General features: G+C 50.3%; 102 protein-coding genes and 5 tRNA genes. 88 read left to right on the top strand and 19 right to left on the bottom strand.

Annotation, left to right across the window (positions count from 1 at the left end; translation table 11 throughout):
• The first annotated feature begins 203 nt into the window (after positions 1 to 203).
• The 8 genes from hydG (at position 204) to U8U01_RS10000 (ending at position 4,827) form a co-directional block, all read left to right on the top strand.
• Positions 204 to 1,652, top strand: a complete 1,449-nt coding sequence (gene hydG, locus U8U01_RS10035; RefSeq protein WP_322173844.1) for a [FeFe] hydrogenase H-cluster radical SAM maturase HydG — start codon at positions 204 to 206, stop codon at positions 1,650 to 1,652.
• Between the two features lie 68 nt (positions 1,653 to 1,720).
• Positions 1,721 to 2,134: an EamA family transporter gene (locus U8U01_RS10030; protein ID WP_322173850.1), complete on the top strand. Its 414-nt coding sequence runs from the start codon at positions 1,721 to 1,723 to the stop codon at positions 2,132 to 2,134.
• Positions 2,135 to 2,148: 14 nt separating this feature from the next.
• A complete protein-coding gene (locus U8U01_RS10025) occupies positions 2,149 to 2,340 on the top strand; it encodes a hypothetical protein (RefSeq protein WP_322173843.1) in 192 nt (63 codons plus the stop codon).
• 6 nt (positions 2,341 to 2,346) lie between these two features.
• Positions 2,347 to 2,493, top strand: coding sequence for a hypothetical protein (locus U8U01_RS10020; RefSeq protein WP_322173842.1), 147 nt, complete (start codon positions 2,347 to 2,349; stop codon positions 2,491 to 2,493).
• Positions 2,493 to 2,615: a hypothetical protein gene (locus U8U01_RS10015; RefSeq protein WP_322173841.1), complete on the top strand. Its 123-nt coding sequence runs from the start codon at positions 2,493 to 2,495 to the stop codon at positions 2,613 to 2,615. Before U8U01_RS10020 ends, U8U01_RS10015 begins: the two co-directional genes overlap by 1 nt.
• Before the next feature lie 90 nt (positions 2,616 to 2,705).
• A complete protein-coding gene (gene hydF / locus U8U01_RS10010; RefSeq protein WP_322173839.1) occupies positions 2,706 to 3,920 on the top strand; it encodes a [FeFe] hydrogenase H-cluster maturation GTPase HydF in 1,215 nt (404 codons plus the stop codon).
• On the top strand, positions 3,920 to 4,336 hold the full coding sequence (locus U8U01_RS10005; protein WP_322173837.1) for a hypothetical protein: 417 nt from the start codon (positions 3,920 to 3,922) through the stop codon (positions 4,334 to 4,336). Before hydF ends, U8U01_RS10005 begins: the two co-directional genes overlap by 1 nt.
• The gene (locus U8U01_RS10000) at positions 4,309 to 4,827 is read left to right on the top strand and encodes a phosphotransferase (protein WP_322173835.1); all 519 of its coding nucleotides are present in this window, start codon (positions 4,309 to 4,311) and stop codon (positions 4,825 to 4,827) included. Before U8U01_RS10005 ends, U8U01_RS10000 begins: the two co-directional genes overlap by 28 nt.
• A gap of 65 nt (positions 4,828 to 4,892) precedes the next feature.
• Here the strand turns inward: U8U01_RS10000 and U8U01_RS09995 are convergent, their stop codons facing one another.
• Positions 4,893 to 5,354, bottom strand: coding sequence for a hypothetical protein (locus U8U01_RS09995; protein ID WP_322173833.1), 462 nt, complete (start codon positions 5,352 to 5,354; stop codon positions 4,893 to 4,895).
• An 801-nt stretch (positions 5,355 to 6,155) separates the two neighbouring features.
• Between U8U01_RS09995 and miaB the strand changes: the two genes are divergently transcribed.
• From miaB to U8U01_RS09670, 65 genes are all read left to right on the top strand, one after another.
• Positions 6,156 to 7,532, top strand: coding sequence for a tRNA (N6-isopentenyl adenosine(37)-C2)-methylthiotransferase MiaB (miaB, locus tag U8U01_RS09990; RefSeq protein WP_322173831.1), 1,377 nt, complete (start codon positions 6,156 to 6,158; stop codon positions 7,530 to 7,532).
• A gap of 20 nt (positions 7,533 to 7,552) precedes the next feature.
• Positions 7,553 to 8,014, top strand: a complete 462-nt coding sequence (locus tag U8U01_RS09985) for a DUF5301 domain-containing protein (protein WP_322173829.1) — start codon at positions 7,553 to 7,555, stop codon at positions 8,012 to 8,014.
• Positions 8,015 to 8,019: 5 nt separating this feature from the next.
• The gene (locus U8U01_RS09980) at positions 8,020 to 8,571 is read left to right on the top strand and encodes a flavodoxin family protein (protein WP_322173827.1); all 552 of its coding nucleotides are present in this window, start codon (positions 8,020 to 8,022) and stop codon (positions 8,569 to 8,571) included.
• A 69-nt stretch (positions 8,572 to 8,640) separates the two neighbouring features.
• Positions 8,641 to 8,973: a hypothetical protein gene (locus U8U01_RS09975; protein WP_322173826.1), complete on the top strand. Its 333-nt coding sequence runs from the start codon at positions 8,641 to 8,643 to the stop codon at positions 8,971 to 8,973.
• A gap of 17 nt (positions 8,974 to 8,990) precedes the next feature.
• Complete coding sequence (locus U8U01_RS09970; RefSeq protein WP_322173824.1) at positions 8,991 to 9,947, top strand: DUF3795 domain-containing protein; 957 nt, start codon at positions 8,991 to 8,993, stop codon at positions 9,945 to 9,947.
• A 5-nt stretch (positions 9,948 to 9,952) separates the two neighbouring features.
• On the top strand, positions 9,953 to 10,375 hold the full coding sequence (locus tag U8U01_RS09965; RefSeq protein ID WP_322173823.1) for a YlbF/YmcA family competence regulator: 423 nt from the start codon (positions 9,953 to 9,955) through the stop codon (positions 10,373 to 10,375).
• A 31-nt stretch (positions 10,376 to 10,406) separates the two neighbouring features.
• Entirely contained in the window at positions 10,407 to 13,022 is a 2,616-nt protein-coding gene (gene mutS / locus U8U01_RS09960; protein ID WP_322173820.1) for a DNA mismatch repair protein MutS, read from the top strand.
• Positions 13,023 to 13,042: 20 nt separating this feature from the next.
• On the top strand, positions 13,043 to 13,804 hold the full coding sequence (locus U8U01_RS09955; protein ID WP_322173818.1) for a class I SAM-dependent methyltransferase: 762 nt from the start codon (positions 13,043 to 13,045) through the stop codon (positions 13,802 to 13,804).
• A 3-nt stretch (positions 13,805 to 13,807) separates the two neighbouring features.
• Positions 13,808 to 14,428: a hypothetical protein gene (locus U8U01_RS09950; protein WP_322173816.1), complete on the top strand. Its 621-nt coding sequence runs from the start codon at positions 13,808 to 13,810 to the stop codon at positions 14,426 to 14,428.
• Positions 14,429 to 14,434: 6 nt separating this feature from the next.
• On the top strand, positions 14,435 to 14,857 hold the full coding sequence (locus U8U01_RS09945) for a GNAT family N-acetyltransferase (RefSeq protein WP_322173814.1): 423 nt from the start codon (positions 14,435 to 14,437) through the stop codon (positions 14,855 to 14,857).
• 25 nt (positions 14,858 to 14,882) lie between these two features.
• A complete protein-coding gene (gene mutL, locus U8U01_RS09940) occupies positions 14,883 to 16,817 on the top strand; it encodes a DNA mismatch repair endonuclease MutL (RefSeq protein ID WP_322173813.1) in 1,935 nt (644 codons plus the stop codon).
• A complete protein-coding gene (gene miaA, locus U8U01_RS09935) occupies positions 16,814 to 17,791 on the top strand; it encodes a tRNA (adenosine(37)-N6)-dimethylallyltransferase MiaA (RefSeq protein ID WP_322173812.1) in 978 nt (325 codons plus the stop codon). The genes mutL and miaA overlap by 4 nt, the downstream gene beginning before the upstream one ends.
• Complete coding sequence (locus U8U01_RS09930; RefSeq protein ID WP_322173811.1) at positions 17,788 to 19,110, top strand: biotin/lipoyl attachment domain-containing protein; 1,323 nt, start codon at positions 17,788 to 17,790, stop codon at positions 19,108 to 19,110. Before miaA ends, U8U01_RS09930 begins: the two co-directional genes overlap by 4 nt.
• Positions 19,088 to 19,825, top strand: coding sequence for a YggS family pyridoxal phosphate-dependent enzyme (locus tag U8U01_RS09925; protein ID WP_322173810.1), 738 nt, complete (start codon positions 19,088 to 19,090; stop codon positions 19,823 to 19,825). Before U8U01_RS09930 ends, U8U01_RS09925 begins: the two co-directional genes overlap by 23 nt.
• 49 nt (positions 19,826 to 19,874) lie before the next feature.
• Positions 19,875 to 20,384, top strand: coding sequence for a cell division protein SepF (locus U8U01_RS09920; RefSeq protein ID WP_322173809.1), 510 nt, complete (start codon positions 19,875 to 19,877; stop codon positions 20,382 to 20,384).
• Between the two features lie 2 nt (positions 20,385 to 20,386).
• A complete protein-coding gene (locus U8U01_RS09915) occupies positions 20,387 to 21,133 on the top strand; it encodes a YlmH family RNA-binding protein (protein WP_322173807.1) in 747 nt (248 codons plus the stop codon).
• 15 nt (positions 21,134 to 21,148) lie between these two features.
• The gene (locus tag U8U01_RS09910) at positions 21,149 to 22,249 is read left to right on the top strand and encodes a DivIVA domain-containing protein (protein WP_322173805.1); all 1,101 of its coding nucleotides are present in this window, start codon (positions 21,149 to 21,151) and stop codon (positions 22,247 to 22,249) included.
• 23 nt (positions 22,250 to 22,272) lie between these two features.
• Positions 22,273 to 22,809, top strand: coding sequence for a signal peptidase II (lspA, locus tag U8U01_RS09905; protein WP_322173803.1), 537 nt, complete (start codon positions 22,273 to 22,275; stop codon positions 22,807 to 22,809).
• A 9-nt stretch (positions 22,810 to 22,818) separates the two neighbouring features.
• The gene (locus tag U8U01_RS09900) at positions 22,819 to 23,748 is read left to right on the top strand and encodes an RluA family pseudouridine synthase (protein ID WP_322173801.1); all 930 of its coding nucleotides are present in this window, start codon (positions 22,819 to 22,821) and stop codon (positions 23,746 to 23,748) included.
• Positions 23,749 to 24,141 (top strand): hypothetical protein, encoded by a 393-nt coding sequence (locus tag U8U01_RS09895; RefSeq protein ID WP_322173799.1) that lies wholly within the window; start codon positions 23,749 to 23,751, stop codon positions 24,139 to 24,141.
• A gap of 154 nt (positions 24,142 to 24,295) precedes the next feature.
• Positions 24,296 to 25,174, top strand: coding sequence for a YicC/YloC family endoribonuclease (locus U8U01_RS09890; RefSeq protein ID WP_322173848.1), 879 nt, complete (start codon positions 24,296 to 24,298; stop codon positions 25,172 to 25,174).
• Between the two features lie 26 nt (positions 25,175 to 25,200).
• Positions 25,201 to 25,461 carry a DUF370 domain-containing protein gene (locus tag U8U01_RS09885; RefSeq protein ID WP_322173798.1) on the top strand — a complete coding sequence of 87 codons (261 nt, stop codon included), beginning with the start codon at positions 25,201 to 25,203 and terminating at the stop codon, positions 25,459 to 25,461.
• A 1-nt stretch (position 25,462) separates the two neighbouring features.
• Positions 25,463 to 26,068, top strand: a complete 606-nt coding sequence (gmk, locus tag U8U01_RS09880; RefSeq protein ID WP_322173796.1) for a guanylate kinase — start codon at positions 25,463 to 25,465, stop codon at positions 26,066 to 26,068.
• A gap of 83 nt (positions 26,069 to 26,151) precedes the next feature.
• The gene (locus U8U01_RS09875; RefSeq protein ID WP_322173794.1) at positions 26,152 to 26,319 is read left to right on the top strand and encodes a DNA-directed RNA polymerase subunit omega; all 168 of its coding nucleotides are present in this window, start codon (positions 26,152 to 26,154) and stop codon (positions 26,317 to 26,319) included.
• Complete coding sequence (gene priA / locus U8U01_RS09870) at positions 26,316 to 28,763, top strand: replication restart helicase PriA (RefSeq protein WP_322173793.1); 2,448 nt, start codon at positions 26,316 to 26,318, stop codon at positions 28,761 to 28,763. Before U8U01_RS09875 ends, priA begins: the two co-directional genes overlap by 4 nt.
• Positions 28,764 to 28,819: 56 nt before the next feature.
• A complete protein-coding gene (gene def, locus U8U01_RS09865; protein ID WP_322173791.1) occupies positions 28,820 to 29,299 on the top strand; it encodes a peptide deformylase in 480 nt (159 codons plus the stop codon).
• Positions 29,300 to 29,311: 12 nt separating this feature from the next.
• Positions 29,312 to 30,223 (top strand): methionyl-tRNA formyltransferase, encoded by a 912-nt coding sequence (gene fmt, locus U8U01_RS09860; protein ID WP_322173790.1) that lies wholly within the window; start codon positions 29,312 to 29,314, stop codon positions 30,221 to 30,223.
• 70 nt (positions 30,224 to 30,293) lie between these two features.
• Positions 30,294 to 31,625 carry a 16S rRNA (cytosine(967)-C(5))-methyltransferase RsmB gene (gene rsmB / locus U8U01_RS09855; RefSeq protein ID WP_322173788.1) on the top strand — a complete coding sequence of 444 codons (1,332 nt, stop codon included), beginning with the start codon at positions 30,294 to 30,296 and terminating at the stop codon, positions 31,623 to 31,625.
• A gap of 15 nt (positions 31,626 to 31,640) precedes the next feature.
• The gene (gene rlmN / locus U8U01_RS09850) at positions 31,641 to 32,684 is read left to right on the top strand and encodes a dual-specificity RNA methyltransferase RlmN (RefSeq protein ID WP_322173786.1); all 1,044 of its coding nucleotides are present in this window, start codon (positions 31,641 to 31,643) and stop codon (positions 32,682 to 32,684) included.
• Positions 32,674 to 33,411 carry a Stp1/IreP family PP2C-type Ser/Thr phosphatase gene (locus U8U01_RS09845; RefSeq protein ID WP_322173784.1) on the top strand — a complete coding sequence of 246 codons (738 nt, stop codon included), beginning with the start codon at positions 32,674 to 32,676 and terminating at the stop codon, positions 33,409 to 33,411. Before rlmN ends, U8U01_RS09845 begins: the two co-directional genes overlap by 11 nt.
• Before the next feature lie 20 nt (positions 33,412 to 33,431).
• On the top strand, positions 33,432 to 35,492 hold the full coding sequence (gene pknB / locus U8U01_RS09840; RefSeq protein ID WP_322173782.1) for a Stk1 family PASTA domain-containing Ser/Thr kinase: 2,061 nt from the start codon (positions 33,432 to 33,434) through the stop codon (positions 35,490 to 35,492).
• A gap of 10 nt (positions 35,493 to 35,502) precedes the next feature.
• A complete protein-coding gene (gene rsgA, locus U8U01_RS09835; protein WP_322173780.1) occupies positions 35,503 to 36,399 on the top strand; it encodes a ribosome small subunit-dependent GTPase A in 897 nt (298 codons plus the stop codon).
• Positions 36,372 to 37,013, top strand: coding sequence for a thiamine diphosphokinase (locus tag U8U01_RS09830; protein WP_322173778.1), 642 nt, complete (start codon positions 36,372 to 36,374; stop codon positions 37,011 to 37,013). Before rsgA ends, U8U01_RS09830 begins: the two co-directional genes overlap by 28 nt.
• 61 nt (positions 37,014 to 37,074) lie before the next feature.
• The gene (locus U8U01_RS09825) at positions 37,075 to 37,248 is read left to right on the top strand and encodes a hypothetical protein (protein ID WP_322173776.1); all 174 of its coding nucleotides are present in this window, start codon (positions 37,075 to 37,077) and stop codon (positions 37,246 to 37,248) included.
• Positions 37,249 to 37,490: 242 nt separating this feature from the next.
• Positions 37,491 to 39,026 (top strand): DUF3794 domain-containing protein, encoded by a 1,536-nt coding sequence (locus U8U01_RS09820; protein WP_322173774.1) that lies wholly within the window; start codon positions 37,491 to 37,493, stop codon positions 39,024 to 39,026.
• A 36-nt stretch (positions 39,027 to 39,062) separates the two neighbouring features.
• Positions 39,063 to 40,538 (top strand): stage IV sporulation protein A, encoded by a 1,476-nt coding sequence (gene spoIVA, locus U8U01_RS09815; RefSeq protein WP_322173772.1) that lies wholly within the window; start codon positions 39,063 to 39,065, stop codon positions 40,536 to 40,538.
• On the top strand, positions 40,538 to 40,894 hold the full coding sequence (locus tag U8U01_RS09810; RefSeq protein ID WP_322173770.1) for a hypothetical protein: 357 nt from the start codon (positions 40,538 to 40,540) through the stop codon (positions 40,892 to 40,894). The genes spoIVA and U8U01_RS09810 overlap by 1 nt, the downstream gene beginning before the upstream one ends.
• Positions 40,891 to 41,493 carry a hypothetical protein gene (locus U8U01_RS09805; RefSeq protein WP_322173769.1) on the top strand — a complete coding sequence of 201 codons (603 nt, stop codon included), beginning with the start codon at positions 40,891 to 40,893 and terminating at the stop codon, positions 41,491 to 41,493. Before U8U01_RS09810 ends, U8U01_RS09805 begins: the two co-directional genes overlap by 4 nt.
• Before the next feature lie 78 nt (positions 41,494 to 41,571).
• A complete protein-coding gene (locus tag U8U01_RS09800) occupies positions 41,572 to 43,428 on the top strand; it encodes a TIGR03960 family B12-binding radical SAM protein (RefSeq protein ID WP_322173767.1) in 1,857 nt (618 codons plus the stop codon).
• Complete coding sequence (locus tag U8U01_RS09795) at positions 43,400 to 44,059, top strand: TIGR03936 family radical SAM-associated protein (RefSeq protein WP_322173766.1); 660 nt, start codon at positions 43,400 to 43,402, stop codon at positions 44,057 to 44,059. Before U8U01_RS09800 ends, U8U01_RS09795 begins: the two co-directional genes overlap by 29 nt.
• Positions 44,060 to 44,240: 181 nt before the next feature.
• Positions 44,241 to 44,585: a 50S ribosomal protein L19 gene (gene rplS / locus U8U01_RS09790; RefSeq protein ID WP_322173764.1), complete on the top strand. Its 345-nt coding sequence runs from the start codon at positions 44,241 to 44,243 to the stop codon at positions 44,583 to 44,585.
• Between the two features lie 101 nt (positions 44,586 to 44,686).
• Entirely contained in the window at positions 44,687 to 45,277 is a 591-nt protein-coding gene (gene lepB, locus U8U01_RS09785) for a signal peptidase I (protein ID WP_322173763.1), read from the top strand.
• 20 nt (positions 45,278 to 45,297) lie between these two features.
• A complete protein-coding gene (gene ylqF, locus U8U01_RS09780; RefSeq protein WP_322173761.1) occupies positions 45,298 to 46,167 on the top strand; it encodes a ribosome biogenesis GTPase YlqF in 870 nt (289 codons plus the stop codon).
• A complete protein-coding gene (gene rnhB, locus U8U01_RS09775) occupies positions 46,168 to 46,776 on the top strand; it encodes a ribonuclease HII (protein WP_322173759.1) in 609 nt (202 codons plus the stop codon).
• 32 nt (positions 46,777 to 46,808) lie between these two features.
• The gene (locus tag U8U01_RS09770; protein WP_322173757.1) at positions 46,809 to 47,162 is read left to right on the top strand and encodes a YraN family protein; all 354 of its coding nucleotides are present in this window, start codon (positions 46,809 to 46,811) and stop codon (positions 47,160 to 47,162) included.
• Positions 47,163 to 47,172: 10 nt separating this feature from the next.
• The gene (locus U8U01_RS09765; RefSeq protein WP_322173755.1) at positions 47,173 to 48,114 is read left to right on the top strand and encodes a dipeptidase; all 942 of its coding nucleotides are present in this window, start codon (positions 47,173 to 47,175) and stop codon (positions 48,112 to 48,114) included.
• A 59-nt stretch (positions 48,115 to 48,173) separates the two neighbouring features.
• Positions 48,174 to 49,676: a threonine synthase gene (gene thrC / locus U8U01_RS09760; RefSeq protein WP_322173753.1), complete on the top strand. Its 1,503-nt coding sequence runs from the start codon at positions 48,174 to 48,176 to the stop codon at positions 49,674 to 49,676.
• Positions 49,677 to 49,695: 19 nt separating this feature from the next.
• Positions 49,696 to 50,385, top strand: coding sequence for a metallophosphoesterase (locus tag U8U01_RS09755; protein WP_322173751.1), 690 nt, complete (start codon positions 49,696 to 49,698; stop codon positions 50,383 to 50,385).
• Positions 50,386 to 50,543: 158 nt separating this feature from the next.
• The gene (gene tig, locus U8U01_RS09750; RefSeq protein ID WP_322173749.1) at positions 50,544 to 51,860 is read left to right on the top strand and encodes a trigger factor; all 1,317 of its coding nucleotides are present in this window, start codon (positions 50,544 to 50,546) and stop codon (positions 51,858 to 51,860) included.
• A gap of 92 nt (positions 51,861 to 51,952) precedes the next feature.
• Positions 51,953 to 52,534: an ATP-dependent Clp endopeptidase proteolytic subunit ClpP gene (clpP, locus tag U8U01_RS09745; protein WP_322173747.1), complete on the top strand. Its 582-nt coding sequence runs from the start codon at positions 51,953 to 51,955 to the stop codon at positions 52,532 to 52,534.
• A 19-nt stretch (positions 52,535 to 52,553) separates the two neighbouring features.
• Entirely contained in the window at positions 52,554 to 53,861 is a 1,308-nt protein-coding gene (clpX, locus tag U8U01_RS09740; RefSeq protein ID WP_322173745.1) for an ATP-dependent Clp protease ATP-binding subunit ClpX, read from the top strand.
• A gap of 69 nt (positions 53,862 to 53,930) precedes the next feature.
• Entirely contained in the window at positions 53,931 to 56,384 is a 2,454-nt protein-coding gene (gene lon / locus U8U01_RS09735; protein WP_322173743.1) for an endopeptidase La, read from the top strand.
• Positions 56,375 to 56,965 carry a ribosome biogenesis GTP-binding protein YihA/YsxC gene (yihA, locus tag U8U01_RS09730; protein ID WP_322173741.1) on the top strand — a complete coding sequence of 197 codons (591 nt, stop codon included), beginning with the start codon at positions 56,375 to 56,377 and terminating at the stop codon, positions 56,963 to 56,965. Before lon ends, yihA begins: the two co-directional genes overlap by 10 nt.
• 21 nt (positions 56,966 to 56,986) lie before the next feature.
• Positions 56,987 to 58,291, top strand: coding sequence for a diaminopimelate decarboxylase (gene lysA / locus U8U01_RS09725; protein WP_322173739.1), 1,305 nt, complete (start codon positions 56,987 to 56,989; stop codon positions 58,289 to 58,291).
• A gap of 72 nt (positions 58,292 to 58,363) precedes the next feature.
• Positions 58,364 to 58,678 carry a YerC/YecD family TrpR-related protein gene (locus tag U8U01_RS09720; protein ID WP_322173736.1) on the top strand — a complete coding sequence of 105 codons (315 nt, stop codon included), beginning with the start codon at positions 58,364 to 58,366 and terminating at the stop codon, positions 58,676 to 58,678.
• Positions 58,678 to 59,424: a class I SAM-dependent DNA methyltransferase gene (locus tag U8U01_RS09715; protein WP_322173734.1), complete on the top strand. Its 747-nt coding sequence runs from the start codon at positions 58,678 to 58,680 to the stop codon at positions 59,422 to 59,424. The genes U8U01_RS09720 and U8U01_RS09715 overlap by 1 nt, the downstream gene beginning before the upstream one ends.
• Before the next feature lie 10 nt (positions 59,425 to 59,434).
• Positions 59,435 to 60,325 carry an Hsp33 family molecular chaperone HslO gene (hslO, locus tag U8U01_RS09710; RefSeq protein WP_322173732.1) on the top strand — a complete coding sequence of 297 codons (891 nt, stop codon included), beginning with the start codon at positions 59,435 to 59,437 and terminating at the stop codon, positions 60,323 to 60,325.
• Positions 60,326 to 60,415: 90 nt separating this feature from the next.
• Positions 60,416 to 60,492, top strand: a tRNA-Val gene (locus U8U01_RS09705).
• 18 nt (positions 60,493 to 60,510) lie between these two features.
• Positions 60,511 to 60,587, top strand: a tRNA-Asp gene (locus U8U01_RS09700).
• A gap of 23 nt (positions 60,588 to 60,610) precedes the next feature.
• Positions 60,611 to 60,686: transfer RNA gene (locus U8U01_RS09695), tRNA-Phe, on the top strand.
• 3 nt (positions 60,687 to 60,689) lie between these two features.
• A tRNA-Gly gene (locus U8U01_RS09690) sits at positions 60,690 to 60,765 on the top strand.
• Positions 60,766 to 60,817: 52 nt separating this feature from the next.
• Positions 60,818 to 60,892, top strand: a tRNA-Cys gene (locus tag U8U01_RS09685).
• A gap of 69 nt (positions 60,893 to 60,961) precedes the next feature.
• A complete protein-coding gene (locus U8U01_RS09680; RefSeq protein ID WP_322173730.1) occupies positions 60,962 to 61,489 on the top strand; it encodes a GNAT family N-acetyltransferase in 528 nt (175 codons plus the stop codon).
• Positions 61,490 to 61,504: 15 nt separating this feature from the next.
• Positions 61,505 to 62,293, top strand: coding sequence for a sugar phosphate isomerase/epimerase family protein (locus U8U01_RS09675; protein ID WP_322173728.1), 789 nt, complete (start codon positions 61,505 to 61,507; stop codon positions 62,291 to 62,293).
• Positions 62,294 to 62,313: 20 nt separating this feature from the next.
• Positions 62,314 to 62,796 carry a hypothetical protein gene (locus tag U8U01_RS09670; protein WP_322173727.1) on the top strand — a complete coding sequence of 161 codons (483 nt, stop codon included), beginning with the start codon at positions 62,314 to 62,316 and terminating at the stop codon, positions 62,794 to 62,796.
• A 60-nt stretch (positions 62,797 to 62,856) separates the two neighbouring features.
• On the opposite strand, the gene U8U01_RS09665 is transcribed toward U8U01_RS09670, so the two are convergent.
• Genes U8U01_RS09665 through metF form a run of 3 tightly spaced genes read right to left on the bottom strand, consistent with a single transcriptional unit; the run spans position 62,857 to position 66,745 of the window.
• Complete coding sequence (locus U8U01_RS09665) at positions 62,857 to 65,232, bottom strand: homocysteine S-methyltransferase family protein (protein ID WP_322173725.1); 2,376 nt, start codon at positions 65,230 to 65,232, stop codon at positions 62,857 to 62,859.
• Complete coding sequence (locus U8U01_RS09660) at positions 65,225 to 65,878, bottom strand: vitamin B12 dependent-methionine synthase activation domain-containing protein (protein WP_322173723.1); 654 nt, start codon at positions 65,876 to 65,878, stop codon at positions 65,225 to 65,227. The genes U8U01_RS09665 and U8U01_RS09660 overlap by 8 nt, the downstream gene beginning before the upstream one ends.
• Positions 65,879 to 65,884: 6 nt before the next feature.
• Positions 65,885 to 66,745 (bottom strand): methylenetetrahydrofolate reductase [NAD(P)H], encoded by an 861-nt coding sequence (gene metF / locus U8U01_RS09655; RefSeq protein ID WP_322173721.1) that lies wholly within the window; start codon positions 66,743 to 66,745, stop codon positions 65,885 to 65,887.
• A 129-nt stretch (positions 66,746 to 66,874) separates the two neighbouring features.
• Here metF and U8U01_RS09650 point away from each other — a divergent pair, with 129 nt between their 5' ends.
• From U8U01_RS09650 to U8U01_RS09630, 5 genes are all read left to right on the top strand, one after another.
• Complete coding sequence (locus U8U01_RS09650; RefSeq protein ID WP_322173719.1) at positions 66,875 to 67,612, top strand: N-acetylmuramoyl-L-alanine amidase; 738 nt, start codon at positions 66,875 to 66,877, stop codon at positions 67,610 to 67,612.
• Between the two features lie 70 nt (positions 67,613 to 67,682).
• A complete protein-coding gene (gene radA, locus U8U01_RS09645) occupies positions 67,683 to 69,056 on the top strand; it encodes a DNA repair protein RadA (protein WP_322173717.1) in 1,374 nt (457 codons plus the stop codon).
• Complete coding sequence (locus U8U01_RS09640; protein WP_322173715.1) at positions 69,053 to 69,784, top strand: DUF6873 family GME fold protein; 732 nt, start codon at positions 69,053 to 69,055, stop codon at positions 69,782 to 69,784. Before radA ends, U8U01_RS09640 begins: the two co-directional genes overlap by 4 nt.
• A 29-nt stretch (positions 69,785 to 69,813) precedes the next feature.
• Complete coding sequence (locus tag U8U01_RS09635) at positions 69,814 to 70,485, top strand: class I SAM-dependent methyltransferase (protein ID WP_322173713.1); 672 nt, start codon at positions 69,814 to 69,816, stop codon at positions 70,483 to 70,485.
• A gap of 35 nt (positions 70,486 to 70,520) precedes the next feature.
• Positions 70,521 to 71,525, top strand: a complete 1,005-nt coding sequence (locus U8U01_RS09630) for a tyrosine recombinase XerC (protein WP_322173712.1) — start codon at positions 70,521 to 70,523, stop codon at positions 71,523 to 71,525.
• Positions 71,526 to 71,598: 73 nt separating this feature from the next.
• On the opposite strand, the gene U8U01_RS09625 is transcribed toward U8U01_RS09630, so the two are convergent.
• The 7 genes from U8U01_RS09625 to U8U01_RS09595 all read right to left on the bottom strand — a co-directional run bounded on the left by U8U01_RS09625 (position 71,599) and on the right by U8U01_RS09595 (position 80,543).
• Complete coding sequence (locus U8U01_RS09625; RefSeq protein WP_322173710.1) at positions 71,599 to 72,591, bottom strand: DUF624 domain-containing protein; 993 nt, start codon at positions 72,589 to 72,591, stop codon at positions 71,599 to 71,601.
• Positions 72,592 to 72,627: 36 nt separating this feature from the next.
• Positions 72,628 to 73,521, bottom strand: a complete 894-nt coding sequence (locus tag U8U01_RS09620) for a tyrosine recombinase (RefSeq protein ID WP_322173708.1) — start codon at positions 73,519 to 73,521, stop codon at positions 72,628 to 72,630.
• 43 nt (positions 73,522 to 73,564) lie between these two features.
• Complete coding sequence (locus U8U01_RS09615) at positions 73,565 to 74,173, bottom strand: hypothetical protein (protein WP_322173706.1); 609 nt, start codon at positions 74,171 to 74,173, stop codon at positions 73,565 to 73,567.
• A 557-nt stretch (positions 74,174 to 74,730) separates the two neighbouring features.
• A complete protein-coding gene (locus U8U01_RS09610; RefSeq protein WP_322173704.1) occupies positions 74,731 to 76,227 on the bottom strand; it encodes a dockerin type I domain-containing protein in 1,497 nt (498 codons plus the stop codon).
• Positions 76,228 to 76,443: 216 nt separating this feature from the next.
• Positions 76,444 to 77,454 (bottom strand): GGGtGRT protein, encoded by a 1,011-nt coding sequence (locus U8U01_RS09605; protein ID WP_322173702.1) that lies wholly within the window; start codon positions 77,452 to 77,454, stop codon positions 76,444 to 76,446.
• 34 nt (positions 77,455 to 77,488) lie between these two features.
• Positions 77,489 to 78,181 (bottom strand): iron-sulfur cluster assembly scaffold protein, encoded by a 693-nt coding sequence (locus U8U01_RS09600; protein WP_322173700.1) that lies wholly within the window; start codon positions 78,179 to 78,181, stop codon positions 77,489 to 77,491.
• 742 nt (positions 78,182 to 78,923) lie between these two features.
• Positions 78,924 to 80,543 (bottom strand): S-layer homology domain-containing protein, encoded by a 1,620-nt coding sequence (locus tag U8U01_RS09595; protein WP_322173698.1) that lies wholly within the window; start codon positions 80,541 to 80,543, stop codon positions 78,924 to 78,926.
• Positions 80,544 to 80,836: 293 nt separating this feature from the next.
• Between U8U01_RS09595 and U8U01_RS09590 the strand changes: the two genes are divergently transcribed.
• The 4 genes from U8U01_RS09590 (at position 80,837) to U8U01_RS09575 (ending at position 84,672) form a co-directional block, all read left to right on the top strand.
• Positions 80,837 to 81,883, top strand: coding sequence for a hypothetical protein (locus U8U01_RS09590; protein ID WP_322173696.1), 1,047 nt, complete (start codon positions 80,837 to 80,839; stop codon positions 81,881 to 81,883).
• Positions 81,884 to 82,077: 194 nt separating this feature from the next.
• Complete coding sequence (locus U8U01_RS09585) at positions 82,078 to 82,938, top strand: sulfide/dihydroorotate dehydrogenase-like FAD/NAD-binding protein (protein WP_322173694.1); 861 nt, start codon at positions 82,078 to 82,080, stop codon at positions 82,936 to 82,938.
• Complete coding sequence (gltA, locus tag U8U01_RS09580) at positions 82,931 to 84,337, top strand: NADPH-dependent glutamate synthase (protein ID WP_322173692.1); 1,407 nt, start codon at positions 82,931 to 82,933, stop codon at positions 84,335 to 84,337. The genes U8U01_RS09585 and gltA overlap by 8 nt, the downstream gene beginning before the upstream one ends.
• A gap of 8 nt (positions 84,338 to 84,345) precedes the next feature.
• Positions 84,346 to 84,672, top strand: coding sequence for an NUDIX hydrolase (locus tag U8U01_RS09575; RefSeq protein ID WP_322173690.1), 327 nt, complete (start codon positions 84,346 to 84,348; stop codon positions 84,670 to 84,672).
• Positions 84,673 to 84,889: 217 nt separating this feature from the next.
• Here the strand turns inward: U8U01_RS09575 and U8U01_RS09570 are convergent, their stop codons facing one another.
• Both U8U01_RS09570 and recQ read right to left on the bottom strand, forming a co-directional pair.
• Positions 84,890 to 86,170 carry an L-cysteine desulfidase family protein gene (locus tag U8U01_RS09570; RefSeq protein WP_322173688.1) on the bottom strand — a complete coding sequence of 427 codons (1,281 nt, stop codon included), beginning with the start codon at positions 86,168 to 86,170 and terminating at the stop codon, positions 84,890 to 84,892.
• 128 nt (positions 86,171 to 86,298) lie between these two features.
• Positions 86,299 to 88,239 carry a DNA helicase RecQ gene (gene recQ, locus U8U01_RS09565; RefSeq protein ID WP_322173686.1) on the bottom strand — a complete coding sequence of 647 codons (1,941 nt, stop codon included), beginning with the start codon at positions 88,237 to 88,239 and terminating at the stop codon, positions 86,299 to 86,301.
• A 108-nt stretch (positions 88,240 to 88,347) separates the two neighbouring features.
• Here recQ and deoC point away from each other — a divergent pair, with 108 nt between their 5' ends.
• Together deoC and U8U01_RS09555 are read left to right on the top strand one after the other, a co-directional pair.
• On the top strand, positions 88,348 to 89,031 hold the full coding sequence (gene deoC / locus U8U01_RS09560) for a deoxyribose-phosphate aldolase (protein WP_322173684.1): 684 nt from the start codon (positions 88,348 to 88,350) through the stop codon (positions 89,029 to 89,031).
• 15 nt (positions 89,032 to 89,046) lie between these two features.
• A complete protein-coding gene (locus U8U01_RS09555; protein WP_322173683.1) occupies positions 89,047 to 89,652 on the top strand; it encodes a sugar O-acetyltransferase in 606 nt (201 codons plus the stop codon).
• A 35-nt stretch (positions 89,653 to 89,687) separates the two neighbouring features.
• Here the strand turns inward: U8U01_RS09555 and U8U01_RS09550 are convergent, their stop codons facing one another.
• The 4 genes from U8U01_RS09550 to aroA are packed head-to-tail and all read right to left on the bottom strand — an operon-like array spanning position 89,688 to position 93,757.
• Complete coding sequence (locus U8U01_RS09550; protein ID WP_322173681.1) at positions 89,688 to 90,194, bottom strand: GNAT family N-acetyltransferase; 507 nt, start codon at positions 90,192 to 90,194, stop codon at positions 89,688 to 89,690.
• A 22-nt stretch (positions 90,195 to 90,216) separates the two neighbouring features.
• The gene (locus tag U8U01_RS09545; protein ID WP_322173679.1) at positions 90,217 to 91,356 is read right to left on the bottom strand and encodes a bifunctional chorismate mutase/prephenate dehydratase; all 1,140 of its coding nucleotides are present in this window, start codon (positions 91,354 to 91,356) and stop codon (positions 90,217 to 90,219) included.
• Between the two features lie 15 nt (positions 91,357 to 91,371).
• The gene (gene aroC, locus U8U01_RS09540) at positions 91,372 to 92,466 is read right to left on the bottom strand and encodes a chorismate synthase (protein WP_322173677.1); all 1,095 of its coding nucleotides are present in this window, start codon (positions 92,464 to 92,466) and stop codon (positions 91,372 to 91,374) included.
• Positions 92,447 to 93,757, bottom strand: a complete 1,311-nt coding sequence (gene aroA / locus U8U01_RS09535; protein WP_322173676.1) for a 3-phosphoshikimate 1-carboxyvinyltransferase — start codon at positions 93,755 to 93,757, stop codon at positions 92,447 to 92,449. The genes aroC and aroA overlap by 20 nt, the downstream gene beginning before the upstream one ends.
• A 220-nt stretch (positions 93,758 to 93,977) precedes the next feature.
• On the opposite strand from aroA, the gene U8U01_RS09530 reads away from it, so the two are divergent.
• Positions 93,978 to 94,634, top strand: coding sequence for a sugar O-acetyltransferase (locus tag U8U01_RS09530; RefSeq protein ID WP_322173674.1), 657 nt, complete (start codon positions 93,978 to 93,980; stop codon positions 94,632 to 94,634).
• A 127-nt stretch (positions 94,635 to 94,761) separates the two neighbouring features.
• On the opposite strand, the gene U8U01_RS09525 is transcribed toward U8U01_RS09530, so the two are convergent.
• Together U8U01_RS09525 and U8U01_RS09520 are read right to left on the bottom strand one after the other, a co-directional pair.
• Complete coding sequence (locus tag U8U01_RS09525; RefSeq protein WP_322173847.1) at positions 94,762 to 95,394, bottom strand: GyrI-like domain-containing protein; 633 nt, start codon at positions 95,392 to 95,394, stop codon at positions 94,762 to 94,764.
• Between the two features lie 54 nt (positions 95,395 to 95,448).
• On the bottom strand, positions 95,449 to 96,642 hold the full coding sequence (locus U8U01_RS09520; protein ID WP_322173673.1) for an S-layer homology domain-containing protein: 1,194 nt from the start codon (positions 96,640 to 96,642) through the stop codon (positions 95,449 to 95,451).
• Between the two features lie 269 nt (positions 96,643 to 96,911).
• Here U8U01_RS09520 and U8U01_RS09515 point away from each other — a divergent pair, with 269 nt between their 5' ends.
• The 3 genes from U8U01_RS09515 to U8U01_RS09505 are packed head-to-tail and all read left to right on the top strand — an operon-like array spanning position 96,912 to position 98,327.
• Positions 96,912 to 97,229: an anti-sigma factor antagonist gene (locus tag U8U01_RS09515; RefSeq protein WP_322173672.1), complete on the top strand. Its 318-nt coding sequence runs from the start codon at positions 96,912 to 96,914 to the stop codon at positions 97,227 to 97,229.
• Positions 97,229 to 97,660 (top strand): anti-sigma F factor, encoded by a 432-nt coding sequence (spoIIAB, locus tag U8U01_RS09510; RefSeq protein ID WP_322173846.1) that lies wholly within the window; start codon positions 97,229 to 97,231, stop codon positions 97,658 to 97,660. Before U8U01_RS09515 ends, spoIIAB begins: the two co-directional genes overlap by 1 nt.
• A gap of 28 nt (positions 97,661 to 97,688) precedes the next feature.
• Complete coding sequence (locus U8U01_RS09505) at positions 97,689 to 98,327, top strand: sigma-70 family RNA polymerase sigma factor (RefSeq protein WP_322173670.1); 639 nt, start codon at positions 97,689 to 97,691, stop codon at positions 98,325 to 98,327.
• Positions 98,328 to 98,494: the final 167 nt, after the last annotated feature.

The following is a 98,494-nucleotide window of genomic DNA, read 5'->3' as shown; positions in this document are numbered from 1 at the left end:
ACCACACTTGATCGCTTATGTCGTGTCTGTGATAGGAAGCATCCATCTTTTCCTCTCCTGTCTTTTTTGATGCTTCCATTCTATCACAATTCCTCTACCTTGTGTAGACACTATCTAGAAAAAATAGGTCAATACGCTTTTTGCGTAGAGAATACAATCTGAGGCTAAGAGAAATCTGCCCCAAAGAAAAGGAGTAATGCGAAATGGCTAAGTACGACCCCAAATCCCTGCACGCGGAGGAGTTCATCAACGATGAGGAAATTTTGGAAACCCTCCGTTATGCTGAGGAAAACAAGCGCAATGAGGCGCTGATCGACCAGATTTTGGAAAAGGCACGGCCGAAAAAGACAGAAACAGGCTGTGTGTGTTCCGGCCTTACCCACCGGGAGGCCTCTGTGTTGCTGGCCTGCGATATCCCGGAGAAGATCGAGAAGATGTATGAGATTGCCGAGGAGATCAAGTTGGCCTTTTACGGAAACCGCATTGTGATTTTTGCCCCCCTGTACCTTTCCAACTATTGTGTCAACGGCTGCGTCTACTGCCCTTATCATGCGGTGAATAAGCATATCCCCCGCAAAAAGCTGACCCAGGAAGAAGTAAAGGCAGAGGTAATCGCCTTGCAGGATATGGGCCATAAGCGGCTGGCCATCGAGTCCGGCGAGGATCCGGTGAACAGCCCGATTGAGTACATTCTGGAGTGCATCCGTACCATATACAGTGTGCATCACAAGAATGGCGATATCCGCCGGGTCAATGTAAATATTGCTGCCACCACGGTGGAGAACTACCGCAAGCTGAAAGAAGCCGGTATCGGCACCTATATCCTTTTCCAAGAAACCTACCACAAAAAGAGTTATGAGCAGTTGCATCCCACCGGCCCCAAGCATAATTATGATTACCACACTGAGGCAATGGACCGGGCGATGGAGGGCGGTATCGACGATGTAGGGCTGGGTGTGCTGTTTGGCCTGGAGTTGTATAAGTACGAGTTTGCTGGGCTTATCATGCACGCTGAGCATTTGGAGGCAGTGCATGGGGTAGGGCCCCACACGATCAGTGTGCCCCGGCTAAAAAAGGCGGACGATATTGACCCGACCCAGTTTGACAACGGCATTGATGACGAAACCTTTGCCCATATCACCGCCTGTATCCGGCTGGCCGTGCCCTATACCGGCATGATCATCTCCACCCGTGAAACGGAGGCTGTGCGTTCCAAGCTGCTGCGGCTGGGCATCTCCCAGGTCAGCGGCGGCTCCCGTACCTCGGTGGGGGGCTATACCCAAGAGGAACGTCCCCACGACACCGAGCAGTTTGATGTATCCGACCAGCGCACCTTGGACGAGGTAGTCCGCTGGCTGATGGAGAATGGCCATATTCCGTCCTTCTGCACAGCCTGCTACCGGGAGGGCCGTACCGGCGACCGCTTTATGAGCCTGTGCAAAAATGGCCAGATCCTCAACTGCTGCCACCCCAATGCCCTTATGACCCTTAGCGAATACCTGGAGGACTATGCCAGCCCGGCTACCAAAGAGGTGGGCTATAAGATGGTAAAAGAGGAGTTGAAACGTATTCCCAAGGAAAAAGTGCGGGAGATCGCGGAGCAGAACATTAAGGACATCCAGAATTCTAACCGCCGGGATTTCCGATTCTAAGGGGCGTAAATAGAGGCCCGAAATGATTGTCCAAGCGGAGAGATGAGGATGAAATGAGGGAAAAGAATATGTGGCTGCTGTTTGCCGTGCTGTCTTCTGTGTTTGCAGCGTTGACTTCCATTTTGGCAAAGGTGGGCATTGAAGGTGTTAATTCTAACTTGGCCACTGCCATCCGCACGCTGGTAGTAGTGCTTATGGCTTGGGCAATGGTGTTTATCACCCATGCCCAGGCGGGGTTGCCGGGAATCACCCCGAAAAGCTGGCTGTTTCTGGTCCTTTCCGGCTTGGCGACCGGGGCGTCCTGGCTGTGTTACTATAAAGCCCTGCAAATGGGGGAGGCCAGCAAGGTCGTGCCCATCGACAAAATGAGCGTGGTGATAACACTGCTGTTGGCATTTATATTCCTGCACGAGAAAATTACCATCAAATCCGCTATTGGTTGTGTTCTAATCGGCGGGGGCACACTGCTGATGGTACTGTAAGAAGGAGGAAAACCATGAGAAAATGCCTGCGTTGCCAGACAGAAATGCAGGAAGGCTACGCCCTGTTTGAGTCAGACAGCTATTGGCGCATAGTCGCCGCAGAGGATGGAAAATGGTTCCCAAGGGAAATGGGTAAACTCTCCTGCGCTGTATGCCCAGCGTGCGGGTATGTGGAGCTTTTTGTGGAAGACACAAAGAAGGTGTGAAGAACAATGCTTGTCAAGGGCGAAAAGGGCAATAAATTGCTGGAAATTATTCCTCTGGATGAGCGTCAAGTTGACAAGCTTTACAGTCTGGTGAACCATGCGCTGGGCATTGTAAAGATGGGAGAGGACTATCTGTTGGGCTGGAACAAGTAGTGGTAAGGGAGCATACCCGGATTGACCGGGAAGAAGTGGAAAGGGTAGCGCTTTACAGCGAGATTCGCAGTACAGAGAAAATTGCCGCCATCGACGAAAAGCTTTTGGAATACTGGCCTTAAAATGGGGGATTAAATCGCAACGGCATAGCCGTCCCGGCAATGCGGTTAGCTTAGACCCAAAACAGGCCAAAATGAAAGGGTGAAATGTACATGAGCCTAAATGAAACGGTTTCCGCTGAGCGCCCACACATCGCCTTTTTTGGGATGCGCAATGCGGGAAAATCGAGCCTTGTAAATGCTGTGACAGGCCAGCAGCTTGCGGTTGTATCAGACATAAAGGGGACGACTACGGATCCAGTCAAGAAGGCAATGGAGTTGTTGCCTATCGGCCCGGTGGTGATCATCGACACCCCTGGCCTGGACGATGAGGGGACGTTGGGTTCTCTGCGGGTACAGAAGGCCAGGGAAATCCTGGCAAAGACAGACATTGCAGTGCTGGTTGTGGACGCCTTGGCAGGGCTCTGCGCGCAGGACAGGGGACTGGTGGCCATTTTCAAGGAGCGTGGCCTCCCCTTTGTAATTGCAATGAATAAAGCGGATTTACTCCCCAACAGGCCGGAACCAAATACGGATATACTGTTTGTTAGCGCAAAAACGGGGGAAAACATTACGATTTTGAAAGAGAAACTGGGGTCTTTTGCCGGTAAGGCTACCAATGAACGCCGGGTGGTATCTGACCTGCTTGCCTCCGGTGATCTTGCGGTACTGGTAACGCCTATTGATGCGGCCGCACCCAAGGGACGCATGATTTTGCCGCAGCAGCAGACCATGCGGGATATCCTGGATGCCCATTGTGCTTTTATTACCTGTCAGCCGGAGGAATTGGCAAGTACGCTAAAAGTACTGGCGGCCAAGCCAAAAATCGTTATCACCGACTCGCAGGCTTTTGAAAGGGTGGCAAAGGACACCCCGGAGGATGTGCTGCTGACCTCTTTTTCGATTCTGTTTGCCAGGTATAAAGGCAGCCTGCCAACACTGGCCAAAGGCGCTGCCCGGCTAGCCTCTTTGCGGCAAGGGGATCGCGTGCTGATCTCGGAGGGGTGTACCCATCACCGCCAATGTGGGGACATTGGCACAGTCAAACTGCCTGCCTGGATTGAGCAGTATACAGGCATAAAGCCGCAGTATGACTTTACCTCTGGGGGTGAGTTCCCGGAAAACCCTGCGGGCTATGCATTGATCGTCCACTGCGGCGGGTGTATGCTCAACGAGAAGGAGATGCAGAGCCGTGTTGCCCGGGCAAAGGCGGCAGATGTACCGATTGTCAACTATGGGGTGGCCATTGCCCAGATGCATGGTATCTTGCGCCGCAGCTTGGAGCCATTCCCGGAAATCCTCCACCTGATGGACAGGGAGATGCAGTGATGGAAGCGATGGATAAGCTTTTAGACCAGCTTAATAGGCATTATTCTGGCCCGTTTCAGCGCTTAGAGTTGCTTAGGGACAGTGGCAGCCTGGCGTATGCGGCCTTTTCCGGTGGGGAGAAGTACTTCCTGCGGGTGGTGAAACCTGCGCTGGTAGACACAGCCATGGCAGGCGCTGACGTACAAATTTACTTGCAGGCCAGGGGATTCCCTGTGCCGCCTATTCAACTTACAAAAACCGGCGCTCCCTACGTTAGGTGTGATGAAGGGCTCATCGTACTGTATGCCTTTATTGAGGGGGAGGACGCACAGCCTGAACGGGACGCAGAGGCGGCCGGGGCGTTGGTAGGGCGGCTGCATCGGGAGATGAGGGCTACCAAGGCCCACTGGTGGTGCGGGATAGGCAGTTTTTCATAGGCCGGTATGTGGATATTCTACGAAAAAAAGGGTACCACAGGGTAGAAGAATATGCGTTATATGGAGAATGCCTGTGGAGTAAACTGAAAACCTTGCCTATGGGCTATTGCCACGGCGATGTGTATTGCGGGAACCTTCGGCGGGCGGAGGGGGGAAAGCTATATATGCTTGACTTTGACACTTCTTGCAAGGGGTTCCCCATGTATGACGCTACACTGATTTGTGACGCTACGGAGTACTTCCGCTATGACGAGGAGAACCTGGCACGTTCTGACCGGCTATTAGAGCGGTTTTTGCCGGAATATGGGCGGTACAGCCATTTTACCCAGGCAGAGATAGGGGCTTTTCATGCGCTGATAGCCATGCAGCATTTCTCTACCCAGGCCACCATTGTGGAGCTTTTTGGCCCGGATTGCCTCCGTGACGAGGATATTGACGGACAACTGGAATGGCTATACCGCTGGCGGGAACAGTGCAAATTGTGTGAATAGAGAAAAGAACGCCTCTGATTTTTGATCAATATGCGTCAAAAATCGGAGGCGCTTTTTGCAATAATTTATGTTTCAGCCAATTGGGCTGGTGAGCGGGCATAAGTGGGGCGGGCCAGTTCCTTGACCTTATCGCTGGGGGAGGACACGGTGATGGCCGTCCGGCTGGGGGCGGCACCGGCAAACCGGAGGGCATAGGGCCGCCCCCTTTTTAGGGGGCCGATTTTTTGGGTAAAGACCAGGCTGTCGCGGATTTCTCGTTGCCAGATGGGCGTGTGGGTGGCGCTGTCTACAACCTGGAGAAGGCCGTTGGCATTGTGGGCCTCTATGATGAAGTCAAGCTCAACGGACGCTGTATCTTGTGTTACGCGGAAGAGATGATCGCACAAATGGTGGTTGGCGGCCTCCTGGCTTGTGGGCAGGTCCATGTTTACATAGAACACGGCGCCGGGCAGGCAGCCGGAAATTGCCAGGGCTGCATTGGCCATTTTTTCAAGGCAGATCTTGTGAAACGGGCGGTTTATTCTCATGCCGGAAGGCTCCTTTCGGTTACTGTTTTTAGTATAAAGGGGGAAATTTACGTAAAACTGAGGGGTTTCCTTACGGGTTCCTTACAAGGTATTGGGGGGTTATTAGGCAGGTCTTGGGCAGGTATTAGGCAGATAGTAGGCAGGTCTTAAAAGGGGGTTGCAAGGGGCGGAGGGGGTGGGAGGGCAAATGGGGCACTTTGGGGTGCTTTTTTGCCGGAACTTTTTTCACATCCTTTTATGAAACAAGTGGAGGTGTGCGGCTGCCGGATGGGGGGGATGTGCGAAGGGCGTAATGGGGTGGCGGAGTTTTTGGGGGAGGCGGATGGGCTGCTGCTGAGGGGAAGTGGCGGGGAGGAGTGGGCGCGAGCTCGCCCACGGGGGGGACGTATATTGGCAAAGCTTTGCGGTCTTAACCGGCCGGATGGGGATGGCGGGCGTTTGCTGATTGCAGAGATGGCGGAGGTTTTGAGGGAGGCAATCGCCAGAGGGGATGGGCTGCGGCTGAGGGGAAGTGGCGGGGAGGAGTGGGCGCGAGCTCGCCCACGGGGGGGCGTATATTGGCAAAGCTTTGCGGTCTTAACCGGCCGGATGGGGATGGCGGGCGTTTGCTAATTGCAGAGATGGAGGAGGTTTTGAGGGAGGCAATCGACAGGGGGATGGGCTGCGGCTGAGGGGAAGTGGCGGGGAGAATTGGGTGGGGGTTCGCCTGACATGGAAATCGGCTTGCAGTTTTGGGCGGTTTGTGTTAGAATATATAATTAAGATTTTTAGAGTGGAACCGACACAGAGGGAGGCGGCCTTATGGAAAGAGAGCGCTATATGGCGGAGGTACGGGAACGGATGGGGGAACGGGTGGCCGGAACCCCGTTGGCCTTTGTGCGCACCTACGGCTGCCAGCAGAATGTGGCGGACGGGGAAAAGATAAAGGGGCTGTTGGCAGAGATGGGCTTTGGCTTTGCGGACAGCGCGGAGGACGCGGACTTGATCCTGTTTAACACCTGCGCAGTGCGGGAGCACGCGGAGGACCGGGTGTTCGGCAATGTGGGGGCCTTGAAACATCTGAAACGGAAAAAGCCCGGACTGCTGGTGGCGGTGTGCGGCTGTATGACCGAGCAGCAGGCAATCGCCCAACGCCTGCAAAAGACGTTCCCCTTTGTGGACCTGGTGTTTGGCACCCATGTAATCCACCGGCTGCCGGAAATGCTGTGCCAGGTGCTGGCCGGGGGGCGGCAGGTACAGGTGCTGGGCCAGGAGGAGAAGTTTATCCGGGAGGATATACCCATCCGGCGGGACGGCAAGTCCAGGGCCTGGGTGACGGCGATGTACGGCTGCGACAACTTCTGCTCTTACTGCATTGTGCCCTATGTGCGGGGGCGGGAGAAGAGCCGCCGGGAGGAGGATATCTACCGGGAATGCAAGGGCCTGGTGGAGGCAGGGTACCGTGAGATCACCCTACTGGGGCAGAATGTGAACTCCTATGGCAAGGGGCTGGAAGGGGCGGTGAACTTTGCAGGGCTGCTCCGCCGGTTGGACGGGCTGGAGGGGGACTTCCGGCTGCGGTTCATGACCTCCCACCCCAAAGACGCCTCTAGGGAGCTGTTTGACGCGATGGCGGAGGGCCGGCATATACCCCACCACATCCACCTACCCTTCCAGTCCGGCAACGACCGGGTGCTGCGGGAGATGAACCGCCGGTATGACCGGGAAAAATACCTTTCGCTGATCCGCTACGCCCGGCAGGTGATGCCGGATATTACCTTTACCTCTGATGTGATTGTGGGCTTTCCGGGGGAAACTTATGCGGAGTTCCGGGACACCCTCAGCCTGATCCGGGAGGTGGAGTTTGTGAACCTGTTTACCTTTATCTACTCCCCCCGGCCGGGCACCAGGGCGGCCGGGATGCCCGACCCGGTGAGCCACGAGGAAAAGACCCGGTGGTTTGCGGAACTGCTACAGGTGCAGGAGGGCATCGCCGCCGGGAACTGCCAAAAGCTGGTGGGCTCTGCCCAGCGGGTGCTGGTGGAGAATAAGGAGGAAAAAACCGGGATGCTCTCCGGCCGTACGGCGGGCAGCCTGACGGTGCTGTTCCAGGGGGATGAAAGCCTGGTGGGTCAGTTTGCCCAGGTGGAGGTTACGGAGGCAAGAGGCTGGAGCCTGCGGGGCCGGCTGTTGGATTAACGGATAGGAGGCGGATTCATATGCGTGCGAAACAGACGAAGTTGGCGTTGATTTTCATGGGTACCGGGGCCTTTATGGTGCTGCTGCTTGCCGGGGTCCACTTTCTTCTGGCAGGCGGCAGGGAGTATGAACTGCGGCTGCCGGATTTCCAGAACCTGCGGGGCGTGACCCTCAGCCGGCAGGACGGGGGCGAGTACCCGCTGGCAGACGCCTGCGGGGAGGATGTTTTGTTTATACTCAAAGGGAACGGGCGGACGACCCGTGCCGAAAGCATCCAGGATATGCCGGCCAACGTGGAGGGGCTGATTCGGGTGGACTTTAGCCACCGGGGCGGGGGTACCTCGACGGTTTTTGTGTACAGGCGTGCTGGCGCACGGAACGGGGAATACTTTTTGGAGCAGCCGTATAATGGTATTTATGAGATCTCCGGAGATGCGTACCAGGCTATTGAAAACTACGCCAGTAAAGAATATGCGAGGTGAGAACTATGCAGGTTTTGTTGTTGAACGCCAGCCCAAAAAATAATGGGGCAACCCAGGAGATTCTGTGGACCATACAGGAGGCGCTGCCGGCCGGGGCGGTGGGGGAGGTGGTTTGCCTGGGGGATTATGACCTCCAATACTGCCTGGGGTGCAAGCAGTGCTACCACACCCGCCAATGTGTGCGGCAGGACGATATGCCGCTACTTATGGGCAAGCTGGACGCCGCGGACGTGCTGGTGATTGCTGCGCCTTCCTATTGGGCGGACGTGCCGGGGCAGTTTAAGGTGTTTATTGACCGCTGCACGCCCTATGGGGACACAAACCCTGACCCGGAACACAAAACCCTGGGGCCGGGGAAACGCTGCTACGGGGTGGCCCTGCGCACAGGGAGCAGGCCGGGAGAGTGCCAGCATATCCTTGACACCATTGCCCACTGGTGCGGGCATATGGGGGTCGCCATGGCGGACAGCCGGTATTTTTGCGGGATAGAGGGCAGGGAGGACATAGGGCAGCACAAGCCGGCGCTGCGGGCATGGGCAGAAACGTGGTTTCGGTAGGTGGAAGGCGCCGGGATGGGATGGTTTGATACATAAGAAATCTTTTGTATAATTGGAGGGGCGAGTGGCATGGAAAAGTGGATTCTGTTCGTGGTGTTCTGGATCTGCGGGGCTATCTTTTTGGGCATCGGCATTTATGCCTGGAGGCTGCGGGACAGGCCCATGAACTTTTGGTCCGGCCGGGAGGTGCCCAGGGAGAGTATTACGGACCTTCCCGGCTACAACCGGGCCATGGGAAGGCTGTGGGGCGGCTACGGTGTGATTTATTTTATCACCGGCCTGGCAGCGTTTTGGCAGCCTGTGGCAGCGGTTGTGCTGATGTGCCTCCTGGGCACGGCAGGCGCGGCGGCGCTGGTGCTTATCTATAAAAAGGTGATTGAGAAAAGGTACCGTGTCAAATAGGAGGGAGGTATAGCATCGTGCGCGAAGTTTACGCCAAATGCGGTATGCGCTGCGACCTTTGCCTGATCTACCGGCCCAACGTGGAACGGGAGGACCGCCGGGCGGAGATTTGCGCGGTGTGGAAGAAACAGAACCCGGCCTTTACCGGCGACCCCTCTACGATTATTTGCGACGGCTGTGCCAGTGAGGGGGAGGGCGCGGTTCTTTTTGACAGAAACTGCAAGGCGAGAAATTGTGTGCGGGAGAAAGGGTATGCCCACTGTGGGTACTGCGAAAGCTATCCCTGCGGGATCTATCCGGCCGAGCCTTCGCCGGAGGAGATCGCGCGGATGATCGATGTGGAAAAGCTGTGGACCTGGGAGGACGAAAAGCTGATGGAGGCATATGCCTGTAAAAAGTATATGGACGCTTTCCGAAAGGAGAGGGGCCTGCCCATGCATATATACCGGCTGACAGAACAAAGCGCCGGGCAGGTGGCGGCGCTGATGCACCGCATCAAGCCGGACTGGTGGCCCACCTTTGCGGACGCCTATGGCCAGTTGACGGACATCGGCGAAACCATTCGGACGGTGGGCTGGTATTTGGGGGTGGACAGGGAGAAACCCAAAGGCTGGATCCTGTGCAGGGAACTGCTGGGCTACCGGGCGCTGGAGCTGGAATGCAGCGGCTTTGACGACAACGGCGTTTTTAAGCTGGAACACAAGCTGGGGGAACTGTTCCGGGTGGCAGAGGCGTACGCCCGCGAGAAGGGCTATTTGACCTTCCGCAGCGGCATCAGTTCGGTGGGGTTCCCGATCCACGGTAGGCCGGTGGAGGATATTGCCGGGGCAATAGCGGCGCTGGACAGCAGCCGCGTTGACTATCAATGGTATCTGGCCCAGGGTTTCCGGGTGATCGGGATCCAGCCCAACGCGTACGCGGAAGGGTTCCACCTGATTATACTGGGGAAAGATTTGACCGGAAAGAAAAACTGAATAAAATGGAGGAAACAGGTATGGACATTATAGAACTGACAAGGGAACTGGGGAAGGCAATCCAGGCTGACCCCAAATTTGTGGAATTGCAACTGGCCCGGCAGGCCAGCGACGAGGACCAGGCTTTGCAGGACGCGATTGGGGAATTCAACCTGAAACGCATGGCCATTAGCAACGAGGCCGCCAAGCCGGACCGCAACGACGAAACCATGCAGCGGCTGAACAAGGAGTTCCGGGAGGTTTACGCCCAGATTATGGCCAATGCGCATATGCAGCGCTATAATGCCGCCAAAAATGAGTTTGACGCGGTGTTCCAGCGGGTGACGGGGATCCTCAACCTGTGCGCGGAGGGGGAAAACCCGGAAACCTGCGACTATGACGCGGCCAGTTGCGGGGGCGACTGCTCTAGTTGCGCGGGCTGCCATTGACCGGGAAATCAACAGGTAAGGGGCTGTGGGTATGGCGGATATGTCGCCGATGATGAAACAATATTTTGAAGTGAAGAGGGAGAACCCCAATTCGATCCTCTTTTTCCGGCTGGGCGACTTTTATGAGATGTTTTTTAATGACGCCAAGACCGTTTCTCAGGAACTGGACTTGACGTTGACCGGCCGGGACTGTGGCCAGGGGGAACGGGCGCCTATGTGCGGCATCCCCTACCACAGCTCGGAGGGGTATATTACCCGGCTGCTGGCAAAGGGCTACCGGGTGACCATTTGCGACCAGGTGGAGGACCCAAAGGCGGCCAAGGGGCTGGTGAAACGGGAGGTGGTGCGGGTTATTACCCCGGGCACCGTGTTTGAGGGCAGTATGCTGGATGAGGCCCGGAACAACTATATCTGCTCCCTGTGCTACCGGCAGGCTGGGGTGGGGCTTTGCTTTGCGGATATTTCTACCGGGGAGTTGCAGGTGGGGGAGATCGGCATGGCGGCCCCCCAGGATATGGTGCGGGAACTGAAAAACCGCCTGAGCCGGTTCTCACCCAGGGAAATCCTGATTGACCCGCAGGTAACGGATTTGACGGAACTGGGCGGGTTTATCCGGGACAAGTTACAGGCGTCGCTGGAATGCATGGACGAGGCGCTGTACAACAGGGAACTGGCGGAAACGGCGGTGAAAAAACAGTTTGCCGGCCGGACCTTGCAGGAATTGGGGCTGGAGGACAAACCCCTGGCCGTGCTGGCCCTGGGGGCGCTGCTGGACTACCTGGGGCGTACGCAGATACGGGGCCTGGAGCGCATTACGGATGTGGAGCTGGATGGGGAATCGGCCTACATGAACCTGGATTTGAACGCGGTGCGCAACCTGGAACTGGTGGCGACCATGCGCAATAAGGAATACAGGGGCTCGCTGCTGTGGGTGCTGGATAAGACGAAAACCGCCATGGGCAAGCGGATGATCCGGGCGTGGCTGGAACGCCCGCTGCTGAACCCGGCGCTGATTACCCGGCGGCTGAACGCCGTGGAGGAATTGGTGGGGGACGCCCAGTTGCTGGATGATGTGATGGAACAACTGGCGGGGATACACGATATGGAGCGCATTATGACCCGTATTGTGAATGACTCGGCCAATGGGCGCGACCTGCGGAGCCTTTGCGCTGCCTTGCAAAAGCTGCCGGGGATGAAACAGGTATTGGGCCGCTGCCAGGCCACGCTGCTGAAGGAACTGGACGGGCAGATCGACGGGCTGGCAGACGTGGCGGGGCTGATTGACTGTGCCATTGACGAGAACCCGCCGTTTACCATTCGGGAGGGGAAACTGATTAAGAAGGGGTTTAGCCCGGAACTGGATGAGATTCGGCAGGATATGACCGGCGGGCAGGCGCTGATTGCCTCGGTGGAGGCCACGGAGCGGGAACGCACCGGGATACCCAAGCTGAAAGTCGGCTATAACAAGGTGTTTGGCTATTACATTGAGGTGACAAACTCGTATAAGGATAAGGTGCCGGACAGTTACATACGCAAGCAGACCTTGACCGGCGGGGAGCGGTATATTACGCCGGAACTGAAGGAACTGGAAAACCGGGTACTGGGCGCCCATGACCGTTGTATGGAGATGGAAGGGAAACTGTTTGAGGGTATCCGGCGGCGGGTGGCGGCGGAACTGGTGCGGGTGCAGCAGAGCGCAAGGGCTGTGGCCACGGTGGACGTGCTGGCCTCTTTTGCCCAGGTGTCGGTGAAGAACGACTATACCCGCCCGGTGGTGAATGTGAGCGGCAAACTGTACCTGAAAGACGGCCGCCACCCGGTGGTGGAGGCGCTGCTGCGTGACACCCCCTTTGTGCCCAACGATGTGGATATGGACATGAATGACACCAGGGTGGCCATTATTACCGGGCCCAATATGGCGGGGAAGTCTACCTATATGCGGCAGACGGCGATCATCACCATTATGGCCCAGATTGGCTGCTTTGTGCCGGCGGCAGTGGCGGAGATTGGCATTGTGGACGGCATTTACACCCGGGTGGGGGCCTCGGACGACCTGTCGGCGGGACAGTCTACCTTTATGATTGAGATGAGCGAGGTGGCGGAAATCCTTAAAAGCGCCACGGCCAAGAGTTTGATCATCTTTGACGAGATTGGCCGGGGGACCTCGACCTTTGACGGCATGAGCATTGCCAGGGCAGTGCTGGAGTATGTACACGACCCCAAGCTGGTGGGGGCCAAGACACTGTTTGCCACCCATTACCATGAACTGACGGAACTGGAAGCCTTTTTGCCGGGCACGCGGAACTTTAACATCGCCGTGAAAAAGCGGGGGGATGATATTACCTTTTTGCGGCGTATTGTGCGGGGGGGCGCGGACGACAGCTTTGGCATTGAGGTGGCGAAACTGGCAGGCGTGCCGGAGAGGGTGATCCGCCGGGCTAAGCAGGTGCTGGCTGAACTGGAAAGCGCGGACGGCGGGCAGGCGGCCCAGCGGGCTGCGTTCCGCCCCTGGGAGGAGCCAGTGCAACTGACCATGGACGGCACGGACGGCCAGGTTTTGCAGAAACTGCGGGCGCTGGATGTAAACGCCCTGACCCCTATAGAGTGCATGAACACGCTGTTTGAATTGTGTAATCTATTAAAGTAGACAGAAGGATGGATTAGGATATGGAACATTATCAGGATATAAACGCGGCCACCATTGACCGGTGGGTAGAAGAGGGCTGGGAGTGGGGGAAACCGATCTCTCACCAGGAGTATTTGGATGCGCTGGAGGGCAAGTGGGAGATGCTTTTGACACCCACCAAGCCTGTGCCCAAGGCGTGGTTTGGAGGCCCCTTAAAAGGGAAACGGGTATTGGGCCTGGCCAGCGGCGGCGGGCAGCAAATGCCTATTTTTGCCGCATTGGGCGCGGTATGCACGGTGCTGGACTATTCGCCGCGGCAACTGGAAAGTGAACGGATGGTGGCGCAGCGGGAAGGGTATGAGATGCAGGTGGTGCGGGGGAACATGACCAAGCCCCTGCCCTTTGCGGACGGCGCGTTCGACCTGATCTTCCACCCGGTTTCCAACTGCTATGTACAGGAGGTAAAGCCGATTTTCAAAGAGTGTTTCCGGGTGCTGGCGCCGGGCGGTATTTTGCTTTCGGGGTTAGACAACGGGATCAACTTCCTGTTTGTTGACGAGGATAAGCGGGAGGAACTGAGCGTTTTCCCCTTTGACCCGGTAAAAAACCCGGAACAGCGGCGGCAACTGGAGGCGGAGGGGGATGGGATGCAGTTTTCCCACACCATGGAGGAGCAGATTGGCGGGCAGTTGGAGGCGGGATTCCGGCTGGTGGCGCTATATGAGGATACCAATGGGGCGGGGACGTTCCACGAGCACCATATCCCGTGCTATTTGGCCACCCAGGCGGTGAAGGAGGGCTGAGAGATGCCGGACATCACACGGATAGATACCTATGGGGACCCCAGGTTTTCCCAGGCCGTGCTGGATCAGCACGGGGCCTTTTTGGTGGATGGGGAGCCCTATGAGGTGGAAGTGGTGGGGGAGCATACAGCCCGGATACGGGGCGCAAGGCGTGAACTTTACGCCGTGGTGATAGAGGACTTCCGGTTTTATGCCGGGCATATTTGCGATTTTTATGACATGGCGGGAGAGATGGTTGCCCAATACCCGCCGGTAGAGCGGTTTGCGGTAAAGCTGGATGATTTACAGCCCTCCCAGTTCTATGTGGACCAGGAGAAATTGGCGGCGGTTCGCACCTTTGTGAAGGGGCCGGCGGATGTGGTGGTCCCTGTTATGCCCTGGGAGGGGCGGTATATTTCCCAGGACGGCCACACCAGGCTGGCGGCGGCTGTGGACCTGGGGTTTGACAAGGTGTTTGCCTTTATAGAGCCTGCCAATGGGTATATCCTTGGCTTTGTGGAAGAGGCCCGGAAACGCGGCGTGCATACGCCCTATGACTTGCCGGTGATCCCTCACGGGGAATATGTGGTGAAGTGGCACCGGTTTTGCGACGTGTATTTTGACCGTATGGCGGAGGAGGATTGACGATATATGCAGGAACCGATGCAAAATATTATACGGTATGCCGGGGCGGGCGACCTGGAATTATTGGCCAGCTACGACAGGCACGTAGGCAGAGAGGAACTGGCGGCGCTAATCGGGCGGAAACGGGTTATTGTGCTGGAGAACGGGCAGCGTTTTTCCGGGTGGATGCGGTATAATCTGTTTTGGGACAATACGCCCTTTATGAACCTGCTTTTTGTTGTGGAGGGCTGCCGGGGGCAGGGCTATGGCGGGCAGCTTACAGCCTTTTGGGAGGAGGAAATGAGGCGCCAGGGGTATGGCATGGTACTGACCTCCTCCCAGGCTGATGAACAGGGGCAGTTTTTCTATCGCAGCCACGGGTATGTGGACTGCGGCTCTCTTCTGCTGCCGGGGGAGCCGTTGGAGATCATTTTTATGAAAAAACTGTGAACCGCTGTGGAAAGGAGATGGGGCAATGCCGAAAATCCGTGTGTTGGACAAGCAGGTGGCGGAGCTGATTGCCGCCGGTGAGGTGGTGGAGAGGCCCTCGGCAGTGATCAAGGAATTGGTGGAAAACGCCGTGGATGCAGGGGCAAGCGTGGTGACGGTGGAGATCCGCCGGGGGGGCGTTACCTATATGCGGGTGACGGACAACGGCTGCGGCATTGCGGCGGAGGATGTGCCGGTGGCCTTTTTGCGCCACGCTACCAGCAAGGTGGCCCGCGAGGAGGATCTGGACTCGATCGGCACCCTGGGGTTTCGGGGGGAGGCGCTGGCGTCTATCTCGGCGGTGGCCCATGTGGAAATGCTTTCCCGCCCGGCCGCGTGCAGTACGGGCACCCGGTATGTTTGCGGCGGCGATGAGGAAGCTGTGCTGGAGGAGGCCGGCTGCCCCCAGGGGACGACCATTGTGGTGCGGGATCTGTTCTTCAACACGCCTGCCCGCATGAAGTTTTTGAAAAAGGATACCACGGAGGGGAACTCTGTGGCGGGGGTACTGGACAAGCTGGCCATGTCGCACCCGGAGATTTCCCTAAGATTTATACGGGACGGCAAGGAGCAGCTACACACTCCGGGGGATAACAAGCTTTCCTCTGCCATCTACGCGGTGTATGGCAAAGAATTTGCCCGGTCGCTGATCCCGGTGGAGTATACGTTGGACCATGTAAAGGTAAAGGGTTTTATCAGTAGGCCCGCGGCCAGCCGGCCCCAGCGCAGTATGCAGCATTTCTTCATTAACGGGCGGTTTATCCGCAGCCGTACAGCCATGGCGGCTTTGGAAGAGGCCTATAAGGGGTCGATCATGGTGGGCAAGTTCCCGGCTTGCGTGCTGCATATGGAGATTGCCTGGGGCGCGGTGGATGTGAATGTCCACCCGGCGAAACTGGAGGTGCGGTTTGTCAACGAAAGGCCGGTTTTTGAGGCCGTGTACCATGGGGTGCGTTCCGCGCTGAAAGCCGGCGACCAGCCCAAGGAAATGGAACTGAAACGGCCGGCCCCCTCGCCGTACGCGCCGGTTTTGGAGAAACATGAGCAGACCACCCTGCCGGTACCGCCCAGGCCAGCGCCGGTGGCGGCCTTGCGGGACAGCGGGCTGCCTGCCCAAAAGCTGCCGGAGGTGACGGGGCCGGTGTTTGAGATATTGAACAGCGTGCCCAAGCCGATTGTTTCCATAGAGGAGAGAAGGGAACGGCCTGCCGTTCCGGCAGGCGATGGGGATGGAGGGGCGGCAAGTGATCTGCCTTTACAGGATTTGCCATTACCCCATGATACGCCCACTGTGGCGGAACCGGCTGTGGAGCCGGTAGGGGCTTTGGCCGACAGCCCCCAGGCCATGCTGTCTACCCGGATATTGGGGGAGGCCTTTGGGACGTACATTATGGTGGAGTACGGCAAGGAAGGGCTGATGTTTATAGATAAGCATGCCGCCCATGAAAGGCTGCTTTATGAGCGGCTTAAGGCGGGCAGGCATGGCTGTGAAGCACAGGCCTTGCTGGAGCCGGTGGCCGTGAGCCTGGACAAAGACGAGTACTCGGCCGTATTGGCCCACCAGGAGGCATTGGCCCAGGCGGGATTTGAGGTATCGGACTTTGGGGCGGGCACGGTGCTGGTGCGTTCGGCGCCGCTGATGCTGGACGGCGAGGACGCCGCCTGGGCGGTTATGGAAGTGGCCGGGCGGTTGGCCGGGCAGAAAACGGAGATCAGCACGGAACATATGGATTGGCTGTACCATAATGTGGCCTGCCGGGCCGCCATGAAGGCGGGGGATCACACCAGCATGGAGGAACTGGTTTCTTTGGCCAGGGAACTGGAACGCAACCCGGCGGTAAGGTATTGCCCCCATGGCCGGCCGGTATATGTGCTACTGAAACGGCGGGAACTGGAAAAACAATTTGGGAGAGTGCAATGAACGGAAAGAAAAAGCTGATAGCCGTTACCGGGCCCACTGCCACAGGCAAAACCGCATTGGGGCTGGCTTTGGCCCAAAAACTGGAGGGCGAGATCGTTTCCTGCGATTCTATGCAGATCTACCGGGGGCTGGAAATTGGCACGGCCCAGCCGGAAAGGGAAGAACTGGCGGCGGTTCCTCATCATCTGGTGGGGGTGCTGGGGTGGGAGGAGCCCTTTAGCGTGTCGGATTATGTAAAACAGGCGGGCAAGGCCATAGCGGGGATCCATCAACGGGGCAAACTGCCGGTATTGGTGGGCGGGACGGGGCTTTATGCCCGGTCCCTGCTGCGGGGGTTTGACTTTAAGGAGATGTACCGGGACGACGGGCTGCGGGAAAGGCTTTTTCAAGAGGCGGAGGCAGCGGGGGCCCAGGCGATGCACCGGCGCCTGGCAGGGCTTGACCCGGTGGCGGCCGGGCAGATACACCCCAACAACCGCAAACGGGTGTTGCGGGCGCTGGAATACTGTTTACTGTCCGGGGAGCCCTTTTCCCAGCAGGCGGCCCGCTCTCAAACGGCCCGGCCGCCCTACCGGTACGTGATGTTCTGCCCGGCCTACCGGGACAGGCAGAAACTCTATGCGCGTATTAACGAACGGGTGGACAGGATGCTGGAAAACGGCCTGCTGGAGGAGGCGCGCCGGTTTTTCCAATACTGTAGGACGGTGGATAAGCTGCCTACCGCTGCCCAGTCCATCGGGTATAAGGAGCTGTTCCCCTATTTTGCGGGGGAAACCGGCTTACAGGAGGCGGTGGAGAATATCAAACAGGAGAGCCGCCGCTACGCGAAACGGCAGATCACCTGGTTTGCCAGGGAGCCGGAGGCAAGGTACCTGTATATGGATGAACTGGGTTCGCCGGAGCGGGCCGTGGAAGAATGCATAAGGGTTTTGCGGGAAGACAACTTTTGGGAGGACGGAGGTGGGGTTGCTTGAACTACCGGAAGATACGGGCCATTGTGGTGGTTTGTATGGCGATACTGATTTTGCTGTATGTGTGTTTCAGCGTGGTGGACAGGCGGCTGGACGCCTTTTCAAACAGCAAGATAACCACGGAGGCGGCCCTGTACGGGGAGGTATCTGACTTTTTACAGGCCCAGGGCTTTGCGGTGCGGGAGGAGAATGTGATCGAAAGCAGCTACAGCGGGGTGTTGAACTACCGGGTGGGGAACGGCACCCGGATCTCCACGGGGGGCGTGATTGCCGATGTGTTTGTGAGCGAAAGCGACGCCGCCGCCCAAAACCGGGCCGACCGCCTGGAACGGGAGATCAACAGCCTTTCCGCGCTGGCAAAGCCCCTGGACCGGGTGGTATCCGCCTCTACATCGGCAGGGGACCAGATTTATGATTCCCTTTCCGGGATATTGCTGGATGTGCAGCGGAATGATTTTTCAGGGGTAACCAAATACAAGGAGGACTTGTTGATAGCCTTGAGCCGCAAGCAGGTTATCTCCGGGGCGGAAACCGCGGAGGATTACGCCCAACGGGTACTTGAACTGGAACAGGAAAAGGATCGGCTGACGGTGGAGGCGGGTCATGCGGTGGAGAGCATTACCTCGCCGGAGGCAGGCTACTTTATTGGGGCCACCGACGGCTTTGAAACCGTTGTGGATGTAGAGGATATGATGCAGATTACGCCCGATAAGGTGGAAAAGCTGCTGGCCATGGAGAACGGGGGCGGGACTTTGTCCTCGGTGGGGAAGATCTGTTCGGACTTCAAGTGGTACTTGGTTTGCCTGTTCAGCGACATGGATATGGTGAAGTTTGAGGGCATAGAGGAAGTCAGCCTGGATATACCCTTTGCCAGCACCGCCACGATACCGGCGCGTATTGTGGCGAAAAACCGGAATGCGGACAGTGGCAAGACAGCCGTGGTGTTTGAATGCACGTATATGGACGCGGATATTGCGATGGTGCGCAATGAAACCGTACAGGTGAACGTAAAGACCTATTCCGGCGTGCTGGTGAACGAAAAGGCTTTGCATTTCTGCGACGTGGAATATACGGAAACCGACGAGGCGGGCAATACGGTCACAAAAGTCAAGGAGAATGTAAAGGGCGTGTATGTGATGTATGGTGGCCAACTGCATTTTGTGCAGATATTTTCTGAAAAGGATGTAAACGGCTATGCTGTGTGCAAAACGGAATTGACCGAGCAGGAACAGGAAAGCCTTGTGACCGAGCGGACCGTACAGTTATATGACCAGGTAGTGATAGGAGGGGTGGATTTATATGACGGAAAACTTGTTGACTGAGCGCTTTGCGGCGTTTGACAGGAATTACCAGGCCATTATGGAGCAGATTGCCCTGGCGGCGGGACAGGCGGGCCGGAAACCGGAGGAGGTCACCTTGCTGGCGGCCACCAAGACCGTGCCGGTGGAGGTGATCAACTACGCCATCAGCCGCGGCTTGCAGTGCATTGGCGAGAACCGGGTGCAGGAACTGCTGGATAAATATGACGCCGTGGACCATGCCGGCTGTGATGTGCAGTTCATCGGCCAGCTACAGACCAACAAGGTGAAATACCTGATGGGGAAGGTCAGTTGCATCCAGTCGGTGGACAGCAGGAAACTGGCCGGGGAGATCTCCCGGCTGTGCCAAAAAGACGGGCGGACGATGGATGTGCTGGTGGAGGTGAATATAGGCGGCGAAGAAAATAAGGGCGGTGTGGCCCCGGAGCGCCTGCTGGAATTTGTGGACGAGATACGGGCTTTGCCAGGGCTGCGGGTGAAGGGGCTGATGACAGTACCCCCTATATGTAGTGATGAAAAAGAACTTGGCCGCTATTTTTCTAAGATGAGGCAATATTATGTTGACATAAAGGGGAAAAGCATGGATAATGTAGATATGGCGTGCCTGTCGATGGGGATGTCCGCGGACTTCCCTGTCGCGATCCGGCATGGCGCCAACATGGTGCGTGTGGGGTCTTTGCTGTTTGGCGCAAGGGACTATGGCCCTATGGCAGGCTGAGGGCTTTTAGAAGGGCCGGTTAGAGATTAAGGGAGGTTTGCAAGCGATTATGGCAGGGCTGAGGGATAAGCTGCAAAAGATTTGGGGCTCGCCGGATGACGAGTATGACTACGAGGATATCCCGGCGGAAGAGCCGGAAGAAACAGAAGAGGAACTGAAATTCGGCAGGGATGAGCCGCAGGGAGGGAATATCTCTTCGTTTTCCGCGTTTTCCTCCAGCTATACGCCCCGGAGCACCGCGCCCGGCCAGGGACGGGTGGTCAGCCTGAACAATAAAACGCAGTTGCAGGTCGTAGTCTGCAAACCGGTTTCTTTTGGGGAAGAGATCCGCTCTGTGGCGGATGAATTGCTGCGCCGCCACGCGGTGGTGCTGAACTTGGAAAATACGGAGAAGGATGTGGCCAGGCGCATTGTGGACTTTTTGAGCGGCGTGGCGTATGCCAATAACGGGAAGATCAAGCGTATTGCGACGGCCACCTTTATTATTACCCCCTATACCGTTGACCTGACCGGCGAGATTTTTTTGGATGAGCTGGAAAATAACGGGATATACTTTTAGCTATGGAGAAAAAAGGGAATACAGCGCTGTTACAGGCGAAAATAGAGGACTGCTTGCGGGCTGCCCGCCGCAGGCCGTGCTTTTTAGGCTTTTTGGATGAGAGCCAGGCAGCTTTTTGTCAGAAACAGCTTGGAAAAGGCGGGGGGAATACCCTGCTGTGGGGCGGGCATCCAGAGGCGGAAAGAGTGATGGCGGGCTTTTTCCCGGATTACATGGAGGCGGACGCAGAGGCTTTCCCGATCGCCCCGCTGACCCTGACCTACCGTAAGGAAGATAAGCTGGGGCACAGGGATTTCCTGGGGTCCTTTATGGGGCTGGGGATCGAGCGCGAAGTGGTGGGGGATATCCTGATAGGGGAAGGACGCTGTGTGGTTTTTGTCCGGGAGGAAATGAGCCGGTACTTTTTGGACAACATAAAGAAAATAGGGCGGGTAGGCGTTAAGATATCGGCGGGATATGAGGCGCCTTTGCCGCTGATACGGACGTATAAGCCTGTTAAGGGCGTGGTAGCCTCTAACCGGCTGGACTGTATGGCGGCCCTGCTGTGCCGTACCAGCCGGGAGAAAGCCGCCGGGATGATTACGGCTGGGCTGGTGGCGGTTAACCATCAGGAAATACTGGAAACGGACTGTCGGGTTGAGGAGAATGACATTCTTTCCATAAGAGGCTGCGGGAAGTTTGTTGTAGACCGTTTGGGGCCTTTGACTGGCAAGGGCCGCTTGACTGTGGAATGTAGGAAATACCAATAGGGGAGGAACTTCCGAATGCTGACGGTAAAGGAAATAAACGAGGTAAGTTTTGGAAAGGCCGGGTTTTCCGGCTATAAACCGGAGGATGTGGACAATTTTATCGACCAGGTTGCCGCGTCTTTCCAGGAACTGCTGGGGGAGCGGGACGCGGCGGTTAAGCAGGCCGGGGAAATGGCGGCGCTGAATGCGGACCTTGCCGCCAAAAGCGCCGACGCACAGCGGAAATTATCCATACTTGCCCAGAAAATAGAGGTTTACCGGGAGGAAGAGGAAGGGATCAAAGAGGCGATTATCAACGCGCAGCGGATGTCGAAGGACCTGGTGAAGGACTCGCAGCAAAAGGCGGACGCTATTTTGCAGGATGCCAGGGCCCAGGCAGAGGCCAAGCTGCTGGAGGCCAACGAGGAGGCCCGGCGTATTACAAGCCACGCCCAGGAGGACGCCGCGAAAGCGGTGCAGGAATATACCCGGCAGGCGGAATCAAAGAAGTCGGAACTGGAGGAGATCAAGCGCCAGGTGACGGCGTTCCGTTCCTCTTTGCTGGAGATGTACAAAAAGCATTTGGAGTGTATTGACCATATCCCTGTGTTCCGCCAGAAGGAGGAGCGCTTTGAGCCGGCGCCTCCGCCAGAGCCCGTGCGCCAGCCGGAACCGCCGGCGCCGGTGGTAGAGCCTGAACCGCCCAGGGTGGAGATGCCAGCCCCCGTCCCGGTGGAACCACAGCCGCCTGTACAGGAGGCGGAGCCCCGTGAGATATACCGTGCGCCCATAGAGGAACCTGCCCCTGTGCCCCAGCCGCGGCGGGAGCCTGCGCCCCCCAAGCGGGAAACGCGCCCGCCTGTAAGCCAGGAGCCCCTGCCGGCTCACACACGGCAGGAGCAGCCCCAGCCGCCGGTGCGTACGTTGAATGACCGGGTGAATTATGTGCAGGAGCAGCTACAGCCCTCGCAGCCGCCGGCGGATTATATGGAGGACACAGGCTTGTCCGCAGTGGGCATAGACTTGAACGCGCACAGCAACATCCCTGAAGCATTGCGCCGGGAGAAGAGCAGCCACTACAGCAACCTGCCCTTTGGCGACGGGGTTGAGATAGACGGCCGCAGGCGCAAGCGGTAAGGCTGGCGGGAAGGGAGATACGCTTGAAAACCGATAGCTATAAAAAGGCCGCTGTACTGGTTGGGGCGGCGCTGTTGATAATCCTGGATCAGGTAACAAAATTTGCGGTGGAAAACGAACTCAAGGGCAAGGGCCGGCAGGTCATGGCGGTGATCCCTGGTTTCTTGGAATTCAGCTACCTGGAAAACCCCGCGGCGGCTTTTGGCTTGCTGGGGGACGTTATCGGGGTGGTGATGGTGCTGACCCTGCTGGTGACGGCCGGCATTTTGGCGGGACTGTTTTGGTATAAGCAGCACAGTGCATTTAGCTATACCGCTGCGGCTTTGCTGCTTGCGGGCGGCCTGGGCAATCTGATCGACCGGATTACCAGGGGTTATGTGGTGGATTTTATCCATGTGGAGTTTTTCCACTATATCTTTAATGTGGCGGATTGCTGTGTGACGGTAGGCGCCTGTTTCCTTGTGCTGCATTACCTGCTTATTACGCACAGGGAGAAACGAGCGCTTGCGGCTGTTTCGGAGGGCGCGGAGGATACGGAAACCCAGCAGGAGCGGGAGTGAGGGAACGCGATGGGCGGTGAAATACTGCTTACGGTTGCCGGCAGTGGCGTACGCCTGGACAAGCTGCTGGCAGATAGGCTGGACGGGATGAGCCGTTCGGCGGTACAGAACCTGATTGGGCAGGGGCTGGTGATATCCGGCGGGAAGGTGTTGGCAAAAAGCGCAAAGCTTTCCCAGGGGCAGGAAATCCGGGTAATGCTGCCGGAGCCCCAGGCGCCGGATATTGTCCCGGAGAGCATCCCACTGGACATTGTGTATGAGGACAGCGACTTGCTGGTTGTCAACAAGCCAAAAGGGATGGTGGTGCACCCTGCGCCGGGGAACTATTCCGGCACGCTGGTGAATGCCCTGATGGACCATTGCGGGGACAGCCTTTCGGGCATAAACGGCGTACTGCGCCCGGGCATTGTCCATCGGATTGACAAGGACACCAGTGGGTTGCTGCTTGTGGCCAAGAATGATTTTTCCCACCGTGGCCTGGCGGAGCAGATCAAGGCCCACAGCCTGACCAGGGAATACCGGGCTCTGGTTTACGGGAATATCCGGGAGGACAGTGGGAAAGTGGACGCGCCCATCGGCCGGCACCCTACAGAGCGTAAAAAAATGGCGGTGCTGCGTGGCTCGCCTACGGCCAGGGAGGCTGTAACGCACTATTATGTGGAAGAACGCCTGCACGGCTTTACCTACCTGCGCCTGCGGCTGGAAACAGGCCGGACCCATCAGATCCGGGTACACATGGCCAGCTTGGGGCATCCTGTGGCAGGAGATTTGGTATATGGACCGAAAAAGGCCATTACGGAACTGCACGGGCAGTGCCTGCACGCCGGGCGGATTGGGTTTGTGCATCCCCGCAGCGGCGTTTACCAGGAATTTGTGGCCCCGTTGCCGGCATATTTTCAGAAGTACCTTACAAAACTCCATGGAAAGGAGGGGCTTTAGATGATTGAAATCTTGCCTGTGGTGGATCGGGAGGAAGAAAAAGGGCTCCTGTCCCAGGTGAAAGGCGCCGGCCCGGCGGCACGGGTGCTGGCAATGCGGGAGCGCGGCACGGTTTTGGGCTGGGTGGCTTTGGAGCTGGAAGGGGATTGTTTGCGCATTTTGCGGCTATATGCAGAGGGATATGACGTTTCCAGGCAGCCGAAGGGGGAGGAGGTTTTTATCCTGGACTCCCTTATGCGCGCGGCGGCCTCTTATGGGGAAACCTTTGGCGCAAACGAAATTGAAACAGCTTTCCCGGACTTTTTCGGTTTTTTTCACGCCAGAGGGTTTGACCAGGACGAAAATCATGCCTTTACGCCTATGGGAACCATTGTAAAATATGATTATTCTTAGCAAAACTGCCTGCGGCACCTGACTGTGCCGCGGGCTTTTCTTAAAAATCTATGAAAACTTTGGGAAAGCTGTTGCATGAAAGCCTGGAAAATGGTAAAATTTCTAAGTTAGGGGTTTATTCCCTTTAGGCTGCCGAAGGATGGAGTGTGTGGCAATGCTGAAAAGTATGACCGGCTTTGGACGTGGAGAGGCAACGGTGGACGGGCATCGCATTGTGTTTGAGATGCGGTCCGTTAACCACAAGTTTTTTGAGATGAACACGCGGATCACCCGTGGGTATGTGTTTTTGGAGGATAGGTTGAAAAGCTACTTGCAGCAACGGATCGTCCGGGGGAAAGTGGATGTATTTTTGCAGATAGAGAACCTGGAGGAAACCAGCGTGCAGGTGCAGGTAAACCATGCTTTGGCGGCGGGTTATTACAAAGCGCTGTTGGAGTTGCAGGAGAGTTATAACCTGCCTGACGGGCCCAGCCTTGCGCAGTTGAGCCGGTACCAGGATGTTTTTGCTATTCATAAAACGCCCGAAGATGAGGACGCGGTATGGGCTGCCGTACTGGCAGTGGCGGGGCCCACGGTGGACTCTTTTATGGAGATGCGGGTGGCGGAAGGCGCCCTGCTGAAGGCGGACATTTTGGAGAAGGCAGGGAATATTCTGGCCATGATAGAAAAAGTGGAGCAGTTGGCCCCCCAGGCCGTGGCGCGGTACCGGGAACGGCTTGCCGCCAAGATACAGGAACTGTTGGGGGATACCCGCATGGATGAACAGCGGTTACTGACCGAGGTGGCCATCTTTGCCGATAAGTCTGCGGTGGACGAGGAAACCGTACGGCTGAAAAGCCACTTTGCCCAGTTGGGGCGGCTGGTGGAGTCGACCGAGCCGGTAGGGCGCAAAATTGATTTCCTGGTGCAGGAGATGAACCGGGAAACGAATACCATCGGCTCCAAATCACAGGACACGGAGATTGCCTATTTGGTGGTGGATATGAAGGCGGAGATAGAAAAGATTCGGGAACAGGTGCAGAATGTGGAGTGACCCTGTATAGCGAGGAGGCTGGGCCTGTGAGGCTGGTAAACGTCGGGTTTGGCAACATGGTTTCGGAGGATAAGGTGGTGGCGGTTGTCAGTAATGAGTCTGCCCCGATCAAGCGCCTGGTGATGGAGGCCAGGGAGAGAGGGGCTGTGATCGACGCGACTTTTGGGCGCAAGACAAAGACGGTGATTATTATGGACAGCGGCAGCGTGGTGCTTTCAGCCATTATGCCGGAAACCGTGGCCGGCAGGTTCAACGGAAAAGAGGATTTGACAGGAGAGGGAGAGTAACATGAGCAGAGGGCTTTTACTGGTGGTTTCCGCGCCTTCCGCTGGGGGCAAAGGGACCATACTGAAGGAGTGGTTCCGGCAGGACCAGAACCTGCGGATGTCTGTATCCGCGACCACCCGGCCGCCCCGGCCAGGGGAGGAGAACGGGCGGGAGTACTATTTTATCAGCCGGAAGGAATTCCAGGGGCTGGTAGACAGCGGCAGTATGCTGGAGCACGCGGAATATGTGGGGAATTGCTATGGCACCCCCAAGGCCCCGGTAGAGAAGTGGCTTTCGGAAGGTTGGGATGTGGTGCTGGAGATCGATGTGCAGGGCGGGGCCCAGATCAAAAAGCTGGCGCCGGATTGTGTATCGGTATTTATTACGCCGCCCTCTATGGAGGTGTTGGAGCAGCGCCTACGGGATAGGGGGACAGAGGATGACGCCACGGTGCGCAAACGTTTGGAAACAGCGCGCCGGGAACTGCCCCACGCGGAGCAGTATGATTATGTGGTTGTCAATGACAGGCTGGAGGATGCGGTGGCGGATATGCAGGCTATCCTTCGCAGCGAAAAATGTAAATGTGCCAGAAACCCCGGCTTTATCCAGCGGGTTTTGGATATATGATAGGCTGAGAAATTATTTTGTTGAGAAAGGAACGTGGTAGCACCATGCTGAAACCATCTGCAAACATTATTAAAACACCCCATATGAACCAGTATTCACTGGTGATTGCCGTGGCCAAACGCGCCCGGCAGATCTCTGAAAAGGCCGAGCTTTCCGGCGACAAACTGGTAGATAAGCCGGTCGACCTGGCCGTGCAGGATTTTGTGCAGGACCGTTACCGTATCCTGGAGCCGGAAGAACTGGAAGGATGACCGGCCTGGCCCAGGTGGCTGTGGAGAACACAGTGTACCATTTTGATAAGCTGTTTACCTACCGGGTGCCGGAGCCGTTGCAGGACCGTGTGCGGCCCGGCGTACGGGTCATGGTCCCGTTCGGCACGGGGAACCGGGAGCGGGTGGGCATGGTTTTCGCCCTGGGCGGCCAGGAAGAGGGGCACCTAAAAGCCGTGCACACTGTTCTGGACAAGGAGCCCGTGCTGGACGGCGGGGAACTTGCGCTTGCCCTGTGGATGAAAAACCGCTATTTTTGCACACTTTTCAGCACGGTCAAGCAGATGATCCCTGCCGGGTTACAGTTCCGAGTGAGGGACAGCTACTTGTTGGATCAGGGTTTTACGGACTTTGACCGGGAAGCGTGGGACGGCCTATCCTGGCAGATCATTACGGCCTTACGTACGGCAGGGAAGGCTGTCCCATTTGAAAAACTCTCCCGTGCCCTGGGGATCACCCAGGACAACCCGGCGTTTCAGGCTTTGCTGGAAAAAGGCGTGGTCTGTAAGGTTAACCTGGCCACGAGCCGGGTACAGGACGCGGTGGCAAAAATGGTACGGCCAGTGACGGCGTTTGACGGCAAGCTTACCCCCCGGCAGAGGGAGGTATACCAGGTGCTGCTGGACGTGGGGGAGGCTACGGAAAAGGAACTGTGCTACTTTACGGGGGCGTCCTCCGGGGTGGTGAAGGCACTGGCCGCCAAGGGGGCTGCCGAGGTCTTTGAATACGAACTGTACCGCAGGCCGGAACAGGCTGCCGGTACATCCGGCCATTTGGAGGATCTGGTGCTTTCCCCTTCCCAGCAGCGGGCGCTGGACGGTTTGTGCCGCGAATTCGAGCAGGCGCGGGAAGGGCGGCGGTGTGCGCTGCTATATGGCGTGACCGGCAGTGGTAAAACCTCTGTTTTCCTTAAGCTGATCGAGTATGTGTTGGCCCAGGGGCGGGGAGCCATTGTGATGGTGCCGGAGATTTCATTAACCGGGCAGACTGTGCGGCTGTTTCAACAGTGTTTTGGCGACCGTGTAGCTGTTTTTCACAGCAGGCTTTCCTTAGGGGAACGGCTGGACGAATGGAAACGGGTGCGCCGTGGAGAGGCGAAAATTGCTGTAGGGACCCGCTCTGCGGTGTTTGCGCCGGTGAGAAATTTGGGGCTGATTGTAATTGACGAGGAGCAGGAGCATACCTATAAGTCTGAGGCCAGCCCCCGCTTTGACGCCAGGGAAGTAGCCCGTTACCGCTGCGCAAAGGCCGGCGCTTTTTGCCTGATGTCTTCCGCTACCCCTTCGATTGAAAGCTATTACATGGTACGTACGGGGAAGTTCCTCTTCCACAAGCTGGACGGCCGCTTTGGCCAGGCGGAAATGCCGCAGGTAGAACTGGCCGACATGAACTGGGAGGATTGCCCTGGTGGCGAGAGCGCTATCGGCATGGCATTGGGCGAGGCGCTGGTGGAAAACTTCCGAAAAGGGAAACAATCCATTGTGTTGCTGAACCGGAGGGGGTACCATACATTTGCCAGTTGCCGTTCTTGCCGGGAGGTCATCAGTTGCCCGAACTGTAGTATCTCCCTAACCTACCACAGTGCCAACCGACGGCTGATGTGCCATTATTGCGGGTATTCTACCCCCATGTTGAAAATATGCCCCTCCTGCGGTAGTGAAAGCTTGGCCTTCCGGGGGGTAGGGACCCAGAAGGCGGAAGAACAGCTACGGGAACTGCTGCCGGAGGCCAGGATCCTGCGGGTAGACACGGATTCCATGTCCGGGCGGTATGCGCTGGAACGAAGGCTGGAGGAGTTTGCCAGGGGGGAATACGACGTGATGGTGGGTACGCAGATGGTGGCCAAAGGGCTGGACTTTGAAAACGTCACGCTGGTGGGGGTGCTTTCGGCTGACCAGGCGCTTTACAGTGATGATTTTCGCAGCAATGAGAGGACGTTTGATTTGCTTACCCAGGTGGTAGGCCGTGCCGGGCGAGGCAAGTATCCGGGACGGGCGGTTATACAGACATTTACCCCGGAAAACCCTGTCCTGCATCTCGCGGCAAAACAGGACTATTTTGGCTTTGCCAGGCAGGAGTTGGCCTATAGGAAGGGCCTGCTCTACCCGCCTTTTGTGGACATACTGCTGGTCGGTTTTGTAGGTATGGAGGAGCCGTTGACCCGGTTGGCGGCGGAGCGCTTTCTACAAGAGTTAGGCGATCGGGCGGAAAAAGAGTACCGGGAACTGCCCCTGCGGGTATTGCGGCCATCTCCGGCTGCCATTGCCAGGGTGGGGGGGAAATACCGGTATAAGCTTATTATCAAGTGCAGGAATTCCCCGCGGCTGCGGAACATGATTGCCGAACTGCTGGGCCATTTTGCAGGGCTTAAAGAATTTCAGCAAGTTACAGTTTATGCAGACCCGAACCCTGTGCGGGTGATGTAAAGGCTGCCTTGTTTTGACATATAGAAAGTTTTCATCTGAAAGGATATGACGTAAGCATGGCTATAAGGAATATAGTGAAGTTTGGAGACGACGTATTGACAAAGATGTGCCGCCCGGTAGAAAAGTTTGACCGAAAACTGCACCAGTTGCTGGACGATATGCAAGATACCCTTTATGAGGCAAACGGCGCTGGGCTTGCAGCCCCTCAGGTGGGGGTGCTGCGCCAAGTATGTATTGTTGATGTGGGCGATGGGCCCATTGAGATGATCAACCCTGAGATCATCGCCGTGGAGGGGGAACAGACAGGACCGGAAGGCTGCCTTTCTCTGCCGGACGAATGGGGAGAGGTCACACGGCCTATGAAAGTGACCGTTAAGGCCCAGAACCGCAAGGGGAAGTGGTTTGAGGTTACCGGCGAGGAACTGTGCGCCCGGGCTTTCTGCCATGAGATCGACCATCTGCATGGTGTGATTTTTACGGACAAAGCCAACCGGATGCTTACGAGGGAAGAACTGGAAGAGTTGAAAGAGAAATAAAGGAGGGCCAGGATGCGCATTGTATTTATGGGGACGCCTGATTTTGCGGTTCCGTCATTACAAAGCCTGATCGACCGTGGGCACCAGATTTGCGGCGTATTTACACAGCCGGATAAGCCGAAAGGCAGGGGACACAAAATGCAACCGCCACCCGTAAAGGAACTTGCTTTGCAGTTTGGGTTGCCGGTTTTTCAGCCAGCTACCCTACGGGACAGCCAGGCGCAGGACACCGTGGAGGAATTAGCGCCGGATGTGATTGTTGTAGTGGCTTACGGGAAGTTACTGCCACCCAGGGTGTTGGGAATACCAAAATGGGGCTGCATCAATGTGCATGGCTCACTTTTACCAAAATACCGGGGGGCCGCGCCCATCCAGTGGGCAGTGCTGAACGGGGAGAAAACCACAGGTGTGACGACCATGTTTATGGCTGAGGGGATGGATACCGGCGATATGCTTATGAAAAGCGAAACGCCGGTTGGGCCGGAGGAAACAGCAGGCGAGCTTTTTGACCGGCTGAAGGGATTGGGCGCTGCTTTACTGATAGAAACATTGGACAGGCTGGAACAGGGTGGGCTTACCCGGATCCCCCAAAACCATGAGGAGGCAACCCAGGCCCCTATGCTTACCAAGGAGATGTCTGTACTTAACTGGAACAGGCCGGCCCAAGAGGTACATGATTGGATCCGCGGGCTGAACCCCTGGCCATGCGCGGTAACGGCCTTGGGCGGAGAGCGCGTAAAGTTGTTGGGTTCACGGGTAATCGGCAAACAGGGCCCGGCGGGCACGGCGTTTGAAACAGGCGGGGAATTGGGCATTTATTGCGGGCAAGATGCGCTGGTCATTACAGAACTACAGGCCGGGAATGGGAAACGCATGAGTGGCAAAAGCTACTTGTTGGGGCATCCGTTGTGCATGGAACCTTGAACGGGGGCATCGCGCAAAGAGATAAACTTTACAGAAAACCAGATACTTGGTAAGGGAAAGCGAACCAAAAATGAAATTAATAAACCAGACTGCCAGGATAATCGCTTTACAGGCACTTTTACGGATGGAGAAAAAAGAAGGCTACTCGAATATTGTGCTGGATAAAGCTTTGGCGGGGTCTAGCCTGGGTGGGCGGGACCGTGCATTGGCCTCTACTATTTTTTATGGTACATTGGAACGGCGCTTGACTTTGGACTATTACCTGCACCACTGTTTCAAGCAACCGGGCAAGCGGGTAGAGCCACTGGCTATGTGGGCGCTGCGCAGTGCCGCTTATCAGATACTGTTCCTGGACCGGATACCCGCACCGGCAGCGGTGAACGAAACGGTGGATGCGGTCAAGGCTTTGGGGCAACCCCATCTTGCCGGCTTTGTGAATGGTGTGTTACGGGGGCTGCTCCGCCGGAAGGGAGATATCACCTTGCCTACAGGACAGGACGTCCGTGGGCTAAGTTTGCGTTACTCTGTGCCGGAGGATTTGATCCGCCTGTGGCAAGAAAGTTATGGCGATGACTTGACACGGAAACTATTGGATAGTATGATGGAAAGGCCGAAAACCTTTATCCGCCTTAACACGGCTAAGGGTGATGCCACACAGCTAAAAGCGAGGCTAGAAACCGAAGGCGTAAAGCTTGCTGCTTTGCAGAAACTGGAATATGCCGCTGTCATAGAGAATTGCGGTACCCCCACGGAACTCACCGCATTTAAGGACGGGCTGTTCCATGTGCAGGATTTATCTGCACAGTTGGTGTGCAGGCTGCTGTCCCCGCAGCCTGGGGAGAGGATTTGCGACTGCTGCGCGGCACCCGGTGGGAAAACCTTTACACTGGCACAGGGCGCGGCCGGGGGGAAAGTATATGCGGCTGACCTTTATGAGAGCCGGGTCAGGCTGATACGTTCCGGGTCGAAAAGGCTGGGGCTGGAAAATGTTGTTCCCCTGGTCCATGACGCTACAAAGGAGTTTGAGAAGATACCACAGGTGGATAAGATGCTTTGCGACGTGCCATGTTCCGGTTTTGGGGTAATCCGTCGAAAGCCGGAAATCCGCTATAGGGATTTGGACACAATAAAGGGGCTGCCCTCGCTACAGTATGCTATTTTGCGGCAGGCAAGCCAAAAAGTACGGCCGGGCGGTATGCTGGTATACGCTACCTGCACCCTGAATCCGGCAGAAAATGAGCAGGTTGCAGCACGCTTTTTAAAGGAAAATAACGGCTTTACGCCGATAAAGATAGAACTTGGGTTAGAGCATTGGCACCATGAACCGGACTATATGCTGACAATGGCCCCGTTTTCTGGGGCATCAGACGGCTTTTTTGCGGCAGCTTTCCGAAAACTTTGAGATAGGGGCAGACAGTTGGAAAAAGTTGACATCAAGTCCATGCAATTAGAAGAGTTGGAGCAGGCTTTCCGGGCTGCCGGGCTGCCGGGGTTCCGGGCCAAGCAGGTATTTCGGTGGCTGCACCGGGGTGTGGAGGATTTCCCTGCAATGACCGACCTCTCCAAAGACCTGCGGGCCGGACTGGCTGAGCGGTACTGGATCCCCTCTGTAGAGGTGCTGGGGAAACGGGTTTCCAAGGATGGCACGGTGAAATACCTCTTCCGGTTGTCAGACGGCCAGTTGGTGGAATCTGTTTTGATGTGCTACCACCACGGGTATTCCATTTGCATTTCTACCCAGGTTGGGTGTAAAATGAATTGCAGCTTTTGCGCCACCGGGCAGGGGGGCTTTTCCCGTAACCTGCTGCCCGCAGAAATGCTGGGCCAGATCCAGGCCGCCCAGCGGGACGCAGGGATAAGGGTATCCAACATTGTGTTGATGGGCATGGGGGAGCCGATGGACAACTATGCAAATGTACTGCGCTTTCTCCAACTGGTTTCCCACCCGGAGGGGATGCATATAGGGATGCGGCATATTTCCCTTTCTACTTGTGGGCTTGTTGATAAAATCTATCAACTGGCCGGGGAAAAGCTGCAAATAACCCTGTCTGTTTCCCTGCACGCGCCGAATGATGAGATCAGAAACCAGACTATGCCGGTAAACCGGCGTTGGAATATGGATGAACTGCTGAAAGCCTGCCGGTTTTATGCTAAAGAAACAGGCAGGAGAATATCTTTTGAGTATGCGATGATCCATGGCGTGAACGATATGGACTGGTGCGCCAGGGAGCTGGTACGGAAACTGCGGGGGATGCCGGCCCATGTGAACCTGATCCCGGTGAATGACGTGACAGGCACGGGCTACCGTAAAAGCAGTGCCGAAAGCCTGAAACGTTTTGCGGCTATTATAGAGTCTGGCGGTTGTACCGCTACAGTACGTAGAACGCTTGGGTCAGATATTGAGGCTTCCTGTGGGCAGCTTCGCCGAAAATATGAAGGAGGGAACGGATATGAGGGTTGATTTTGCCACAGATACAGGCCCGGTGCGCAGTACGAACCAGGACGCCTGCCGGTGCGGGCTGTTCTCGCAGGACAGCGCCTGGGCGGTGGTCTGCGACGGCATGGGTGGGGCCAATGGGGGCAACATAGCCAGCAGTATTGCGGTTGAGCAGATAGAAGAACAACTGACCAGCCATTACGCAGAGGACATGAGCCCTGGCAGCATCAAAAGTATGCTGGTCAATGCCATATACCGGGCCAATACCGCTATATTTGAAACAGCGAAAGAGAAGGCAGAACTGCGGGGCATGGGCACCACGGCAGTGGTCTTGCTGGCGGCAAAAGGCCAGTTGCACGTGGCCCATGTCGGTGACAGCCGGGCTTACCTGAAAAACCGTGGGGGGCTTACCCAGCTTACCATGGATCATTCCTATGTACAGGATCTGGTGAATTTTGGGCAGATCACCAAGGAGCAAGCCCGCACCCATCCCCGCCGTAACATCATTACCCGGGTGTTGGGTGTGCATGACGCTGTTTCCGCAGACTACTCTGTATGGGATTTCCACTCCGGCGACGTGGCCCTGGCCTGCACGGACGGCCTGACCGGCTATATGGAGGACAGTATGCTGGAAGAATATATAGAGAAACATGGCGGCAGCGGAGAGAAACTGACCGGCCAGTTGGTTCGCTACGCGGTAGATTGCGGCGGAGCGGATAATATCACCGTTGCGGTGGTAAACAATACCTGATAGGAAACGGGGGAGTTGTTATGGATAAATTCATCGGCAAACGGTTGGACGGAAGGTATGAGATCCACAACCTGGTAGGCATGGGCGGTATGGCCTGTGTGTACCGGGCTTACGACCGGGTGGAGGATCGCTGGGTTGCTATTAAGATTTTGAAGGAAGAGTTTTCGGACAACAGCGACTTCCTGCGGCGGTTCCGCAATGAAGCAAAGGCCATTACGTTGCTGTCCCACCCCAATATCGTGGAGGTTTTCGATGTAAGCTTTGGGGATAGGTTACAGTATATTGTGATGGAATACATTGACGGTATCACCCTCAAGCAATATATCGAGCAGGAGGGCGCCATCCGCTGGGATGAAACGCTGCATTTCACCATCCAGATCTTAATGGCCCTGGAGCACGCCCATGAAAAGGGGATCATCCACCGGGACATCAAACCCCAAAACGTTATGCTGTTACAAAACGGCACCATTAAGGTGACAGACTTTGGCATTGCCAGGTTTTCCCAAAGCGAAACCCAGACCATGACGGATAAGGCCATCGGCTCGGTACATTACATTGCGCCGGAGCAGGCCAGGGGCGACTATATTACCAACAAGGCCGACATCTATTCCGTGGGCGTGATGCTGTATGAGATGATCACCGGGAAACTGCCCTTTGTGGCGGACAACGCGGTTTCCGTTGCCCTGATGCAGCTTCAGGTCAAGCCGACCATGCCCAGGGAGTTAAACCCCAATCTGCCAAGAGGGCTGGAGCAGATTACCATGAAGGCGATGGAGAAAAACCCCGTAGACCGTTTCCAGTCTGCGGGGGAAATGCTGGATGACATTGACCAGTTCCGCCGGAATCCGGGTATGGTGTTCCACTATGATATCCAGCCCATCCGTTCCAGCGCCTATGACGCGCCCCGGAATATCGATTCGTATGACTCCACCCGGTTTACGCCCGAATATAATGACAGCTACGAGTACGAAGAGGAGTATGTGCGTGCCCGCCGCGGAGCCAGAGGGGCTATGGTGGTGAAAGGTGTCATTGTTGCAGCCATCATCGTAATTATGGCGGTAGCAGCGGTTTGGCTGCTGAAAAACTGGGATACTATGCTGACCCCGCCGGCAGATGAACAGATCGAGTTGCCGGATTTTGTGGGAAAGCTGTATGATGAAGTATTGGCAAACCCGGAGTACACTGAGAACTTCAAGTTTAAGCGCACAGAGGGCAATGACCCCGACTTGCCCACCGGGCAAATCATGCGCCAGTCGCCTGCTAAGGGGATTATGGTGAAGAAGGGCTCGGAGGTTGAATTGCAGGTCAACGGCAAGGTGGAGCAGGTGCCGGTGCCGGAGATGAAGGGTTGGTCCCAGGCGGATGCTGTAGCCATGCTGAAGGAAAGCAACCTTAAATACAAGGTGGAGTCCGTTGCGGATGACGAGATTGAAATTGGCAAAGTGGTTTCCACCAACCCACAGGCCAACACCATGGTAGACGTGGGGAGCACAGTGACCGTCAATGTTAGCAAGGGGCCCGCCACCAAGAAGGTACACGTCCCCGACGGCCTACAAGGTAAGACCCTGTACGAGGTAACGACGTTGCTGGAAGAGGCCAAGTTGAAGGTAGGGAATGTGGTCTATGACGACAGCAGCACCCAGGATAAAGACACCGTCATCAGCACCAACCCGGTGCCGGGGGCTGAAGTGTCTGAGGGCGCTACGGTAGATTTGGTGGTAAGTACCGGCAAAAATGCCACCAAGACTGTATCCAGGACCATCAGCCTGCCTGGCTCGGTGAATATGGATGTAAGCCTAAAGGTGTACCGCAACGGTGTAGTGACCGAGGAACGCACCGTTAACCCCGCCTATGTTGGCAGCTACGAGCTGTCGTTTACGGGCACCTCGGGGGAAGAGAATGTGGTGGTGCGGCTGAACGATCAGGACTATATGTATCTTACCTTCAACTTTGACACACAAGAGGCCAAGATCACCCAGGAGTTCGAATTTACACCGCCTGAAAGCGAGCCTGAGCCGGACAGCAGCGATGAACCGCTCCAGGACGGGACCGGCGGGGACATCCAGCCCTCGGGGAACTGAGAACAGGCGTATGGAATTAAAGGGTTTTGTCCTAAAATGCATAGGCGGCTTTTATACAGTGGAAACGGACGAGGGCCGGTTTGTCTGCCGGGCCAGAGGGCGGTTCCGCAAAGAGGGCGTTTCGCCCTGCGCGGGGGATCAGGTAGCGATTACCACGGCGCCGGACGGGACCGGGGCACTAACAGAGATATTGCCCCGCAGAAGCCACCTGGTACGGCCGCCACTGGCCAATCTGGAGCGCCTGTTTATTGTGGCCTCCCTGCAAGAGCCTGCCCCCCATATGCTGCTGATTGACAAAACTGTGGCAGTGGCTGAGTTAAACGGGATAGAGCCGGTGGTTGTATTTACCAAAGCCGATCTGGGCGCCCCTGAGGAACTGTTGGGGGCCTACCGGCTGGCTAAGATCAGTTGTTGCGCGGTATGCGCCAGAACCGGCCAGGGTGTGGACCATATACGGGCGTTGGCGATGGGAAAGGTTTCGGCTTTTATTGGGAACTCCGGGGTGGGGAAGTCTACCCTGTTGAATGCAGCTTTTCCGGACCTTCAGCTTAAAACGGGGGAGATCAGCCAGAAACTGGGCCGTGGGCGGCATACCACCCGCGAGGTGGCTTTCTTCCCCCTGGAGGCCGGAGGCTATGTGGCAGATACGCCGGGTTTTTCCACCTTTGATATAGAAAAGTACCGGCTGACAGACAAAGAACAGCTTATTCATGGGTTTAGGGAAATGGAAGCACTGGCCGAAACGTGCCGGTTCAGTTCTTGTTCGCATACCTGCGAAAAGGGCTGCGCCGTCCTGCGGGCAGTGGATGAGGGAAATGTCGCCCGTTCCCGGCTGGAAAGCTACACGGCGATGTATCAAGAGATAAAGGATGTAAAACAATGGGAGCAGAAAAGCAAGCTTGTATGATCATTGGGGCCGCGCCTATCAACAGCCGGCAGGTTTTTAAGGAGTTTAACCCCAGGCATTATTATGTGATCTGTGCCGACGCAGGCTATGAGAGCGCGCTGAAAGCCGGGATACAGCCGGATCTGGTGGTGGGGGATTTCGACTCTGCTAAGGAGCCGCCCCCGGACACGGTGAAATGCCTGACATTGCCGGTGGAGAAGGATGTAACCGACACCATGTTTGCGGTGCTGAGGGGCTTTAGCATGGGCTTTCGCAGCTTTTTGCTGCTGGGCTGCCTGGGTGGAGAACGTTTTGACCACAGCCTGGCCAACCTGGAAGTACTACAGTACATCCGCGAGCACGGGGGGCATGGCATTATGGCGGATGCCCACACCAAAGTATTCCTTTTGCACGATGAAAGGCTGAAAATGACCAACATGATGGGGGCCACGGTGTCGGTGTTCCCCTATAACGGTTCGGCCTGTACGGTTAGCTACCTGGGCCTGCAATACCCGCTAAACCGGGAGCAGCTTAGCTGCGGCGGGTTCCCTATGGGGATCAGCAACCAGGTGGCGGAAGACCCGGCGGAGGTCCGGGTACATAACGGGTCGGCGCTGGTGGTGGTTACCCAGTAACACTTTTCCTCTGGCTGTGTATACTGGAATAACGAGCCAATCAGCCGGGAGGTCGAATGCCATGTCAAAGCACAAGTTCAGATGCACCTGCATAAAAGACCGTGACTGCCGTCATATGTGTACCGTGTGCTTTGGTTTGGGGATGACTGTTTCCTGCTTTTGCCCGATGGGCTTTGCGCTGTTTTTGTCTGCGGTGATCTTAGTGGCCCTGGGTATCTCGTTATTACGGTACTAAGTGGGAGGTATCAGCATGAAGGTCGTCATTTTGGAAAAACGCAAGGGGTTTTGGGGCTTTTTCCTCAGAAAGCTTTACGGTATCCGCAAAGTAGAAGAAGTGTAAAATTACTTATTTGTCCGCCGGACAGCGGGGTTCCTCCCCCGGTTCCGGCGGATTTTTCTTTATAAAAAGGGAAGTCCGCATATTTGGGCCAGGGGCGCATACATATTAGGTAAGAAAGCCAAAGGAGAGGATGCTGTATGCAGGCTCAAATCAAGACCGCGCCCTACGAATATTTCGACCCAGTATTTGACGGCCATTACGAAACGCCGATAGACACCGAATACAATCTGCCTGATTACTGCGCAGATATTCAGAAAATACTTAAGTGCAGGGTCGTGCCGGAAGTTTCATCCTACTTGATTACCGGCGATACCCTGACCTGCGACGGTGTATGTGATGTCCGGGTGCTCTATCTGGACGGAAAGGGGGAGCAGGTTCGCTGCTGTGAGTTTACCAAAGACTTTACAGCCTCCATCAAACTAAAGAATGCAGAGGAGAAGGCCATTGCGTGTGTGCAGGCCTCTGTTTCACACCTGACCTGCCGGGCGGTCAGCGCCAGGCGGGTAGACCTTCATGCCGCCGTTACCCTACAGGTGCTGGCCGTTGTGCAGAAGAAGGAGCTGATCACCTGTAGCCTGGAGGATGAGTCCATCGAGAAACGGGGGGAGAGCTTTGAGGCGCACCAGGCGGTAAACGCATTGTGCCACCAGTTCACCATTGAAGATACCCTGCCGGTCAAAAACGGCAAACCGCCCATTGAAAGTATCTTGCGCAGGGAGGTAAGCTGCCGGGTGATTGAGAGCCGGCTCTCGGAGGAGCGGCTTACGGTAAATGGCAGCGCAGATATCTCCTTCCTTTACACACCGTCCGTGGACAGTGCCAATGTGGAAAAGCTGTCTGCCTCCATCGATTTCAGCCAAGTCATTGAGTGTGCCGGGGCAGAGGAAAGCTGTATCTGCGACCTGCGCATTGTCACCGGTGAGAGCAGCATCCAGCCCAGGGAGGACGACGTGGGGGAGTATACCAGCGTGAGTGTGGTGGTAAAGGTGTTCCTGATGGCCTTTTTGTATCAAACTTGCGAAGTGGAGATCATCGACGATGCCTACTCCGTTAAGGCCCCGCTGGAACTGCGATATGCCCAAAGCGCCTTTACCCGGCTGCATGGGCAAAATACGGAAGTGCTGAAGAATAAGTGCAGCCTTTCGGTTACGGAAGATGAGATCCAGAAAGTCCTGGACATCTGGTGCGAGCAGGATACAGTGCAGTCTGCTTGCGAGAAGGGGAAACTGAACTACCGTGTTAAGTATACAATATGTATGCTGTACGTCAGTGCCCAGGGGCGTATTTTGTATACAGAAAAGCAGTTTGACCGCAATTTTACCATCGAACTGGATAACCAGCTTGCCAAGCGTGCGGATACCACCTGGCGCACCGACCTGTGGGAATACCGTATCGCCGATAAGAACACCGTAGAAATATCCGTGGAAACCACGGTCAGTTCCTTACTGCTGAGCCTAAACAATGTCAAGTACCTGACATCGGCAGCGATGGACGATACAGCCGGCGGCTTTGAGGGAAAACCCCGTTTCCTTATATACTATGCCTCTGCCGGGGAAAAGCTGTGGGATATTGCCAAGAGCCACCGGGCGCTACTGGCGGATATCCGAAACCAGAACGAACTGTTTGACGATATTGTGCCGGAGGCCAGCCCCATCATTATTTGCAACCGGTAAATGCAAAACGCCCCAGAAAGGAAGGAAACTGTGAGTATGGAAGATTTCAACGTATACAAAGATATACAGGACCGCACGAACGGGGAGATTTACATCGGCGTGGTAGGGCCAGTGCGTACCGGCAAATCCACCTTTATCAAGAAATTTATGGATACGGTGGTCATCCCCAATATCCCAGACGGGCTCCAGCGGGAACGGGCTGTAGATGAACTGCCCCAATCTTCCGCCGGCCGCACCATCATGACCACAGAACCCAAATTTATCCCGGAGCAGGCCGTGTCGGTGCAGATAGACACCGACGCCATGTTCAATGTGCGCATGATCGACTGCGTAGGCTATATAGTCCCCAGCGCCATTGGCTACATAGAGGAAGATCAGCCCCGCATGGTGCGCACCCCCTGGTTCGATGAGCCCATCCCCTTTAATATGGCCGCGGAAATCGGCACCAAAAAGGTGATTACCGAGCATTCGACGATTGGCCTGGTTATCACGACAGACGGCAGCATCAGCGACATCCCACGGGAGGAGTATGAGGAGGCCGAGGAAAGGGTTATTGATGAACTGAACCAGACCAGCCGCCCCTTTGTCATGCTGCTGAACTGCGTATCACCCGGCGACCCGTCCTCCAAGGCCCTGGCCGCAAGGCTTTCGGAGAAGTATCGCGTGCCGGTGTTGCCGGTAAACTGTATTGACATAACCGAACAGGACATCAAGGAGATCATCGCCAGCTTGCTGTACCAGTTCCCTGTGCGGGAAGTGGAATTGGCGGTACCTGGCTGGGTGGCCTCGCTGGGCGCGGACCATTGGCTGTACGCCTCTGTATTTGGGGCGGTCAAAGACTGTTGCGCCATTAGCCGTATGCGGGAAGTACGGGGTATGCTGGACGGCGTACGGGTCTGCGACTCCATCCAGGCGGTCAACGTGCGGAAGATCGACCTAGGGAGCGGCTGTGCCAGCGCCGAACTGATTTTTGACCAGTCCCTGTTCTACAAGATACTCAGCGAAAAGACCGAGTTGGAGATCCATGACGAGTCCGAACTGCTGGCCCAGTTGATCGAGATGACCCAGATAAAAAAGACATTCCAAAAGCTGCGCCAGGCCTATGACGATGTTCTGGAAACAGGTTACGGGATCGTCATGCCCGAAGTGGAGGAATTGACCCTGGAGGAGCCACAGATCCTCAAGCAGAACGGCAAGTATGGCATCCGGCTAAAAGCCACCGCGCCGTCGATCCATATGCTCCGCACCCAGATCAATACGGAGATCACGCCGATTGTGGGCTCCGAGCAGCAGTCGGAGGAACTGGTCCTGTACCTGCTCAAAGAGTTTGAGGAAAACCCGGTGAAAATCTGGGAGTCCAACATTTTTGGCAAATCTCTGCACTCCTTAGTCAATGAGGGGATGCACAACAAACTGTACCGTATGCCCAATGACGCCCGCGAGAAGGTACGGGAAACCATCGAGCGGATCATCAACGACGGCTGTAGCGGCCTGATCTGTGTTATACTGTAATGCAGGATCAGGAGAAATTACGGGAGATAGACAGCCTGGGCGAAGAGGACAGCATGGCCCAGGAGGAATTTTGGGAAACGCCGGAAGTGGAGGCAAGGCGGGGGTGGGGCGGGGCCCCGCTGTTGCAGGCGGTTATCTGCGCGCTGGCGTTGTTGGCACTGGTATTTTTTAAGTTTACCGATGAGGAGAAGTACCGGGAAATTTCCCAGTGGTACGGTAACGAAATGGCCCAGGAAATAGAACTGCCGCAGTGGCAGGGGACAGCTCCTGCGCCGTCCCCATCCCCAACGCCGTCCCCATCCCCCAGCCCCACGCCACCCATCCAGGCAGATACCGCGCCCCTACAAATGCTGTGATTACGATAACGATAGGGAAATGTCAGGTGCAGGTCTACTTTTCCTGTTTCGCGCTGCTGGCCTTTTGCTGTATTTTTAACGGTATGGGTGGCGGCGCAGCCTGTTTTCTGGCAGTAATCTTACATGAATGCGCCCACCTGGCAGCCATGTGGGTATTTGGGGTGTATGCGTCCCAGGTAACGCTTACCGCGCTGGGGTGCAGGGTAGTGCCCAGTAAAGGGAAAAACTTGCCAGACTGCCGGCAGGCGGTGGTTTCCCTGGCTGGGCCGGGCGTCAACTTGCTATGTTTCTTGCTGGCACTTGCCCTGGGGGCGGCCCAAAGCACTTTTGCCGGGGCTAGCCTGGCCTTGGGCATAGCACATAGCCTTCCTATAGAGCCTCTGGACGGCGGGTTAGCCCTACGGTACCTTCTACGCGCCAGGCTCGGCGGGCCACGGGCAGAAAAGCTTAGCCGGATGCTCTCCGCCCTTTTCCTGTTCCCATTGGCTGTATTGGGGTTCCTGGTCCTGCTACACACCCGGTACAACTACTCGTTGCTGGCATTAAGCGTGTACCTTATGCTGTATTTGGTGTTGGGCCGGGATTACGCCCAGCCTTGACCCACAATATTTTTCCATCCGCTTGCAAAAGGCCGCAAAATAGATTATAATAATCAAAAAAACGGAAAAGGGATGGAAATGTACCCGAAAGAACTTGAAAAGATCCTGCTAAAGGTAGAAAAGCCAGGCCGCTACGTGGGTGGCGAAACCCATTCGGTGATAAAGGATAAAAAAGAGGTAGAGGTACGGTTTGCCTTTTGCTTTCCGGACATCTACGAAATCGGTATGTCCCATATGGGGATTAAAATATTGTATGGGGCCTTCAACCAGGTGCCGTATTTCTGGTGCGAGCGGGCGTTTGCCCCGTGGATAGACATGGAGCAGCATATGGTAGAAAACGGCATCCCCCTTTATGCCTTAGAGAGCGGGGACCCTGTAAAGGACTTCGACTTTATAGGGTTCACCTTGCAATATGAGTTGAGTTATACGAACATTCTAAATATGCTAAAGCTGGCAGGTATTCCCCTTCACAGTGCGGACCGCCCGGATTTGTTCAACATTGTGGTAGCCGGCGGCCCCTGTGCCTGCAACCCGGAGCCGTTGGCAGACTTCTTTGACCTGTTCTTTTTGGGTGACGGCGAGGAAGTTGACCTGGAGGTTATGGAGCTTTACCGCCAATGCAAAAAGGAGGGGGTAGGCAAACAGGAATTCCTGCGCCGGGCCGCCCAAATCGAAGGCGTCTATGTACCTGCGCTCTACGAGGTATCATACCATGCGGATGGTACGGTAAAAAGTTACACGCCTAAGCCCGGCGCACCGGCTACGGTACGTAAGCGTTCTGTCAACGATATGGACACCGCTTATTTCCCGGAGAGTTTCCCTGTGCCGCTTATTGATATTGTCCATGACCGTGTTTCTGTGGAGGTGCTGCGGGGCTGTATTCGGGGCTGCCGTTTTTGTCAAGCCGGTTTCCTTTACAGGCCTTTCCGGGAAAAGAGCATAGAGGCCATTGACCGGCAGTGCCATGCCCTTTGCGCCTCTACGGGCTATGACGAGATATCCCTTTCCTCACTCAGTACCAGCGACCACAGCCGGCTGATCGAACTGCTGGATCACCTGCACCGCTGGACAGAGAGGGAAAAGGTCAGCTTGTCATTGCCCTCCTTGCGGGTGGATAATTTTTCCCCGGAGTTGATGGCGCGCGTGAATTCCGTGCGGAAGAGCGGGTTGACCTTTGCACCGGAGGCCGGTTCCCAGCGGATGCGGGATGTGATCAACAAAAATGTTACCCAGGAAGAACTGATGCACACGGTCAATATCGCCTTTACAGAGGGTTGGACGCGGATCAAGCTTTACTTCATGATCGGCCTGCCGACAGAGGCCCTGGAGGATGTGCAAGCGATTGTGGAGCTAGGCAACCAGGTGGTGGATGCCTTTTACGCCAACAAGGAAAAACCCAAGGGGAAGGCAGTCGAGGTTTCCCTGAGTGCGGCTGCTTTTGTGCCCAAGCCTTTTACGCCCTTCCAGTGGTTCGGGCAGGACACAATGGAGATGCTCCATGAGAAACAGCAGGCGTTGAAGTCAACGCCCCACAGCAAACGGGTAAGCGTTAACTATCACGGGGCGCAGACCAGCTTTTTGGAGGCCGTATTTGCCCGGGGCGACCGCCGGCTGTGCGCGGTGATGGATAAGGCGATGGAATTTGGCCTGCATTTTGACGGTTGGGAAAACTGTTTTAATTTTGACAAGTGGATGGAGGCTTTTGACGCTTGCGGCCTTGACCCGGCCTTTTACGCCAACCGAACCCGCCCCTTTGACGAGGTATTTCCCTGGGACCATTTGGATTATGGAATCCGCAAAGGGTTCCTGGTGGAGGAATGCCGCCGGGCCTACCAGGGGTTGACCACGCCAAATTGCCGGGAAAAGTGCTCCAACTGTGGGGCGGCCTGTTATAAAGGGGGTGTATGTGTTGAAAAACGTACGGGTGTGGTTTAGCAAGACCGGTGCCATGCGGTATATCTCCCACCTGGATCTTACCCGCTGCATGGGCCGTGCCATAAAGCGCGCTGGCCTGCCGGTCTGGTATACCCAGGGGTTTAACCCACGCATCTATATGAACTTTGCCATGCCGCTCTCCCTGGGCGTCAGTGGTGAGCGGGAATGTATGGACCTTCGGCTGGAAACGGATGGAACAACGGATTTGCAGCAGATGTTCCAACGGTTTGCGTCTTATCTTCCACAGGGGGTTTCCGTATGGGAGGTGACGGAACCGGAACTGGGGTTTGAGGAGATCGCTTTTGCAGAATATGAGCTGTGGATGGAAACAGAGTCCCCACAAACCCTCTATAATACCCTTAAGACCATGCTAAGAACCGGTCCAGTTATCGTGATGAAACACGGAAAAAGGGGGGATAAACCCCTGGATATCCAGCCCTTTTTTGAGAAAATGGAGGCCCATATAGAGGAAAACGGGCTGCGTTTGCAAGTAAAACTGCCTTGTACACAAAACGGTAGTGTTAACCCTGGGCTGTTGGCAGAGGCCTTAAAGAACCTGCATGGCTGCGAGCCGTATGTCCAAATTACCCGGAAACGGCTGTTGGCGAAAGATCTTAACGATATGCGGTAAATTTTTCTTGCCTTTTGCTACAAGTTGTGGTATAATAAACGAGCATTTGAAGATCCGCGGGTTTTCTCAAAAAATGGCTTGCCCGTGGGGTTCACAGCGCAATTTTGCGCAAGAAGCGGGCAGTCCGCTGCCGGGGTATCCGGCATGAATGCCTGAAAATACCTAGTTGGAGGAATATCAAATGGACGCAATCAAAATGATCTCCCAGGATTCTCTGAAAGCAGAGGCTCCCCAATTCAACATCGGCGATACCGTGCGGGTAGATGTGAATATCCGCGAAGGTGAGCGTGAAAGGATCCAGCAGTTTGAAGGCACTGTGATTGCCCGCAAGGGTAGCGGTGTCAGCGAAACCTTTACCGTACGCCGTGTTTCCTACGGCGTTGGTGTAGAAAGGGTTTTCCCTCTGCACTCTCCCAATGTTAAGGCTGTCCGGGTCGTTCGTCACGGCCGTGTGCGCCGGGCTAAGCTGTACTATCTGCGTGACCGCGTGGGCAAGGCAGCCAAAGTCAAAGAGCAGATCAAGTAAACTGCATAAACACTGGGAGAAGGGACAATTTGTCCCTTTTTCTATTCCTGCTTATAAATACTATCGAAAAACTTGACAGATGGACGATGGGAGGAATCGGCATGAACCAGGAGAATATGGGCGTAACGCAATCAGGAAAACCACAGCGCTCTTTTGCGGCGTGGCTGCTGGAGTGGGTGGAAACCATTGGTGTAGCTTTTGTGGCAGTTACGCTATTCTTTACCTTCTTTGCGCGAATTATCACCGTGGATGGTATCTCTATGGAGCCTACCTATTTTGATGGCGACCGGGTCTTGGTGACCTCCCTGGCAGGCGAGGCACAAAAAGGGGATATCGTCATCATTGTCCATGCTTTAGAGGATACGATAATCAAACGTGTCGTTGCCACGGAAGGGCAATGGGTGGATTTTGACCCAGAATTGGGTGAACTTACAGTGGATGGTGTACCTGTCTACGGGGAAGAATTTGGGATCCAGAATGGCATTACCTTTGTGCCGGACCGAAATGGCATGGTGGTGGAATTTCCCCAACAGGTTCCCACAGGTTGTGTTTTCGTTTTAGGGGACAACCGTGGAAACTCCACAGACAGCCGGTATCTTTCGGTGGGGATGGTTAATAGGAAAAACCTCCTCGGTAAGGTAGTCTTAAACCTATATCCGCTTTCCCGTGCAGGCCTGCCGGGCAAACACTGAATAGTTAGGAGATTTGCTCTATGTGTGAGATCATGCCGGTGCAGTGGTTTCCCGGCCATATGGCCAAAACCCGGCGTAAAATCATGGAAGACTTAAAACTGGTCGATGTTGTGGCCGAGTTATTGGACGCCAGAGTACCTAAAAGCAGTTCTAACCCAGTGCTTAGAGAGATTGTCCGCAATAAGCCCAGAGTAGTCGTGCTGAACAAAAGCGACCTGGCGGACCCCGCGCAGACGGCCCGTTGGGTATCAGCTTGTAAAGAGGACGGGGTAACGGCAATCCCTGTGGAGAGTAAGACTGGGAAGGGATTACCGGCTATCTATGCGGCAATCCGTCAGGAGCTCAAGGAACAGATTGCTGGCTGGGAACGGAAAGGGATGACCGGGCGGCCTATCCGTGTCATGGTACTGGGCATCCCCAATGTGGGGAAGTCTTCCATTATCAATCGCATGATTCTTGGGGGCAGCGCGGGGAAGGCTGAGGTACGGGACAAGCCAGGCGTTACCCGGCAAAATCGTTGGTTTACTGTAGGGAATGGTTTTGAACTGCTAGATACGCCAGGCGTCCTGTGGCCAAAGTTTGAAGACCCTGTTGTAGGTGAACATTTGGCGTTTACTGGTGCAGTTCGGGATGAAATACTGGATATGGAAGGCCTTGCAGCTAGGCTGTTAGAGTTGCTTGTGGAACTTTATCCAAAAGCTGTTTATACCCGTTATAAGTTGGAGCAACCAGAGGAAAAACTTACCGGGCACGCACTCCTTGAAATGGTTGGCCGGAAACGTGGTATGCTGGTTTCCAAAGGAGAAATTGATACAGAACGGGCTGCTATTGCTGTGCTGGATGAGTTCCGGGGCGGCAAATTGGGTCGAATTACTTTGGAGTGGGCATAGATGGACTGGTTTTTTTATGAGCGGCAAGCGATAGAACGTGGACATCAAGCGGTATGTGGTATCGACGAGGCCGGCCGTGGCCCCTTGGCAGGCCCGGTATGTGCAGCAGCGGTCATTTTGCCACTGGGGTGTCAAATCGAGGGGCTGGATGATTCGAAGAAACTCACTGAAAAAAAGCGGGAACAGCTTTTTGACGTGATTACAACCCAGGCGGTCGCTTATGGGGTTGGCTGGGCTAATGAGGTAGAGATCGATACAATCAATATCCTGCAGGCGACATTTTTGGCAATGCGCCGCGCAGTGGAGGCCCTGTCCATACCCCCAGATTATGCGTTGATTGACGGAAACCGAATGCCTGCGCTGGATTTTCCTGGTGAAACCATCATAAAAGGCGATGGAAAGTGTGCCAGCATTGCGGCTGCGTCAATCCTAGCCAAAGTCAGCCGGGACCGCTTATTAAGGGAATGGGACAAAAAGTACCCGGAATATGGTTTTGCCAACCATAAGGGATACGGGACAAAAGCCCATTATGCGGCCATTATCCGGTATGGGGTTTTGCCAGTACACCGGCGAAGTTTTTTGAACAACTTAGAAACAAAGCGGTTGTAATGGGACTTTGCTTTACGGCTGGGAGGTAATCCATGTCCAATCACACAGGTAAAGCGGGAGAAAATTTCACTGCCGGTTGGCTGGAAAGGCAAGGGTTTCAAATAGTCGCGCGGAATTTCCATTCCCGTTATGGAGAAATTGACATTATAGCAGAAGATGAGAAATACATTGTCTTTGTAGAGGTCAAGACGAGGAAATACGGGGCTATGGTTTCTGCGTTGGAGGCTATTACCTGGGAAAAGCAGAGAAAAATCCTTTTGACTGCCGAAACATACCTTTTGAAAAGCCCAAGCACTTTACAGCCTCGTTTTGATGTGGCTACCGTTAGTACGTTGCATGGAGTGCCTGAGGAATTGCAGTATTTTCCCAACGCTTTTGGCTTATAGGAGGAGAGTTATGCGCTATTTTGACTTGCACTGCGATACCATAACGGAATGTTTTTCGCACAACCAAGGGCTAAAGAAAAATAATTTGCATATAGATTTGGACCGGGCGGATGCACTTGATACCTATGCCCAATGTTATGCTGTTTGGGTGCCGGATACACTTCATGGGGAAGAGGCATTTCAGTACTTCCGCCAGGTTGCTGTACGGCTTGGCCAAGAAACAGAGGCCAACCAGGAATCCATACAGCGGTGTGCTTTGCCAGATGACTGGGATACTGCCCAGCGAGAACATAGGCACTGCGCTATTTTAACGGTGGAGAATGCCTCCGCATTGGGGGGGAAACTTGCCAACATAGCAGAGTTTGCACGCTTGGGCGTAAAGCTTTGCACCTTGACGTGGAACGGTGCTAACGAATTGGGCCGAGGCGTTCGTGCAGAGGGCAATACGGGCCTTACTGATTTTGGCAGGCAGGCTGTTGTGGAACTTGAACGGCAAGGCATTATCGTAGACCTTTCCCATGCCAGCCCAGAGCTGTTTGAGGATGTGATGGGTATGGCAAAAAATCCTGTGGTTGCGACGCACTCTAACGCAAGGGCGCTTTGCGGGCATCCCAGGAACTTGACAGACGCGCAGTTTATTAAAATCAGGGATTCCGGTGGCCTGGTTGGCTTGAACCTGATTAGCTTTTTCTTAAATGACGATCCTGCTAAAGCAGGAATAGAAGATATCCTGCGCCATGCTGAGCATTTTCTTTCGCTAGGTGGAGAGGACACTTTGGCCATTGGTGCAGACTGGGATGGAGGAGCACTGAAAGATTTTCCTTTGGCGGGGATACAGGACATCCCTTTGTTGTATGAGTTTTTCCTACGCCGTGGCTACAGTGAAAGGCTGGTGGATAAGATTTTCTTTGCAAATGCCGCTGATTTTTTCAAACGTGAAAAATTGCTTTGACATACATTGCAATTTGATGTATAGTTATGGCAGTAGAATAAAGCGAATAGGTGATGCGAATGACGTATAAAAGTACCAGGGATCCGGCACTCCGTTTTCAATCCGCACAGGTTATTTCCCAAGGCATTTCCAAAGAAGGCGGGCTTTTTGTGCCAGAACATCTGCCGGATGTCCGAAACCTTCTACCACAGTGGAAGGGATTGACCTATCAGGCATTGGCGATTGAACTGTTTGGGTTATTCCTTACAGATTTTAGTAAAGAAGAAATTACGGCCTGTGTAGAGAGTGCCTATGCGGTAGATAAGTTTGGTGAAAAACCTGTAAAGCTGCAAACCTTGTCTGGCGTAGGTAACCGGCATCTATTAGAGTTATGGCATGGACCTACTTGCGCTTTTAAGGATATGGCTTTACAGATATTGCCGCATTTCTTTACAAGGTCATTGACAAAGGTGGCACCAGGTAAAGAAGCTGTTATCCTTGTGGCGACTTCCGGGGATACGGGTAAGGCTGCGCTGGAAGGTTTCCGGGATGTGCCCGGGACAAAAATTGTGGTATTCTATCCGCAGGATGGGGTAAGCCCAATGCAAAAACGCCAAATGGCTACCCAGGAAGGTGAAAACGTTTTTGTCTGCGCCATTGAAGGCAATTTTGACGATGCACAAACGGCCGTAAAAAAGATTTTTACAAACGCGGATATCAACACGCGCATGGATATGCATGATAAGATGTTTTCCAGCGCCAATTCTATCAACTGGGGGCGGTTGTTGCCACAAATCGTCTACTATTTTTATGCCTATTTCGAACTCTGCCGCGAAAAGGGTGTTTTGCTGGGTGAAGGGGTAAATATCGCTGTACCTACAGGTAATTTTGGCAACATCCTGGCTGCCTATTATGCCAGGGAAATGGGGTTACCGATAAAGAAGTTTATCTGCGCCTCAAACGCGAACCGCGTGTTGACGGATTTTATCCACACTGGTGTATACGATCGCCGGCGTGAATTCTTTGCAACTACTTCTCCCTCTATGGACATTTTGATTTCCAGCAATCTGGAACGCTTGCTTTATGCTCTTTCTGGAGAGGACAGTGTGTTGCTGACGAACTGGATGGCGCAACTGACGGCTGAAGGCCATTATGATGTGGGGGATGTAGTGCGCCAGAAGGTGCAGGAATTGTTTTATGGCGGTTCTTGTGATGATGCCCATACAGCCCAGACCATACAGGAAACTTGGGAACAATCCAGTTATCTTTGTGATACCCATACCGCAGTTGCTTTGGATGTGTATCATCAGTATGTTGAAAAAACCGGGGATGTTTCTACGCCAACCATCGTTGCCTCGACTGCAAGCCCTTATAAGTTTGTAGGTGATGTTCTGTGTGCTTTAGAGCCGCTTAAGAGTGTGGATGAGTACGAGAATATCCGGCGGCTGGAGGAATTGACTGGTGTTGCCGCACCGGCACAATTAACAGCGTTAAATGGCAAGCCAGAACGCTTTACAACTACGATTGCTAACGCTGCCGCGCCAGAATATGTCCTACGGGTACTGGGAATCGGCGAAACATAGATAAGGGAGCATAAACCATATGGCGTTGTATGTTATTGCGGATTTGCACCTTTCTCTGGGGGCCGATAAACCAATGGATATTTTTCCAGGCTGGAAGAACTATACCAGCCGTTTGGAAGAGAACTGGCGGGCGCAGGTGGGCCAGGAAGATACAGTTGTTCTTGCAGGAGATACCTCTTGGGCAATGAAACTGGATGATTGTCAAAAGGACTTTGACTTTATCCATAGCTTACCAGGGCGTAAACTGCTGCTAAAGGGAAATCACGACTATTGGTGGAGCACCAGGAATAAGATTGATAACTTTCTTGCAGCCAATGGTTTCCATTCCATTCAAGTCATGCATAACTGCGGTTACCGGGTAGGGGAACGTGCCTTGTGTGGTACAAGGGGCTGGCTTTACAATGCTGAAACCGAAGAGGATAAAAAAATCGTTAATAGGGAAGCGGGACGTTTATTGGCCTCGATCAATGCGGCGAAAGAATTGGGTGGCAAATTAACGGCATTTCTCCATTATCCGCCGGTTTATGGTGATATGGAGTGTAGGGAGTTGTTGGATATCCTGGAAGAAAATCAGGTGGAAGACTGCTATTTTGGGCATATCCATGGCCAATATGCCTCTAAAAAAGCACTGATGGGCGAATATAAAGGGGTAAAAATGCATCTGATTTCTGGCGATTACCTGGGATTTCAGCCAGAGAAGGTTGAATAGGAAAGGGTTCCGGGAATTTCCTAAGATTTATTACGAAAAAAGTATAGATTCTTGGGCTGTCTTATGATATAATAAGGCAGATAATGAAAAGCGGCGTTGTCTGTGGGATTTTGCCGCCAAACAAATATAAAAAGTTTTATGTTTGAGAGGGAAAGCAAATGAATTTAAAATCTTCCAACAATATCGAAACCAACAAGTACGAATTGGAACTGGCTGTTACTCCTGAAGAGTTGGATCAGGCGATCAATGTGGTTTATAAGCGTGAGAGCAAGCGGATGAACGTGCCTGGTTTCCGCAAGGGGAAAGCTCCCAGGCATTTTATTGAGAAATTTTACGGGGAGGATGTATTCTACCAGGCGGCGGTGGATCATCTCTATAACCCTATGATGAATAGCGCTATTGAGAAATCTGGGCTGGAGGTTGTGGGTGTTAACAACTATACCATTGCGGAAATTGGTAAGGACACAGGCATTGTTGCCAAACTCACTGTTACGGTACAGCCGGAAGTCAGCATTGAGGGCTATAAGGGCATTGAAGTTGTTAAAGAACCTGTAGAGCCCACAGAAGAGGAAATTGAGGCAGAAATCCAGCGGATACGGCAGCGTAATGCCCGCATGGTGACAGTGGAAGATCGTCCAGCAGAAAATGGGGACATTACCGTCATAGACTTTGACGGCTATACGGATGGGAAACAATTTGACGGCGGCAAAGGGGAAAATTTCGACCTGACCTTGGGGTCTGGCCAGTTTATTCCTGGGTTTGAAGAGCAGGTCGTTGGCCATAATGCCGGCGATGAGTTTGATGTGAATGTAAAGTTCCCGGAGGACTACCATGCCGAGGAACTGAAGGGGAAGGATGCAACCTTCAAGATCAAGCTGCACGAGATCAAGCACCAAGAGTTGCCTGAGGTAGACGATGAGTTTGTAAAGGACATCAGCGAGTTTGACACTTTGGAGGAGTATAAGAACGACCTTAAAGAAACTGTACGCAAGCGCAAAGAACGTGTGGTAGAGTCCAGCGTAGAACAGCAACTGATCAAGGCTGTGATCGATAAGGTGGAGGGTGATATTCCCGATATGATGATAGAGCGGGAAACAGACGAGATCATTAACTCCTTTGATATGCAACTGCGCGAGCAGGGGATGAACCTGGAGAATTATCTAAAATACACCAACGGTACGGTTGACAGCCTGCGGGAGCAGTATAAGGAACGTGCCGGCCAGCAGGTGCGGGTACGTTTGGGGCTTGCGAAGATTGCCCAGCAGGAAAACCTGGAAGTTACCGAGGCAGAAACTGAGGCTGAGTTCCAAAAGCTGGCCGACGCATATGGGATGCCTTTGGAGAACGTGAAGGAAGTTATCCGCGCTAAAGATATTGCAAAGGATGTAGCAAACCAAAAGGCGATGGAGTTTATTAAAGAGAACGCGGTATACACGGATAAGCCTGCCAGCGAGGACAAGCCTGTAGAAGAATAAAAATATAAGGGTTAAACTTGCCTGAAATGGAATAAATCTTATTGTTTGACTTCATACTATTCAATGCGTCTTTGAGAAAGGAGCAACTGCACATGAGCCTAGTACCTTATGTAGTAGAGCAGACAAACCGGGGCGAACGCTCTTACGATATTTTTTCCCGTCTGCTGAACGATCGGATCATCCTTCTCAACGAGGAGGTCAACAATGCCTCCGCCGGTGTGATTGTGGCCCAACTACTGTATTTAGAGGGACAGGATCCAGAAAAGGATATTGCCCTTTATATCAACAGCCCAGGAGGGGTTATTACCGCTGGTATGGCCATTTATGATACCATGCAGTATATCAAGTGTGATGTATCTACAATATGCCTTGGTATGGCGGCCAGTATGGGGGCTTTCCTGTTAGCTGCCGGTGCTAAGGGAAAACGGTTTGCGTTGCCAAATAGCGAAATCATGATCCACCAGCCCAGTGGCGGCGCCCAGGGCCAGGCAACGGACATCAGTATCCACGCCAATCATATTCTTCGGGTCAAAAAGAATTTGAACCATATTTTGGCTGAACGTACTGGCCAGCCTATAGAAGTGATTGAGAGGGATACAGAACGGGATAATTTCCTCTCGGCGCAAGAGGCCTTGGAGTATGGGCTGATTGATAAGGTGATCGATAAGAGATAATGGGAAAGGATGAGGACAGATGGCAGTGAATAACGAAAACGATGTCTCCTGTTCCTTTTGTGGCAAGCCGCAGGCAATGGTGGGCCAGTTGATTGCGGGCTCTGGTGTGTATATCTGTGACTCCTGTGTGCGGCTGTGTATGTCTATTATCAGCGATGAGGACCGGTTACAGCATGGCTCGCCCCCCGAACACGATACCAGCTTGTTGCTGCCTAAGCCGGTTGAAATCAAACGTAAGCTGGATGAATATGTAATAGGCCAGGATGAGGCAAAAATTGCCCTGGCTGTGGCGGTTTATAACCACTATAAGCGCATCTATTTTTCCGGCGATGGAGGGGTAGAACTCTCAAAAAGTAATGTGCTGCTGCTGGGGCCTACTGGTGTGGGAAAGACTTACTTGGCGCAGACTTTGGCAAAACTGTTGGATGTACCCTTTGCTATTGCAGATGCCACCACGCTGACAGAGGCTGGTTATGTAGGTGATGATGTGGAGAACATCCTCCTCAGGCTGATTCAAGCTGCAGATTATGATATTTTCCGGGCGGAGCGGGGCATTATTTATATCGATGAGATTGATAAAATTTCCCGCAAATCGGAGAATCAGTCCATTACCAGGGATGTCAGCGGCGAGGGCGTGCAACAGGCATTGTTGAAGATCCTAGAGGGGACTACGGCCAGCGTCCCGCCTAAAGGGGGACGTAAGCATCCCCAGCAGGAGGCCATTAACATTGACACCTCTAATATTTTGTTTATTTGTGGTGGCGCTTTTGACGGCCTAGAAAAAGTTGTACAAAAACGAATGGCATCCAGTTCCCTGGGTTTTGGTGGCGAGGTACACGGTAAGCGTGAACTGGATGAAAAGAACTGGATGCGCGATGTTACACCACATGATTTGGTAAAGTATGGCCTGATTCCTGAACTGGTGGGCCGTATCCCGGTTATTTCCTCTTTGGAGGCATTGGATGAGGCCGCGTTGGTGCGCATTTTGAGGGAGCCAAAAAACTCATTGATCCAACAGTATCAGCGCTTGTTTGATTTGGATCGTGTTGATTTGGAGTTTACGGATGATGCTCTGGTGATGATTGCCAAGAAAACTTTGGCGCGCAAAACTGGGGCGCGAGGGTTAAGGGCTATCTTGGAGGATTTGCTAACACCTGTGATGTATCAGGTTCCCAGTGATTATACGGTGGAAAAGGTTGTAGTGACTAAAGAAATGGTGGAGAAATCGGCTGGTCCTGAAGTTTACCATAATAAAGAACGCAAACCTATGAAAATAAGAATCACTGCCCCTAAGCGCCGGGAGCGTAGAGATCCTTCGGCGTCATAAAAACCAAACAGCTAGAAGGCTGCTGCCGAGAAACCGGCTGCAGTCTTTCGCTGGTTTTAGGAGAACAATATGCAAAATTTTACAGATGAGACAATAAATAATGAGAGTAATTTGGTTTTGCCTGTATTGGCTGTAAGAGGATTGGTTTTTTTCCCTGGGATGATGTTACAATTTGATATTACCCGAAAAAAATCTGTATTGGCTGCATCGGAGGCTATATCTCGTGACAGGTTAATTTTCCTGGTATCTCAAATACATATGGGGGATAAGGAGCCTGTGGGAGAAGACCTATATAAGATGGGTGTTATTGCCAGGATCAAGCAGGTTCTCCATCACTCAGAAGAAGGTGCAAAACTGCATGTAGAAGGGCTGTGTCGAGGCGAGATACTCTCGCTGTCCCAGGAGGAACCCTTCCTATTGGGAAACGTGTTGAAATGCCCCATGCTCACTTATAAGAAGTCTTATAAATCCGAAGCCTTGATCCGCATTATTCATGAGAAGTTTGACGAGTATTTGCGGCTTTTTAAGCATGTACCGCCGGATGTATTGTTGGGTGTACTACAAGAGAAGGATTGTGGTAGGCTGGCCGACTATATTGCATCGAATATTTCTATTGATTTTGAGCGCAAGCAATACATCCTGGATGAATTGCGCCCTCTAAAGCGTATGCAGAAGATGATTGATGTGCTGACGGAGGAAATTCAGATTCTTGAGGTTGAAAATGAGATCAACCAGAAAGCACAGGCGCAAATTGACGAAAATCAGCGAGAATACTTTTTGAAAGAACAGCTACGTGCCATTACTAGTGAGCTGGGGGATGATGATAATCCCCAACAAGAGGCGGATGAACTGCGGGAAAAAGTAATCAAACTGGGGCTCAATAAGGTCTGCCAAGAGAAATTATTGAAGGAATGTGATAAGCTGTACCATATGCCTTTTGGTTCCCATGAGGGAAGTGTGATTCGGCTCTATCTGGATACTTGCCTCGAATTGCCCTGGAAACAGTCCTCAAAGGAAAAGCTGGATCTGAAACGGGCCCAAAAGGTATTAGATCGGGATCACTATGGTATGGAAAAAGTTAAGGAACGCTTTATTGAAACCTTAGCGGTGAGGAAGCTTGCGCCAACCCAGAATGGCCAGATCATTTGCCTGGTAGGCCCACCAGGCGTGGGAAAGACCTCTATTGCACGCTCGATTGCACAAGCCACTGGACGTAAATATGTGCGTGTATCTTTGGGCGGTGTCAGTGATGAGTCCGAAATCATGGGGCACCGTAAGACTTATGTTGGTTCGATGCCGGGAAGGATTATCAGTGCTATCAAACAGGCGGGAGTCAATAATCCCTTGCTTCTGTTAGATGAGATTGATAAACTGGGTTCAAACTTTAAAGGCGACCCAGCTTCCGCTTTGCTGGAAGTTCTGGATCCAGAACAGAATGGGGAGTTTACCGATCACTACATTGACCTTCCATTTGATTTGAGCAAGGTTCTATTCATCACAACCGCCAATGATGCCTCCCGTATTCCTGGCCCCTTGTATGACCGTATGGATATTATTGAGCTAGGCAGTTACACATTAGAAGAAAAAATGAATATTGCCTCCCGTCATCTGGTCAAAAAGCAACTAGAGAAACACGGGATCAAGGCATCGCAGTTAAAGTTCTCTAAACCGGCGCTACGGCTCTTGATTGATGGATACACACGTGAGGCTGGCGTCCGAACCCTGGAGCGGAGTATCGCAGCGGTTTGCCGTAAAGTTGCAAAAATGATCCTATCAGAGGAAGAATTTAAAAGCTATTCGGTTAAGCCGGAGAACCTGGAAGAACTGCTTGGCCCCCGCAAGTATACCCGTGACAACACATCTAAAGAGGATATCGTTGGAGTGGTTAATGGCTTGGCCTGGACCAGTGTAGGTGGGGAGTTGCTGCCTATTGAGGTAGCCGTAATGCCAGGCACCGGAAAAATACAGCTAACCGGTTCTCTTGGCGATGTAATGAAAGAATCTGCCAATGCAGCGATTACCTGTATTCGTACCCGGGCGAAAGCATTAGGGATTTCTACTAAGTTTTACGAAAATTGCGACATTCATCTTCATGCCCCGGAAGGCGCTGTGCCTAAAGATGGACCTTCTGCAGGTATAGCGATGGCTACGGCGATTACATCCGCTTTGAGTGGAATACCGATTCGGTACGATGTGGCTATGACAGGGGAAATTACTTTACAAGGGCGTGTATTACCTATTGGTGGTTTACGCGAGAAGTCCATGGCAGCATTAAAAAATGGCATCAAGACCGTGTTGATACCCGCGGACAATCTGCCGGATTTGGCAGAGGTAGACCAGGTGGTAAAAAGCAATGTGCAATTCATCCCTGTCAAGAAAATTGACACTGTACTGGAAAATGCTTTACAGTATATGCCCATGCCATTACCACAAGAAACTCCAGTAATACAGGCTGAAATTAGCCAGCCTCCAGCACCTGGATATGCCTGTGACACCCATCCACAGCAAAGGAGATGCCAGTGAATTTTACTAATGTTAAATTTGAGTTGTCTGTAGGTACTTCGTCCCAGTTGCCTCCTTCTCAATTACCGGAGATTGTATTTTCTGGGCGTTCTAATGTAGGTAAATCATCATTACTGAACCGATTAGTAAACCGTAAGATGTTGGCACGCACTAGTGCCACGCCTGGAAAAACAGCAACCATTAATTTCTATCGGTTACCAATATGCAGGTTTGTTGATTTGCCTGGCTATGGTTACGCAAGGGTTTCCCGAAGTGAGAAAGAGCGTTGGGGGGCTTTGGTAAATGGCTATTTTGCCCAGGAAAGAGCCATAGCGTTGGTGCTGCAACTAATTGATATGCGTCATAAGCCTACGGCTGATGATATGCAAATGGTTAAGTTTCTGTCTACCAGCAGCCTGCCTTTTGCTATAGTATGTACAAAGAGTGATAAATTAAATCAGGCTGAAACCCGATCGCAGGAAGAAGTGTTTACTGCTACTTTTGAGCAGCATGGTGTAAAGTTTTATCCTTTTTCAGCAACAAAAGGATACGGCTTGGAAGAGATTAAAGCGTTAATTGCAGGTTCTATAGAAGGGGAATAGGGAATTTTGAAATAGAAGGGAATGGTACATATTTTTTCTCCTTGTTTAGCGATAAATGAATTGGGCCATTTGGCTATCAGTGGATGCGATACAGTAGAATTGGCGCATCAATATGGAACCCCGCTTTATGTGATGAGTGAGGACGAAATTCGCCGGGTATGCCGGAATTATGTCGAGTCATTTCAAAAATTCTATAATGGGAACGGTAGACCTATTTATGCTAGTAAGGCGTTCTGCTGTAAGGAAATGTGCCGTATTGCCTTTAGTGAAGGTTTAGATTTGGAAGTCGTTTCCGGCGGGGAACTATATACTGCTTTAGAGGCGGGCATTCCCGGAAAAAACATCCATTTCCAAGGTAATAATAAGACGCTTGCTGAGCTAGAAATGGCGGTAGACAACCATGTTGGTGACATTGTTGTGGATAATCTTTCTGAGTTAGATAAACTGGAAAAGATAGTAGAGCGTAAAGGGGAAATCGTTCACATCACTTTGCGGGTAAAACCTGGCATTGATGCCCATACACATGAGTTTATCCGTACAGGGCAGATTGATTCGAAATTTGGACTGGATTTGGCAAGTGGTGAGGCGTTTGCCGCAGCCAGCAGGGCTGTTAAGATTCCTGGTGTTAAGTTGGTCGGTTTACATTGTCATATTGGTTCTCAAATCATGGAAAAAGAACCTTTTGTGCATGCGGCAGAGGTTATGTTGGGCTTGTACGATCAGATTATCCGGGAACTAGGGGTCGAACTGGAGATTTTAAATTTGGGGGGCGGTTTTGGTATCCATTATACGGAGAAAGATGATTTTATTCCGTATATGGAGTATATGGAGGCTGTATCTCAAAAGATACATGAAAAGTGTACAGAATTGGAGTTACAACTTCCAAAAATATTTATTGAGCCAGGGCGCTCAGTGGTAGGAGAGGCCGGTATCACACTGTATACGGTGGGGAATATACGGGAAATTCCGCAAATACGAAACTACGTTGCGATTGATGGTGGGATGTTTGAAAATCCGCGTTATGCATTGTATCAGTCAGATTATACCTGTATGATTGCAAATAAAGTGGATAAACCGGCGGATTATCTGGCTACGGTTGCCGGCAAATGCTGTGAAAGCGGTGATCTTATCCAAGAACACACGGCCATCCAGCGCCCAGAAGAAAACGATATTTTAGCGGTTCTTTCTACAGGGGCATATAATTATTCTATGGCCTCAAACTATAACCGTAATCCGAAACCGGCTTGTATTATGGTAAGTCAGGGGGAAAGCCGTGTAGTGATCCGTGGAGAAAGTTACCAAGATTTGCTAAAAAACGATGTATAAACGGTTTACTTTTTTTACAATATTTGATACAATAGGAGTAATCCCATAAATCAAAATAGGAGAGAAACTGTTATGAACGAAAAGTTACAGGATGAAAATCTGGACTCCCTTTTCAAAGCGGTTCTGGCGCTGGAAACTACGGATGAATGTTACCGTTTTTTTGAGGATCTCTGTACGGTGCCAGAACTAAAAGCAATGGCGCAGCGCATTGTCGTAGCACAGATGCTCACGGAGCGGTATATTTATACCGACATAGTAGGCCGTACCGGAGCATCCACCGCTACGATTAGCCGTGTAGCCAGGGCTTTGAATTATGGCAGTGATGGCTATAACCTGGTCTTTGAACGTTTAGGGATACAACCTGCAGATGAGGTTGAGAGAAGATAATGGCTGGTTATTCCGCTTTTGCGCAGTATTATGACAGCTTAACATTTAATGTGGATTACTCTAAGCGGGCCGCATACCTTTTGGAGTTATTTGCACGTTTAGAGCATGAACCTGGGCTTACATTGGATTTAGCCTGTGGGACTGGTTCATTGACTTTGGAACTTTTTCGCCGAGGTGTCGATATTTATGGTGTCGATGCCTCGTCGGAAATGCTTATGATAGCAAAAGAAAAAAGTGTTGATGCTGAAACAGATATTCTGTTTTTACGGCAAAAAATGCAGGAGTTGGATCTTTATGGCACCGTTAAAACTGTGATTTGTGCGTTAGATAGCATTAATCACTTACAGGGTGGGGAACAGGTTCAACGTACTTTCCAGCGGGTTTCGCTTTTTCTGGAGCCAGAGGGATATTTTATCTTTGACGTGAATACTATGTATAAGCATGAGTCTGTGTTGGGAATGCACACATTTGTTTACGACATGGAAGATGTGTACTGTGTCTGGAAAAACCGTTATATACCGGGGAAAGGTCGCGTGGATATTTGTCTAGATTTCTTTAGCCGTGAAGGAAAATTGTATCGCCGCAGTAATGAGCGGTTTTCTGAATATGCTTATCCTGTACCATTGATAAAGGAATGGCTATGTGAGGCTGGATTTGGAAATATCTATGTTTATGATGAACTGACGTTTGATCCGCCCCGTGCGGATAGTCAGCGGTTGGTTTTTGTTGCAAAGAAAGAAAGATAGGGTGTTCTCAATGGATCGTATTATTCGGACGATTACCTCAGATGGTACTCTAATGGCATCGGCTATAGACACAACACAGTTGGTCTACACAGCCCAGCAGTTACATGGATTGACAAAGACTTCTTGCGCTGCATTAGGGAGGTTACTTACCGGAACCTCCCTGATGGGGGCAATGTTGAAAGAAACCCAGGCCACGCTTACAGTAAAGGTTGCCGGAGATGGCCCTCTGGGTAACCTGCTTGCTATTGCAGATAGCCGGGGCAATGTACGGGGATATGTGGATAATCCGGGTGTTGAGTTACCTGTACGGCCAGATGGGAAACTGAATGTAGGTGGTGCCGTAGGCCATAATGGTCGGCTGGCAGTTATCCGTGATTTTGGTACAGGAGAACCCTATGCCGGGCAGGTAGAACTTGTCAGTGGAGAGATTGCTGAGGATATCACCAATTACTACGCAGTGAGTCAACAGACGCCAACGGTTTGTGCTCTAGGCGTTTTGGTTGATAGGGAAGAGGGCTGCGCTTTACTAGCTGGTGGCCTTCTGATACAGGCGCTGCCTGGCGCAGACGAAATGGTGCTTGCCCATTTGGAGAAGAATATAGCGCAACTGGATTCTGTTACTACTATGTTGGCAAAAGGTCTTGACCTAGAGGAGATATGCTACTTGGCATTGCAGGGCTTTGAGGTTGAAAAGCTGGATGAGTTTCCTGTTCATTATGTATGTAATTGCAGTAAAGAGCGCTTTACCCGTGTGCTGTTAACCCTTCCGTCAGAAGATATCGCTACTTTACCTTTAAATGACTGTGGCTGTGCCGAAACAGTCTGCCAATATTGCAATAGGAAATATTACTTTTCTCAAGATGAACTTTTGGTATTGGCGAAGAAGGCACAAAAAAATTAAAAAAATTTTTGCGTAACCTATTGACAAATCAAGCCAAATAATGTAAAATATAAAACGTCGCTGGGGGGCGACGTTCCGATGAGAGGACTGGGGGGCATAGCTCAGCTGGTTAGAGCACCTGCCTTACAAGCAGGGGGTCATAGGTTCGAGTCCTATTGTCCCCACCATAATCGGAAATATAGTTTGGCCCGGTAGTTCAGTTGGTTAGAACGCTAGCCTGTCACGCTAGAGGTCGACGGTTCGAGCCCGTTCCGGGTCGCCAATGTCCCTTTTGGGACAGTATTTGCCTCTGTAGCTCAGTCGGTAGAGCAGGGGACTGAAAATCCCCGTGTCGTTGGTTCGATTCCGACCGGAGGCACCATTTGCGGGCGTAGCTCATCTGGTAGAGCGCCACCTTGCCAAGGTGGAGGTAGCGAGTTCGAGCCTCGTCGTCCGCTCCAGGAATGAGAAAAGACGCTGCCTTATTTGTTAGGAGCGTCTTTTCTCGAAAATGGTGACATAGCCAAGCGGTAAGGCAAAGGTCTGCAAAACCTTCATTCCCCGGTTCAAATCCGGGTGTCACCTCCAAACAAAAGCGCTGTGAAGTTTAGGTAACACAGCGCTTTTGTTTTATTTTCGAAATAGGGAGGAGTTGTTATGAAACTGGAAACAGAACGGCTGTATTTGCGGGAATTAACTCCTGAAGATTTTGATGCTCTGTTTGAGATTTTCTCAGATCCTGAAACTATGCAGCACTACCCCCAACCTTTTGACAAAGCAAAGGTACACGCTTGGATTGATTGGAATCGAGAAAATTACAGGGTTTTTGGCTTTGGCTTATGGGCTGTGGTACTAAAAGAAACCGATAAGGTCATAGGTGACTGTGGTATCACCATGCAGAACATCAACGGTAAAATCAAGCCAGAAATTGGCTATCACATCCATAAGGCTTGTTGGCGTAGGGGATTTGGCAGCGAGGCCGCCCAAGCTTGCCGGGACTGGTTGTTTCAAAACACTCCCTTTCAGATGGTCTTTTCTTACATGAAATATACCAATACTGCCTCCAGTTCCACAGCGTTAGCAAATGGGATGCATTTTGTGGAAGAGTTTGAGAATGAAACGGATAAGGTTTCAAAGGTCTATGGAATTTCCCGGACGGAATGGGAAAGACTGGAACATAATTAGTGGGAGGAGCGAATAATGGATTGGGGTATACCTACACTACTAGAGGCTGCCGACCCAGAAAGTGCTGCCGCTCTGTGCTATGAACTTGGGTTTCAGTTCATTGAGCTGAGTATGGATTTGCCAGAATACCAGCGCTTTGATATCCCACAGCTACGTAGGGTGGCAGAGAAGTATGGAGTATATTATACTATCCACCTGGAAGGCTTTATGGATTTGTGCGGTTTTAATCCCAAAGTAGCAGAAGCCTACTTACAAGCACTGCTAGATACAATAGAATCGGCAAAACAGTTGGGTGTCCCTATCCTAAATATGCACTTAGCCCAAGGAGATCATTTTACCTTGCCCAGTGGTAAAGTTTTTCTCTATGATTGCTATCACTCCCATTATGTATCCCGTCTTTCTCATGCGATTACTTGTTGTGAAACAGCGATCGGGGATGCAAAAATTACTATTTGCATTGAGAATACCAATGGGTTTGACAAGGAATTCCTTCGATTAGGGCTAGATAAGCTTTTGGAAAGCCCGTGTTTTGGGCTAACTTATGATATTGGCCATGACCATGGCATAGGCGGGATAGACAAGCCCTTCATACTTGCTAATTCAAAGCGTTTAAGGCATTTTCATATCCACGATGCAGTGGGGAGAAAAAACCATCTGCCGTTAGGAGAGGGAGAATTGAATATCCCCTGGTATACTAATTTTGCAGAAAAAAGCCATTGCCGGGCAGTGCTGGAAGTAAAGACTGCTGCGGCACTTAGGGAATCAGCAGATTGGTTGAAACGAAATAATCTTTTTCATACGTAATATATAAAGGAGGATCTAGCATGACAATCCAGAAAATCAAACGCGAAACCTGCCCTGCCGCACGATTTATCGGTAAGAAATATTCTGGCCCAGCCGATTGGGGGGAATGGTGGGCGAATGGTTGGTTCGACACTTTGGAAAATATGCCGGGCCTGTTGCCGATAAATGACGGTGGTTATTCGGAGGCGATACATACCGCAAATGGCACCACTGAGCATTGGCTGGGGATGTTCTTTTCGGCTGATGTAGACACGCCTGCTGGCTTTGAGAGTGTTGATATGCCCGCAATAGACTATGCTGTATGCTATCTATACGGTAACCCTGACAATGGTGAACTGTTTGGCCATACTGCCCATGAGCAGTGTCTGGAGGCACTTAAAAAGCAAGGCATAAGTCACAGGGAAGGTGATTGGTGCTTTCAGCGTTGCAACTGCCCACGTTTTACCGAGCCAGACGAGTTAGGAAACGTTGTGTTGGACTATGCCATTTCCATTGATATATAATAAAAAGGGCCTTGCATGAGAAATGCCATACAAGGCCCTTTTTTGTTTGCATTTTTTAAGCTAGCTTTTGGCCAATTTCAATGCGTACCGTACGGATGCCATAGCATCTGGTCCGTAAAAGTCTGCTCCAATCATATCAGCATACTCTTGTGTTAATACAGCACCACCGACCATAACTTTTACCCAAGGGGTTTCTTTGCGGAGTTGCTCAATAGTTTCTTTCATGCTGGGGACCGTAGTGGTCATCAAGGCGCTTAAGCCTACTAGCTCCGCTTTTTCTTGTTTTACGGTTTTAACGATGGTTTCTGGCAGGACATCCTTGCCTAAGTCAATTACGTGAAAACCATAATTTTCTAGCAGAACCCGCACAATATTCTTCCCAATATCATGCACATCTCCTTTAACCGTTGCAATTACAATCGTTAACTTGCTAAGTTCGGAAGGATGCTTTCCCATACGGCTTTTTATCACTTCAAAAGCAGCTTTAGCAGCATCCGCACTCATTAAAAGTTGGGGCAGGAAAAGCGTTTTTTCCTCAAAACACTTTCCAACTTTATCCAGCGCTGGGACAATTTCCTGATTGATAATTTCTAAGCCAGTCATTGTTGAAACAGCAGTTTCTGCGGCTCGAATTGCTGCATCTTTCAGGCCCTTTTCTATTGCACTACATAGCGAATAGGCGGTTACATTGGCTTGCGTAGGCACTGGGACTGCCTGTGTATAAGTGCTAATATATGTTGTACAATTCTTATCCCAGCCAGAAAGCACGCAGAATGATCGATAGGCCCGCATCATATCTGAAGATAAAGGATTCATGATGGCAGCATTTAGCCCTGCCTGTAGCGCCATGAGAAAGAATGCCGTGGTTATATTTTCTCGTTGCGGTAAACCAAAAGAAATATTTGACACTCCTAACGAAGTAAACACACCCAACTCATTCCGTATCCGTGAAAGCGCATACAAGGTAACTAACGCGGCATCCTGTTCAGCACTAACAGACATAGTCAAAGGATCAATAATGATGTCATGTTTGCCTATGCCGTAAGTAGCCGCCGTATCCACAATCAATCTTGCTGCATCAACACGGCCTTGTACGGTTTCGGGTATACCATTTTCGGTGATTGTCAGGCCAATAACTACGCCTCCATATTTTTTAATTAGTGGGAAAATGGCGTGCATAGAGGATTGTTTCGCTGTAACGGAGTTTACCATGGGCTTACCATTGTAGATGCGCATGGCCGCAGACATGGCGGTAAGGTCTGCGGTGTCAATCTGTAGGGGGAGAGGGGAGAGGGACTGCAATTCACTTACAACATTGACCATCATGGAAACCTCGTCGATTTCCGGCAAGCCTACATTGACATCTAAGATATCTGCACCTGCATCTTGTTGCGCGATTCCTTCGCCTAAAATATAAGCTAGGTCACTCTCCCGCAATGCCTGTTTGAATCGTGATTTACCTGTAGGGTTGATTCTTTCTCCAATGATAACAGGAGCCGCGCCAATGATAACAGCGTGGTTGCCAGAGGCTACTACTGTGTCGTGGTGAGTAGGCAAGGGTTGGCAAGGTAGATGCTTACAAAGGTTGGAAGTCTTTTGTAGATATTCGGGTGTTGTGCCGCAGCACCCGCCTATAGCCCAAGCTCCCGTTTTGACAATTTCTCCCATTAAATATGCAAATTCGTCAGGTAAAACATCATAGCAGGTGCAGCCATCATGTTCTTTCGGTAATCCAGCATTGGGGTTGACTATCAGGGGCAAGGTGGTATAAGTGCGTAAAGTTTTTATTAAGGTAAGCATTTGCGCAGGTCCCAAGCCACAGTTCATGCCAATAGCATCTGCGCCCAGCCCCTCCAAAACAGCCGCCATTGTACGAAGATCGCCTCCAGTAAGCAGCTTGCCTGTTTCATCAAAGGTCATCGTCACAAAGACAGGGAGTGAAGTTGTTTCTTTTACAGCCAACAAAGCCGCTTTTGCCTCGTATAAATCATTCATAGTTTCGATGAGCACACAATCTGCACCCGCCGCGACTCCTATGGAGGCGATTTGAGAAAAAGCCTGGACAGCATTTTCAAAAGATAAATCACCCAAAGGAGCCAATAACTTGCCGCTAGGTCCAATATCCAGTGCAACAATACCATGTCCAAACTGGTCTACAGCCTGGCGGGCAAGTTTCACGCCAGAAGATACCACTTCGTTGATATCTAAATCGTGTTCTTGGCACTTAAAGGGATTAGCTCCAAAAGTATTTGTAGTAATGATATCCGCGCCAGCGGCGAGGTAAGCAAGGTGTATGTCCCTGATTGTATCAGGATGTTCCAAATTCCAACGTTCGGGGGCTTGGCCTGGCCGCAAGCCCTTTTTCTGTAGGATTGTACCCATTGCTCCGTCAAAAAAAAGGATATGCTGGCCTAATTCGCCCAAGACATCATGCATTTATAGCAGCCTCCTTTCTGAAAGGACAGTTTTTTGATACACATATCATACATCTATTCACATGGCATAGGGATGGGTCATCCGATAGTCCAATTATAGATGTAATAGATTTGAAGGGGATCATTAGAAAGTTTTCTGTTAATGAAACACCAATCTGCTTGGAAATCTGCAAGGCATTGAATAGAAAACGTTGGTAACTTAGGGAAAAATCCCCATATCCTGGGCTGTATCGAGGACGGAGATAGAGCCCCTGTTGTGTGATACTATCATTGAGTTGTTGTTGTACTTTATCAGCGTAATACTCTATATAGGCAGCCGAAACAGCTTGGACTACTGGTAGCATGGCCAGCTCTGTTAAGCTATATCTCTTTACAAGTGAGTCGACTCCTAAACCCAGCGTGCAAGCAAAAAGAAAACCTTCTTTACAGCCACGAAGGTGATGGGCCAAATCATGGCTTTCAATGAGAGTCCCAGCCAATTCTACCCATTGCAGGCCTGGATCCACTAATATAGAAACACGTTGATATGTATGTTTAGGGATAGAAACCTGACACACTTCACGCTCTGCACGTTCAATTAAACGATCGATCATTTTATCACTAGCTGTAGCACCCATATAGCGGAGTATTTCCTGTTTGTCAAGCATTCTCCTTCACCTCAAGATACAACTTAAGTTTCCTAAGATTTTCTCTGCTGTCTGGGGACGGTTCATAGTATACAGGTGTATATGTTTTACCCCATTGGCAACCAGATCTACAATCTGATCTGTCGCATACGCAATCCCAGCCTGTTCCATTGCTTGGGGGTTATCAGCAAACTTATCGGCTATTGCCAAAAAACGCGCAGGCATAGTAGACCCTGAAAGTTCAATGGATCGTTTTACCTGCCGGGCATTGATGATCGGCATAATGCCTGGAATGATGGGGACAGTGATCCCAGCAGCATAAGACCTATAGAGAAAATTATAAAGCAGATTATTGTCAAAAAACATCTGTGTAGTTAAGAAATCTACCCCAGCGTCTACTTTTGCCTTTAAATAGGTAAGATCATCTTGCTTGTGGACACATTCCATATGACCTTCTGGATAACAGGCGGCGCCAATGCAAAAATCTTTACTAGCCTGTATTTCCCGTACAAGATCAATCGCATGGAGATAGTGGCTTGTACCTGTAAAGTCTTTTGGCCTGTCGCCACGCAATGCCATTATGTTATTGACCCCATTGGTATGCAGTTCAAGCAGTTGTTCTTGAATTTGTTCCGGGTCTGAGTCAATACAGGTAAGATGTGCCAGTGCTGTAGTGTGGCAAATATTCTGGATATAGGAGGCTACCTCTACGGTTCGTTTTGATGTACTACCACCTGCGCCATAAGTTACGCTAATAAAGTCTACCCCTAATTCACTAATGCGATTGACTACACGAAAAACCTCATGAAAATCCCCGTCTTTCTTTGGGGGAAATATTTCGCACGAAAACGTTACCTTCTCTTGCTTAAGCAGATCCTTTATCTTCATCGTACCATCATTCCCTTAAACCAGGTTTTGAATTACACTCTTTTTATTTATTATAGCATATTTTCGTAACTATGGAAAGAGCATAGTTTGTTTTTCTGGAACATATTTATTGGTTTAGGAGGGGACTGCATGAAACGGAAACTTGTTTTTTTTGCATTTTTTATTGCATCCATTATCCTTTTTGCTATTCAAACTTTTCAAGCCTTTGGAATAGTAGCATTTCATGCCGATTTCTTTGCAAAAAAAGGTACAATCGTGATAGATGCTGGGCATGGAGGGGAAGATGGTGGCACTGTGGCGGTTAATGGCGCCCTGGAGAAGGACATTAACCTAGCCATTGCATTAGAATTAAAAAAGAACCTAGAAATGAATCATTTTGAAGTAAAGATGGTTCGTGAAACAGACACTGCGGTAGGGGATCAAAGCCTACCTACCATCGCTGAGCGGAAGCGTTCTGACACACGTAATAGGCTGAAAATTGTGGAGGAAACAGGGGACTGCCTCCTGATAAGCATACATCAGAATCACTTTTCTGAAAGCAAATATAGTGGTGCGCAAATGTTTTATTCAGGCAATCATGCTAAAAGCGAAATATTGGCTGAGGCAATTCGGAAAAACATCATCAATTCTTTACAGCCAGAAAATAAGCGCGAGAATAAGCAAGCTGACAGCAATATTTTCTTACTTCATAACTGCCAAGTACCTGCCGTGCTGGTTGAATGTGGATTCCTTTCCAACCCAGAAGAGGCAGAAAAGCTCTGTTCGGATACCTACCAAAAAGATATGGCGGCTGCTATTTATAATGGTGTAATCGATTATCTGCAGGAAAGCGATCAATCAAAGAACATGGGGTTGGCAAATGGATAGATTTGTGATACAATATAAAAAGCAAATGAACGTTTGAAGAACCTTTAAGGGTAGAGTCAAGGAGAGCAAAATGGCCGGAAAAATAAAATTAGTTTATCAATGCACGGAATGTGGGTTTGAATCACCCAAATGGGCAGGTAAGTGCCCTGGCTGTGGCGAATGGAATACCTTGTCAGAGGTTACGAAAGAGCCCTCCATACCTCAACGAGCAGCAGTTTCGCGTATAACTGGGAGTACTTCCCAGCCTACGCCTATCAGTGAGATAAATACGGATGATGAGCACCGCTACCACACCGGGCTGTCAGAATTAGATCGGGTATTGGGAGGTGGGATTGTAAAGGGGTCTTTAGTACTAATCAGCGGTGACCCAGGGATCGGCAAATCAACAATTTTGTTACAGATTTGCGAGTATTTAGGGCGTGAACTAGAAATTTTATATGTTTCTGGCGAGGAATCAGCTCGGCAGATTAAGCTGAGGGTGTCACGATTAGGTGTGCAAAGCCCCAATTTAAAGATCCTTACGGAAACGGATGTACAGTATGTGGTTGAGCAAATCCGCAGTAGTTCTCCTGATTTGGTAATGATAGATTCCATCCAAACTATGAACCATACTGATTTGACATCTTCACCAGGTAGTGTAACCCAGGTACGGGAGTGTACCAACACTATGATGCGTTGTGCTAAAGCACTGGATGTCCCTATTATTGTGGTAGGCCACGTCAATAAAGACGGCGCAATCGCCGGTCCAAAGGTATTGGAACATATTGTGGATGCTGTCCTGCTGTTTGAAGGTGACCGGCAAATGACTTACCGTATACTTCGGGCAGTAAAAAACCGCTATGGCTCTACCAACGAAATTGGCGTATTTGATATGGCGGACAATGGGCTGCATCAGGTGGAAAACCCTTCTATGGCGATGCTCTCCGGCCGGCCTAAAGATTCCTCTGGTACCTGTGTTACGGCCGTAATGGAAGGTTCCCGGCCATTGTTAGCGGAAATTCAAGGGCTCGCAACTACCTCTGGGCTGGGAACGCCCCGGCGTATGTCAACAGGGTTTGACCATAATCGGTTAGCTTTGATATTGGCGGTACTGGAAAAACGAGCAGGATACTATTTCTCCAATCTGGATACTTATGTCAATGTAATAGGGGGGCTACGGCTGGACGAACCAGCCGCCGACCTGGCGGTTGCCATCGCGCTGATTTCAAGCCTAAAGGATACACCTGTGCGGGAGGATACTATCGTATTTGGAGAAATTGGGCTAACAGGAGAACTACGCAGCGTCAGCCATAGTAACCAGCGAATTCTTGAGGCGGCACGGATGGGATTTTCTCGATGCATTTTGCCTTATCATGGGTTAAAAGGGCTAGCTGATAAAAAGTTCAAAAATATAGAGATAATTGGTGCCAAAAATTTAAGGCAGGCATTTGAGGCAGCTATATGAGTTTTCGGCCAACCCGACTTCCACAACAATTTGTTAAAATAGTACTGATTTCAGGGGAATATCCTCAGTTAGCACAGTCATTAAAGAAATTGGAAATAGGAGTTATCACAACTGCTGAAGATCTCCGGCTACCATATGCAGTGCGTTGGCATCCTGATATGCAAGTCTGCTTGCTTAGGGATGAATTATTTACTCTGCGGGGCGGGCCATTAACGAATACCTTGCGTGAGCATGGGCTATATGTGAAGGAAACTCTGCAAACGCCCCAAAATTACTTCCCGCAAGATGCTCTCTGCAATGTATTAGTTTGGGAGAAATGGGGTGTAGGCTGCTCCAGATCGACAGATGCATTGATTCGTCAGCGAGTGGCAACGCTGGGCTTAACATGGATTGAAGTTAAGCAAGGTTATACAGCCTGTTCAGTGGCAATGGTCAATGCCAATTCTGCTATTACATCTGATTCAAGTATTGCTGATAAGTTACGGAAACATGGCCTTCAGGTTCTACTTATTGAACCTGGTTATATTATGTTGCCAGGTTACCCTTATGGTTTTATTGGTGGATGCTGTGGTAAATTAGCCCCTCATTTGATGGCTTTTACCGGGCAGTTGGACAGGCATCCTGACGGATCCGCGATACGGTGCTTTTTGAAGAATCGGGGAGTAGAGCCATTAGAACTTATGGATGGCGCATTGCTGGATATAGGCGGCATATTGACCTTAAAATAAAAGTTTGTTCGAAAAAAGAAGGAATTGCGATGAAAAACCCATGGCAGCAGGTACCTTTAGAAGTGTACGAATCCCATATGCGCTTAGATACAGTGGCCCAACTGCAATTCTTAAATCAGGTAATGAAAAGCCAGTGGCAGTCTTTCCCACAAACTACAAGTGCTGTTGTGTTAGGTATAGCGGGCGGCAATGGTTTGGAACACTGTGGGGATGGAGTGAAAACAGTAATTGGCATAGATGTTAATGACCAATACTTGCAGGAATGCAAAAAGCGGTTTGGGGAATTACTGGGCTGTCGGTTTCAACTGATACAAATGGATTTAATAGAACCAGAGGTAAGATTGCCAAAGGTAGACTTGGTGATTGCGAACCTATTAATAGAATATGTGGGGATCGCAAATTTCTGTGCCAAAGTAGCCGAGTCACAGGCGCATCATATTTCATGTGTTATCCAGATGTCTGGCGATCCAAAGCAGAATTTTGTATCAGATTCGCCGTACCAAAGCCAGTTGGAGTCTATTGGCGCGTTATATCAAGATGTAGACGAAAGGCGTCTGTGTATAAATCTAGCACGTTGTGGCTACACGCAGATACTACGCAAAGAGTATGGCCTGCCTAATGGTAAACGCTTTGTCCGTTTGGATTTTAGGATACGGCAAGAAGGAGAGGGATTTAAGAAAACACACAATTATACTAAATGAATATTTTGTATAATTGAGGGGAGGAAATATGCGATATGGGCTTTTCAATTAGAGATGAAATGCCGGAATTAGTACAACAATATGCGATGTATCTTCGCAATATCAAAGGGTTATCTGCTAAGACGGTAGATAGCTATTGTATGGATTTGCGTACCTTTTTTCGGTTTATGAATCATAAGCGCAATCCAGCATTATCTAATATTGCCTTGGAAGAAATTTCTGTACAGGATATTGATTTAACATTTATTCGAGAGATTAAAACCTATGATATTTTTGAGTTTATGAATTACGTGGCGGATGAGCGAAATAACATGAGTTCTACCAGGCAGCGTAAATCTTCGGCTCTTAAGTCTTTTTTCAAATACTTGACTTTACACGAGAATTTATTGGAGGAAAATCCTACAGACAACCTAACGCCTCCTAAAGCGAAGAAAGCGCTACCCCACTTTCTTTCCCTCGAACAAAGCATCGAATTGCTGAATGCGCCAGAGGGGCCTGACCAGGAACGTGATCGTTGTATGCTTACCCTCTTCCTTAACTGTGGTATGCGGCTCTCTGAATTGGTAAGCATCAACATCAGCGATGTTTTGCGTAATAACAACACTCTACGCATACTAGGTAAGGGAAATAAAGAACGAATTGTATATCTAAATCAAGCTTGCTTGGATTCTATTGATAGTTATCTGATGGTGCGGCCAAAGGATGGCGTCATTGACCGGAATGCTTTATTTTTAAGCAGCCGTAAGCAGCGGATTAGCCCAAAAACAGTTCAGTTCGTTGTAAAAAAATATCTGAACAAAATTGGGCTGGGTGGGCCAGGGTATTCTGTCCATAAATTACGGCATACAGCCGCTACTTTAATGTATCGCTACGGTGATGTAGATATTCGAGTATTACAAGACATTTTGGGCCACGAGAATCTGGGAACCACGGAGATATATACCCATACATCTAACCAACAAATGGAGGATGCTATTAACTCTAACCCTCTGGCTAAGGTTGTTACGCATACTAAGCCCCCCAAAAATGCCAAGGAATAAATTAAAAAAACCGTCGGAGAAATTTATAATCTCTCCAACGGTTTTATTTTTGGTTACATGAAAGAACTTGTCCTTATTCTTCTAATTTCCGCTCGCCTTTTTTAAGTTCAGATTGTTTCACCAATTTACCGTTGACATAAACATATTTGTCCTCGTCAATTTCCTCTTCCACCTGCGTAAACAGCCCTGCAAATTCTTCTTCAGCGGGAACGGGTGTAGCAAAATCAGAATCTTTCTCTTCTTGCATACGTTGATACGGCTGGATAAGGTAGCGGTCTATAATTGGATAAACAGTAAAATTAACCAGATAAGAGATAAAGGAAAAAAGGAAGAAAAGCAATAAAAGTGCATATGCCAGTAGCGTTATATTCAGCAGAGGAAGATTTAACATCAGGATCATAAGACCAGCCAGGATGATAGTAAGCAAAATATTCCGTCCAAAACCGGCCACTGTAAAAATTAGCGCATTCTTATATGCGTGGGTAAATTTTAAGTCAAAGGTTACAAACATCACTGGTAAATAGTACTGGGCGAACAAAAACACGACTGCAACCACTACACACATCCACAGTGGGATATAGTAAAGCCATTGAGCGATTGCCATATTGTAATAATAGATGATAGAGAACCCCAAAATGATATATACCGTATAGCCAATAAAGCCGTTCAGCAGGAAATATTTCCAGTTTGTCTTTACAGCCTCCCAGAAATCTGACCAGACAAAGGCATGCTCCTCCCTGGAAAAATTTCGCGTTACTATGGTCAATCCAGCAGAAAAAGGCGTTAACAAGATGAGCGGAATTGGCACCACAAAACTGGCCCACCCGTCAATTTGTGTAACGCCAGCTATTTGTATCACGAAGTGGGTGGGAAACAAATAAATTAGCACCATGAGTACGATGGCAACTAAGGTAGGCAGTACAAAAATCAAATTAAGTTGAACTAATTTCGAAAATTTTCGTAAGAGAACCTCAAAGAAACGGACTGGCGCAGCTTTGGGGGGCTCGTCCTTACTAACCCCTGGGCCAGGCTTATCATAATTCCCGAAAAGACCTAAAAATGCCAAAAAACCAACTCCCATCTAATTCATTTTCAGAATATTTTAACCCAATTTTGCCTTGGGATGGCAATCTTGATATACTTGTCTCACATGGTCATCCATTAACTGTACATAGATTTGTGTAGAAGAAATGTCAGCGTGCCCCATCATAGTCTGGATATCTTTTACGGATGCGCCATTTTCGAGCAAGTGCAATGCAAAGGAATGCCGAATGGTATGTGGTGTTATTTCCTTTGTAATCCCCGCCTCGATAGCATAACTTTTGACAATCTTCCAAAACCCCTGCCTGGTTAGCCTGCCACCATTTAGGTTGACAAATAATGCGTTGCTGCTCCCTAGTCCTGTAAGCAGATCACGCATTCGATATATATAATCGGAAACAGCAACTACTGCTGATGGGTAAACAGGGATAGTACGTATCCCCTTATTCCCCTTGCAATATAGTACACCCGATCGAAGATTAATATCCTTTACATCCAGATTAATCAGTTCCGACGCTCGTATTCCTGTAGCGTATAGTAATTCTAACATAGCCTTATCCCGGCATCCTTTGGGCTCGGTAATATCTGGTTGGTCCAACAGTAGATCAATCTCTTCCCCTAGTAATACCTGCGGGAGCTTTTTTTCTGCCTTACCGGCCCTAATGCTTTTCGCAGGGTTATGATCTACCATCTCCGTGTACATCAGAAACTTATAAAAACATCTCACCGATGCTAAATTACGGGCAATTGTAGTGGTAGAACGATTCATATCATGCAATCGATCAACAAAACTCTGGACATCCCGTTCATCAGCTTCTAGAGGAGAAACATCTAATTCCGCCAAATAAGTCAAATAGTTCATGGTATCTCGCAGATAAGATTCACGTGTGTTAGCAGAGTTTGATTTCTGATCAGCCAGATACTCACTGAACAAGAGGAAAAAATCAATTTTCATACAGATACCTTCTTCATTAACGGATACAAGAGCGGTTCCAAGTTTAAAAAAGCACCCCACCCAGCACAGCCAAAAAACTTCCGACCAAAGAAAGTGTCACGGCCAAACAGAGAAAAGATAAGAAATCTCTAAAGTAGAATTGAAAATTTAAACTTTCCTGTTGTGAAGAAAAACCTGCTTTTGCCAAACTATTTGAAAAAATTAATGCCCGAGTAGCAAAAAGCAAAAAAAGCATAGATGATGCGGTTGCCACCGGCGTATAACTTAATACACAACCAACAAATTGTTGCCAATCACCATCCACCAAAAAGGATAGTACACCAATTCCAATGGCAACTCCTTTGCAAAAAATAAATGCAGGAACTCCAATGGCCCCGAAAGCTGTAACACCTAATAAAAATAGGATAATAAGACTTATTAATGTATTTAGTAACACCGTAGAAAAACCGGAGAAAAAGCCAGCATTTATCAAAGGGATACCGGAAAACAGTAGCGGCAGTGTAGCTTGGCCTTGAAATAAATTAAACGCTGATACAGCGGCAGAACCTATAAATACGCCACAAATCAGGAAAATACACAAGGGTAAGAATACTCTACGGCTGGAAAAACGCAATAAAAACTTGCTGTTAAACAGCGCGTCCGTTTTTTTCATAATATAGGCTCCTTTGAGATGACTGTATAGATGGTAAATCCCTATCAAAGCACTTTTATGAAAAAAAAAGGTTAAGTATTCTCACATAAAGCAAAAGTATTATATTGATAAATAATCGAATTAATAATTGAAAAGGAATGCTTGTAAAGTTAATTACTTACATCAATTCTCAAGACAACCTAACAGATTCTAAACTCTAAAAATTAGAGATTAAATTTATCGTCGCTTTTTCTATAATAATACTATAACCTATTGCAGATGATTTTGCAATAGGGCCCGTGAATGTTTTTACTTTTTTCAATAAACGACAAAAACCATGCGAAGAAAATTATGTAAACTCATGTATATTTACCATCGTCAAGGTACTTGCTTGACAAAGTTTGTGGACGCAAAGGCTTTACAGTGCTAATTTTTATAAACGAAAACCAGTTGGCTTTACACAGGTGTTATTGAGGAATTCAATTACATAGTTCAGTAGCCATAACCCAGTAAAAAGCAAAATAAAACCAGAGGTACAGCATTCATCATCTGTTGCTGTTCCCCTGGTTTTTTCCTATTTACCCTCTCCCCCGTTTACCAAGCATCTTAGCCATAGCAACTAAGTCAAGCAAAGTAATCTCCTCGTCATAGTCTAAGTCAACCGCTAAAAAAGCCTCTTCCTTGGCAAATCCATCTTTTCCTAAAACATAATCTTCCATCATGATCATATCAGCTCTACTAACATACCCATCTCCATTACAATCACCTATAATAACAATAATCGCGTCATTCATCTTCATACCTGTCTTTAGTTTCCCCTCGGCTAGTGGGATACCGGATGAACCCATTATTAAAACCGCCTCTGGTTTCTTAAGTTCCCGTAACTGTCTGACAGTTGTATCTTCTTCTAATAATACATAAGTTATTTCATCTACTTCGATTTCCTTGTAAAATGGTTTTGGCTTGGGATCGGTTTCATCTGGCATGACACTGGGCGATGGAATTGGTGAAGGATCTTCGCTTGGTAATGGAGTGGGCTCTTCACTGGGCTCTACAGTTGGAATAGGCGTTGGTTCACTGGTCGGTTCAGGCGTTTCTTCAGCAGAATCATCTTCTGTAGTAAAGATATAAGGTGATAAAAAGAATGCACCATCTTTCTCAATCAAAGCCCACGCAGTAGTTAAGCCTCGCACATATCCATCTGGTAAAAATGTCCCTGTAATCTCCCCCAGCAGATTGTACCGGCAAACAGTATCCGCTGCTGTGGCTGTGTAAATTTCACTGCCATGTACAAAGCATAGTTCCAATGCTAGCTGCTCAATACCCGTAACGGCTGTAGTAACCTCCCCGTTTTCTATCACTTTTATTATACCGTTTTGATCCAAAAAGCCATCTTCACCAAGAATGCCTTCTGGCGGCACTGGGCAAGGATATTCTTCGCGTTCGTTATATGCATTGCCCTCCCAGCGGTACAATGTGCCATCTGCATAAGCGTAGACTCTTCCATTGGGGGTACTGCTTAAGAAAGTTACACCACTTAACCCGACATATTCTGGGTCAAACGCATCTTTAGCATAAACCTCCACATCACCACCAATATTGGCAAGATAGAATGGCCCATCTGCCAAAACGGTACGGAACGCATCATCAGGAATGTCGAATGCATAAAATGATAAGCCGTTACTCTTTACTGCCTCTAAGTCTTCTCCTGGCCTCCAAAGCAATAAGGTAGGAATCCCATCCACATCGCCCAGCATACCCAGCGCACCGCTACAGATAAACCCACTTTGTGGCTGAATCTCCGTCACATCTAGTTCTTCTATTCCACCGTTTTCAGGACTTATACAGTAAGCGTAGATGCCTTCTTCCTCCCGTAGCATAAGATATACACCATCATCCCCCTGCCCAAATGCGAGTATTTCTCGATTGTCTGATGAAGTAATGTAATACTGTTCCACACCATCTCCACTGCTAAAAGCTAGCAATGAAAATAGTGGGACTGCGACCATAAGGAAAAGAATCATTTTCCATCGGTGAAAATGTCTACGCTGATTGTGGTGTGAATTCGTTTTCAACGTTGATCCTCCTTTCTTTTTGACAAAATTCGATCTTTTTACTTATTATACACCCTCACCGCGTTGATTTCAATACAAAAAAACACAAAAACACTTATTTGAGCAATCTTTTTATTGAAATTACACGCTAACCGTTTTAAAACAAAAAAGTAAACTCGGCATAGTTTTATACCAGGTTTACTTTTTATGAAGAAAGCAATTTTTACACTGATTATTTTACTTATTTAAGCCCTCAAATACCGCTACAGCGCAGGCGACCGTGGCTCCCACCATAGGATTGTTGCCCATGCCCATCAAGCCCATCATCTCCACATGAGCCGGGACAGAAGAGGATCCCGCAAATTGGGCATCACCATGCATACGCCCCATAGAGTCGGTTAAGCCGTAAGAGGCAGGGCCAGCAGCCATGTTGTCAGGATGCAGGGTGCGTCCGGTACCACCGCCAGAGGCCACAGAGAAGTATTTCTTATCATTCTCTAGGGCCCATTTTTTATAGGTGCCTGCCACCAAATGCTGGAACCGGGTAGGATTGGTAGAGTTACCGGTAATGGATACATCAACACCCTCGTGTTTCATGATGGCCACGCCTTCTAGCACATCATTGGCACCGTAGCACTTAACAGCAGCGCGTTCGCCGTCAGAGAAGGGCTTGGTTTCCTCCACCTTCAACTCGCCAGTAAAGAAATCATAGTCTGTCTTTACATAGGTAAAACCATTGATACGGGAAATGATGTAAGCGGCATCTTTACCCAAACCGTTTAGGATGATACGCAAGGGTTCCTTACGGGCGCGGTTGGCGGTTTTCGCGATGCCGATAGCCCCTTCTGCCGCCGCAAAGGATTCGTGGCCAGCTAAGAATGCAAAGCACTTGGTTTCGTCGCGCAGCAGCATAGCGCCCAGGTTACCATGGCCTAAACCTACATTGCGTTGCTCGGCCACAGAGCCGGGGATGCAGAAAGCCTCCAAGCCAATACCGATGGCCTCAGCGGCCTCAGCAGCGGTTTTGACACCTTTTTTGATTGCTACAGCGCAGCCCAACGTGTAGGCCCAGCCGGCATTTTCAAATGCGATAGGCTGTACACCTTTCACAATTTCGTAAGGATCAAAGCCCTTAGAATTGCAGAGTTCACGGGCCTCCTCTAGGCTGCCCAGACCATACTCTGCAAGACATTTTTCAATCTTGGGCATTCTTCTTTCTTTGCCTTCAAACATGACGTCGTTAGCCATTTAGTTGTCCTCCTAATGATAGTATGGTCAGAAATTATTCTTCTCTGGGATCTATGTACTTGGCAGCGCCGTCAAACCTGCCGTACTGGCCAATGTTGTTCTTATAGGCCTCGTCAGGAGAAACGCCATGACGGATGTCCTCCAGCATTTTGCCCAGCTTAACAAACTGATAACCAATAACCTCGTTATTCTCGTCTAGGGCCATCTTAATAACATAGCCCTCAGCCATCTCCATGTAGCGGACACCTTTAGCACCAGTGGAGAACATAGTGCCTACCTGGGAACGCAGGCCCTTGCCCAAATCCTCCAAGCCCGCGCCGATGGGCAGGCCATCTTCAGAGAAAGCGGTCTGGCTACGGCCATAGGCTAGCTGCTTAAAGATCTCACGCATGGCTACGTTGATAGCGTCACACACCAGGTCAGTGTTCAAGCATTCCAAAAGAGTCTTACCAGGCAGGATTTCAGCAGCCATAGCAGCCGAATGGGTCATACCAGAGCAGCCCAAAGTTTCTACAAGAGCCTCTTGTACGATCCCCTCCTTTACATTCAGTGTCAGCTTGCATGCTCCCTGCTGTGGAGCGCACCAGCCAATACCATGAGAGAGGCCAGAAATGTCTTTGATTTCATAGGCCTTAACCCACTTTCCTTCCTCTGGAATGGGCGCTGGGCCATGATGGGGGCCCTTTTTCACCGTACACATGTTTTCCACTTCATGGGAATAGTTCATATTGGTACTCCTTTCGGTTTCTTAGTGTTTTTTGTGCGGCTTATGTCCCATAAGGCGCAAAGCTGCCCAAAATACCAATCTACATTCATTATATACATAAACCGGCAAATATTCAAGAGTTAAATTGAAAAATGCCGCAATGCGCTTTCGACATATTGCTGTCTTCTCTTCCCTTTCTATGCCACATCTGTAGCCAGGTAATAGCTGCACAGTTTCATGTTAGCGCGCAGCAAGATATTCTTTGCCGATATCTATTGAGATTCTTTCTCTTTCTGTCTATGGATTTCAGACCTGTGTCGCCAGTGTATGCCAATATGCCCTACTCCTAAAACCAGTGAGGAAATGATCATCCAGCAGTTGCGGCCGTATACCCCTAGAAACAGAAAGGCCGCTACGGGTAGCATTGCGCCAGGTACGGGTATCCCTAACATATTGCCATAAAACGCCAATAGTGTTTTTGGGCCACAAAAATACTGGATCCACCAAAGTTCGTATAAAAGCATCAGTAAAAATGAGACCGCCAGCCACAAGTTCCACACAGACCAGGCGCGCAGGTTGAAATCTACAAAGATTAGCGCACAGCAAGTGGTACACACTTGCCCAATCTGCTCCAGAAACTGCAACACATGGTTTTCCCCTGACGAGGAATATCCCGCAGGTTTTGCCCTGGTCCACAGCAAGTTAGGCACAAAGAGCATGAGCAGGTACAATGCTCCCACATAGGAAAAACCCAGCTTTCCCATCATTTAAAATACAGCACATTGCTGAGCAGGCGATTTTGGGGGCCATACAGCCATTGGCCATCAACATAAAGGTTTGTGGATCCGCCACCATCTAGGTTAACAGCAGATTTGCAGCCCATTGCCACCATAATATCAGAGAGATTCCTTAAAGATGCATCGGCAGCGGTCAAAATAACCAACTTCCCATCATAGCGTACGCCGATACATACCCTGCGCGCGGTACCTCCAGCAGACGAGGCTAGCCCTTCCGCTGCATACGTAGAGGCATCCCCATATGCGCGGCCGTTTTCCACAATCTTAGGGCCGACGCCAATGGACAGTTTGATATCCTGAGTAGTGGAGCCTTCATAATCCATCCGAAGATTAATAAGCGAGCCAACTGTGATTGCCTTAACAAAAGCATCATCTTTGGGAGAACGGACAACCAGAAGGTAACCACTTTGCGGGATGCTTACATCCTGATTGTGGTAAATAGCCGTAACCTCACCACTGGTGTTAACAGCCGCTGCAAACTCTGGCACAAACCCCAAGCTACTCCCCCAATAGCTATTGAAAATAAGTTTTGTCCCATCCCCAGCGCCTGGATAACGGTTAACGCCTAAGGTATGCCTCGTCATCTGTGTACCATCCGGCGTAGTCAAATCGGCATATAGTCTTGCATAATAGTTCTCAACGGAGAAATTTCCAGAAGAGTCCATTGTAATAGCCGACTTTGCTGGAGAGAACATATTGAAAAGTGTAACCCATTTACTATCGGAAATAATGGTGCTATAGGGATCGTAGCTGCTCATGTCAAAAAAACCAGCGTTTACCGCTATTTTCGCTCCTGTGCGGTTAACGATAGAGGTCATACTTTCCGCTCCGCGCACCCGGTTGCTGCCTAGTGCGACACCTGCCATAAAATTGCTGGGGTCAAATTCTACGGCTGAGATGGATAACCCATACATCCGTTTGCGAATAATCTTATAGCCAGCAGAACGGGATTTGTCCAAAAACTGCGATACAACCATTGCGGCTTCGCACCTCTGGGCAGTATTCTTTGGCCGAAAGGTAATGTCCTCATAGCCAGAAAGCATCCCCGCACGCTGGCATACAGTAACGCTGTCTTTCGCATAGCTATCAATAGAATTTCTATCTAAGAACATAATCGGCCCTTGTGTTGCCGGTAACTCCAAGCCGACCGCCTTAGCATAATTGACTACCATAACAGCCATATCTTGGCGGGATACATATTCGTTGGGAGCAAAGCGGTTTTTTGACTTTCCTGAAACCACCCCGGCCTCATAGGCCCAGTTCACACAGCCATTGGCCCAGTGCGTGGTAGGAACATCAACAAACCTACCGGAATAGAAATATGCCTGTATTTCACCTTCGCTAAGCGCACAATGCGCGAGCATAGATACAAATTGGGCACGAGTTAACCGGGCATACGGCACAAAGGCTGTATTGGTTACACCACTGATTACCCCCCGGTCTACCATCGCGTTTACTGCATCCGCGAACCACACCCCATTGGGTACATCCGAGAACCTCTTTGCGCTGGCTGTTACTGGGACACCCGTACATAGGAGCAAGATGGTTAGAAATAGGCATAGCAGACGGTAAAGTTTTCTTTTCATTTTTATTCCCCTTTCATTGTACAAAATTATGTTGTAGGCAAACCCACATAAATTGTTTGCTTGCGTGAAGGCATGAATAAACCAAAATATATGTATATAGCCTCCCCGCTAGTTCACTAATTACCAATTTATTATATCACATTTGCCAAAGATTGTCCATGCACTATAGGAAAATGTAAAAAATTAGCCCATTTGCTCGAAAAAGATTTGCATTTTTTCCTTAAATGTAATATAGTATTGATTAGAGCGGCTGGTTCGCTGCTATTTATCCTATTATTTTGGAGGGTTTTACCATGATATGTCCCAACTGTGGCCGTGAGATTCCAGACGGTACCATATGCCCTTGCACTTTGCAGCCAGCACCATTATCGGACAATCCCGCACTGAATGTTGTCAAAGCCATAGGGTCTTCCCCGCTTTTTTTGGCAATGGCTATCTGCCTCTCCCTCTCTACGCTGTTAGTCATATTTTCGTCTACAGGGCTGAACGACAGCCTGTACAATATGTACTACTATGCGTACTCTATGGGATTTGATTTGGATACCATTAGTGGTGTAATGGATATGATGCGCTCTACTTCTGTGGCCAGCGCAGTTTTCTCATCTGTGCCCGCCATCCTGATTGCCGTAGCCATGTGGCTGCACTTTATTACTTGTCGCAGCCGAGTATCTGGCAATATTTCTACGGCAGGTCTAACCATTTGTAAAGTCCTGTGCTATATTCGAATGATCGCCTTATGTCTTATATCCCTGCTCGTTTTAGCTGTTTGCGGCCTTAGTATTGCACTGATTGCCAGCAACTCCATTGATCTCTATAAATTCTCTTTCTATTCTTCGGCCGACATTGACGAATTAAAACTGACTATTATCATTATTTTATCACTCATTATAGCCTTTTTTATGTTTGCAATGATATTGGCTATTACTTATCAAGCTAGCATTATCCGTATGATTAACCGAACCAAAACGATTTCCGTTACGGGTATGGCCGACGACCGCGTATCAAATTATCTGATTGGTATGACTTACTTCATTGCAGTATGCAGTTTTATTTCTGGTATGGGTGCTTTGTTTGCCAGTCCTATCGGCGGAGCTGCTGCAATCTCTCAAGGTGTTGCCTATATTCTTATGGCAGTATTGCTGAGCCGTTTCCGCAAACAAATGAACCATGTCCTCTTTCCACCTGTTCAGCCAATAGATCCCACGCAGGGATATCCATATCAGGCATATGTTCCCATGCCTGGCGCACAACAGATGCCGTATGAACACCCCAGTAACGCTGACGGGTTCCAACAGCCGCAAGATCAAACAGGCGATAGGAACCAACCACCTCAGCAATAAGCACGAATATTTAGGCCGGAAGGGGATTCCTTCCGGCCTTTTCCTTAGTTGCGTTTTAGCACGAAAGGTGATATAATGTCAGCATAACAACTATAAGTAACGATGGCTTTCTAGGGATTTTACCTACGCACTTAATTTCATTTACCCTGTCAAGCCTATTTGCTTTACAAAAAAGGACAAGGACAGTGATATATGTGTATAAAATTATGAAGAAAAAAGAACTTAACCCTACTGTCACACTGATGGACATATATGCTCCTGCTGTGGCAAAAAAGGCCCAGCCTGGACAGTTTATTATTTTGCGTGTTGATGAACAAGGGGAACGGATACCACTTACTGTAGCGGACTTTGATCGCGAGGCCGGTATCGTTACGATCATCTTTCAAATAGTTGGGGCCACTACCGAAAAACTGAACAATCTCTGTCAAGGAGACTGCTTGCAGGATTTTGTCGGCCCCCTGGGTGTCCCGACTCATACTACTGGTTTAAAAAAAGTGGCAGTAGTTGGCGGCGGTGTAGGTTGTGCCATCGCCTATCCTGTTGCCAAGAAATTACATTTACAGGGAACAGAGGTTCATTCAATAGTAGGCTTTCGAAATAAGGGCCTTGTCATTTTGAAGGAAGAGTTCCAGACTGTCAGCAATAAACTCATCCTCATGACAGATGATGGTTCTGCTGGTCACAAAGGCCTGGTAACCGATGCTTTACGCCAACTTATTGAGGGTGGCGAGCAGTATGACCGGGTAATTGCTATTGGCCCACTGATCATGATGAAATTTGTCACCCAGTTGACGAAAGAGTTTTCTATACCAACTATTGTCAGTATGAACCCCATTATGATAGACGGAACAGGGATGTGTGGCGGCTGTCGTCTGAGTTTGCTCCAAGATGGTAAGCGTGTTACTAAGTTTGCCTGTGTCGATGGTCCGGATTTTAACGGTTTTGAAGTGGACTTTGACGAGGCCTTGGCCCGTGGGGCTATGTACCGAGACTTTGAGCGCAGGGTCCATGAGGAAACCTGCAATCTCTTTAAGGGAGTGGAACACCATGCCTAATATGTCACTGAAAAAGAACGAGATGCCATCCCAGGTTCCTACTGTGCGAAATAGAAACTTTGAAGAAGTTGCTCTTGGCTATACGGCCGAGCAGGCCATTGACGAAGCAAACCGTTGCTTACAGTGTAAGAACCACCCTTGCGTAGCTGGTTGCCCGGTTAACATTATGATCTCCGAATTTATTAAACATATGGCTGAAGGGAATTTTGAGGATGCCTACCAGGTTATTGCGAGAAGTAGTGCTCTTCCCGCTGTATGTGGACGAGTCTGCCCACAGGAAAGCCAATGTGAACAAAAATGTGTACGGGGTATCAAAGGTGAACCCGTGGGTATTGGCCGTTTAGAACGCTTTGCCGCTGATTGGCATAATGAGCATACGGTATCCCTCCCTAAGTGCCCGCGACCAAATGGCCATAAAGTGGCTATTGTGGGTTCAGGCCCTTCTGGCCTAACCTGTGCGGGTGACTTGGCACGACTAGGCTATGAGGTCACTGTGTTTGAAGCGCTACACACTGCCGGAGGGGTCTTGGTCTATGGAATTCCGGAATTCCGCCTCCCCAAAGCTATTGTGCAAAAAGAGATTGATGGATTAAAGGCTATGGGGGTAAGAATAGAAACCAACATGGTCATTGGGCGCACACTCTCTGTAGATGAATTGCTGGAACAGGGCTTTGAGGCTGTCTTTATCGGCAGCGGTGCAGGGCTGCCCCGGTTTATGAATATTCCTGGTGAAAACCTGAAGGGCGTCTACTCGGCTAATGAGTTCCTTACACGGGTTAACCTTATGAAGGCATATATGCAAGATAGTGACACACCTATTCAACACGCAAAAAAAGTTGCTGTGGTTGGTGGTGGTAATGTTGCAATGGATGCAGCACGTTGCGCCAAGCGTTTAGGGGCAGAAGATGTATACATCGTTTACCGCCGCTCAGAAAAGGAATTGCCCGCCCGTGTAGAAGAAGTAGAGCACGCTAAAGAGGAAGGAATTACATTCAAACTTTTAAATAATCCCTCAAGAATCTTAGGGGATGAAAATGGTGCCGTTAAAGGGATGGAGTGTTTGGAAATGGCTTTGGGTGAACCGGATGCCAGTGGCAGGCGCCGCCCTATAGAAAAGGCGGGCTCGGAGTTTGTGTTGGATGTGGATTGTGTGATTATAGCCATTGGCACCTCCCCAAATCCACTGATTAAGGTCACAACCAAGGGCTTGGATACCCAAAAGTGGGGCGGTATTATTGTAGATGAAGAAACGGGCCTTACTAGCCGTGATCATGTTTATGCTGGCGGAGATGCCGTTACTGGAGCGGCCACAGTAATTCTAGCTATGGGGGCAGGCAAAACCGCAGCCAAGGCTATCCATGAAAGCTTATGTGGTACAACCCCAGTTGGTGGAGAATAAGGCGTTATATGATTGAAATTACAATCCATCAGGAGGGTCTACCCAAAAACGGTAGCATTTATCGGCGTACTGCTGCCCGCGGAGTCATCTTGCGAGCGGGCAAGTTATTGATGATCCATACAGATGCAGGTGATTACAAATTTCCCGGAGGTGGTTTAGAACCTGGAGAATCTCCAGAAACTGCGCTGGTTCGAGAAGTTTTAGAGGAAACTGGACATAAGGTATTCGGTATATCCGCCCTATGGGCAGTTACCCATGAACGGCGCAAGGGAAACACTGCCGACGTCTTGGAGATGGACTCATTCTACTTTTTCTGTGAAGTGGCTGACAGGTAGTTCCCCTACACCTGGATGACTATGAGGCCAGAGAGAATTTCCGGCCAGTATGGGTGAAACCAGAAGTGGCATTGGTAACCAATCGTAACCTATTGAAACACACATATGTACCTTGGCTTGATAGGGAAATAAAAGTGCTGGAGGCATTACTCCAGTCTACATAAGTCAACTTAACATAAAGAATGCCCAGAGAGTAGAGAAACTCTCTGGGCGTTCTTTAGCAGCATCGCTCTGTCATGATTTCCAAAATGGTACGGTCAGTTTGACGCATCCCTTCTTTAGCCAGCACTCCAATGTTGGCAATGGTATCATCTACCCCATGCGTAACAATACCATCTCCCCCTTTGAACTCCTGGCTAGCCCGGTACATATGGTAGCCCAAAATCCCTGCATCGACACTGGCAGCAATTTTAGCAGCACAAGAGGGTTTTGCCCCGTCGCAAATCGTGCCGCTGATAATTGCAACAGCATTGACTATTGTGTGCGCAATCGCTTCAAAGCTGCCGTCCAGCAGGTAAGCAATGCCTGCCCCGGCCCCTACACCAGCACTAACGGCACCGCAATAGGCAGAAAGCCGGCCTATACCACTTTTTTGCTCAATCGTAACGAGGTTGCTAACCAACAGGGCCCTGTATAGTTTTTCTCTACTGATGTCTAAATGGGCGGCATAGCGTGCCACAGGAACCGACGCTGTAATGCCCTGATTGCCTGACCCGGAAAGGATAACGACTGGCATCTCGCAGCCACTCATCCGCGCGTCACTGCCAGCAGCAGCCCAGGCTTTAGCCTCAGTTTTTATATCGTTTGGGTAATCACTCATCAGCACTGAACCGATATTTGCCCCCCAATTTCCTTGTAGCCCTTCCGAAGCAATAGCCGTGTTGCAAACTATTTGCTGTTCTAGCAGACAGGAAATATCATCTAATTCTACTGTATCAGCAAATTCCAATATATCTGCTACCCTTAATAGGCTTTTGTCTATATGCTCCCCCACAGCAGTTTCTGTGTCTCCTTTATCTAACAAAGTGTGACCATCCATTTCCTCTCGGATAATATTACTATGGTTATCGGCTATATGCACCAGCGCACAATGCCCTCCAGCCCAACCAATAAGCTGGATATCCAGAATCCTTGGAGTATCTGCACATATCACCTCAATCGGTACCGTAGCAGCATAGCCTGCAATATCTGCGTACCTTTCTGGGGGAACACACGCAATAACCTGCAGGATTTTTCCTGCATTCCCAACTGTCGCACCGGCTGCAATAGCAGCTTGTATACCTTTCATCCCTCCAGTGTTGGGTACCACCACACTTTTAACATTCTTTATAATATTGCCTGAAACCTGTACCACAATCCGTTCTGGTAAGGTGCCTAATATCTCACGAAGACGGGCTGCGGCGTAGGCCAATGCAATAGGCTCTGTGCACCCAGTAGCAGGGATCAGTTCTTCCCGGAGGATGGATATATAGGTTTCTTTGATATGTTCAGATAGCATTTATGTCCCTCCCAATGCTTTATTGTTTGTGTAAAATTGCCATAGCCCGCTTTTAACGCTGGTTGTAACAATTCATCGGTTGGCCAAATATTATAGACAGGATCTGAGCAGATTAGTCTTTACAAAAATTAAAGTATATCTTGCCTTTTTTGCCTCCAGCTTGCAATTTCTTCTAAAAATGCCTGTCCAAATTTCTCTGCTTTCACTCTCCCCACACCAGAAACCAGTTGGAACGTTTCCATACTATCCGGCTGTTTTTCTGCCATGTCTGCTAAAGTAGCATTAGAAAACACAATGTAGGCAGGCACATCCTCTGCACTAGCCAGTCTGGTACGTAACATTCGTAGAGTATTGAACAAATCCTGTTCTGATTCCCCCAGTACCCCATCAGAACCTTTTACCTGGACAAGTTTCTCCGCTTTCGCTGGCTTACGGTATGAAAAAATCACCTGCTCTTGACCAAGTAATACTCCTTTTGACTTCGCCTGTAACCGGAGTACGGGGTATTCTCCAAGTAAAGCTAGATAGCCTTCTTCTACAAGGAACTCAATGTATTCCCGCACTTTTGCTTGTTTCTGCTCTTTCATTATCCCATAGGTAGAAAGCTTATTTAGACCCAGCTCTAATACACGGGCGTTTGTACTCCCCCGTAGCATTCCTATAATCATAGTCATGCCTAATCCTTTATGATACTTTCTTTCTACCCGCGCTACACCTGAAAGAATTTTTTGTGCCTCAATGGTGATATCTCGCTGCTCCTGTTCACTGGTACAGTTACTACAGTTTCCGCATTTGGCAGGCGGTATCTCACCAAAATATGCTAACATATGTGTCCTAAGGCAGCTTTGTGTCTTACAGTATGCTATCATACATTCTAGTCGATGCAGGTCTTCCCGCCGTACTAATTCTCTCTGGTCATCGGAAAGAACATCATTATCCGTTGCATTATTAATTAGGAACCGTGCGGTTTGGACATCACCTAGAGAGAAAAGCAACGCACAATGCGCACGCCCTCCGTCGCGGCCTGCACGTCCAGCCTCTTGGTAGTAGTTTTCCATATTCTTAGGCATATTATAGTGCACCACAAAGCTAACATTGGATTTGTCAATACCCATACCAAAAGCGTTCGTGGCAACCATTACTTTAACTCGATCATATACAAAATCCTCTTGATTTTTCTGCCGCTCTTGATCTTCTAACCCCGCATGATACCGGGTTGCAGATATACCTTGCCCACATAAAGTATAACATACAAATTCCACCGCTTTCCGTGTAGCACAGTAAATGATTCCGCTTTGCTCTAAACGACTAGCTAAAAAATCTAGCAGCCAAGCATCTTTACTCTTAGGACGGGCAACTTCGAAGAAAAGATTTGGACGGTCAAATCCGGTTGTCACCTGCAACGGATCTTCAAGCAGCAAGAGCCTTTCTATATCTTCTTTAACCTGTGCAGTAGCTGTAGCAGTAAATGCCCCTACCACGGGGCGATTTGGTAACAAGCGAATAAACTCACCAATCTTTAAATAACTGGGCCTAAAGTCTTGTCCCCACTGGGACACACAATGGGCTTCGTCCACTGCTATGATGGAAATATTTATGTGTTTTGCTAAACAGGAGAATTCTCGGGTCATTAGCCGTTCTGGTGTTACATATAACAACTTGTAGGCTTTCTGTTTAGCTTGGCGCAAAACCTCTCCGCATTCCCATACAGTCAAAGACGAATTAATATAGGCGGCTGGTATCCCTGCTTGAATCAGTGCTGCCACCTGGTCTTTCATAAGCGAAATCAAAGGAGAGATGACTAATGTCAGCCCAGGTAGTAATAATGCCGGTAGTTGATAGCAGATAGACTTGCCGGCCCCTGTAGGCATCACACCTAACACATCCCGGCCAGACAATAGAGCGTCCACTAACGGCTCCTGTCCTTGTCTAAATCCATCATGCCCAAAGGAATTCTTTAGCATTTCTCGCTTGTCTATATTTCTCACCCTCCAAATTGACTTTTTTAGCACCTTTGTTACAGTATACCTCTTTTTTCTGTTTTTTGCAAGCTCAGACTCTGTGTCCATTTTTGCACAGGAAGGACAGTATTTACCTGCTTTATTGATTTGACAGACAGGATCACCTCTGGTATACTAGGAATAACTTGGCAGAATGTATATGAAAGGAAAAGGCTTATGAATAAAAAACAATTCGCCCAAATGTTGGATCATACTTTACTAAAGCCTGCTGTTACCCTCGAAGATTTACGCCAACACTGTGAAACTGCTGTAAAGTATCAGTTTAAATCCGTTGCCATAAATAGTGCTGTGGTTGCCTTTTGCAAAGAAATGTTAGGTGATACTGATGTCCTCTGCGACGCTACTATAGGTTTCCCTTTGGGGCAGTGTAGTGTAGCGACCAAAGTTTTTGAAACGAAAGATGCGATTGATAATGGAGCACGGGAGATTGATTATGTAGTCAATTTAGTTAAGTTAAAAAGCGGGCACTGGGATTTTATTGAAGAGGAAATGCGCCGTATTGTGGCCACTTGTAATACGCATCAGGTTACCAGCAAGGTGATTTTTGAAACCTGCTATCTTACAGATGACGAGAAAAAGCATCTCTGCGAGATCGCGTGCCGTATACGCCCTGCCTTTGTTAAAACTTCTACTGGCTTTGGCATTTCTATTCCAGGTAAAGTTTCTGGCGCTACCCTGGAGGATGTACAACTGATGAAACATTGTGTTGGCAATGAAGTACTGGTTAAGGCTTCTGGCGGTATTCGAACTACACAGCAGGCGCTAGCTATGATTAAGGCGGGAGCATCCCGTATAGGTACAAGCTGTGGTGTGGCAATCCTTGAAGGGCTTGGCGAATAATTAGGAGGTGCTACCTTGACAGAACAAGAAAAAATGCTTTCCGGCTTGCAGTATGACCCTGGTGACCCAGAGTTGACTGCCATGCGCCGAAAAGCTCGGGATTTGTGTTTCCGATTTAATAATACCCATCCAGGCAATTTTGAAGAAATGACCCGGCTTTTGGAAGAACTTTTCCCTTATTTTGGGGAAGGCAGTTGGTTTCAACCGCCTATCCGTCTGGACTACGGATGCTTTCTTCGTATAGGTAAAAACACCTCGGCCAATTATAATTTTACAGCGCTGGACTGTGGTTGGATTATTATTGGGGATAATGTCTTATTTGGACCTAATTGTACGCTGGCTGCCCCTATGCATCCCCTTCATCCGCAGGAACGCACCCAAATCTCTTCAGAAGGTTCCGTACTACAGCCCGAATACTCTAAGCCTATCCATATTGGAAATGACTGCTGGCTTGCCGCTAATGTGACAGTATGTGGCGGCGTGACGATTGGCGATGGTTGTGTCATTGGTGCCGGCAGTGTCGTAACCCATGATATCCCAGCTTACAGCCTAGCCGCAGGTGTACCTTGTCGATTAATTCGTGAAATTACGGACAAAGACAGAATCATGCCAATATTATAAATAGCATCCCCCAGTGGTAAACTGGGGGATGCTATTTATAATTTCTTTACCATAATATAGTCATCCATCACGTAACCATTCCCGATATCTGTAACCGTACTCTCCACTGTTTCAAAACCATAGTGCCTGTAGACATCAGCAGCATGGGTATTGTACTTATTTACAGTTAGCCGGATAATGGAAAGGCCTTGCCGATGGGTTTCGGCTACCACTAGTTCTATTGCCTTGCGGGCCGCACCAGAACCCTGCAATACAGGCAGTAAGTACAGCTTGCTTAAAAACACTTCGTCACGCCCCTGATACCGTGGAGAAAAACCGACCAGCCCGCCAGGCGTACCCTCTAAATAAATCAGATAATACACGTAGTTCTCGTTTTCCATTTGCTCTTTTATGGCTTTAGGAGATTGGAACATCTCTACCATATAATCTACTTGGCCTGGGGCCAGTAATTTATCATATGTATGGTGCCAGGCTTGCTTTGCCACCATACATAACGTTTTAATATCTTCCGGCGTGTCTACTTTTCTTAATTCAAATCTCATTTTATCTTCTCCATATCTTTCTTTACTCTGTTTCACCAGATTCGCTGTAGTTTCCTAAAAATGAAAACCGTGGTAACTCAGTATGTAACGCGCAAATCAAACCTAGGGTTTCTGAATCATGGATGTTGCCAGTAAAGTCAAGATAAAAATCATACTCAAATTTACTGCCTGGAATGGGTCGGGATTCGATCTTAGTTAGGTTTAAGCCGCATATAGCAAACCGTTGCAGAATCTGATGTAACGATCCAGTGGTATGTGGAAGAGAAAAGCATAGGCTGATTTTGTTGGCCTTTTCTGGCAAAACTGCCTCTTTAAATATGGCTACAAAGCGGGTTGTATTGTTTTCCACATTCTGTATGTTGCGTTGAGCAATATGTAAACCACAACGCTCTGCGGCCTCCACCGAGCAGATTGTGCTGACTCCAGCAGGTTGCTCTTTAGCTATATACTCGGCGGCGGCGGCAGTGTTGGAGAATTCCTCTGTTTTCAGACCGTGAGTGGTAATATACTGTGAACATTGTAATAGGGCCTGCGGGTGGGAAAGCACCTTTGTAATTGGCCCATTACCAGCAGTAGCAAGGCAGTGCTCCACTTTAATGCCGATTGCCCCAACAATGAAAAAGCGATAGCGAAGGATCAGGTCATATACCGCTGTTACAGAGCCAGCATCTGAGTTCTCCACAGGCAACACACCCAAAGCCCCCTGATCTACTTCGTGGAACACCTGCTCGAAATTCGGTACAAATTCAATTTCCCGATCTCCTAAAAGGCTACGAGCCGCTTGTTGGGAATAAGCACCCTGGGCCCCTTGGCAGACCACTCGGCCGGTATTTGGCAGTTGGCGGCGCGCATCCCGCTCCAATACAGTTAATGGGGTTTCACCAGGCATAAACCCATGTTCCCGTGCCTTACTTATCGACATAATTGCTTGAAAAAAGGCAACCGCACTACTCCCCAAAGCACCGGCCTCTCTATACACCCTCTCTAAAATTTCCTTCTCCCGCTGTGCGTTAAACACCGGTGCGTCTGCCGCTTGCTTAAGCCTTGCCACACGTTCTACACACTTCATCCGCTCCATAAATAGTGGTAAAAGCTTTTTATCGATTTGATCGATTTGCTGCCTTTCTTTTCCCAACTTTTCCTGATATTCCAACTCATCCATTTCTCCATTACTCCTTTACAACATACTGCTCTGAGCCAGCAATTCCAGTACGGCAATACAAGCTGCTGCCTCCAAAGCTACAGCGGCTCTAGGCACAATACAGGGGTCGTGACGGCCGGTAATTTTCAATTTAGCATCTTCCATCGTGTCCAAATTCACTGTATCCTGTTCCCTGCTAATAGAAGGGGTTGGCTTAAAAGCTGCCGAAAAGATAAGCGGCATACCACTGGTGATCCCCCCAAGAACACCGCCAGCATGGTTTGTCCGGGTCTTAACTCCCCCATTTTCCACATAGAACGCATCATTATTCTGGCTGCCATTCATATCTCCCACTGCAAAACCCGCACCAAACTCTATCCCCTTCACCGCTGGGATTCCGAATACCAAAGATGCGATTAGGTTTTCTACTCCGGCAAACATTGGGTTCCCCGCCCCTACTGGAAGTCCTGCAACCGCGCATTCTACTATACCGCCAGCGCTGTCCTGTGCCATACGTGCCTGTTCAATAGCCGTACGCATCTCTTCCTTTACAGCGGGGTCAATCACGGGAAAATACTCCTGATTTAGCCGCTCTAATAGCATGGGGGAAACATTTACTGGATCCAGAGCAGAATCAACTCTTGCACATCCCGCAATTTTTCGAATATGCGAACCTACCGTAATTCCCCGTCGATTCAGCAATTGCCTGGCCACCGCTCCTGCAAATACCAGCGGAGCCGTCAGCCTACCAGAAAAGTGCCCTCCCCCTCGCACATCTTGGTAGCCTGCATACTTTACTGCGGCAGTATAGTCTGCATGACCAGGCCGGGGCAAAACTTTGAGTTGGCTATAATCTTTTGGACGCTGGTTGGCGTTCTCAATTATTGCACAAAGAGGAGCGCCTGTTGTTACGCCATCTAACAGCCCACACAGTACTTTTGGAGTGTCACTTTCCTTCCGGGTCGTGGCAGTTTTGTCCTGCCCTGGGGCGCGGCGGGCCATTTGGACTAACACTTGTTGCCAATTTATAGCCTCTCCCGCAGGGAGGCCGTCTATATTGACGCCGATCGCCTCCGTGTGGCTGCCCCCAAAAATCGACACCCTAATTCTCTCACCCCAACTTGATGACATCCGCCTCGCCTCCCAGTTTTTTTAGTTCTTCATAAAAATTTGGATATGTTTTCTTTATACTCCAGGGGTCAGTCACACATACTGGTTTCACACTGCGAAGTCCTGCTCCAGCCAACGCCATCAACACCCGGTGGTCATTACATCCTTGCGCCAGTCCTCCGTCTAAGCATTTTACCCCCTTAACTACCAATGCATCTCCTTCATCCATAGCTTTCCCACCTAATGCTGTAATAGCCCCAGCCATGGCAGCCAAACGATCGCTTTCTTTTAGGCGCAACCGCCCAGCATTAAGAAACCGGGTTTCGCCTTGACTCAAAGCAGCACATACAGATGCCGCGGGTACCATATCAGTAATTTGAGATACATCCATCACTAACCCAGTCAACCCGCCAAAAGGTTCACTGGCTCGCCTATTCTGTGTTACCAGTATATCATCTTCCCACCAGGTATCCAGCCCAAACCTACCGAATACTTGGACGCAAGCCCGATCACCTTGCAAAGAATCTTTTGTCAGCCCAGCAATACGTATCTGTGCCCCATCAGGGGACAATGCTGCCAGATTTAGAAAAAATGCCGCCTGCGACCAATCACCCTCTACTTTATATTCCTTGGCCGTATAACTTTGATTACCCGGTACTATCCAACCAGTGGGTGTAGCATATAGCCTTACACCAAAATTATGGAGGATATCCAGTGTCATATCCACATAACCTTGCGATTCCAGTGGCGATGTCAGGCGGATTTCACTATCTGCCTTCAGCAAGGGCAGGGCAAAAAGCAGGCCTGTGATAAATTGGGAACTGATATTCCCAGGCAAGGCAAAAAAACCTGGTGTGAGTTTACCTTCTATCTCCAATGGCAGGCCACCGCCACTGCGGAAAGCTACTCCGTGGGTGGGTAATAATTCGGCATAAACACCTAGGGGCCGCTGTGGCAAACGTCCCTGGCCGGTAAAACGCCAGTTACCACCTATCGCTGCAGCAATAGGAATAATAAATCGCAATAGCGATCCAGACTCACCACAATGGATCGTTCCACCATGCACGAATTCTGTCTGTGTGTTTACGGTTACTGTACGTTGTTTCTTATCCCAGTCTATCAGCGCGCCCAAAGCTTGAACTGCACATACTGTAGCTTGTATGTCCTCGCTTTCTTCCATCCCACGCAGTATACACTTTCCATTCGTAAGCAATGCACAGAGTAGTGCCCGAATAGCTGCAGATTTGCTTGGTGGCACCGTAACCTGCCCACCGGAAAGACGTGATCCATAACGTATCTGTTCCATGATCATACTCCCGATAATCAAATTCTTAATTTGCCTTCATCTTCATTGCTACTAATTATACCATTTTTTGCGGTTTCTTGCAAGAATTTTGAATTATCAAAGTAGTTGAAGAAATTGCCTAATATATTGTCTGCCAAAGTAGTATGTACCAAATATAGCTTGCTTTTTCGAAAAGAAGAGAGTAAAATATAAGCAAACAATCCATCATTTTTAAGGAGAAGTTGTTATGACAAAAGAAGAAGAGCGTATTGCCGCAGGAGTCCTGTTTTGCCCAGCAGATCCTGAATTAAAAGCTATTAAGTTGAGAACTCACAATTTGGATGTGGACTACAACCAAACTCATGAAGATGAGGAAGAAAAGCGCTATGCTATCCTTGCAGAAATTCTGGGCGAAATGGGTGAAGGTTGCCGTATTCAAGGTCCCATTGCCTTCCACTATGGTAAACACACAAAAATCGGTAAAAACTTTTTTGGTAACTTTAATCTAACTATTCAAGATGATGCCGAGGTAGTTATTGGAGATAATTGTGATTTTGGTCCGAATGTAACGATTGTAACACCGGTTCACCCCATGCTGCCAGAAGAACGCAAAGCACTCTATAGTCCGGACGGTACACTGCGTCATGTATGTTACGCAAAACCTGTTAATATAGGGCATAACTGCTGGCTGGGTGCCAATGTAGTGATTTGTCCTGGTGTTACCATTGGTGATAATTGCGTAATTGGCGCTGGCAGCGTGGTGACCAGGAATATTCCTTCAAACAGCTTTGCCGCGGGCAATCCCTGCCGGGTAATTCGAGAAATCACCGAGGCAGATAGTGTGATGCAAAAGCCGGAGATTTTGGGCGGATATACTGCCGAAACAGAGATATATCAAAATTAGCATCGACAAATAACGTTAACTAGGCTGCCCTATATTTTATAGGCAAAGATGCAATCGTCAAATCCTAGCAGACGCATAAAAATCGCCCGAAGACAAGCCACGCGCTTTGTTCTTCGGGCGATTTTATTTAAGTACGGCGTACAGGTATCCGAATCACAGTGCGTAACCGCTGAGGCGCACATTTTCGCGGATCTCCTAAGTAAATTTCGTGATGCCGCCGAGTTTCCGAGTGGTCGGGCAAACAATCATTATCTCTAGCAAAGGCCAAGATTTTCTCTAAGGTGGCTGTTTCGGCATCGTAAGGCCCTATATGCATACACTGTACGCAAAGCCCTTCCTGGTAAGTTAAAAATTCCGCTTTAGAATAATCTGTACCTTTTTTGGCTGTAGCCTCCCCTACGGCCCAAGCAAACTCCTCAGGGGTCACAAAATCGGGTAGGCGGATCATGGATATCCACTGAAAGCTATCTTTATGAGAAAAATCAATGCTCTTCCCATCGTTTTGCCACCAAAGACCCTCCAGCGGCGGCACCACATAGTCAAAATACCCCTCTATTCGGTGGTCGCCTTTTTTGCTCATTTTTATTGTGAACGCAACCCCATATAGAATGCTTATCGCTGTCTTATATTCCCCATCCTCTTGATTAGGATTGCCGCTACCCCGTACAGCTACGAAATTCATCGACGGCACCTCAATAAGGTTGGGTTTTGTGGTAGGCTGATAAAAAGCCTTATACTCTTTTTTATAATCAAACGCCAGAACGCATTTCCCCTTTCAAGTTCAGATCAAAAGGTTTCAAATCATCAGATGCCGTTATTCTGCCGTTAGCAGAGGCGGCAACTCCTTACCCCATTCCTCTAAGTTTTCTTCTGCTGAAGTTGTCCATGATTTCTCCGTCAGGTGGTACCAATGCTGATTAACTGTGGTAATATCCGCACCTTTTGGGACTACCAGGAAGAAGATATATCCTGGCACATCCAGGGACTTACCTACAAGCCCATCACAAGCGAAGTTTACGTCGGCGGTACCTTCTGTTATCTCTAAATCCATCCAGCGCGCAACTAAATCTGGGTGGAACTTAGCCTGCACATCCACGGCTAACAGATCGTATTCGGTAAAGAAAACCTCACTTAGTTCCAAATTGCAATACCCGGATGTAAGGAGGGTAAACTGCTGGCTTTCCTCCTTAACCTGTTCCCGCAGGCTAAAAAACTCTTCAAGGCTAGACACTACCTGGAACCTGTTTTCACCCAACGGGTAGAAATCAGAAACATCCGCTGTAATTGCCGGTGCCTCATAACGATAGGCCAGGCAGGGTTCTATTGTTTCCGGGCGGAAAAGAATACGCTCATACAGTCGAACGATAGCTGTAACCGTCATTTCACGGGTACTTTTAAGCCAAGGATTCAAGAATTCATCCTCTGGTGTACCATTGTAGGAATAAACCCCATAGTCGCACATCTCCTGCATCGCATCCGCTGCCCAGGTAGGCGGTGTAAACTCCCCATGGAACGGATTGTCCCCGACAGGATAAAGACCATGGGACTCCACCAATCCTAAGTAATTCTGCAGGATCACAGCCAACTCACAGTTAGTAATCGCCCGGCCTGGCCGGAAGGTTCCGTCGCCATAACCAGTTACCAAGCTGTTTTTCTCTGCCCAAGCCACATACTTCGTGTAGTAGGCCTTTCCATGCACGTCCTGAAACGATGTTTCTGCGCTGTCCTCCACCGGATTACTTGTGTATTTTTCGTGCATACGACCTAGCATTGTTACAGCCTCGCCCCTTGTTACCTGCTGCTTGGGGGAAAAAGTAGTTTCAGAGGTACCGCTGACAAAGCCAAGCTTAGCCCCCTGATTGATGTAGCTTTCATAGCAGTTTTTAGTGCCCAGATCCTCAAAGACGTGGTCGTCATAGACAGCCCCAGCGCACACCGGCACAAAACCAGTCATCAGCAAGCAGAGGGCAAATACCAAAGAAAGCCATCTTGCCGTACATTTTTTCATTGCAGCATACCTCCCAAAGATTAAATTTATTTTGTTAATAAAATTATACAACACATTCAATCCAAAGTCAATAGAGTGGGTAGCTTTTTGCCGGAAAATACCATTAGCCTGACAGTCTTCTGCAAAAACTGCGGACAAAAGCCTGTAGAATATACCTGAAAGTCCATCACGCGCTTTTTGATGACTCTTGCCACGGGTATCACTACCCTATGGCCTCAACCATAGGCGCGCACAGATATTTAGATATTTTGAGAAAGGAAGTTGAAAGCATGAGCGTACAGCTTAGCTACAAGGAGGGTGTACTTACAGCCAAACTCACAGGAGAGATTGACCACCATAGCGCCCGGGAAATGCGGGAAGCGATTGATGATACCGCCCATAAACTAAAACCTTACTGTCTTCGGCTGGACTTTGGTGAAGTCCCTTTCATGGATAGTTCTGGGGTAGGGCTAATTTTGGGCCGGGTACGGCTATGCAACTTTTGGAAAGGACGGGTCGTGTTATGCGGGCTCTCTCCCACCCTGAATAAAATGGTAGAACTGGCAGGCATATCTACTGTAGCAGTCATCGAAAGGAGGGCTGGATGATGAAACCTCTTAACCAGGCTCAAATCAGCTTTTCTTCCAACTCGGTAAATGAGGGGTTTGGCCGGGCAGCGGTAGCCGCCTTTTTAGCTCAACTGGATCCTACAGTAGCGGATTTGTCCGATATACGCACAGCGGTATCAGAAGCTGTGACAAATGCTATTGTGCACGGATACCGGGAACAAATCGGTACAGTTTACATAAACGTAAAGATTTATGAGGGTGGAAAGGCTGTCATTCAAGTGCGGGATAAAGGCTGTGGCATCCCGGATATTAAGCAGGCCATGGAGCCCCTGTTCACCACAGGTGGCCAGGAACGTGCTGGGCTTGGGTTTGCAGTGATGCAAAGTTTTTGTGACCGGGTAAAGGTGACGTCTACGGTGGGCCGGGGCACCAGCGTAACGCTAACCAAGAACTTTGCCACAAAGCCTTGATCAACTCCCCACCCCTGCCGGACAACCGATGGTCACAGAGAACATCGGGCTTGTACACCTGTGTGCAAGGCGGCTGATGGGCAAGGGTGTGGAGTATGATGATTTATTTCAGGCCGGGTGCGTAGGGCTGGTAAAAGCTGCGGAACACTTTGACCCCACCCGGGGGGTAAAGTTTTCCACCTATGCAGTACCGGTAATCTTGGGTGAAATACGCCGGTTATTCCGGGATGGCGGCGCCTTCCGGGTATCCCGTGGGCTGCGGGAACTAGGGCAGAAAGTCCGGCAAGTTTCCGAACAACTACGAGAAACTCATGGGCGATCCCCAACTATAGAAGACATTGCCGAAACCCTGGGAATTACACCTGAACGGGCTGCATTGGCCCTGGGGGCCTTACGGCAGCCTGTATCGCTAACAGATAGTGAGGAAGGTGGGCAACTGGAAATCCCAATAGACGCACCAGAAGAGCGTATGACGGAGCATTTAACCCTACACACTATCCTGCGAAAACTGGAAGAACCAGATCGTAAGCTTATTGAGTACAGATATTTTCAGGCTATGACACAGAGCAAAACCGCTGAACTGCTAGGTATGACACAAGTACAGGTAAGCCGTAGAGAAAAAAAGCTGTTGGCCTATATGCGGGAAGAGTTCTCTGCAAATAGCTGAGCAGGCACAGCCTATGGGCCTACACGGCCTTATTCCTTGATATTCCTCTAGATAGTGTCTACACAAGGTAGAGGAATTGTGATAGAATAGAAGCATCAAAAAAGACAGGAGAGGAAAAGATGGATGCTTCCTATCACAGACATGACATAAGCGATCAAGTGTGGTCG

It is taken from the genome of Acutalibacter caecimuris, from assembly GCF_034335085.1.
Classification (GTDB): Bacteria; Bacillota; Clostridia; order Oscillospirales; family Acutalibacteraceae; genus Acutalibacter; species Acutalibacter caecimuris.
This window is presented reverse-complemented; position numbering and strand designations above follow the sequence as displayed.

Bases quoted from the DNA above. Each gene is read 5' to 3' on its own strand.
- hydG (WP_322173844.1), top strand. From the start codon at position 204: ATGGCTAAGTACGACCCCAAATCCCTGCACGCGGAGGAGTTCATCAAC.
- U8U01_RS10030 (WP_322173850.1), top strand. From the start codon at position 1,721: ATGTGGCTGCTGTTTGCCGTGCTGTCTTCTGTGTTTGCAGCGTTGACT.
- U8U01_RS10025 (WP_322173843.1), top strand. From the start codon at position 2,149: ATGAGAAAATGCCTGCGTTGCCAGACAGAAATGCAGGAAGGCTACGCC.
- U8U01_RS10020 (WP_322173842.1), top strand. From the start codon at position 2,347: ATGCTTGTCAAGGGCGAAAAGGGCAATAAATTGCTGGAAATTATTCCT.
- hydF (WP_322173839.1), top strand. From the start codon at position 2,706: ATGAGCCTAAATGAAACGGTTTCCGCTGAGCGCCCACACATCGCCTTT.
- U8U01_RS10005 (WP_322173837.1), top strand. From the start codon at position 3,920: ATGGAAGCGATGGATAAGCTTTTAGACCAGCTTAATAGGCATTATTCT.
- U8U01_RS09995 (WP_322173833.1), bottom strand. From the start codon at position 5,354: ATGAGAATAAACCGCCCGTTTCACAAGATCTGCCTTGAAAAAATGGCC.
- miaB (WP_322173831.1), top strand. From the start codon at position 6,156: ATGGAAAGAGAGCGCTATATGGCGGAGGTACGGGAACGGATGGGGGAA.
- U8U01_RS09985 (WP_322173829.1), top strand. From the start codon at position 7,553: ATGCGTGCGAAACAGACGAAGTTGGCGTTGATTTTCATGGGTACCGGG.
- U8U01_RS09980 (WP_322173827.1), top strand. From the start codon at position 8,020: ATGCAGGTTTTGTTGTTGAACGCCAGCCCAAAAAATAATGGGGCAACC.
- U8U01_RS09975 (WP_322173826.1), top strand. From the start codon at position 8,641: ATGGAAAAGTGGATTCTGTTCGTGGTGTTCTGGATCTGCGGGGCTATC.
- U8U01_RS09965 (WP_322173823.1), top strand. From the start codon at position 9,953: ATGGAGGAAACAGGTATGGACATTATAGAACTGACAAGGGAACTGGGG.
- mutS (WP_322173820.1), top strand. From the start codon at position 10,407: ATGGCGGATATGTCGCCGATGATGAAACAATATTTTGAAGTGAAGAGG.
- U8U01_RS09955 (WP_322173818.1), top strand. From the start codon at position 13,043: ATGGAACATTATCAGGATATAAACGCGGCCACCATTGACCGGTGGGTA.
- U8U01_RS09950 (WP_322173816.1), top strand. From the start codon at position 13,808: ATGCCGGACATCACACGGATAGATACCTATGGGGACCCCAGGTTTTCC.
- U8U01_RS09945 (WP_322173814.1), top strand. From the start codon at position 14,435: ATGCAGGAACCGATGCAAAATATTATACGGTATGCCGGGGCGGGCGAC.
- mutL (WP_322173813.1), top strand. From the start codon at position 14,883: ATGCCGAAAATCCGTGTGTTGGACAAGCAGGTGGCGGAGCTGATTGCC.
- miaA (WP_322173812.1), top strand. From the start codon at position 16,814: ATGAACGGAAAGAAAAAGCTGATAGCCGTTACCGGGCCCACTGCCACA.
- U8U01_RS09925 (WP_322173810.1), top strand. From the start codon at position 19,088: ATGACGGAAAACTTGTTGACTGAGCGCTTTGCGGCGTTTGACAGGAAT.
- U8U01_RS09920 (WP_322173809.1), top strand. From the start codon at position 19,875: ATGGCAGGGCTGAGGGATAAGCTGCAAAAGATTTGGGGCTCGCCGGAT.
- U8U01_RS09915 (WP_322173807.1), top strand. From the start codon at position 20,387: ATGGAGAAAAAAGGGAATACAGCGCTGTTACAGGCGAAAATAGAGGAC.
- U8U01_RS09910 (WP_322173805.1), top strand. From the start codon at position 21,149: ATGCTGACGGTAAAGGAAATAAACGAGGTAAGTTTTGGAAAGGCCGGG.
- U8U01_RS09900 (WP_322173801.1), top strand. From the start codon at position 22,819: ATGGGCGGTGAAATACTGCTTACGGTTGCCGGCAGTGGCGTACGCCTG.
- U8U01_RS09895 (WP_322173799.1), top strand. From the start codon at position 23,749: ATGATTGAAATCTTGCCTGTGGTGGATCGGGAGGAAGAAAAAGGGCTC.
- U8U01_RS09890 (WP_322173848.1), top strand. From the start codon at position 24,296: ATGCTGAAAAGTATGACCGGCTTTGGACGTGGAGAGGCAACGGTGGAC.
- gmk (WP_322173796.1), top strand. From the start codon at position 25,463: ATGAGCAGAGGGCTTTTACTGGTGGTTTCCGCGCCTTCCGCTGGGGGC.
- U8U01_RS09875 (WP_322173794.1), top strand. From the start codon at position 26,152: ATGAACCAGTATTCACTGGTGATTGCCGTGGCCAAACGCGCCCGGCAG.
- priA (WP_322173793.1), top strand. From the start codon at position 26,316: ATGACCGGCCTGGCCCAGGTGGCTGTGGAGAACACAGTGTACCATTTT.
- def (WP_322173791.1), top strand. From the start codon at position 28,820: ATGGCTATAAGGAATATAGTGAAGTTTGGAGACGACGTATTGACAAAG.
- fmt (WP_322173790.1), top strand. From the start codon at position 29,312: ATGCGCATTGTATTTATGGGGACGCCTGATTTTGCGGTTCCGTCATTA.
- rsmB (WP_322173788.1), top strand. From the start codon at position 30,294: ATGAAATTAATAAACCAGACTGCCAGGATAATCGCTTTACAGGCACTT.
- U8U01_RS09845 (WP_322173784.1), top strand. From the start codon at position 32,674: ATGAGGGTTGATTTTGCCACAGATACAGGCCCGGTGCGCAGTACGAAC.
- pknB (WP_322173782.1), top strand. From the start codon at position 33,432: ATGGATAAATTCATCGGCAAACGGTTGGACGGAAGGTATGAGATCCAC.
- rsgA (WP_322173780.1), top strand. From the start codon at position 35,503: ATGGAATTAAAGGGTTTTGTCCTAAAATGCATAGGCGGCTTTTATACA.
- U8U01_RS09830 (WP_322173778.1), top strand. From the start codon at position 36,372: ATGGGAGCAGAAAAGCAAGCTTGTATGATCATTGGGGCCGCGCCTATC.
- U8U01_RS09825 (WP_322173776.1), top strand. From the start codon at position 37,075: ATGTCAAAGCACAAGTTCAGATGCACCTGCATAAAAGACCGTGACTGC.
- U8U01_RS09820 (WP_322173774.1), top strand. From the start codon at position 37,491: ATGCAGGCTCAAATCAAGACCGCGCCCTACGAATATTTCGACCCAGTA.
- spoIVA (WP_322173772.1), top strand. From the start codon at position 39,063: ATGGAAGATTTCAACGTATACAAAGATATACAGGACCGCACGAACGGG.
- U8U01_RS09810 (WP_322173770.1), top strand. From the start codon at position 40,538: ATGCAGGATCAGGAGAAATTACGGGAGATAGACAGCCTGGGCGAAGAG.
- U8U01_RS09800 (WP_322173767.1), top strand. From the start codon at position 41,572: ATGTACCCGAAAGAACTTGAAAAGATCCTGCTAAAGGTAGAAAAGCCA.
- rplS (WP_322173764.1), top strand. From the start codon at position 44,241: ATGGACGCAATCAAAATGATCTCCCAGGATTCTCTGAAAGCAGAGGCT.
- lepB (WP_322173763.1), top strand. From the start codon at position 44,687: ATGAACCAGGAGAATATGGGCGTAACGCAATCAGGAAAACCACAGCGC.
- ylqF (WP_322173761.1), top strand. From the start codon at position 45,298: ATGTGTGAGATCATGCCGGTGCAGTGGTTTCCCGGCCATATGGCCAAA.
- rnhB (WP_322173759.1), top strand. From the start codon at position 46,168: ATGGACTGGTTTTTTTATGAGCGGCAAGCGATAGAACGTGGACATCAA.
- U8U01_RS09770 (WP_322173757.1), top strand. From the start codon at position 46,809: ATGTCCAATCACACAGGTAAAGCGGGAGAAAATTTCACTGCCGGTTGG.
- U8U01_RS09765 (WP_322173755.1), top strand. From the start codon at position 47,173: ATGCGCTATTTTGACTTGCACTGCGATACCATAACGGAATGTTTTTCG.
- thrC (WP_322173753.1), top strand. From the start codon at position 48,174: ATGACGTATAAAAGTACCAGGGATCCGGCACTCCGTTTTCAATCCGCA.
- U8U01_RS09755 (WP_322173751.1), top strand. From the start codon at position 49,696: ATGGCGTTGTATGTTATTGCGGATTTGCACCTTTCTCTGGGGGCCGAT.
- tig (WP_322173749.1), top strand. From the start codon at position 50,544: ATGAATTTAAAATCTTCCAACAATATCGAAACCAACAAGTACGAATTG.
- clpP (WP_322173747.1), top strand. From the start codon at position 51,953: ATGAGCCTAGTACCTTATGTAGTAGAGCAGACAAACCGGGGCGAACGC.
- clpX (WP_322173745.1), top strand. From the start codon at position 52,554: ATGGCAGTGAATAACGAAAACGATGTCTCCTGTTCCTTTTGTGGCAAG.
- lon (WP_322173743.1), top strand. From the start codon at position 53,931: ATGCAAAATTTTACAGATGAGACAATAAATAATGAGAGTAATTTGGTT.
- yihA (WP_322173741.1), top strand. From the start codon at position 56,375: ATGCCAGTGAATTTTACTAATGTTAAATTTGAGTTGTCTGTAGGTACT.
- lysA (WP_322173739.1), top strand. From the start codon at position 56,987: ATGGTACATATTTTTTCTCCTTGTTTAGCGATAAATGAATTGGGCCAT.
- U8U01_RS09720 (WP_322173736.1), top strand. From the start codon at position 58,364: ATGAACGAAAAGTTACAGGATGAAAATCTGGACTCCCTTTTCAAAGCG.
- U8U01_RS09715 (WP_322173734.1), top strand. From the start codon at position 58,678: ATGGCTGGTTATTCCGCTTTTGCGCAGTATTATGACAGCTTAACATTT.
- hslO (WP_322173732.1), top strand. From the start codon at position 59,435: ATGGATCGTATTATTCGGACGATTACCTCAGATGGTACTCTAATGGCA.
- U8U01_RS09680 (WP_322173730.1), top strand. From the start codon at position 60,962: ATGAAACTGGAAACAGAACGGCTGTATTTGCGGGAATTAACTCCTGAA.
- U8U01_RS09675 (WP_322173728.1), top strand. From the start codon at position 61,505: ATGGATTGGGGTATACCTACACTACTAGAGGCTGCCGACCCAGAAAGT.
- U8U01_RS09670 (WP_322173727.1), top strand. From the start codon at position 62,314: ATGACAATCCAGAAAATCAAACGCGAAACCTGCCCTGCCGCACGATTT.
- U8U01_RS09665 (WP_322173725.1), bottom strand. From the start codon at position 65,232: ATGCATGATGTCTTGGGCGAATTAGGCCAGCATATCCTTTTTTTTGAC.
- U8U01_RS09660 (WP_322173723.1), bottom strand. From the start codon at position 65,878: ATGCTTGACAAACAGGAAATACTCCGCTATATGGGTGCTACAGCTAGT.
- metF (WP_322173721.1), bottom strand. From the start codon at position 66,745: ATGAAGATAAAGGATCTGCTTAAGCAAGAGAAGGTAACGTTTTCGTGC.
- U8U01_RS09650 (WP_322173719.1), top strand. From the start codon at position 66,875: ATGAAACGGAAACTTGTTTTTTTTGCATTTTTTATTGCATCCATTATC.
- radA (WP_322173717.1), top strand. From the start codon at position 67,683: ATGGCCGGAAAAATAAAATTAGTTTATCAATGCACGGAATGTGGGTTT.
- U8U01_RS09640 (WP_322173715.1), top strand. From the start codon at position 69,053: ATGAGTTTTCGGCCAACCCGACTTCCACAACAATTTGTTAAAATAGTA.
- U8U01_RS09635 (WP_322173713.1), top strand. From the start codon at position 69,814: ATGAAAAACCCATGGCAGCAGGTACCTTTAGAAGTGTACGAATCCCAT.
- U8U01_RS09630 (WP_322173712.1), top strand. From the start codon at position 70,521: ATGGGCTTTTCAATTAGAGATGAAATGCCGGAATTAGTACAACAATAT.
- U8U01_RS09620 (WP_322173708.1), bottom strand. From the start codon at position 73,521: ATGAAAATTGATTTTTTCCTCTTGTTCAGTGAGTATCTGGCTGATCAG.
- U8U01_RS09615 (WP_322173706.1), bottom strand. From the start codon at position 74,173: ATGAAAAAAACGGACGCGCTGTTTAACAGCAAGTTTTTATTGCGTTTT.
- U8U01_RS09605 (WP_322173702.1), bottom strand. From the start codon at position 77,454: ATGGCTAACGACGTCATGTTTGAAGGCAAAGAAAGAAGAATGCCCAAG.
- U8U01_RS09600 (WP_322173700.1), bottom strand. From the start codon at position 78,181: ATGAACTATTCCCATGAAGTGGAAAACATGTGTACGGTGAAAAAGGGC.
- U8U01_RS09595 (WP_322173698.1), bottom strand. From the start codon at position 80,543: ATGAAAAGAAAACTTTACCGTCTGCTATGCCTATTTCTAACCATCTTG.
- U8U01_RS09590 (WP_322173696.1), top strand. From the start codon at position 80,837: ATGATATGTCCCAACTGTGGCCGTGAGATTCCAGACGGTACCATATGC.
- gltA (WP_322173692.1), top strand. From the start codon at position 82,931: ATGCCTAATATGTCACTGAAAAAGAACGAGATGCCATCCCAGGTTCCT.
- U8U01_RS09575 (WP_322173690.1), top strand. From the start codon at position 84,346: ATGATTGAAATTACAATCCATCAGGAGGGTCTACCCAAAAACGGTAGC.
- U8U01_RS09570 (WP_322173688.1), bottom strand. From the start codon at position 86,170: ATGCTATCTGAACATATCAAAGAAACCTATATATCCATCCTCCGGGAA.
- recQ (WP_322173686.1), bottom strand. From the start codon at position 88,239: ATGGACACAGAGTCTGAGCTTGCAAAAAACAGAAAAAAGAGGTATACT.
- deoC (WP_322173684.1), top strand. From the start codon at position 88,348: ATGAATAAAAAACAATTCGCCCAAATGTTGGATCATACTTTACTAAAG.
- U8U01_RS09550 (WP_322173681.1), bottom strand. From the start codon at position 90,194: ATGAGATTTGAATTAAGAAAAGTAGACACGCCGGAAGATATTAAAACG.
- U8U01_RS09545 (WP_322173679.1), bottom strand. From the start codon at position 91,356: ATGGATGAGTTGGAATATCAGGAAAAGTTGGGAAAAGAAAGGCAGCAA.
- aroC (WP_322173677.1), bottom strand. From the start codon at position 92,466: ATGTCATCAAGTTGGGGTGAGAGAATTAGGGTGTCGATTTTTGGGGGC.
- aroA (WP_322173676.1), bottom strand. From the start codon at position 93,757: ATGATCATGGAACAGATACGTTATGGATCACGTCTTTCCGGTGGGCAG.
- U8U01_RS09530 (WP_322173674.1), top strand. From the start codon at position 93,978: ATGACAAAAGAAGAAGAGCGTATTGCCGCAGGAGTCCTGTTTTGCCCA.
- U8U01_RS09520 (WP_322173673.1), bottom strand. From the start codon at position 96,642: ATGAAAAAATGTACGGCAAGATGGCTTTCTTTGGTATTTGCCCTCTGC.
- U8U01_RS09515 (WP_322173672.1), top strand. From the start codon at position 96,912: ATGAGCGTACAGCTTAGCTACAAGGAGGGTGTACTTACAGCCAAACTC.
- spoIIAB (WP_322173846.1), top strand. From the start codon at position 97,229: ATGAAACCTCTTAACCAGGCTCAAATCAGCTTTTCTTCCAACTCGGTA.
- U8U01_RS09505 (WP_322173670.1), top strand. From the start codon at position 97,689: ATGGTCACAGAGAACATCGGGCTTGTACACCTGTGTGCAAGGCGGCTG.